Genomic DNA, 114,275 nt, shown 5'->3' with positions numbered 1-114,275 from the left:
GCCGCGACGCGCGCTGCAATCAGATCGGTCTCGTTTACCGTGGTCATGCGCTTGTCGAGCAGCGAGACGAGTTCGGGCGTGAGGATGCCGCCGCTCCTGCGTTCCGTCCCCGGCAGGCGCAACCATTGCACCAGCGCTGATGCCGGCTCGCCCGCGGCGAGCAGGACTGCCGCCAGTCGCCGCCGCATTTGAGGTTCAGGGTGCTCCGGCCAGTCCGCCAGCATGCGTTCCGCCTCCGCATTGGCAGCGGGGACGTCGAGACCGGTGGCATGCGCGGCCGCCGTCGTGTCGAAGCAATAGGAGAGATAGTCTTCTCCGTAGCGCGCAGGGTGCCGCCGCATGAAGTCGCAAAGGAGGCCGGAGTTGTCCTCGGTCGCGATCGCGGTGGGCCGCCAATCGACAAGGCGGGCGACCAGCGGCTCGACCAACTCGGCGCGGAAGCTATCGGGCAATTGCGACAGGTGCGGACTTGCCAGGACCATCACTTCGTTGGGCTCGCCGGCCGGCTCGTCGGTCATCCTGGCTGGTCGGAACGCCGGGGAATAGGCCTGACCGGAGACGGCGGACGGGAAGGCCATGGCGATGATCGCAATGACGCGGAGCGGGAAAGAAGGTCGCATTGGTCCCCCTACCGTCGGATGCGCGCTTCGCGAGCCGAAGCGCCACCGTTGTACAGCAACATCGTGAACAGGAAAGGAGCCTGGGCAAAGATAGCCGACCGTTAGCGGCCATCGCGATCCGGACAGGCGCGGCTGTCTAGGATGTCTTGCGCGAGCCGGACTTGGCTTTCTTTTTTGGCGATGCCGCTTCCCCGGGATCGCTATCGAGCAGCTTTGCGAGATCGGTGCGCGCGCGGGCAACGCGGCTCTTCATCGTGCCGACGGCGCAATCCGCGATCGCGGCGGCTTCCTCGTAGGTGAACCCGCCCGCGCCGACGAGCAGAACCGCCTCGCGCCGCTCGGGATTGAGCTTCTGCAAGGCGTCCTCCATGTCGGACAAGTGCAGCGGACCTTCCTGGTCGGCGTTCATCACCAGCAGGCGCTCTGCGACGCCTTCATCGAGATCGGTCTGGCGGCGGCTGCGGCGCAGTTCGCTCAGGTAGTGGTTGCGCAGGATCGCGAAGGTCCACGCGCGCATGTTGGTGCCGGGCTGGTAGCGCTCGCGCGCGGTCCAGGCCTTGATCGCGGCTTCCTGGGTGAGATCGTCGGCGAAATCATGGCGGCCGCATAGTCCGCGCGCGAAGGCTCGCAGATGCGGCAATGTCGCCAGAAGTTCGTCCCTGAAATCCTCGTCGGTGTAGTTCGCCAGGTGAGGATCAGCCATCTTCGCCGTCGTCCAGCTTCTTGAGCAAATCGTCGAAGCTGCTGGGCAAGGGCTCATCCACCACGGAATTGTACAGCTTGCGCAATCCCACGGCCCAGCCCGGTTCCCCGTCCCTGCGGGTCTCCGGGGGCAGCCCGGGCTTGCGCTCCGGCCCCTTGGGTCCTTCGGTATCGCTCAAGACTGACTCCCTTTCCGCGGTACTTGCCTGCAGGACCACCCGGCGGTCAAGTTTACGTCGCGCATTCTGTCGGTTAGCCCGACCCTGTCGGAATACCGGCGGCGATTGCGAGACACCTGACAAGGGAACATTTGAATGCGGGCAATGTTCCCCTCTTCTAACGTTGCTGTCAAATCGGCTAGGGGGCCCGCGGGGCCGCATGGGAACAGATGATCGCCAGGGGTTTTGAGCGGTGATTGACGAGGCTCTTCTCGAGCGCGTTCGCAAGCAGGCATGGTTCCACACTTATCCCCGTGGCTGGCCGCTGCTGCTGTTTCTCGTTGCGAGCATCGGCACCGCGGTCTCGGTCATCGCCATCGAGCGGGCAGACCGCCAGACCCGGCAGATCGAGCTCGACCGCAACTCGGTGGAAATCTCCGGCGCGCTGCAGCGCCGCATCATCGAGAATATCGCCCTGCTGCGCGCCGGCGCGGCGCTGTTCGCGACGCAGGACCAGGTTTCGGCCGAGGAATTCAACGAGTTCGTTTCCGACCTGCAGTCGAACGGCAACCTCTATGGCTCGCTCGGCATGGGCTGGGCGCCGCTGCTGCGCGCCGAGGACGTGCCCTATTTCGAGTTCTCGATGCGCGAGCAGGGGCTTGACGGGTTCACGATAACGCCGCCTCCGATCGAGGGGCAGGACTTCTCGACGCCGGTGTTCTTCCTGCAGCCGCTGACGGCGGCGAACCGCCGCGCGATCGGCTACGACATGTATTCCGAGCCGGTGCGGCGCGAGGCGATGGTCAAGGCGGCGGAGCTGCGCAAGCCTGTCGCCTCGGGCAAGGTTCATCTCGTCCAGGACCGCGGCGAGCCCGATGCCGCCGGCTTTCTCATCTACGTGCCGGTCGTCATCAACTCGGGCGGCGGGGAGCGCGTGAAGGGCTTCATCTACAGCCCGTTCCGCGCGAGCGATTTCCTCGATTCGGCCGCCGAACTTTACAGCAACGAGAATATCCAGGTCGCGATCTACGACGGCTCGGTCGCCCCGGACAACCTGCTGGCGCGCAACGCCACCAATGGCGAGCTTGGCGCGTCGCAGGAGCGCAGCCTCGATGTCGGCAACCATTCCTGGACCGTCGTCGTGCGCGACAAGAAATTCACGACGCTCTCCACGCTTTCGCGGATCACGCTGTTCTTCGGGATCATCGCCTCGCTGCTGGTCATGGCGATCGGCCGACTGATCACGAAGCGCGCGACGGAGGACCGCCGGGTGCTCGAGTGGCTGACGAACCAGGCCTCGATCCGCAATTCGCTGACGCGCGAACTCAATCACCGGGTCAAGAACACGCTCGCCAATGTGCTGTCGATCGCCGCGCTGACGCGCCGCCGGGCGCGCGATCTCGACGACTTCACCGAAAGCCTGACCGCCCGGATCAGGGCGCTTTCGGCCACGCACGACCTGCTGTCGCAAAGCGATTGGGCGAACGCCCCGCTGGGCGAGATCGTGAAGAGCGAACTCGCCCCCTACATGGAAGGCAACGAGAGCCACGTCGAAATGGAGGGGCCCGAAATCCTGCTCGCGCCCAACGATGCCATGTCGCTCGGCCTGGCGATCCACGAGCTTGCGACCAATGCCGCCAAGTACGGCGGGCTGAGTACGATCGACGGGCGCATTCATGTGAGCTGGAAGCTGCTGACGCCGGGTCTTGCCGAGATCTGCTGGCGCGAGTCCGGCGGCCCCGAAGTCAAGCAGCCCACCAAGCGCGGCTTCGGGCGTGACCTGATCGAGAAGATCGTCGCCCACGAACTGCGATCGGACGTCGATCTGCAGTTCCTCCCGGGGGGCGTTCGGTGCCGCCTTCAAGTCCCCGTGCGCGCCACCCGTGCGTTCGAGTTGCGGCGCAAGCCGGAAGCATAAGGCCGGGCGGAGGCAAACCGCGAATGGGGTTTGCCTCCGTCCGGCAAAGCTGTCGCAACCGCGCTTAGAGCGGGCGGCTCGAGCCGAAGAACAGGGCCTGGCTGATCGCGGCGCGCACGGTGGCTTCCTGGAACGGCTTGGTGACCAGGTAGGTCGGTTCCGGACGTTCGCCAGTGAGCAGGCGTTCGGGGTACGCGGTGATGAAGATCACCGGCACGTCGCCGAACTTGAGCAGGTCTTCGACCGCCTCGATGCCGGAGCTGCCGTCGGCGAGCTGGATATCCGCGAGCACCAGGCCGGCGCGGGCGCGTTCGAACAGTTCGAGCGCCTGCGCATGAGTCGCGGCCGTGCCGATCACGGTGTGCCCGAGGTCGGACACGAGCCCTTCGAGCTGCATCGAAATCAGCGGCTCGTCCTCGATGATCAGCACGTCGGTGGTCGACTCACCCTCGATCTCGGCGATGGCCTGGGCGACCAGGGCATCGACGTCGTCGGGCGTGACGTCGAGGATTTCGGCCGTTTCCTCTCGCGAGAATTCCTCGACCGTGGTGAGCAGCAGCGCCTGGCGATGGGTCGGCGCGATCGTCGCGAGGCGCGACTGGGCGGCGTTTTCGTGCAGGCCGGCGCCGCCGGGCGAGTCGGCTTCCTCGACGTGGCCTGTCGACCAGATCCGGGTGAAGGCGCCATAGAGCGCGGCGCGGCTGTTCGCGATCGCCTTGCGCAACTCCTGATCCGCCAGCGCCGCCTCCAGCGTGGCCCGGACATAGGCATCCCCTGAATGCTGCGACCCTGTGAGCGCGCGCGCGTAGCGGCGCAGGTAAGGGAGCTGGACACTGATTTGATCGGAAACGGACATGGAAACCTCAAACAACGAAAACGAGGATGCGTTCAATTTGATTGATCTTGAGCGCGATGCCAACCGGCATGCCCACCCGCATAGGAGCGATGCGCCCCTCGGGCAATCTGTGCATTCGGCGAAGTAGCATCCACCATGGTCGGCTAACATATGGATGTGCGGACAGGTAAGACAAAGACCACGGAAAAAATTCTTTGCGAATTTTCGCAGGGCCGGAACCTTTCCAGACGAAGGATGTTCTACACGTATCACCACTGGCCCTCCCCCCCCCCCCCCCCGCAAACCAGTGGTGACCCGATCCCGGAGGCCCCCGCCCACTCCCACCGAGTGCGGGGGCCTCAATTTTTTCCGGGATGGAAAAGGCGGCGGCGCACTGGCTGGAGAGGCGCCGGGCCGCAGCGTAAAGCGCACGATTGCACGTATGCGGGAACCATTCGCGCCCTTTCGCGTTCTACCCCCAACAGCAACAGTGGAAGGGAAGCGCCCATGCCGGCAGTCGCCGAAACCGAACAAGAGCACGTCACGAGGCTCAACGATCGAGATTTCAAGCGCGCCCTGAGCGAAGTCGCCCCCCACCTTCGAGCCTTTGCTCGCGGTCTTTGCGGATGCCGTGATCGCGCAGACGATCTCGCGCAGGAAGCCATGCTCCGGGCATGGGCCGCGCGCGACCGCTATGCGGCGGGGACCAATTTCAAGGCCTGGACTTTCACCATCCTGCGCAACCATTTCTACAGCGAAGCGCGCCGCGCGCGGTTCCATGGCGAGTACGACGAACTCGCCGCCGAGCGCATCCTGTGCGCCCCTGCGGGCCAGGACAGCGCGGTGGAGCTGGCCGATGCGTTGCGCGCTCTGTCCGCGATTCCCGACAGCTATCGCGAGGCGCTGATCCTCGTTGCGGCGGGGAACCTCTCTTATGAGGAAATCGCCGATATCTGCGGCATTGCCCTAGGCACGGTGAAGAGCCGGATCTGCCGGGCGCGTTCCATGCTGAGCAAGATCATCGAATCCGGCCAACTACCCGATTCCCGGCACGACTTCGTCCTCACCGGAGAGGCGATCGATGCTTTCTTCAACGAGCTGGCGAAGATCGCGAATACCGACGATCTGCCCGTCCTGGCTGCCTGACAGGAGGTATTCGGAGTTTGTTGGGGGCTTTGGGGTCCTCGGGTTGCAAGGTACTGGTTGTCGAAGACGAGTTTCTCGTCGCGCTTCAACTCGAAGACATACTTACTGATGGTGGCCACACGGTGATCGGCACCGTTGCCGATCTCGCGTCGCTGGCGAACTTGAGCGAAGCGCCCGAGGTGGCCTTCGTCGATCTCAATCTGCGCGACGGGCCTACGGGCCCCGAGATCGCCCGGCTGCTGTCCGAGCGGTTCGATACGCGCGTCATATACGCAACCGCCAATCCAACACAGATCGGTGCGCCGGCGCCGACGTGCGTCGGTGTCCTGCGCAAGCCGTTCTGCGACCGGAACGTGCTCGACGCCGTGACGTTCGCAACCGTCGAGCCGGGCAGCCTGCCCCGCCCGGCGGGGCTCGAGACGCCGCCGCCCAGTGTTGTGGGACGCGCGCAGGTCTAGCCGATCACCACTCGCACCCGGCGGATTGCAGGTTAATTGACTTAATTCGGGAACTGCGTGGCCTTTCCGGCATTGCTAAAGCGCCATGAGCGATTTTGTCCTGACAGCCCTGCAATACTACGGCGCCGGCGCCGCCGCGCTCGCCGCCTTCATCCTTTCGCTCAACGTCGGGCGCAAGTGGAGCGGCTTTGCCTTCGTCATCTTCGTCACCAGTTCGATTGCGCTGATCGCCTGGGGTTTTCTCGACGATGATGCCGAGGGGATCGGCGTGCAGAACGTGATCCTGCTCGTGATCAACTGCGTGGGCGTCTATCGCTATCTTCTGTCGGGCCACTGGAAGGACAAGGAGCGGGCCGCCTAGCCCCGCACTAGCCCCGCAGTCGATCCCGGCGCCCGCGCTAGCGGGCCATCAAGCGCATCGGCACGGTGGCCGTGACGCACAGGCCTTCCGGCGTCCAGTCATAGTCCAGCGATCCGCCGAGCTGGCGGCCGATGCTCAACTCGATGAGCTTTGCACCGAAACCCTTCTCGGCGTTCTGAGCGATCGCCGGGCCACCCCGCTCCTGCCAGATCATGACGATATCGTCGTCCGCGTGACGCAGGGTCAGGCTGACAGCGCCTTCGTCGGTCGAGAGCGCTCCATACTTGGCCGCGTTCGTCGCCAGCTCGTGAAAGTACAGTGCGAGCGGGGTGGCCGAGCGATCGTCGATCTGGACGTCGGCGCCGCTGATCTCGATACGCATGACCTCGCCGCCCTGATAGGGCTCGAGCAGGGCAGCGAGCATGTCTTGCAGGCTGGTGTAGGCCTTGTGCATGATTTCCTCGCCGCGATGGGTGCGCACGAAATCGTGCGCGCGCCCCAGCGCGAGGACCCGGGCTTGCAACTCGCTGCCCTTTTCGCGGATTTCCGGCGCGCCGCGCAATGTCATGCTGATCAGCCCGCCGATGACCGCGAAGATGTTCTTGATCCGATGATTGAGCTCGCGTGAGAGAATTTCGAGCCTCTCGGCCGACTCGCGCTGCTCGTGGATGTCGGTGCAGGTCCCGATCCAGCGAGATGGCCTCCCGTCCTCGCGGAGCATCGGCATCCCGCGCGCCAGTACCCAGCGATGCTCGCCGTCGGCATGGCGCAGGCGATATTCGGTCTCGTAGAGTTGCCCGGCGTCGGTCGCCTCGCGCCAGGCGAGACTGGTATGCGCGCGATCGTCGGGATGCACGTGATCGAGCCAGCGCGAGCCTAGGCTTTTTTCCGCGGGCAGCCCGACGAACTCGATCCAGCGACGGTTGAGGTAATCGACGCGGCCCTCCGCATCGGTCATCCAGACGAGTTGCGGCATCGCATTGCTGAGAAATTCGAAGCGCTGCTGAAGCTCCGTGATCCGATTGCTCGAGGATCGCGCGAAGTCCTCGCTCGAGCTCTCTTCGCGCGCCTTTTCGAGCAGGCCCATCGCCGCGATCGACAGCGTTTCGAGCCCTTCGCGCTGTTCGGGCGTCAGATCGCCGCGAGCCTCGGTATCGATGACGCAAAAGCTGCCGAGCGGCATGCCTTCCGCCGAGACGAGAGGCTGGCCTGCGTAGAAGCGAATGCCCGGCTGGCCGGTTACCAGCGGGTTATCGCGAAATCGCGCATCAATGGTGGCGTCGGGCACGATCATCGCGTCGTCGCGCAACATCGCATGGGCGCAGAAAGACCAGTCGCGCGGCGTTTCAAGCAATTCGGTGCCGCTTCTTCCGACGAAGACCTGCCGGTCCTGTTCGACGATCGAGACAAGCCCGACCGGAGCCTTGCAGATTTGCGCGGCGAGGCGCGCGAACCGGTCGAGCTGGCTCTGAAGGTCGGGGGCGGCGCGCGGATAGCGCGCGAGAACCTCCAGACGAGCTTGCTCGCCCGGGGTTTCGTTATTTCGTGTGTCGCGCTTGGTCACGCACACCACGCAATGGTTTCAGGCATCACGCGGCGCACGTAGCCGAACTGTCAGACCGCGCCAACCGCGTGTTCGCCTGCTTCCTCGTTTTCGATCGGCTTTCCGGCGAGCAGCTTGACCTTGCCCTTGACCGACATGTCCGAAACCCAGACTTCCGAATCCGCGATTTCGAACCGCAGCATCATCACGCTGGGATCGTTCTTGCCGTCCGGGAACCACGATTCAACGACATTGCTCCAGTGCTTGTCGCGGATCGCGGAGTCGGTTTCCTCGATGAGCGTTCCCGACAGGCAGGCGAACACGTCGTGGCCCTTGGCGGCGATCTGACCCATGGCCTTGCCGCCGTTGGCGATGCGGTTGTCGCGCTTGCAGAAGAACCAGATCTCGTGATGCGCGTCCTTGTCGAGCAGCGCCGTCATCGGCTCCGCGTGCTCCACGGAGCCTTCGAGCCGCATCATGACGAAGGGGCTGTCGGCGAAGGCCTTCCAGAACGTTTCGCGGGTTTCCTTGTCCATGGTGAATCTCCTCGAAATTCTCTTTGCTATCGGGATTCAAACGCAGAATTATCGGCGACGTTCCAGGCCGCCCGCGACCACGGCTCTGCCGGTCAGACCTGTCGTGCCGTCTCGGCGGCGAGCCGCAGGTCTTCGACCAGTTCGGCGTAGGCGCGATCGGCGGCGGCGGCGTCCGGAAGCCGCAGGACGTACGAGGGGTGCCAGGAAACAAGCCCGGTGCCCTCGGCGAGCCGCACGGGCCGGCCCCGCATCTTGCCGATCGCACCCGACTTGCCGGTGACGCCGCGCAGCGCGGTGGCGCCGAGCATCACTACCGCACGCGGCCGCACCAGACCGATCTCCCGGTCGAGCCACCAGCGGCACTGGTCGATTTCGGCCGCGTCGGGCTTCTGGTGAAGGCGGCGCTTGCCGCGCATGACATATTTGAAGTGCTTGACCGCGTTGGTGACGTAGACCTCGCCGCGTCCGATCCCCGCCTCGGAAAGCGCTCGATCGAGCACGTGCCCGGCGGGACCGACGAAGGGCCTTCCGGCCCGATCTTCCTCGTCGCCCGGCTGTTCGCCGACGAGCATTAGCCGCGCATCGGCCGGACCTTCGCCGAACACGCAGCCGCTGGTGCCTTTCCACAAGGGGCAGCGCCGGCACCCGCGCGCTTCCTCGGCCAGCGCCGCGAGCGAGACGGGGCGCTCTTCGGCTCGCGGCACGGACTGCTCGATCATGCGGGCCTCGCGTCCTTGCGCCGAGGCGATGAGAGGTGCGATCAGGTCGGCCTCGGGCAGGTTCTTCCAGTATTTGCGCGGCATCTCCTTGACCATCGCGCCGACCTTGAGCCGCGCGGGATTGAAGATCGCGGCGTAGTAGGCCTTCCATGCCTCCTCGAAAGCATCGTCGCCGGGGCTTTGCGGGCGTTCGGCGCCGGGGCTTTCGGTCAGCGCGGCGCCGTCCCAATGGACCGACAACTCGGGCGTGAGGATCGACCAACGCATCTGCGCGAAGCGGCGCACGAAAAAGCCTGCGTTGGCGCGCACGATATGGTGCTCGGGCTCGAACCAGGCGACGAAACGCGAGGCGCCGTCTTCGGTCTCGATTTCACGGAACCGCAGGAAGGCGCGCATCTTGTGAATGTCGCGGCGCACTGCCTTGGCCATGAGTTCGACACGGCGGACCAGCGGGTCGGCGTGGTCGGACAGCAGTCCGGGATGGTGGGTGACCTGCCAGAGCAGGCGATAGAGCAACGCGAAGCGCTCGGGGTCGGAATGGAGGATCGCCGTCTCGGCCAAATCGACGAAAGCGCGGGGCACGCGCAGCTCAACTTGCGGGGGAGGGGGCAGCTCCTGCCCGGCAGCGAAGAGATCGTCGGCGCTGTCAGCCGCGTGCCATACGATGTCTTCGGGCGGGACCTCGGCGGCGAGAAGGCGGCGCGCGGCGTCGCGCCAACCTTCCCAGTCGTCTTCGCGCTCCAGGCGTACGGCGCGCGGAGCAGTGGCCCCGCGCGCCTCCGCGAGTGGGGCGTCAGTCGCGTTCATCGCCCGGCTTGTCTTCCTCGGCCATCGCCAGTTCCTTGGGCTTGCGGCTCTCGAAGACCTCGGCAATCTTGGCTTCCGCCTTCGCGCTCAGCGACTTGGCGGCTTCGGGGAACATCTCTTCCTCTTCCTCGTCGATGTGGTGGAGATAGCGGTGGCGCATCTCCTTGAACTTGGTGAGCCAGGCGCCCGAGCTCATGTCGATTTCGAGCAGCTCGCCGAGGAAATCGTCGATCTCCTTGTGCTCGGAAACCGAGTGGCGGGCCTCGTCGCGCAGGTCCGGTTGGGCGAGCATGGTCGCATAGAGCGATTCTTCCTCGGCGGCGGCGTGGGCCTGCAGTTCCTTGCGCAGATCCTCGAACAGCGTCTTGCGCTCGTCGCTGGCGCCATGCGTCTCCGCGATCCTTTCGAGCATCTCGCGGTGCCGGTCGTGGTCGGTCTTCAGGTCTTCGAAAATGCGTGCATCTGCCATGCTGAATGTCTCCTCTGTTGCCAGGAAAAACGGTTCATCGCGGGGGTGGTTCCGGGGCTGCCCAAAGGTTCACCGCGCGAACAGCTCGAGTTGTTCGGCGCGCGGGGTGAGCAGGGTGCGAAGATCGGCGCGGTCGGTGTACCGGCTTGGCCGCCAGTCCGCCGTGACGATGAAGGGCCGGACCTTGGCGATCGACGAGGTGAGTCGCGCGAGATCTTCGAGCCGTAGCTTGCGGTAGCGTCGCACGGACAGGATCATCTTCACCGCCTTGGTGCCGAGGCCGGGCACGCGCAGCAGTTGCTCCTTCTCGGCGCGATTGACGTCGACCGGGAAGCCGGCGCGAAACTTGAGCGCCCAGGCAAGCTTGGGGTCGATGTCGAGCGGCAGCATGCCGTTCTCGCTGGCATCGCCGATCTCGTGCGGATCGAAGCCGTAAAAGCGGATCAGCCAGTCGGACTGGTAGAGCCGGTGCTCGCGCATCAGCGGCGGACGCTTGAGCGGCAGCACTGCGCTCGCATCGGGGATCGGCGAGAAGGCCGAATAGTAGACGCGGCGCATGCCGTAGGCGGTGTAGAGCCCCGCGGCGCGCTCGATGATCTGGCTGTCGGTCGCGGCATCGGCGCCGACGATCATCTGCGTCGACTGGCCCGCCGGCGCGTATTTCGGCGCAGAGCGGAAGTGCTTCGACGCGTCGCGGGCCTCGACGATCGACCGTTTCATCCCCGCCATCGCGCCGGTGATGCGGGCGGCGGACTTGTCGGGCGCGAGGCGGTGCAGCGCGGTATCGGTCGGCAGCTCGATGTTGATCGAGACACGGTCGGCCCACAGTCCCGCCTGCGCGACCAGATCGGGATCTGCGTCGGGAATGGTCTTGAGGTGGATGTATCCCTTGAAGCCGTGATCCTCGCGGAGACTGCGCGCGACCTCGACCAGCTCGCTCATGGTATGGTCGGGGCTGCGGATGATACCCGAGGAGAGGAAGAGCCCCTCGATATAGTTGCGGCGGTAAAAACCGAGCGTCAGATCGACTACCTCGTGCACGCTGAACGCGGCGCGGCGCACGTTCGAACTCTTGCGATTGATGCAATAATGGCAGTCGAACTGGCAGTAGTTGGTCAGCAGGATCTTGAGCAGCGAGATGCAGCGACCATCGGGCGCATAGGCATGGCAGATGCCCATGCCCTCGGTCGAACCGATCCCGCCCTTGCGGCTGTCGCGCCGGGCGGTACCCGAGGAGGCGCACGAGGCGTCATACTTCGCCGCGTCCGCAAGGATTTCGAGTTTCCGCCTGAGGTCGAGATGCGCCATAAGTTCTATATATGTTCCGTTCGGCTCGCTTGTCGATTGCCCCAAGGGGAACTCTGTGGAGTAAGCCGACAACCTGTGAGGTTCCCATGCGTTTCTCCGTGCGAACAAGCACTTGGATACGGACAGCCGATGGCGAAGCTTCATTACGTCGATGACGATCTGGCAGGAATCACGCGCCGCAAGGTGCGCGGCGGGAAGTGGGCCTATTTCACCCCTGAAGGCGCGCGCATCACCGATCGCGACGAGATCGACCGGCTCAACGCCATCGCCCTGCCGCCCGCCTACGAGAACTGCTGGTTCGCGCCGCGCGCCGATGCGCACCTGCTTGCCTACGGTTATGACGCGGCAGGGCGCAAGCAGTACCGCTACCACCCGGACTATCGCTCCGAGCGAGAGGCGCTCAAGTTCGATCTGTGCCCGCGCTTCGGGCAATCACTGCCCACGCTGCGCAAGCGGGTCGCCGAAGACCTGGCGGGCCGCGGGCTCACGGCCGACCGCGCTATCGCGTCGGTCGTCTCGCTGCTCGACACAGGTGCGATCCGCATCGGCAACGAGTGCTACGCCAGGACCAACAAGAGCTTCGGCGCGACCACGCTGCGCACGCGCCACGCCTCGATCACGCGCAAGCTGCTGCGGCTGCGGTTCAAGGGCAAGTCGGGCAAGTTGCAGGAGATCGATTGCGACGATCCCGCGCTGGTGCGCTGCGTGCGCCGGATGCAGGAATTGCCCGGCCAGCACTTGTTCCAGTATCTCGACGAGGACGGCATGCCGACGCCGGTCCATTCGCACGACGTCAATGCCTATTTGCACGAGACGATGGGCGAGGACTTCACCGCGAAGGACTTTCGCACCTGGGCGGCGAGCGCGATCGCCTTCGGCATGGTCTGGCAGGACCGCGACATCACGTTGAAGGCGCTGATGGCCGAAGTCTCGGACAAGCTGGGCAATACGCCCGCGATCGCGCGCAAGTCCTACGTCCATCCCGACGTGGTGGCCGCGGTCAAGGGCCTCGATGGCGAGCAGCGCATTCTGCCCGAACGACTGCCGCGCAAGACGCGCTGGCTCTCGCGCGAGGAGCGCGGGCTGCTGGCGTTTCTCGAAAGCGAAGAGGGCGAGGCGGTGCTGGCGGCCTAACGCGCGATCATGATGGCACAAGCGTTGGCGCCGCTTATCGCCGCAACCTCGCGATCGCGGACTTCACGTCGCGCAGCGAATAGGGCTTGGTGATGATCGGCACCGATGCGAAACGCCCGGCCGTGAGCGATCGGTCGCCGTAGCCGCTGGCGAGGATGAAGGGCGTGCCGAGTTCGCTGAGCTGTTCTGCGACCGCCTCGCTGGTTTCCTTGCCGAGGTTCACGTCCAGCATCGCAAAGGTCACGCCGCCGTCGTCGATGATCGCGCGCGCGGCCTGGACCGAGCCGACGATCTGGCAGTCGGTGAAGCCGTAGTCGCGCAGGATGTCCTCGGCTTCCATCGCGATGATCACGTTGTCCTCGACGATGAGCGCGGTGCCGGCGAAGAGCGCGGCCTCCAGTTCGCCGGCGTCGGGCGCTTCGTTCTCGCGTGACCGCTCGGTAGCGGTCGGCGTGTCGAACGAGGCGACGTGGCGGTCGGGGATATGAAACGCGGCATGGAGCCCGGATGCGGCGAAATCGACGTCGGCGCGGCCGCCCAGCTCGTGGGGTATCGTGCGCTCGATGATCGTCGAGCCGAACCCGCGATGTGCGGGCGCGCGCACTGGCGGGCCGTCGCTCTCGTGCCAGTCGATCTCGAGCGAGCCGTCCTCGCCGTGGCTGATCGTGACGGTGACCTTGCCGCGCGAATCGGACAGCGCGCCGTACTTGCACGAATTGGTCATGAGTTCGTGGACCACCAGTGCCAGCGTCGTGAAGGCGTTGGGCGCGACCATCGCGTCGGGACCGTGGATTTGCACGCGATCCGCGCTCTCGGTCGCATAGGCCTCGGTCTCGGTCCGGATGAGCTGGTAGAGCGATGAGGGCGACCAGTCGGTGCGCGTCACCTGGTCGTGCGCGCGCGCCAGCGCATAGATGCGGCTGCCGATGATCTCGGCGAACTCATCGATGGTGCTCGCGCCCTCCTTGCTTTGCGACACGAGCCCGCGGATCAGGTTGAGGATATTGCGCACGCGGTGGTTGAGTTCGGCGATGAGCATGTCCTGCCGCTTGGATGCTTCCTCGCGCTCCTGATGCGCGGCGTCGGCGAGGCGCAGTACGACTTCGAGCAGCGTCACGCGCAGCGATTCGGCCGCCTGGATTTCTTCCTCGGTCCAGGGCCGCGAATAGCCGCGCCGCTCTTCCCGCCAGATATCGAAGCTCTTGCGCGGAGTCAGGCGGGCGCCGTTGGGGCCGAGCTCGACCGCCTTTTCCGGATTGCCGGCCCAGTGCACCTCGCGCAGCAGCTCCTTGCGGAAGAGCACGATATAGTCGCGCGGCGTTCGCGAGACGGGCAGGGCGAGCAACCCGGCCGCCTGGTCGAGCCATTCCTTCGCGGGCTCGTGCAGCGCGCCGATGTTGTCGGTGGACCAGACGGTGCTCGCGCCCGCGGTGTTGAGGAAGCGGGCGAGCTTTTCGAACTGCGCCTGGCTTGGCGTCGAGCCGCGCTGGAGGAATTGGCCGTCGACCCAACCGATCACACCGTCGAAGGGCACCACGTCCTGGATCGATTCGCCGAATTCGCCGAAGGCGTCGAGCATGTTGCCGCCGCCGGCGACGCGCGCCATGATCTCGTCGTGCAGCCGCATCGACTGCCCGCGCATGGCATAGGCATGGTCGCTTTCCTTCTGCTCGAGCAGATACGAGAAGAACTCGCCGAACAGCTCCGCCGCCGTACGCACCGAATACGACAGGTTCAGCGGCGCATAGTGATGGCACGCCATCAGCCCCCAGAGCTTGCCGCGCCGCATGATCGAGACCGACATCGAGGCTTTTACCCCCATGTTTCGCAAGTATTCGATGTGGATCGGCGATACCGCGCGCAGCCCGCTCATCGACAAGTCGAGCGGAGCGCCGTCTGGATTCGTCGCGGGGACGATCGGCACGGTCGGATCATCGACGTCGCTGATGATGCGCAGGATGTTGCGGGCATAAAGCCGCCGCGCCTGCGCGGGGATGTCCGAGGCGGGGAAATGCAGGCCCTTGAAGCTGTCGACCCCGCCGTTGAGGCTCTCTGCGACCACTTCGCCGGCGCCGCTCGCCTCGAAGCGATAGACCATCACCCGGTCGAACCCGGTCAGCCCGCGCAAGTGGCGCGCGGCGCTCTGGCAAAGCCCCTCGAGGCTTTGCGACTTGCGCATCCGGTCGATCATCGGGCGCACGTAGCTGACGTAGTCGCGCCGCCGCCCGCTCTCGCTGCGCTCGATCTCGAGCACGAACGAACGGCCCGACGTGTGGATCGCGATGTCGAAGGCGCGCCCGTCGTTGTGCAGGTCCACCTCGAACAGGCGCTCGACCGAATCGCCGTTGCCGAGCACTTGCAGGCGAGTCCGGATGTCGTGGATCGCGCTTGCCGCTATGAACTGCGTCACCGGCTGGCCGACGATGTCGGTCGCGTTCGTTCCGAACAGTTCGTCGCAGTTGGTGGAGACGTGGTTGACGATCCAGTCGCTCGAACAGGCGATAAGCCAGCCAAAGCTCTGGATACGGTCGATGACGTGGATCGGTTCGAGATCGCACGTCGACAGGTCCACCTGATGAAGTTCGTCGGCCACCCCTGCTTTATCCTTGGTTCGCGCGCGCGCTCGCGGCGAAAGCCCGCTCGAACGTCGCGAAGGCCGCGAGGGCACTGGCCACGCTGGTCCGGGCATCTGCGGCGGCGGGCTCCGTCTTCAGCCGCGCGGCGAGGTCCTTCCACAGCACCAGGCCGGTCTGGTCTTCCATGTACTGCGAGGGCAGGCCGTTCGCGCGCCCCCAATAGCCGTTGCGGCTGATCGCGGCGAGCCCGAGGCGCGAGCCGGTGACGACATAACCCAGACCCGCCCCGCCGACGGCGCCGGTCGCTTCGACGCGCGGCAGGTCCGCGGTCTCCTCGCCGAGTTCGGCAAGATCGGCGCGCAGCATCGCCGGGAAGTCCGGACACGAGAGCCCGAGCGTGGTCTCGATGTATGCGCGGTAGTCCGCGAACATCGGCGCGAGGCCGATGGCGTGGGCGCGAAGGAAGCGCACGTAATCGTCGCGGTCGGCGATATCGAGGGAGCCGAAGGACGCGTCGAGCGACGCATGCGCATCCGCAGTCGCATCGCGAAGTGCCTTCAACAAGGTTTCAAAATTGAACTGATTCACGTCACCCCGCCAGATAGCTCCGAAGCCGTACCGTGTCCGACAGTCGAACAACGGCGCCGTATGCGGGCTCTTTTCCGTAAAAACACCCGCCCACACTTTTGTTCCGGACCGGTCAAGGTCCGATGGCGGCGAACTGGCGTGAATAGCCGTCTTGTCGCGGTTCGTCTGCTCACTTGTGACCACAGGCGGAACAATAATTCGCTGCGTCGGTTTTTCGGGGCGGTCCCTGTTCCCCCCGGCGGCGGGCTCATCCTCAATAATGGACGAGGTGTCGATGATCGAAGGCAGTAATCTGTTGGACGCGCTGCACCCGTCCGATCGGGCGGTTCTCGATCCCCTCTTGCGCGAGTGCGTCTTTGGAGCCGGAAACACGCTCTACGAGCCCGGCGACCTGGTCGATCATTGCTATTTCCCGAGGGGATCGGCGATCGGCTCGTTCTTCGTCCTGCTCGACGGCGGGACGGTCGTCGAAACGACCATGATCGGCCGCGAAGGCGCGCTCGGCGGAATCGTCAGCGACGGCTGCATGCCTGCCTTCGCCCGGTCCAACGTCATGCACAAGGGCAGCTTCTACCGGATCGCCACCGCGGACCTCAATCGCGCGAAGACGGATTCGGAAGGCATCCGCAATCTGTTCGCGCGCTACGCCGATTGCCTGATGGCGCAGGTGTTCCAGTCGATCGCCTGCAACGCCTCCCACACGATCGAACAGCGCGCCGCGAAATGGCTGACGGGGGCGGTCCAGCGCACCGGCGAAATGGACGTCTCGATGACACAGGAGCAACTGGCCTCGATGATGGGCATCGGCCGCAGCTACGCGAGCCGCGTGATCCAGCGCTTCAAGCGTGACAGCCTGCTGCGCACCCGGCGCGGCGGCATCGTCGTGCAGGACCTTGAGGGTCTGCTCGACCGGGCCTGCTCGTGCAACGATCACGTAAAGCGGCATTTCGAACTGGTGCTGGGCGGCGTCTACCCCGCCTGATGCCGCTTGCCGGAGCAGGGCCGAGAGCCGCATTGCGGGGCCCGGCACCGGTTTGGCGCGGATATCTTTTTGCCAATGCCCGCCGACTCTCACTGGCCATCGGCACCCGCTTGCCTTAATAGACAGGGGTGTTGGATAAGGATGACTTCCTCGCAAGGAAGTCCGGCGCAGCCGATGGAGAGAGATACGGTGAACAAACCAGAGACATTCAAGCCGGCGAACATCACCGCGCAGGATATGGACCAGGAACTGCTCGTCACCTATCCGGTCGAGGCGTTCCTTAGCCGCGAATATCTCGAGGCCGAAAAAACCCACCTCTGGCCCAGGATCTGGCAAATGGTCGAGCGCGAGAGCGACCTTCCCAATCCGGGCGACTGGCTCACCTACAACGTCGCCGATGAATCGATCGTCGTGCTGCGCAAGGACGACGGCACGCTCAAGGCATTCCACAACGTCTGCCCGCATCGCGGGCGGCAGCTCGTGTCGGTGCCGGACATGCTGCCCGGAAAGGTCCATTCGGTGCGCGGCAGCAACCGCAAGTCCTTCGTCTGCGGCTTCCACGGCTGGACCTTCGACAGCGACGGGAACAACACCTTCATTCTCGATCCGCAGGACTGGGACAACCGGCTCACGCCCGAGATGACCTGCCTTTCGGAGGTCAAGGTCGATACCTGGAATGGCTTCATCTACATCAACATGGACCCCGACGCGGTTTCGCTGAAGGAGTGGATGGGGCGCGCGGGGGAAATTCTCGGCGCCTACGAAATGGACAAGATGAGCTACAAGTGGCGGCAGTGGGCGATCTATCCGTGCAACTGGAAGACCGCGATCGAGGCTTTTCTGGAGCCCTATCACGTCGCCGGCACGCATACCCAGCTTCTCGCTTACGGGGACTACTACGCGCTGTCCAAGCAGTATGGCCTGCATTCGGTTTCGAGCTACGACACGCGCGACGACAAGTTCAAGATGAACGAGAGCGCCGGCACGACGCGCGCTGGCAAGGGAGACGATCCGCGCGTCTCGACCTACGAGCTGATCCGCGAGAACTACGAGACGATCAACTATTCGGCCTCGACCGAAAGCCTCGTCAACGCTGCGAGCCGCCTCAAGGACGAGTTGCCCGAAGGGGTGAGTCCGCAGGAATGCATCGCCTACTGGCTCAAGATCGCCAAGGAAGCCGATGCCGAGCGCGGCGTGACCTGGCCAGAGATTCCTGAGGACGTGATGAAGGAGACGGGGCTCGCCTGGGGCCTGTTCCCCAACCAGAACATCCTGCACGGACCGACCTTCGCGCTATGCTATCGCGTGCGGCCCTATGGCGACGATCCCAACAAGTGCATCTTCGAAAGCTATGCGCTCGAGCGTTTCCCCGAAGGCGAGGCGCCCGAGACCGAATGGGTCTATGCCGATCCCACCGGCGAGAACTGGGGCTCGGTGCTGGCGCAGGACTTCTCGAACATGGAGTTCGTGCAGAAGGGGATGAAGTCCTCCGGATTTCGTGGCCCGCTGCCCAATCCGCACCAGGAGCAGAAGGTCATCAATCTCCACCGCAACCTTGCCGAGTTCATGCAAGGCCGCGGCGCGCCGAGCCTGCTCGACGCCTGAGCCCTTCCGCGGGCCGAAGCGCCGGGCCGCCGGGACGGGGCGCCCCGGCATGGTCGCCCGGTCTTGTGGTCCGGTTTCGGTCCGGCGTGGTCAGTGCAGGCGCAGCGAACAGTCGCGGGAAAGCGCGAGCGGGGACTTCGTCGTCTCCGAGGCGGCCTCGGCAAGCGCCTGTGCCAGCGCGCTGATCGTCGCGAGCGTGAGCGTGGGAGCGGCCGCGCTCTGCTCGTGCTCGACGCCGGGCAGGACCACGGTCGCCATGCAGCCGCCTTGCCCGCTTCCCGAAACCATGTAGGCCACCGAATCGAGCATCGCGAGCAAGGCGCTGTCGAGCGCCTGCGCCTCGATCAGCGCTTCGAGCCTCGGCTGACTGGCGGGGCGCAGCCCCTCGATCAGCTCGGTCTCGGGCGCCTGATAGAGCAATTCGTTGAATTCGCGCAGCCGGTCCGCCTCCTGCTCGGCCGGGGAGCCGAGACAAGCAAGCGATAGCTCGTCCAGTTGCCCGAGCCATTCACCGCGCGCCATTGCACAGTGCAACATGTCAGCCATTGCGTGCCTCTTTCGCCGCTGCCTATCACTTTGGATAGTGGTATGCCTGTGCGTTTAGCAAAATCGTAATCAGCCCTCGGGGTTTCCCCATAGATTCGAAATTGTGTCGACCCGCGGGTCCATTCCTGCTGCGCTGCGACATTCGCGCTTGGCCTCGACGGCGAGGCGTGTAACGATCCCGGTCCGTGAGCCAGTTCGCTTCCCTCATCGTGCCCGCCATCGCGCTCCTCGCGGCGGGTCTGGCGGCGGGCTTTGCCGGCGGACTGTTCGGGATTGGCGGCGGCTTCGTCGTCGTGCCCGCGCTCGTGATCCTGCTGCCCCTGCTCGGCGCCGCGCCGGGGCAAGTGACCCACGTCGCCATCGGCACGTCGCTGGCGACGATCATCTTCACCTCGCTGCGATCGGTCACCGCCCACGCGCGCCGCGACGCGGTCGACTTTTCGGTGCTCAGGAGCTGGGCGCCATGGGTGGCGGCCGGGACGGTCGGCGGCATCCTGCTGGCCGACCAGGTATCGGGCCGCGCCCTGGCGGTCATCTTCGGGGCGGGCGTGCTGATCTTCGCGGCCTACTTCCTGATGCCGGAACGCCTCGATCGGCGGACGTTCGCGGCCATGCCGAGCGGCGCGGTGCGGATCAGCCTCGCGAGCGGGCTCGGCCTGCTCTCGGCGCTGCTGGGGATCGGCGGCGGCACGATCGCCACGCTGGTGATGACGAGCTGCGGCACGCCGATCCACCGCGCGATCGGCACGGCCTCGGGCATGGGCGCGGTGATCGCGCTGCCGGGCATGATCGGCTTCATTGCGATCGGGCAGGGCGAAGCAGGGCTCCCCTGGGGCTCGCTCGGCTTCGTCAATCTGCCCGCCGCGCTCGCGATCGTGTGCGCGGCGCTGGTTTCGGCGCCGTGGGGCGTGAGCGCGGCGCACCGGCTGAGCCCGTCGCTGCTGCGTACGGTCTTTGGCGCCTATCTCGTCGTGGTCGGAGTGACGATGATCGCCAATCGCTGAATGTGAAATCGCCAAAGGGGGTTAGAATGGATATCAACCGCAGGGTGTTCATGGCCGGAACCGCCGCCGCGACCGGGCTCATCGCGGGCGGACCGGGGCGGGCGGTGGAGAAGCCCGCCGGTGCTTCGGACTATTTCGGCCCCGGCCCCGGCGAGGCGCTGCTCAGTCGCAACGAGAATCCCTACGGCCCCGCGCCGAGCGCGCTCAGCGCGATTTCGCAATGCGCCAGCAAGGGCTGCTATTACGCCGACAAGGGCGTCGAGAAGCTGAGCGCGATGATCGCCGAGCGCCATGGCGTGCGCAAGGAGCAGGTCGTCCTCGGTTCGGGCTCTACCGAGATCCTCTGCGCGGTCGCGCTCGCCTGGGGCCGCAGCGGCATGATCGTCTGCCCCGACCTGTTCTGGGATACCACGGTGCTCTATGGCGAGCGGCAGGGCGCCAAGTCGCTGCGCGTGCCGCTCAAGGCAGACATGAACGTCGATCTGGCGGCGATGGACGCGGCCACGGGCGAGGGTGTCTCGCTCGTTCACATCTGCAATCCCAACAACCCGACCGGCATGCTCGTCGATCCTGCGGGGATGCGTACGTTCGCCGAGCGGATCACGCCCAAGGCCACCCTGCTGGTCGACGAGGCCTACAACGAACTGACCGACAATCCCGCCGCCAACACGGTGGTCGATCTCGTCAAGGAGGGGAAGGACATCATCGTGTGCCGCACCTTCTCGAAGATCTACGGCATGGCGGGGATGCGCGTGGGCTATGCGATCACGAGCGAGAAGAACGCGGCGCGCATCCGCGGCTACCTGATGAGCTTCGGCGGCAACGTCTCGGGCCTTGCCGCCGCGATCGGCTCCTACGACGACGCCGGCTTTCTCGAACGCTCGAAGGCGATGGTGCGCGAGGGGCGCGAGATGATCCTGGCCGCGGTCAAGTCGGCGGGGCTCACCGCGCTGCCGTGCGAAACGAACTTCGTCTTCGTCGAGGTGCCCGATGCCGACGCCGTGAAGGCGGCGATGGCGCAGCGCGGCATCGCGATCCGTGGCGCCTACGGCACGTGGAAGCAGTATTCGCGGGTCAGCACCGGCAAGCTGGAGGACGTGCGGCGCTACGCAGAAGCGCTGCCGCAGGTCATCGACGGCCTGCGCGGCTAACCGACGACACGACTCTCGCGTTCGCTTTTGTCGCGCGCCGCTGGCCTGATCAGAACGCCTCGGCGTCCAGCTCCATTATCGAGCCCTTGCCCGCCTTGATCGCGAGGAACGCGGCGGTCGCCTGCGGCAGGATGCGGTCGAAGTAGAAGCGCGCCGTCGTGATCTTGGCCTTGTAGAACGCGGCGTCCTCGGGCGCTTCGGCGAGCCTGGCCTTGGCGAGCAGCGCCGCCTTGGCGAAGCAGTAGCCCATCGCGACGAGCCCCATGAGGCGCGTGTAGTCGGTCGCGGCGGCGGCGGCTTCCTCGGGGTCGGCCATGCCCTTCTGCGCGATCGTCGCGGTCGAGAGCTGAAGCGCACCGAAGGCTTTTTCCAGACCCTCGATCATCTTGCCGAAGGTCTCGTCTTCCTTGTGCGCTGCGATGAAGTCCGCGATCGGGTGGAACAGGCTGCGCAGATAGCGGCCGGTGTGCGCGGGCAGCTTGCGGCCGACGAGGTCGAGCGCCTGGATGCCGTTGGTGCCTTCATAGATCATCGCGATGCGCGCGTCGCGCACGTACTGCTCGACGCCGCTCTCGGCGATGTAGCCGTGGCCGCCGTAGACCTGCACGGAGAGGTTCGCCGCCTCGAAGCCGAGATCGGTGAACAGCGCCTTCACCACCGGCGTCATCAGCGCGATGAAGTCGCCGGCGCGCTGCTTCACTTCGGGATCGGTCGCGTGCTTCTCGGCATCGAGCGCGCGGCTCACCCAGGCGCAGATCGCGCGGCAGCCTTCGTTGTAGGCGCGCGCGGTCATCAGCATGCGGCGCACGTCGGGGTGGACGATGATCGGATCGGCGGGGCCGTCCGGGTTCTTCACGCCCGAGAGCGAACGGCCCTGCAGGCGGTCCTTGGCGTACCACACCGCCGACTGGTAGGCGGCCTCGCCGATGCCGAGGCCCTGCACGCCCACCGAGACGCGCTCGGTGTTCATCATCGTGAACATCGCTTCGAGCCCCTTGTTCGGCTGGCCGACCAGCCAACCGACCGACTCGTCGAAATTGAGCTGGCAGGTGGCCGAGGCCTTGAGCCCCATCTTGTGCTCGATCGCGGCGACCGAGACGCCGTTCGCGGCGCCGGGCGTGCCGTCGTCCTTGGGCAGGTACTTGGGCACCAGGAACAGGCTGATCCCCTTCACCCCCGGCGGCGCGTCGGGCAGCCGCGCGAGGACGAGGTGGATGATGTTCTCGGTGAGGTCGTGCTCGCCGGCCGAGATGAAGATCTTGCCGCCCGAGATCTTGTAGCTGTCGTCACCTTGCGGGACCGCCTTGGTGCGCAGCATGCCGAGGTCGGTGCCGCAGTGCGCTTCGGTGAGGCACATGGTGCCCGACCACGTGCCCTCGATCATCTTGGGCAGATAGGCCTGCTTGAGTTCATCGGAGGCATAGGCCTCGATCGCGGTGGTGCCGCCGTGGGTAAGGCCGGGGTAAAGGCTGAACGAGAGATTGGAGGAGCAGATCATCTCCTCGGTCATCTTGTTGACCACTTCGGGCAGGCCCTGTCCGCCCCATTGGGGATCGGACGCGAGCGCGCACCATCCGCCATCGCGGAACATCTCGTAGGCCTGCTTGAAGCCCTCGGGCGTGCGCACGACGCCGTTCTCGAGCGTGCAGCCCTCGATGTCGCCCGAGCGGTTGAGCGGCAACAGCACTTCCTGCGCCACTTTCGCGGCTTCCTCGAGCACAGCGTCGACCAGATCGGGCGTGAATTCCTCGAGCGCCTCGAGATTGCCGAACCCGTCGTCGGCGTGGAGTTCGTGGATCACGAACTTCATGTCGCGCAAGGGGGCTTCGTAGACCTGCATTGTCACTCTCCTTGGGTCGCCTCGGGGACGCCCGAAATCCTGAAACGGCGGCGCGGTTCGGTGCCGTGCCGCTCCTCGCGCATCAGTTGCGCAGCGGCTTGCCGGTGTCGAGCATATGTTCGACGCGCGCCATGGTGCGCGGGTCGCGCACGCGCTGCATGAAGGTTTCGCGCTCGAGCTTGAGCAGGTCCTGCTCACTGACGGTATCGACGAGATCGGCATCGCCGCCCGACAGCACGCGCGCGAGCGAGTCCGAGACGACGAGATCGTAATCGGTCGCCAGGCCGCGCTTGTGGAAGCCCTCGGCCGCCATGCCGAGCGCGACGTGGCCGCTCTCGCCGGGAAGCTTGAACTCGGGCGGAGCGGGCGGCGCATAGCCCTCGACCAGCGAGAGCGCCTTGCGCTTGGCGTCGTGCAGCAGCCGGTCGCGGTTCATGGTGATGCCGTCGCTAGGGCGCAGCACCATCATTTCCATGGCCTGAGCGGCCGATTTCGAGACCGTGGCGGTCGAGACCGTCTCGAAGACCTTCGCGACCGCAGGCATGGGGCCTTGCGGCATGCCCTTGGCGCCGCGCCAGCGGTCGATCATCTCGCCGTTGCCGCCCCACCCGGGGATCAGCCCGACGCCGCATTCGACGAGGCCGGTGTACAGCTCCGCGTGCGCCTGGATCGCATCGCAATGGAGCAGGATCTCGCAGCCGCCGCCGACCGCGAGCCCGGCGGGCGCGCCGACCACTGGGAAGGGCGCGTACTTGAGGCCCTTGTAGGCCATCTGCCCGCCCATCACGAGCTTTTCGATCTCGCCCCATGCGGCGATGTTGACGCCGAACATGGCGAGGCCGAGATTCGCGCCGGCCGAGAAGCTGTCGGCGTCGTTGTAGACGACGAGCGCCTTGTACTTGTCCTTCACCAGCGGGATGGCCTGGACGATGAGCTTCATCACCTCGCCGTCGAGCGCGTTCATCTTGCCGGTGAACTCGAGGCAGACGACACCGTCGCCCACGTCCCACAGCGCCGCCGAGGCGTTCTTGAGCAGCGGTGTTCCGGTGAGCTTGACGTCCGCCAGGCGCATGACGCCCTCGGGCCGGACGATGTCGTGGTATTCGCCGTCGGTGCCGAGATTCTGGCGCTTGCCGTCCGCGACCCGGTAGAACGGCCTTTCGCCCGCCGTGCGCAGGATTTCGGGAACCGGCCGGCCCTCGGCCTCGAGGCGCTCGGCAAGCCAGGCCGCGCCCAGCTTGTCGATCATCTCGAAGGGCCCGGCCTTCCAGTTGTAGCCCAGCTTCATCGCGTCATCGATCGCGACCACCGTGTTGGCGGCGGCGGGCACAAGCGCGGCGGCATAGGCGAGGGTGCCGCCAAGCACGGCCCAAGCATAGTCGCCGACCTTGCCCTTCGCCTGCACCAGAGCGCGCAGATCGCCGCGTGCGGCCGCGCCGGAAGGCGCGCTACGCGGCGCGATCTTCTCGCGATAGTGGCCCGAATCGAGGTCGATCGATTCCTTGCGGCGACCCATTTCCTTGTTGAGCCGGTAGAATCCGCCCTTGCCCTTGCGGCCGGTGTAGCCCTCGCCGATCATCTTCTCAATCAGCGGAATGTCGCGCGCGATCGCGTGGTAGGGGTCGTCGGCCGGCAGGGTCGAGGTGAGGCTCTGCTTGAGGTGCGGCATCAGGTCGATGCCGACGAGGTCGACGAGGCCGAAGATGCCGGTCTTGGGCACGCCCATCGGCTTGCCTGCAATCGCGTCGGCTTCCTCGACGGTGAGGCCGAGGTCCATCGCCGAATTGATCCCGAGCTGGATCCAGTACGTGCCGATGCGGTTGGCGATGAAGCCCGGCGTATCCTTGGCGCGCACGACGGTCTTGCCCATCGCGACGTCGGCGAAACGCTCGACCCGGTCGGCCAGCGCCGTGTCGGTCTCGGGCCCGGTGACGATCTCGAGCAGGCGCATGTAGCGCGGCGGGTTGAAGAAGTGGGTGATCAGGAAATCGCGCTTGAACGCGTCCGAGCGGCCCTCGACGAGGTTCGCCAGCGGAATCGTCGAGGTGTTCGACGAGACCGCGCAGCCGTCCTTCTTCACTGCCTCCAACTTTTCGTAGAGGCCCTGCTTGATGTCGAGCCGTTCGATCACCGCCTCGACCACCCAGTCGCACTCTCCGACCTTGTCGAGGTGATCCTCGATGTTGCCGGTCTCGACCAGCCTGGCCGCGCGCGCCGACATGAAGGGGGCAGGCTCGGTCTTGAGCATGCGCTTAACCGCGCCCTCGGCGATGGCGTTGCGATTGTCGCCCTCCTTCGGGACGATGTCGAGCAGCACCACCGGGATTCCGGCATTGGCGACTTGCGCGGCGATGCCGGCGCCCATCGTGCCGGCGCCGATCACGCAAACCTTGTTGATGGCGGGCACGTCACTCATTCCGCCGCCTCCAGCACCGTGGCGACGCCTTGGCCGCCGCCGATGCACTGGGTGGCGAGCGCATACCTGCCGCCTTCACGCTTGAGCAGCGAGGCCGCCTTGCCAACGATGCGCGCGCCGGTCGCGCCGAGCGGATGGCCCAGCGCGATCGCGCCGCCATCGATGTTGGTCTTGGCGGCGTCGAGGCCGAGGTCGCGCATGCAGGCGATCGCCTGGCTGGCGAAGGCCTCGTTGAGTTCGACCACGGCGAGATCGCTCGTGGAAATTCCCGCGCGCGCAAGCGCCTTGCGGCTCGATTCGATCGGGCCGAGGCCCATCGTCTCGGGCGCGCAGCCCGAGATCGCGACCGACTTGACGCGGGCGAGGATCGGCAGCCCGTGTGCCCTGGCATAGTCTTCGGTCGTGACAAGGACGGCACTGGCGCCGTCAGTGAGGGGAGAGGAGGTCCCGGCGGTTACAGTGCCGTCCTTGTCGAACGCAGGCTTGAGCGCAGCGAGATCGTCTGCACTCGTGCCTGCGCGGATCGTGCCGTCCTGGCTGACGGTGCCGTCCCGGGTCTCGATCGGAACGATTTCGTCGGCAAAACGGCCCGCGTCACGCGCCGCGGCGGCGCGCTTGTGGCTCTCGGCGGCGAGCGCTTCCTGTTCGGCGCGCGGTATCTGATACTTGGTGGCAACGTTCTCGGCCGTCTCGCCCATGCTCATGTAGACTGCGCTCTTCTGCGCGAGTTGGGGATTGGGCAGCGGATTGTAGCCCATCATCGGCACGCGGCTCATCGATTCGACGCCCGCGCAGATGAACGCCTCACCCGCGCCGACCGCGATCTGGCCCATGGCGATGTGGATCGCGCTCATCGAGGAGCCGCAGAAGCGGTTGACGGTCATCCCGCCGACCGAGAGCGGCAGGTCGGCAAGCAGGCCGATCAGGCGGGCGACGTTCAGGCCCTGCTCGCCCTCGGGAAAGGCGCAGCCCAGGATCAGGTCCTCGATGCCGGCGGGATCGACGCCGGTGCGCGCGATCAGGCCGCGGATCACTTGCGCGGCCAGGTCGTCGGGGCGGACCCTGGCGAGAGCGCCCTTGTTGGCCGGGTGAAAGGGGGAGCGGGCGAAACCCGCGATGACGACGCTTTGCATGCAAACTCTCCACAATCGGCCGGCGCGCGATTCAGTTGCCGCCGATCAACTTCCCTTAAGGTGCGATTCTTTCCCTATACGTCAAGCAAATTTTGCGCTAGACCGAGTCCCGACGGTCGATGCGAGCGCTGTGTCCCGCGAAGGAACGGCGGCCCGGACCGGACGGAGAGTGATGAAGGAAAGGTCCCACATGCGATTGGTATTACCCACGGCGCTGGGAATGGTTTCGGCGCTGCTGGCCGCAAGTCCCGCTTTCGCCGACGAAGCGGATTCCGTGATCGGTAAATGGCGCACGCCGTCGAAGAACGGCGTGGTCGAGATCGCGCCGTGCGGCGCCTCGATCTGCGGTCGCCTGATCGATTCCGACAACATTCGGAAGAACCCGGAGCTGCGCGACACCGAGAACAAGGACGAGTCGAAGCGCGGCCGCAAGCTCAAGGGTCTGATGATCCTGTCGGGCTTCGAGCGCGACGACGGCAAGTGGACGGGAGGGTCTGTCTACAACCCCGAGGACGGCGGCACCTACAAGGGCACGATCACGCCGACCGGGGCCAACTCGCTCAAGCTCAAGGGCTGCATCGTCTGGCCGCTCTGCAAAACGCAGACCTGGAAACGCATTCGCTGATCAGCCGTTTGGATTCGTAGAACAAGAAGAAAAGCATACCGGAGAGAAGTCGTATGAAGTCTTACAAAGACCGTATCCTCGCGGGCGCGGCGGTCGCCGCTGCCGGGCTGGGATTTTCGACAGTCGCGAGCGCCCAGGCGTTCTACCTTCAGGAGCAGTCGGTTCGCGGCCAGGGCCGCGCCTTTTCGGGCGAGGCGGCTGATACCGGGGTCGAATCGATCTGGTGGAATCCCGCCGCGATCGGCGGCATCGAAGGCGGCGAAGCCAGCGTCCATGTCAGCGCGATCGTCCCGCGCGGGAAAGTGGTCGACGAGGGCTCGGTGATCGTCCGTCCGGGATCGGCGCCCGCGCCGGTCGGCGGAAATCCGGTGGCCAAGAACCCGATCAACAACGGCGTCTTGCCTTCGGGCGCGGTCGCTTACGGATTCGGAAAGGTGGCGGTCGGCCTCGCGGTGAGCGCGCCGTTCAATTTCACCACCAACTACGCCGAGGATAGCTGGGTCCGCTACACCGCGGACAAGACCAAGCTGCGGACCTTCGACATCCAGCCCACCGTCGCGGTCATGGTTACCCCCGAGTTGAGCATCGGCGGCGGGCTCAACGTCGAATATGTCGATGCCAGCCTCGGTAACTATCTGCCCCAGCTCGCGCCGGGCCTGCCCGACGGGCACCAGACGCTCGCGGGCGATGGCTGGGACGTGGGCTGGTCGGTCGGCGCGCAGTATCGCGGCGGCCCGGTCACACTTGGCCTTGCCTACAAGTCGAGCGTCGATCACACGCTCAAGGGCGATGTCACAACCGAAGGACTGCTCGGTCCGCTCGCGGCGCAGAACAGTGTGGTCGCGACCAAGGCGAAGTTCAGCACGCCCTGGCAGGCGATCGGCAGCGTTCGCGTCAAGGCGACCCCGCAACTCACGCTCAATGCCCAGGCCGTGCGCTACGGCTGGGGCGAGTTCGACGCGATCCGCCTCGGTTCGCCGCTCAACACCGAGCTTCCCGAGAACTACAAGGATAGCTGGAGCTTCGCGTTCGGCGCCGATTACGATGTCTCGCCCCAGTGGACGGTGCGCGGCGGCGTCCAGTATGGCGAAACCCCGACGCGGGACGGCAACCGCGACGCGCGCGTGCCCGATTCCGACCGGTGGAATTTCTCGGCCGGCACGAGCTATGCAATGAGCGATGCCTTCACCATTGACGCAGCGGCGAGCTACATCAGCTTCAAGGACGCTCCGATCGACCGTCCGACCGCCGCCTACGCCGGCACTCCGGCGCAGACGCCGGTCCTGGTCGACGGCGAGCTTCGCGACGCGTCGGCGCTGGTCTTCTCGCTCGGCGCGCGGGTGCGGTTCTGATGGGGGCCGCGGCGCAGTTTCGGGGCAAGATCGACCCGGCGGGCGCTTCGCCCGTGCCGGATGAAATGCCCCCGATCGCACCGCGGCTCATTACCGACTTGCTCGATCATGCGGTGGAGCGGCACGGCGGCTGGTCGGCCGTAGATTTCATGGGCCGGACCTGGACCTACGCCGAGATCGGCGAGCTTGCGCGCAAGGCGGCGCGCGGGCTGCAGGACCTTGGCGTGCGGCCCGGCATGCGGGTCGGGCTGTGCCTGCCGAACACGCCCTATTACGTCATCTGCTACTTCGCGATCTTGCGGATCGGCGGCGTGGTGGTGAACCTGAACCCGCTCTACACCGAGCGCGAGATGGGCCATCTCGTCGAGGATTCGGGCGCGAGCGTCATCATCGCCTCCGACCTTGCGATGTCGCTGCCCAAGCTGACGCCGCTGGTCGGCAAGCACCAGCTCACCCGCGTGGTGGTCTGCCCGATCGCCGACGTGCTGCCGAGCTGGAAGGGCAGGGCCTATCGCCTGTTCAAGCGCAAGGACATCGCGCACGAACCGCACGACCTGCGCTTCGCGCGTTTCGAAGACCTCATCGCGCGCGATGCCGCTCCCGATCCGGTCGAGCGGAACCCCGATGACCTCGCGATCCTGCAATATACCGGCGGCACCACCGGCGTGCCCAAGGGAGCGATGCTCAGTCACGCCAATCTCACGGCCAACTCGGCGCAGATGATCGCGCATGTCGGTCACATGCCCGAGCGACAGGAGCGCACGCTCGGCGTGCTGCCGATGTTCCACGTCTTCGCGCTGACGACCGTGCTCAACTATTCGGTGGATACCGCCGCCGAGATGATCCTGCTGCCACGCTTCGAGATGAAGTCTTTCCTCGATACCGCCAGGCGGACCAAGCCGACCCAGTTCTTCGGTGTTCCCACGCTCTACACCGCGCTCAACGGCGTCGACATGCACGGCGCGATGGATCAGGTGCGCGTGTGCATTTCGGGCGGCGCGCCGCTGCCGCTCGACGTGCGCCAGACCTTCGAAACCAGGACCGGCGTGCGCGTCGTCGAGGGCTATGGCTTGACCGAGGCGAGCCCGATCATCGCCTGCAATCCGCTCGAAGGGCAGGTCAAGGACAACTCCTGCGGCCCCGCCTTTCCCGGAACCGTGCTCGAGATTCGCGGTTCCGAAGATCCGCACAAGATCATGGCGACGGGCGAACGCGGCGAAGTCTGCGCGCGCGGTCCGCAAGTGATGCAGGGCTACTGGAACAGGCCCGATGCGACCGAGCGCACCTTTGTCGACGGCGCGTTGCGGACCGGAGATATCGGCTATCTCGATGAGGACGGGTACCTGTTCCTCGTCGACCGGATCAAGGACCTGATCCTGTGCAGCGGCTACAATGTCTATCCGCGGGTCATCGAGGATGCGATCTACGAGCATCCGTCGGTGTCCGAAGCTGTCGTGATCGGCGTGCCAGACGAGTATCGCGGCCAGTCGCCGAAGGCCTTTGTGGCCTTGCGCGAAGGCGCCTCCCTGAGCCAGGATGAGCTGATGGAATTCCTCAAGGAACGGATCAGCAAGATCGAGATGCCCTCGTCGATCGAATTCCGCGATAGTCTTCCCAAGACTCTGGTGGGCAAGCTCTCCAAGAAGGACCTCGTTGCCGAGGAGGCGGCGCGTCGCGCGGCCGGCGGCACCGCCTCGTGAGCAGACGGCGGGCGGAGGCATTATCTCCTGATGGCGAAAGCGAATTCCTTGGCATCCAGGAGGCCGCGCGCGAACTCGGCGTGACGATGCGGACCTTGCGGTTCTATGAGGACAAGGGCCTGATCGGGCCGCAGCGAGTCGGTACCACGCGGATCTATTCGCGGCGCGAGATGGGACGCATGCAGCTTATCCTGCGCGGCAAGCGGCTGGGCTTTACCATTCGCGAGATCGCCGAGTTCCTTGATCTCTACGAAGCCGATCCGGAGCACAAGGAGCAGGTCAAGCTGCTCATCGAGCGGGTTTCTGACCGGATCGGCGAATTGCGCCAGCAGCGCAAGGCGATCGATCAGACGATGGACGAACTGCGCCGGATCGAGGCCGAGGCGAGATCCTGGCTCAAGGACCACGGACCGGAATGACGCGCGCGATGAACAGATGAACAAGAGACTCAATCCTCCCGCGCAGATCGCGGACTTGCTCGATGTCGAGGAACTCGACGCCGATCTCTACCGCGGCGCCGCGACGGACGGGCTCGGCGGACGCGTGTTCGGTGGGCAGGCGATCGCGCAGGCGCTCGCCGCGGCGGGCAGGACGGTGGGCGAAGATCGCCCGGCGCACTCGCTCCACGGCTATTTTCTGCGCGCGGGGGATGCGAGCCGGCCGATCATCTTCCGGGTCGAGCGCGATTTCGACGGACGCAGCTTCGCCAACCGGCGGGTCGTGGCGCAGCAGGATGGCAAGGCGATCCTCAACCTGACCGCTTCGTTCCAGCACCGCGAAGACGGTCTTGAGCATGCAGCGCGCATGCCCGAGCTTCCCGGCCCCGAACAGGCCATGCCGATGCGCGACGCGCTGCAATCGCAAGGCGCGCGGATACCCGATTTCATCGCGGACCGCTTCGAGGCGTTCGACCTCGTGGCCGGAGGCATCAGCAGCGGCAGGAAGAACGAAAGCGGACTGGCGCGCCAGCACGGCTGGTTCCGCATTCCCGAGGTTTTCGGAGCCAGTGCCGCCACCTCGCGCGTCGCGCTCGCCTACGTCAGCGATTTCGGCCTGATCTCGACCGCGATCGTGCCGCACAAGATGGCGTTTTTCTCGCCCGAGATCCAGGGCGCGAGCCTCGACCATGCCCTGTGGTTCCATCGCACGCCGCCGGTCGGCGAATGGCTGCTCTACCTGATGGAGAGCCCGTGGTCGGGGCAGGGGCGCGGCTTTGCGCGCGGCGCGATCTATGACCGGTCGGGGCAACTCGTCGCCGATGTGGCGCAGGAAGGCCTCATCCGCTACCGGCCGGCACGGGACAAGGACGCGGATCGCTAGCGCCGCCGTCCGGACCGCGGGCGCGCTCGTGTCTCGCATGCCCGTCGAGGAGCCCGGCTGAATGCTGGCAAAGGCCTCAAACCTTCGATAGAGTCATTCGGCTTCCCGACTCGTCGGGGGCGATACCGGAACGGGAGAGAGGCCGCCACGAAAGGCGCCGGGGCCACGCGCCTCCAATAATCGTCAAAACACTTTGTGATCAGAAGGTGGTTCGACGTATGGCGTCCGACGGTCTTGCCCTTTCGGGTAAGAAAGGCCTGATAATCGGTCTGGCCGATGCCCGCAGCATTGCCTGGGGATGCGCCAGGGTGTTGCACGATTGCGGGACGCAATTCGCTCTCACCTGCGTGAACGAGAAGGCCCGGGCGGCGGTTCAGCCGCTGGCCGACGAACTCGAATCCGAACTCGCGATCCTGGACTTTCGCGAGGAAGGCGCGCTCGAGGCCGTGGTCGGATCGCTTGCCGAGCGCTGGGGAGGGATCGATTTCGTGATCCACTCCGCCGCCTTCGCTCCGCCCGATGCGCTCGGCGATCTGATCGACTGCCCCGCCGAAAGCTTCGCGCAGGCGCTTGATTTGTCCTGCCATAGCTTCGTGCGCACCGCGCGTGCGGTCCGGCCGATCATGAACGCCGGAGGCAGCCTGATCGCGATGAGCTATCTCGGCGGCGCGCGCGTGGTCGATGGCTATGCGGTGATGGGCTGCGCCAAGGCGGCGCTGGAAATGGCGGTGAAGGTTCTCGCCCATGAACTCGGGCCCACTGCGGTGCGAGTCAATGCGGTCTCGCCGGGACCGATCATGACTCGCGCGGCGGGCGGGCTTCACCACTTCGACGAGATCGTCGCCCATGCCAGCGAACGCTCGCCGCTCAAGCGCGAGGTCACGGTCGAGGACGTCGGCTGGCTGACCGCGTTTCTCATCTCCGACCGGTCGGGCGCGATGACCGGCGATACGCACTACGTCGATGCCGGCGTCAACATCATGGGTTGATCTTGTGAAGCACGAAATTCCCGTCCCACACGATTCCCAAACCACGCCTGCGGGCGTTTCGCCACCGTCCGCCGAATCGATGCGCGCGGTGGCGAACGCCGCCTACGAGGCGCAACGCCGCTCTCGGAATCAAGCCCAGGGCGGGCGCGAAGCCGAGGTCGAGGCCCTGCGCGCCGAATTCATGAACCGGGTCGCCGATCGTGCCGTGCTCGAGCGGATCGTCGCGACGATCGGTCAGGCCGCGTCGCGGGGGCTCAAGAGCATCCGCGTCTACACCTTTCCGTCCGAATTCTGCACCGATCGCGGTCGCGCGATCAACAACGACGAAGCGCAGTGGAGCGCCACGCTGTGCGGCGAGGCGGCGAGCGTTCATGCGCTGATCGAGGCCGAACTCGGCCCGCTCGGCTACGTCGTTTCCGCCCAGATCGTGACATGGCCGGAACTCATGCCCGGCGACGTGGGGATCATCGTCGGCTGGGACCGGGTAGCGCCGTGAGGATCGCGCCACGGCGGCTCCGGCGCGCCTTGCCGGAAATCGACGGAGCGCGTGACGAAATGATTTCCTGTTCGGGCGCAGCCGTGGCAGTCTGCTGTGCGTGCTCCCAAGAGGAGCAGTCGATTGCGCTCCTTGCCCGCGAGTGCCCCGGAGCATCCGTGGGTTGAGCTTCCCCCGGCGCTGCCGGGCCAATACGGGCCGGTCCGGCAGCGTTGGGGGAAGATCCCTTGGAGGTTCCGCCGCCGACCCATCGCGATCGCCTTGTCTATCCGGATCATTGCGCAAATCCCTGCCGAGGGTTCGTCGCTAGCCCTGCACGGGCAGCCGCCTGGTCGCGATACGGGTGACCGCCAGGATCGGTTTCGGTGGCGACTACACAAGTGACAATGGCGAGCAACATTTCGTCACAGGCACGACGGAGCCGCGCAACGTGGCGACCGCATATCTGTCTGCAGCAATCCATTACGGAGTATCCGATGATTTCTGCAGTCCTGATCGCCCTTTCGGCGGCCGCCGCGCAGCCGGCCGCGCCCATCGCCCCGGCAACGCTTGCTTACGGGCCGGACACGCTGGCCCACCTCAAGGGCCATCACGTCGCTCCCGCCTCCGAGAAGAGCGGCAAGGTTCGCGTCAGCGCTACCGGCTGCCATCCCGATCCCCACAAGGGCCGCTCGTGCCGCCTTCACGCGGCCAAGCTCGAGCAGCTAGAGCGTGAGGCTCTGGCCCGCAGTGGCCACGAGGAATCGACCGATCGCGAAGTCGCGCCCTGAGCCTGCGGCGGACCCTGGACATTCTGGCCAGTCTGACGAGCTCGAGGCCTTGGCGCTCGCCATGCCCGCGCTTGCAGGGTGAACATGCCGCGGGTGCGTGATTGACCTCGCCTCCGGGCCGCGGCAGGGGCCGTCGGCGTGTTCAGGAGACTGCCGCGGGCTTAACCCGCACGGTTTGAAAGGCCGTGCGGGCAGACTTATATGAAGCAGAGACAGAAACTGAACGATGACGGTTGCCAACCCCTCACGCCTGCCGCTCGATGCCGCCAGTTCGCCGCGGACCGTGCTTCTCGTCGAGGACGATGGAGCGCTGCGCACGCTGACTTCGCGCTCGCTGCGGCAAAGCGGCTACAATGTCTTGTCGGCCGCGACGGGCGCGGAAATGTGGGTCACCTTGCGCGAGAACACGGTTCATCTGATCGTGCTCGACATCATGCTGCCCGGCACCAACGGCTTCGATCTGTTCCGCAAGCTGCGCCGCGAAAGCGACATTCCCATCATCTTCATCAGCGCGCGCGGCGGTGAGGAGGATCGGGTCCTGGGTATCGAACTCGGGGCGGACGACTACCTCGCGAAGCCTTTCAGCACGCGCGAACTGGCTGCTCGCGTCGGCGCGGTCCTGCGTCGCGGCGGCGGGGTCGAGATCGGCGGCGAGCCCGGGAATGAGGGGCAGCCATCGGACGCGGTGAGCTTCGATGGCTGGCACGTCTCGCTGGTCCGGCGCGAACTGCGTTCGCCCAGCGGCGCGATCGTCGACCTGACCGGAGCCGAGTTCGATCTTCTGGCGACCTTTCTCGGCTATCCCCAGCGCGTCCTCGGCCGCGAGCGCCTGCTCGAGTTGTCGCGCTCGCGGATCGGCGACAGCTCGGACCGCAGCATCGACGTGCTTGTCAGCCGGCTGCGGCGCAAGCTCCAGTCCGAAAGCGGCGAGGCGCCGATCGTGACGGTGCGCGGCGTCGGCTACATGTTCCGCGCAGAGGTGACGCGCGCCTGATGTATCCCTCGCGACGATGATCAAGCGGACAGTCCGACTCTTCCGCAGGCTCGGTCTGCCCGAACGCCTGCTCGCCGTCCTCCTTCTGGTGATCGTCGTCGACGTGATCGCCAATTCGCTGCTGTTCGAGCGGGCGAACTCGTTCCAGCTTCGGCGCGACGATGCCGAGCGGATTGCCGAAAATCTGGTCCTCGCGACGCGAACGCTCGAACGAACACCCGGGCCGGAGCGCGCCGATGTCGCCGATCTGCTGAGTACGCGGCGGTTCTCGCTACGACTGAGCCCACCCACGGATCGCGGCAGGGGTTCGCTCGGCCTCGCCAATCTGCGCGCCCAGGTCATCGAATACGCCCCCGAACTCGCGCTCGCCGATCTCGAACTGCATCTCGAGGAAGTGCCCGGCCGCGGCAATATCGGCGGCTCGATCCAGCTTTCCGACGGCAGCGTGCTGCGTTTCCAGACTCATGCCAATGCCGCCTGGACGCTCACCGCCGGTCGGCTCGCCAGCATGATCCTGCCGACCTTGCTGCTCGTCGCGCTCGCCTGGCTGCTGCTGAGCGCGACGCTGAAACCCTTGCGCAACCTCATCGGCGCGACGCGGCAGCTCGGTTCGGGGCCCCCCGAACCGGTGCCCGAGCGCGGGCCGGACGAACTGCGCGCGCTGATCCGCGCGCTCAACGACATGCAGGATCGCATCCACCAGTCGCTGACCGATCGCACCCAGACGATGCTGGCGATCGGCCACGATCTCAAGACGCCGCTCTCGCGCATCAACCTGCGGCTCGACAGCGACACGATCGACCCCGAGCTGCGCGAGGGCATCCGCCACGATCTCGACGAAATGCGCATGCTGCTCGAGTCGATCCAGGCCTATGTCGACAGCGACGGACGCAACATCCCGGCGGCGCGGGTGGACCTTTCGGTGATGGCCGAAACGCTCGTCGATACAGCCGCCGACGCGGGAGCCGACGCGAGCTTCACCGGCACGCCGCATCTAGAGGTGGTCGCGCGTCCGGTCGCGATCCGTCGCGCGCTTTCGAACCTCATCGAGAACGCGCTTCATTACGGCGGCAATGTTCGTGTGTTTGCCCGGCGTGACGGCGGGGCCGCCGAAATCGTCGTCGAGGACGACGGCCCCGGCATTCCCGAGGACCGGATCAGCGACGCGCTTCAGCCCTTCGTCAGACTCGACGCCTCGCGCGCGCGCGACACGCCGGGCATGGGGCTGGGCCTGCCGATCGTGCGCAAGGCGATCCGCATGGACGGCGGCACCTTCGATCTGCGCAATCGCGCCGAGGGCGGTCTGCGCGCGACCATCAGGCTTCCGCTCGCGGCGGACTGAGCCGGGCGAGCGCCGTGTTGCGTTGCGGCAAAACTTCGTAACAGAGTCGAACGAGGCCGGACAAGCTTGGCACCTACCTCAAGCACATACGCGGTGATCCTGATCACCGCCGCAGATGCAACATTGGAAGGTGACACACGTGAACGAGCTCATCGGACGAGTATTCCACTTCGAAACCTCGATCTACCCGTCGAACGGTGAACTGTACGGCAAGCTGGCCCAGCACGGACAGTCGCCCAAGGCGCTCATCATCTCCTGCGCGGATTCGCGCATCGTGCCCGAGCATATCGTCCAGGCGCAGCCCGGCGACCTGTTCGTGTGCCGCAATGCCGGCAATATCGTTCCGCCCTATGCGACGATGAACGGCGGCGTGACCTCGACGGTCGAGTACGCGGTGGCCGCGCTCGGCGTCAGCGACATTATCGTGTGCGGTCACTCCGACTGCGGCGCGATGAAGGCGCTGAGCGATCCGACCGGCCTCGAAAAGATGCCGAATGTCGCAGCCTGGCTGCGTCACGGCGCGGCGGCCGAGCACATCGTCAGCAATTGCCACGGCCATCTTGAGGGCGGCGAACGGGTGCGCGCGATCACCCTCGAGAACATCATCGCCCAGATCAGCCACTTGCGCACGCATCCCTCCGTGGCGGCGGCGATCGCCTCGGGCGCGGTTACGCTCCATGGCTGGTTCGTCGACATCCACGCCGGCCAGGTCCTCGGGCTTGAGGGCGATAGCGGCGAGTTCGTTCCGCTGCGCGCGGATCGCGATCTTCCCGTCGCGCTTCCCGCCCGCTCGCGCGTCGCCACCGAATTCGCCGAGGCGGCGGAATGACGCCGGACGCCGCAGCCGCGCAGCCGCGCACCGGACCGTTCGCACACATCGGCCGCGACTTCACCGCCTCGATCGTCGTGTTCCTGGTGGCGATGCCCTTGTGCATGGGGATCGCGATCGCTTCGGGCGTTCCGCCCGAAAAGGGCCTCGTGACGGGCATCATCGGCGGCATCGTCGTCGGCCTTTTCGCGGGCTCGCCGTTGCAGGTTTCCGGACCGGCGGCGGGCCTTGCCGTCATCGTTTTCGAGTTCGTTCGCGAGAACGGACTCGAGGCGCTCGGTCCGGTGCTTCTGCTCGCCGGCGTGCTCCAGCTCATTGCCGGTGCGATGAAGCTGGGCGGGCTCTTCCGCGCGATCAGTCCCGCCGTCGTTCACGGCATGCTCGCGGGCATCGGCGCGCTGATCGTGATCGGACAATTCCACATCCTGTTCGACGAGTCCCCGCTCTCCAGCGGGCTTGAGAATATCGCGATGATGCCCGCGCGCATTCTCGGCCTCGATTTCAGCGACATCGCCGCCACCGAGCTGGCGCTTCTGATCGGCGGACTGACGATCGCGATCATGCTCGGCTGGGAGAAAGTCCGGCCCAAGTCGATGGCCCTCGTGCCCGGCGCTCTGCTCGGCGTCGTCGCCGCGACGCTGGTCGCCTGGGCGTTCGATTTCGGCGTGTCGCGCATCGAGGTGCCCGATTCGATCGGGTCCGCCTTCGATCTGCCGACGAGCCTCGCATGGTTCGCCCCGCTGGCAAGTCCCGCGCTGATCGTCGCGGCGGTCGCGATCGCCTTCATCGCCAGCGCCGAGACGCTGCTGTCGGCCGCCGCGGTCGACCGCATGCACGACGGCGTCCGTACCAAGTACGACAAGGAACTCAGCGCGCAGGGCATCGGCAACTTCCTGTGCGGCGTCGTCGGCGCGCTGCCGATGACCGGCGTGATCGTGCGAAGCTCGGCGAATGTGCAGGCCGGTGCGCGGACGCGGCTTTCGACCATCATCCACGGCGTGTGGATTCTCGGATTCGTCGCGCTGCTGCCGTGGCTGCTTCGCGAAGTGCCGATGGCGGCGCTCGGCGGCGTGCTGGTCGTTACCGGCTGGCGCCTGGTGAGCCTCAAGCACGTCCGGCATCTGTTCAAGGCGCATGGTCTGCTCCCCGCGACGATCTGGGCGGTCACCTTCATCCTTGTCGTGACCACCGACCTCCTGACCGGCGTTCTCGTCGGCCTCGCGCTTTCGGTCGTCGAACTGCTGCCGCACCTCAAGAACCTGCGCCTCAAGGTTCACGAGAACGACGAGGGCGAGCAGCGCCTGGTCCGGCTCGACGGCGCGGCGACGTTCGTCGGCCTGCCGCGCCTCAACAAGGTGCTCGAGAGTCAGCCCGCCGACCGGCCGGTGCATCTCGATCTCGGCGCGGTGAGCGCGATCGACCACACCACGGCCGAGACGCTGAGCGAATGGATCAACCGTCGTCGCAAGAGCGGTCAAAGCGACCGGATCAGCGGCCCCGCCAATGTGCTGCGGCCGCTGCCTCTCGCGACCTGACCTCGCAATACAGTCTACCTGGCGGCCGGGCACCCTCACACCTGGTCTCCAACCCCTGGGGCGGTCTTGCAACAGCAAGGCCGCCCATTTTTCTGTCAGCGGCGTGGCAACAGTTTGTTACGCGAACGACAGCCTCACGACATGTTCGATGCATAGCCTGCAATGGCCGATCCGACACAGTGTTGCCAAGAAGCTGCACTGGCGGGTCGGCCGCAGGACGGAACGCAAAGCAACAGCAACATGAGGGCGTTCCAACAATGACCAAGACCATCCTAGCCGCGGCGTCGGCGCTGGCTGTCGCATGCCTGGCATCCGTGGCGGCCCATGCGCAGACCGAAGTTCCCGGTCCGATCACCGTATCCGCCGAAGTGGCGCTCGTTTCGGACTACCGCTTCCGTGGAGTCTCCTACACCGATGAGGAGATGGCGATTCAGGGCGGCATCGAGATCGGCCATGAAAGCGGCTTCTACGGCGGTGCCTGGGCCTCCAACCTGTCGGGCTGGGGCACGTTCGCCGGCGCGAACATGGAACTCGATCTCTACGCGGGCTACTCCACCGAGATCTCGAGCGGCGTCAGCGTCGATGTGGGCGCGACCTACTTCATGTATCCCGGCGGCCTCGACACCACGGACTTCGTCGAATTCTACGGCAGCGTGAGCGGCTCGCTCGGCCCGGCGGAAGTGACTTTGGGCATGGCCTACGCGCCCGCGCAGGAAGCGCTCGGCAAGTGGTACTTCGACGGCGCCGCGGCAGCCGCGGGCGTCTATGACGATCCGGGCGACAAGGAAGACAACCTCTACGTCTACCTCGATGCCGGAGCCGCCATTCCCGACACGCCGATCTCGCTCAACGCGCACGTCGGCTATTCGAACGGCAACGACGGACTCGGTCCGCAGGGAACCAGCGTCGCGCCGACGGGCGAGTATCTCGACTGGTCGATCGGCGCCGACCTCGCGCTCGGACCCGTGACGCTGGGGGCGAAATACATCGATACCGACATCTCGAAGTCGGAATCGGCCTACCTGCTGCCCAACTTCGCCTCGACCAAGAATGGCTCCTCGATCGCCGGATCGACGATCGTGTTCTCGATCTCGGCGGGTTTCTGACCCTCCGCCCGGTTCCGGCGCAGCGCCGGGACCGGGCATATCTTCCCGCGGTCGGGCAATGCGGGGAGGCGGAGGGCTCGCGCCCGCGAGGCGAACGCGGTGATCGACCGGAAGGCCGCGAACAACCGCCCTTGCGGCGCGCTTGCGGATTTGCTTTGGCCCGCTGCGACGCGGACCGGAGAATCGCTTGAAGTATTGCCCGCCTCGCAGGCGTCTGCCGCTCGCGGCCGCGCTGATCGCGCTGTTCTCGCCCGTCGCCGGGTATTGCCAGGACGATGGCACGGACGGCGCCGTGCCGGACAGGGGCGAGATCGTCGTGACCGGACGCGGCCTCGAGGAGCTGCCCGGATCGCCCGCCTATTCGACGCGCGAACTCGACCGCGCGGCCATCGTTTCGAGCGCATCCGGCCGGATCGAGGACGTTCTCACCTCGGTTGCCGGATTCCAGCAATTCCGCCGGTCCGACAGCCGCTCCTCGAACCCGTCGGCGCAAGGCGTGACCCTGCGCGCGCTCGGCGGCAACGCCAGCAGCCGGGCACTCGTGGTGCTCGATGGCGTGCCGATGACCGATCCCTTCTTCGGCTATGTCCCGTTCACCGCGCTCGCGCCCGAGCGGCTGGGCAGCGTGAGCGTGACGCGTGGCGGCGGCTCGGGGCCTTTCGGTGCCGGCGCCTTGTCGGGCACCATCGCGCTGGAAAGCGCTGATGCGGCCGCGCTCGCTCCGGTCAGCGGGGGGCTGCTCGTCAATCAGCGCGGCGAGACCGAGGCGAGCGCGAGCGTGGCGCCGCGTCTCGGCTCGGGGTTCGCCGTCGTTTCGGGACGTTGGGACCGGGGGCAGGGCTTCTTCACGACGCCCAAGGACCAGCGAGTGCCCGCCACGGCACGCGCCGCGTTCGACTCGTGGTCGGTCGGCCTGAGAGGCGTCGCACCGCTCGGCCCGGACATCGAATTGCAGGCGCGCGGCCTCGTCTTCGAGGACGATCGCACCTTGCGCTTCGAAGGCGCCGACAGCTCGTCGAGCGGGCAGGACGCCAGCCTTCGGCTCGTTGGACGCGGCGACTGGCAGTTTGACGTGCTCGGCTATGTCCAGGCGCGCAATTTCACCAATGTCGTGATCAGCTCGAGCCGGTTCACCCGCGTGCTCGACCAGCGCAACACGCCCTCGACGGGTCTGGGCGGCAAGATCGAGCTGCGCCCACCGCTCGGCGAAGCGGTAAACCTGCGTACCGGCGTCGACTATCGCCGCTCGCGGGGCGAGCTTTACGAAGATGCCTATAGCGCGTTTTCGGGCGCGATCACCGCGCGGCGCAATGCGGGCGGGACCAATACCGACCTCGGGCTCTTCGCCGATGGCGACTGGACCTCGGGCGCGCTCGTTCTCACCGGGGGCGTGCGCGCGGACCGCTACACCATCCGCGATGGGTTCTACGTCGAGCGCGACGCCGCGGGGATGCTGGCGATCGACGAGCGCTACGCGAACCGCGGCGGCTGGCAAGTCTCCTACCGCGGCGGCGCATCCCTGGCCGTCGGCGGTGACCTGCACCTGCGCGCGGCGGCCTACACCGGCCTGCGCCTGCCCACGCTCAACGAGCTCTACCGGCCCTTCGTGGTGTTTCCGGTCGTTACCCAGGCGAACCCGGATCTGCGCAACGAACGCCTCGAAGGCTACGAGGCCGGGGTGCGGTTCGCGCCGACAAGCGGGTTCAGTCTCACGCTCACCGCCTTCGAGAACCGGTTGGAGAACGCCATCGCCAACGTGACGATCGGCGAAGATCTTCGCCAGCGCCGCAATCTGCCCGCGATCGTCGCGCGCGGGATCGAGGCCGACATGGGTCTTGCGGCAGGGGCGTTCCGGTTCGACGGTTCGCTGGCCTGGACCGATTCGGAAGTGCGCGGGGAAGGGGACTCGCGCGAACTTGACGGCATGCGGCCCTCGCAGACTCCCGCGCTCAGCGCGAGCGCGACGGTCGCTTTCGTTCCGGGGCCGGGCGCGCGCCTCGCGGCGACGGTGCGGCACGTGGGCAAGCAGTACGAGGACGATCTGGAGACCGAGGTGCTTCCCGCCGCGACCACGCTCGATCTCTTCGCCGAGCTGCGTGTGGCCGGGCGGCTTTCGCTGGTGTTGCGTGGGGAGAATCTTACCGACGAGTCGATCGTCACGCGCAATTCGGGCGGTTCGATTGATCTCGGCGTTCCGCGCACGCTCTGGGCGGGCCTGCGCTGGGGTCTGTAACGCGCGCACCGCGCGGCGGGACGGCTGCTCGGGACACGATGGATCATCCGGTGACCGGTCCGGCGACGCCCTTTGCGACCGCCGGCGAGGGTCGGCCGCAAGTCCATCTGACAAGTAATTATACCTATTTTATATCGCTCGAATGCGATCGTTTGTTCATCCGAAATGAATAGAATAGCCATATCTCCGGAATGGCGCATGATTTACATGACATCCGAATCTCGCAACTAAAGAATGCGGGCGTCAACGGTAACAAGCTGTGGCGACGAGCGGCCAGGACTGCTTACGAATTCATGCGATCAGAGGGAACCTGCGAGGCGTACTGAGGCGAACGCTGCTCGTGAAGCGGCGCGTTGTGCAAGGGTGTTCGGATGACCTATGTCTACAGTGTGATCGGATTCGTCGCATTTGTGGCCTTCGTCTTTCCGTATCTCGTTTATCCTTCTTCGCTGCTTCTTTTCGGCGTGCGGCGAATTCGTCCCGAACGCGGGGCGGATAAAGTTACATTCACGCTACTGTTCGCGGCGTACAACGAGGAACGCTCGCTGCCGCAGAAGATCGCCAACGTTCGCGAACTGAAGCGATCCGAGCCCGGCCTGCAGGTGGTCGCCTACTGCGATTTGTCCAGCGACCGCACGCAGGAGATCCTCGAGGCGGCATCAGATGTGATCGACGTGATCGTGGCGCGCGAGCGGACCGGCAAGGCCACGGGCATGGCGCGGATGGTCGCGCAGGCCAGAGGCGACGTCTGTGTCTTCACCGATGCCAACGTGCTGCTCGATCCGAGCGCCTTGTCGGAGCTTCGCGAATATTTCGCCGATCCGGCCATCGGCGGCGTCGCGGGCTCGCTCATCTACACCAACGACGCGGAGAGCGCGACGGCACGGGCGGGCGGGCTCTACTGGCGGCTCGAGGAGGTGATCAAGTCCCGCGAGTCGGCGAGCGGCTCGATCATGGGGGCCGACGGCTCGATTTTCGCGACCCGGCGCGAGCTGTACCCGACCGTGCCCCCGCACCTTCTCGACGACATGATCGTTTCGCTGAGCGTTGTGCTGGCGGGCAAACGGCTGGTCTATGCGCCGAGCGTGCGCGCTTACGAACGCAATACGACGACAACGAATGAGGAGTTTCGCCGCAAGCGCAGGATCGCGTGCCGCGCGTTCAACACGCATCGCTACCTTTGGTCCGACATTCGATCCGTATTCGGGGCGGCCGGGCTTTATAAATACTTCTCGCATAAGGTCTTGCGCTGGTTCGGCTTGCCGCTTCTCGTCATCGCACTCCTCGCCGCTGCGGCGGCGCTCGCATCGTCCGGACATTGGCTCGTGCTGACGGGCGGGCTGGCCGTGGTCGTCCTGTGTCTTGCGCTCGGAGCTTCCGGCATTCCGCCCTTCGCATTGGGCCTGCAGGTCCTCATCGCGATCTGCGCGACCTTTCTGGGCGTGATCGACGCGCTGGCCGGCCGCACCTATCAGACCTGGACGCCGGCGGCCTCTCGCGACACGCTCGGCGTTCCGGGCAAGAGCGGCAGCCAGTCGAGCAACGCCTGAGAAGCGCTCGTATCCTGCGAACCTCCGGGTCGAGGACCCGTCTGCTCAGCAGCTCCGATCAATAGTCCGAGTTTCATTTCACCAAATTGGGTGGTCTCCTCCAATTTGGTGAAATTACGTATCGCATAAGATCAGCGCAAATTGACCAATCGAAAACCGATCCATTTCAAGACATAGTAGAGAATTATTGGTAATAATACTTGGTTGACGGCGCTTTAAGCTCTCATATGATGCACTGCAATATCGAGACTCGTAATGGTGGTGACGACGCAACAGGACCAGGTGGGGGCATTTCCATGGCATCCATTCCCGAATTGTCGCGAAGTGCAATGCGCGATACGCGCCCTTTCGCAAGCGGCGGGAGCTGCGAACCGCTCGTAACGTCAGATCCCCTGAGCCGGGCCATCGTTGACGGTCCGGCGATAAACAGCCCGACGATCGACGGGGCCGAGGCTTTCGTTGTCGGTCAGACGCCCGACGGCAGGGCGAGAGGCAATGCGCGCAGCGTTCGCGCCTTCGACATCGCCGTGTCGCTCTTGCTGCTGCTCGTATTCCTGCCGGTTCTTGTGCTCGTCTCGCTGGCGATCCTGGTTACCAGCCCGGGGCCCGTTCTTTTCGTCCAGCAGCGCGTCGGCCGGGGCGGGAAGTCTTTTCCATGCCTCAAATTCCGCAGCATGGTGATCGATTCCCGTGAACGTCTTGCACAGTTGCTGGCCGAATCCGAAGAGGCCCGCGAGGAATGGGCGCGTGACCAGAAGCTGCGCAACGATCCCCGGATAACCTGGATCGGCGCGATTCTTCGCAAGACCAGCCTCGACGAGTTGCCGCAGCTCATCAACATCCTGCTCGGCCACATGAGCATCGTCGGGCCGAGGCCGATCGTCGAAGAGGAAGTCGCGCGCTACGGCTTGCGGTTCGCGGCCTATTGTTCGGTTCGTCCCGGTCTCACCGGCCTATGGCAGGTGAGCGGTCGCAACGAGGTATCCTACACCACGCGCGTGCGGCTCGACGCCTTCTACGCGCTGCGCAAGTCGGTGGGGTACGATGTGCTCATCTGCATGCGCACAGTGCCTGCCGTGCTTGCCCGCAGAGGGTGCTACTGACCGGGCCGATCCGTCTGCTTGCGGTCGGAGCCGCAGGCTGACCAGTCAATCGCGTCGGTATCGCGGAAAGCTGGTCACCACAGTCCCAGGAGCCAGGCAATAAGGGCCCAGATGGCCAGACCGGCGCCTGCGGCGATGAACCAATAGAGAAACTTGATACGCTTGGCGCCCAGCGGCCGGGAACCGTAGTCGTGCAGTCCAGTGTTCCGGCGATCGGCATCGGCTAGCCGTTCAGTGGATGCCTTGTGCCAATTGGGCGGTCCGCTCTTGTTCATCGGTTTGTCATTCGGTCCAAAAGGGCTCGAGATCGGTCGGTTCGGTAGTTTGTGTGGAGATATCGGCCATGCACAACTCCCTAGCGTCAAAGTGTTCAATAACCTTTGCGATGGGGTCGGTGCCTTCCCCGTTGTGATTCATTTCTTTAGATTCGGGATTAGTGACTTTCGATATCTTCGTCTAGTCGGACTTTAACAAGTTTCTTCGATTGGCGGCGATTTCGAACCGGGACGGGTAAATATCGGTCGGGCAATGTCACCGCGCCGCGGCTGATCGACGGAAAAGGGCAGAGTCTCCCGGCAGGCGGCGCGCGGCCCCGGGAAACGGCTTGTCGGGTCGTTTTGCCACGATCCGAATCGCCGGCAAAGAAAGTTCAATTTGGAGGCAATGTCCCCCTGCCAGGCCCGCGAACCTCGCGTCTCCCGCACTCTCAGTCGTCGGGAGACGAACTTTCGCCAGGCCGCGGCGCCGATGGAGGCATGCCGGCACAAGGGTAGGCGCGCTTGAGCGAGGAGACCACGACCGAAGCGGCCTGGCCGCGCAACTCGAACGGATAGCGGCGGGCATCCTTGAGGAAGAGATCCCGAAGGTCGGACTGGGTGAGCCGGTTCGAGGTGCAGAATTCGCGAAAGCCGAGCCAGCTCTCGTACGCGCGCACGGAATCGTGGACGGCGGCGAGATAGGCGAAGCAGTAGCTGGTTCCGGTCGCGGAGTCGTCCGCGCACTGCTTGAAGAGATCGGTGCCCGCCACGAACCCGAGGCTCGGGGGGCTCGCAAGCGCCGGATGGCCAGGAGGCCGGCCGCTTTCGCTCGGCGGGTCGCCTGGGTTCGCGGCAGGTTGCGCCGCCGCGCCCTGCATGCCGGCGACGATCAGAAAGGCAGCGGCCAAAGAGGCCAAGGGGTGCTTCATCGCTTTGACGAGTCCATCCTGTTCGATCCGTGTCGATGAAAAGCCGATCCGCGAACCGGGCGCAGTCTCAACTAGGTCCACAAAGAATGCGTTTGCGCTGGTCCGGCGGACGGATCGCGGCCCAATAAGGGCTCGGTGTGGCACACCGGCCGACTTCGAGGGCTGACGCGGATGGCACGATCGACGGTCAACGCCGGAGCGCTGGCGCTCTTGCTTGGCGTTCTGGGAACGCTCCTGGCGACGACCGCTTGGCTCGCGCTGGCGGCGTTCGGTATGCCCTCGATGGCCTGGCCGTCGCGGGAGCAAGCCGCACCCGCACCTGATGAGGAGCCGGGGCCGTCCGGCGCGCTGGCGCCGGAGCGATTGGTGTCGTCGGTCTCTCAAGCCTTGATGCCGGTCTCGCGGGAGGATGCGCTCAGGCTGAACGCATCGGTGCCGGAGGTCGACGAGCCGCTGGCCGTGGCGCAACCTCTCGTAGTCCGATCGGCTGATCCGCGCAGTCTGTCGCGCGCGCGCGAGTGCCTGGCCGCGGCCGTCTACTACGAGGCCGCCAGCGAGAGTGCCTCCGGACAGCGGGCCGTCGCGCAAGTGGTTCTCAACCGTGTTCACCACCCCGCCTTTCCGGCGACGATCTGCGGCGTGGTGTTCGAGGGCAGCGAGCGGCGGACGGGCTGTCAGTTCAGTTTTACGTGTGATGGCTCGCTGCGGCGCGCGCCCGCGCCGGCGGCCTGGTCGCGCGCGCTCGCCGTCGCCGATGCCGCGCTTGCGGGCTATGTCGAGCCGAGCGTGGGGATGGCGACGCATTACCACACCGACTGGGTCGTGCCTTACTGGTCGTCGAGCATGGTCAAGCTGCGTCAGCTCGGCACGCATATCTTTTTCCGCTGGCCGGGCCGCTGGGGCGACGTGCGGCACTATGCGCAGCGCTACAATCCGGTCGAGCCGCCTATCGCCTGGGCGGTCGCAAGGGCGGGCGAAGCCGCCGCGCCGCAGGATGCCGCATACGCCGAGCCGCCCGGGACCGGCCAGGCCGTCGAGGCGGGGCGGCGCCCGCTGCTCTCGATGTCCGACGACGCGCGCGAGTCCGGCGAGGCGGCATCGCCGGCTATCCCCGTTCACGCCCGCTACCGCCGGGTGCTGGGGCTGCCCGGCTCGTCCGATGCCGAGCGCGCGTCGTCCGACGCGCGCTGATGGCCAGGTGGGTATGGTGCCCCGGCTTCGCGCGCGGCTTGCGACAGTGCGGTAAACCGGTCTTCTCGCTTCACGTCTGACGGGCTGCCCCGGGCAACCGGTCCCGGCCGACGCCGCGCGTCGTCATCACATAATTCCTGACCGGGCCATGGCCCGAGGTGCGGGCCGTATTGCGACGGCGGACGGTCTCGCACCGCGTGACCGAACGTTCCGTCCCTTCTTTCATCAGCCTTTTGCAGTGCAGCAAGCACCGACTTCTAAAATATAAAATATACGTATTTATACTTATTTATTACTTTTGGATTCACCTTGTGTCACAAGATTAATTGAGGGAACCGGATGGTAAGAAGAAATCCAACGCAAATGATGAACAGAGGTTTGCATGTTGGATACGAATTCCCTCCTAGGTGGTCTAAAGGAGGTAGTTTTATCTTACGAAACTGGTCCGGAATTGTCGGGTTTGCTTGTCGATCTCTCGAAGATCGGTTCGCAATGGTATGGAGCCAGCGCGCTTCATGATGTGATCTTCATGCAGAGCGGCGCGGCCGACTTGGAGCGCTTTCAGGTTAACGGCGGCGCCAACGTGACGCTGGTCGGCGGGCACTTCGCGCCGACCTACAAGAACTCGGCCAGTACGCTCGCGTTCTATGATGTCGCGAACTCGATCCATGTCGTCGGCACCTCCGTCGACAACGCGATGACCGGCGAGCGCGACGGCATCGTCGTTGGTTCATCGGTCTCCCGCCCCGATGTCCTGATCGAATCCTCGTCGGTCACGAATGTCACCGGCAGCTATTCCGCCTACCACGGCGACATCTTCCAGGCCTACGGCCAGGTCGGCGAAGTGGTCATCCGCAATTTCGTCGGCACGAGCAACTATCAGGGCATCTTTCTCGGTGACAAGCCCGAGATGCAGCCGACCTCGCTCACGCTCGACGGCGTGCACCTGGACTATGCCGCGGGCCCCAATGCCTATCCCGTCCTGCTCTGGCTCGGCAACGATGACGGGGCGCAGTTCGCCACGAGCATGACCAACGTCACGTTCGGCGAGGCCGCCGCGCAGCGCGGCACCGATTTCGCGACCGTGATCAACGATGACGGCGGACGGGTTTACGGCAACCTCGATGCGGACGCGGCCAAGTTCGACAGCGCAAGCCTCACCGGCTCCATCAGCTTCACGGACCTTAACGGCGCGCTTCCCTATGGCGGCAAGGCCGGCGCCGGCTTTGACTGGATGCCCGAGGCGGTCGAGGCGCTCGGCGTCGATACCCTTGTGCTCGGCACTTCGGCGAACGACCGCATGCAGGGGACCTGGCAGGCCGACTATTTCTTCGGCGGCTACGGCGCGGACACGATGGAAGGCGGCAATGGCGACGACGTCTACGTCGTCGACAACAAGTACGACAAGGTCGTCGAATACCATGCCGATGGGCGCGGTGGCACCGATACGGTGCTCAGCGCCTATTCCTATACGCTCGGCGACAACGTCGAGAACCTTTCGCTGACTGGAAACGGAGCCATCAGCGGCGTCGGCAATCAACTCGACAACATTCTTCTCGGCGGACTCGGCGCGAACGTGCTCTCGGGCGATGCCGGCGACGACCGGCTCTACGGCGCCGAAGGCAACGACACGCTTTACGGCGGCTGGGGCAAGGATCTCCTCAATGGTGGTACGGGGGCCGACCGCATGGAAGGCCAGTACGGCGACGATACGTATATCGTCGACAATGCCGGAGACGTGGTCGTCGAGTGGTACTGCGACGGACAGGGCGGTTGGGACACCGTCGTATCGGGCATCGATTACGCGCTTGGCGACAACCTCGAGGCGCTGGTCCTCACAGGATCGGCCCTGTCGGGGATCGGCAATTCGCTCGACAACCTGCTCGTCGCCGGACACGCCGCTTCGCGGCTCGAAGGCCTCCTCGGGGATGACATCCTTCTCGGCGGCGCGGGGGACGACCGGCTCGACGGCGGCTGGGGTGACGATCTTCTGATCGGCGGCGAGGGCGGCGACCTGATGATCGGCCAGAACGGCGATGATCGCTACGTCGTCGACGATGTCGCGGACCGGATCGTGGAGTGGCATTCGTACGGCGCGGGCGGCTACGACACCGTCTTCGCGAGCGTCGACTATACCCTTGGCGACAACCTCGAACGGTTGGTGCTTCGGGGCGACGACGATCTCGGCGGAGCCGGCAACTGGCGGGCCAACACCATCATCGGCAACGCCGGCGACAACCACCTGTCGGGCGGCTCGGGCAACGACATCCTCGATGGCGGTGCGGGGCGCGACGTCCTGCGCGGCGGGTCGGGCAACGACATTTTCGTCTTTCGCGCCGGCGAAGCCGATGGGGATCGGATTCTCGATTTCACCAGCGGCGACCGGATCGAACTCGTCGGCTTTGGCGATCGTGCCAGCGCACGCCTGACCGAGGGTGGTCTCGAAATTCTTTCCGACGGAACCCTCGAAGTCATCGAAATCGAGAATGCTTTCTCGGCAGATCAGTCCTGGGATTTCGTCAGCGATACTAAATCATCAATATATGTTGATGAAATGATCCTAGGATATTCGGGATTCTGAATATCAAGAAAAAATATAGACAGCAAATCAAGACATTTATGCAGATCAGGGTGCAATAATGACCGATATTTCGTTTTACATCAAGAATAATACTGCCGACATCGACGGCATCACCGAATGGCTCGGGCGCTCTCCGGACAGCATTCAGCTTCACGGCGGGACGAGAAACTGGGACGACTGGCTGCGTTCGGTGGAGTGGATCGACAACCAGCTCGTCGGCTCGGCCGTGGACAAGATGTGGTCGATCCAGCTCATCCCCTACGGCGCGACGCTCGGCGAGGCCGCCAAGGGAAGCTACAACGACAAGTATCTGGCCATGGCCGAGCAGCTTCTCAAGATCGAGGGCGACCAGGACCAGATCTATGTCCGGCTCGGCTGGGAGTTCAACGGCGACGGGTGGAACTCGTCGTCCGCGGTCGGCCAGCCCGAAAACTATGTCGAGGCGTTTCGCAACTTCGTCGAGATCGCGCATTCGGTGTCGGACAAGTTCGTCTTCGAGTGGTGCCCCAACGTCGGCACGGTGGGGATGCCCGCAGACTCGGCCTATCCGGGCGACGCCTATGTCGACGTCATCGGCGTGGATTTCTACTACAATACCGCGTGGAATTCGCCGGATCCGCAAAAGGCGTTCGATTACTTCGTCAGCCAGCCCTTCGGCCTGCAGTGGCAGCAGGATTTCGCGGCGGCCCATGGCAAGCCGACCGCGATCGGCGAATGGGGGCTGAACAGCGATGCTCCGGAATTCGTCCGGCTCGTGGCGCAGTGGGCCGAAGACCACGACATGCTTTACGTGAATTACTGGGATTCGAACTCGGCGTTCCAGGGCAAGCTCAGCGAAGGCCAGTATCCGATGGCCGGCGAAGCTTTCCTAGAGGCCTTCGCGGGCAGCGACCTCGTTGTGGCGCCCGAGGCGCCGGTCGGACTTGACTCGGCGGCCAAGGCGATCGTGCTCGAAGCCGCGGCGCCGCTGGTCTCGATCGGGTCTTTCCTCGCCGACAGGCTCGACGGGCGCGGCGGCGACGTCGAGATGCGCGGCGGCGACGGCGACGACACCTACGTGGTCGATTCCGAAGGCGATGTCGTGGTCGAATGGTACAATGGCGGCAAGGGCGGGACCGATCTCGTCGAATCCGCGGTCAGCTTTTCGCTCACCGACAACCTGGAGAACCTGACCCTCACCGGGCAGGCCGCGATCGACGGGTTCGGTTCGAACAATCGCAACACGCTGATCGGCAACGACGCGGCCAATCTGCTGGACGGCGGCGGCGATGCCGACACGCTGTACGGCAACGGCGGCAACGACACGCTGCGCGGCGGCATCGGCAAGGATACGCTTTACGGCGGGAGCGGCGACGACATCCTCGAAGGTGGTGAATGGAGCGACATTCTCGACGGCGGCGACGGCGACGACCTGCTCGATGGCGGCAGCGGAAGCGATGCGATGACCGGCGGCGCGGGCAACGACACCTACATCGTCGACAACTACAACGACACCGTCGTCGAAACCGTCGAGGGCGGGCACGACACGGTCAAGTCGTGGATCTCGTACACGCTGGGTGCCAATGTCGAGGAGGTCATCCTGATCGGGGACCGCGCGATCAACGCGACGGGCACCGCTCAGGCCGATGGCCTTACCGGCAACGACGCGAGCAACCTGCTCATGGGCCTGGGCGGCGACGACCGGCTTCACGGCAATGGCGGTGACGACCACCTGATCGGCGGGGACGGAAACGACCTCCTCGACGGCGGGACCGGTGCCGACAAGATGGAAGGCGGCGACGGCGACGACACGTACGTCGTCGACAGCATCGGCGACACCGTTACCGAATGGGTCCACTACGGGCGCGGCGGCGTCGATACCGTCGAGTCATCGATCGACTATGCGCTGGGCGCGAATCTCGAGAACCTGACCCTGCTGGGCGGCGAGAACCTTCGCGCCGTCGGCAACAGCCTCGCCAATGTCATCACCGGCAACGCGGGCGACAACGAGATCGTGGGCGGCAAGGGCAACGATGTCCTCTACGGCGGAGACGGGGCGGACACGTTCGTGTTCACCTCGGACAGCGGTAGCGACGTCGTGATGGATTTCGGCATGGGCGACCGGATCGACCTTCCCGAGACCTTCAAGTCGCAGCAGCAGCCGACCGTCACCGCGAAGGACGGCAACACGATCATCAGCTTCGACAGCGCCGTGATCGAATTGCAGGGCATCGACCCTAGCCATCTCGTCGCCGACGTCGGGGGCTTCCACTTCGGTTGATGATGCCATCGCCACGGCCGGAAACGGCCCTTCCGCGGCCGACACTGCCGTCGGTCGCGGGCGGCTGCCGGTGACACGGCTCCTTGCGATGACATTGGGCTGGCGCCTGGGCCGACACGGAGCCGGGCGGTTCGTCCTGCACCGGCCAAGAGACGGTTCCCGGCGAGGGAGATTGTCCCGGATCGCTCGGGCACCCGGGCGATCCGGTCTGCATTGACGGGGCGCCTCGCGCGCGTTGTCGGTCAGGTTGTCCCTGCGCGCAGCGTGCAGAGCTTGGTGCTTCCCTTCCACAGCTCGACGTCGCGATGGCCGGCTTCGGTGCGGGCGATGAGCAGCGCCTCGCTGGCGTCGGGCGCTTTGAAGTGGAACGGCTTGCTGTCGCAGTCCGTCGTCTCGTCGATGAATTTCAACAGATAACTGAACATTTTCTCTCTCCGGCGATGAGAGAGCGCGCAAGTCTGTCGCAGGCGATCCGCTCCCTCAACATCACAAGGCGAAAACGGGAGCGTTCGTTCCCGGAGAGAAAAATAAAAAATCCATTTCTAACATAAGTTTATTCGTTGTTTGGTGATCATTCCGGGCCGGTGTTTTCGGCAATCAGCGTCCGCGCTTCGGCGAGGGCCCTGGCAGTGTCGGTTTCGCCGTCGACGATATCGTCGGCGGTCTGCAGCAACCGCGCGCTGATGACGGTTCCCGTCTCGGCTTCCTCCTTGATGAAGATGCCGCCGTTCGCCTCCGCGACGCGATCCCACTCGGCCCGCACGCCCTGCCAGTAGTCCTTGGTGCTCGCCCAGTAATCGTCGGCCGCCTTCACCTCGAAACCGTCGAACCGGGTATAGGTGTTCAACACGTATTCCTGAACGATCGGCACGAGCTTGCCGTCCTTGCGGCCCATCTTGGTGTTGTCCTGCCAGTGGATCCAGCCCTCGGGGCCGTTCTGATGCCGGTTGATGGCGTAGTAGCGGTCGTAGACGGGGTGGCGTACAGCATCGCGGCGGGCCAGCGGGCGCCAGGTCCAGTTCGAGCGCCAGCGCCGCACCCCGGCCTGCGTCTCGAACTGTCCCCAGCCGCCGTAACGCGGGGAGTCGTCGACTTGCCAGACGGTCTGCGACCAGCGCCCGGTGCGCATCCGCTCGGGCACGTCTTCCCATTTCCAGGTGTTGGTATCGGCATAGACCAGCACGCGCGCGGGCTCGTATTCCCAATCCTGACGCCAGTGCTTGATGACGTGCGTCTTGCCCTCGTGCTCGATCACCAGCAGGTGTTGCAGCACGATCCTGCGTCCGGTGTCCTCGATCACCCGTACGACCTCGTTGCCGCCCGAGATCTTGCGGTCGAGCGGGGAATAGGCGGGGTCCCAGCGCGTGCTCTCCTGCATGTCGAAGCGCACCTTGTAGTTGCCCGCCATGGCGAGGATGTCGGCGCGATCCTCCTCGAAACCGGCGGCAGCCGCCTCGGCGGTGATCGGCGGATGCGCGAGCGCCGGGCTGGTGGCGAAGGCCAGCGCCAGAAGGCTGCCGGCAAGAAGCTTGGTCAGGTGTTTCATGTTGATGGCTCTCCCTCGAACCTAGAAGCGATAGGTAAGCGAAACGCTCGCGTTGCGGCCGGGCTGGGTATAGGCGTCGGTCACGCTCGATGTACTGGCAAGGCCGCGCACGTCGCTCCACCAGGCGTACTTCTCGTCCAGCAGGTTGAACACACCGGCGCGCAGCTTGAGTGCCTCGGTGAGCGCCGCGAAGGCGGTCAAATCCAGGATCGTGAAGGCATCGGGGCGAAAGCAGCTCGGCGTGCACAGACCGGTGGTGCGATCGAGCGCCTTCTGCGCGCTGTGCGTGGCGATGACTTGCGCGCCGAAGCGTCCGCCCGGATCGCGGTATCCCGCGCCCGCCACCAGCTTGAGCGGATCGACCGTGGACAGCGGCGTGCGCGCGCCATCGGGATCGATGACCGTTCCCTTGGCATAGGACAGCGCGAGGTTCGCGTGGAGGCCGCTGGCCGACCGCGCCTCGAACCGCGCTTCGGCTCCCTTGACCCGCACGCGATCGAGATTGACGAACTGGTAGACGGCGGGGTCGGTCGGCGTGAAGCTGCCCGAGACCACTTCCTGGCTGATGAAATCGCGATAGCGCGAAGAGAAGGCGGTGAGATCGAGGCTGACATGCCGCGACGTCAGCCGCAGTCCGCCCTCGAAACTCTCGCTGCGCTCGGGTCCGAGATCGGGATTGGGGCGCGAGGTGTAGCCGAAGGCGAGGTTCTCGAAGAACTGGTTCACCTGCCCCGGCTCGGGCGCCTTGAATCCGGTCGCGTAGTTGGCGAATATCCGCACGCCCTCCGCCAGTTTCCATACCGCGCCGAGCTTGGGCGAGAGCCGCGAATCCTTCTGTCCGCTGGCATCGAATTGCGGCAGCAGCGGGTCGTTGCGCGGCGACAGGTCGTACCAGTCGAAGCGCAAGGCCGGATAGAGCGTCAGCGCGCCGTCAGCGATGCCGATCTCGTCGCCGACGAACAGGCCGACGCGGGTGAAATCGGTGGAGGGAAACGCGCGGGTCGGGAATGTCTCTCCGAAGGGCGGAACCGTGCCGTCGCGCAGGCCCTCCTGCCGTGTCCGGTTCACGTCGCCTCCGAACACCAGCCGGTGGAGCACGGGCCCGGTGGCGAAGTCGGCGCGGGCATCGGCCGCGGCGCCGATCACCCTGTTCTCGAAGGTATTGAGCCGCTCGCGGTCCTCGGCGGGAGTCCGATCCTCGTCGGTGAACTGCACGTCCTCGCCGTCCTGCCAGAAGACAGCGGCATGGGCGTAGTCGATCGCGCCGGTTCCCTCCCAGGTCCAGTCGAGCGTCACACGCTTGCGCTTGCCCGTGTCGCGTGCCCGCAGCAGTTCCACGGTCGAGCTGAGGTTGGTCAGGCCATCGGTGTCGAGGCGGGTATCGACGTATTCGCCCGTCAGGCGCAGTTTGTGCCCGCCCGCCGGTTCGTAAACCAGCCGGCCGAGCACCGCGTCCGAACGGCCGTCCTGCGGATTGGGCTTGGTGCGCGCGGCGCCCGTGCCCCCGACAGTGCCCTTGTTGTCGAGCTCTTCGAAATCGCGGCGGGTGTAGGCCGCCATCATCGACCACTCGCCGAAACGGCCCGCAAGAATCGCGGTTTCGGCGAACTCCTGGTCCGCGCTCGCATAGGATGCCCGCACGAACCCGCCGATCCTCTCGTTCGCATCGAGGAAGTCGGCCGGGTCGGCGGTGATGAAGCTGACCGCGCCGGCCAGTCCGTCGCTGCCGTAGAGCGCCGAGGAGGGGCCGCGCAGGATCTCGACCGACTTGATCAGGCCAAGGTCGACGTAATCGCCGCGGCCCGAAGCCTGCGCGCCGAAACTGAATCCATCGGGCACGCGCACGCCGTCGACCTGGATGAGCACTCGGTTGCCGCCGATGCCGCGGATGTTGAAACCGGCGTTCCCGTCGCGGCCCGTCGAGCCGAGCGCCGCGCCGAAGCGCGCGGGCTGGCGCTGCACGCTGACGCCCGGTTCGAAACGAACGAGATCCTTGATGTCGGTCGCCATTTCGTCGGCGATCTCCTCGGAGGACTTGACCGATACGGTGGCGGGCACGTCCTCGATCCGTACCGGCGTGCGCGTCGCCGTCACGACGATCTGGTTCAGCCGGTTGAGCCAGAAAAGCCCGTCGTTGTCCTGCGCCGACGCCGGCGGGCTCAGCAGAGCGAAGGCCATGGCCAGAGTGGCGCAGGCAGGGCGCGGGGCCCGCCTGCCGGGCGCTTTCGCCTCGCGGCAGCTTCCTTCACCAAGAGGACGACGATCGCGCTCCACAAAACCCCCTTTTGATAATGCAAGTGATTCGCATTAACATTCTATTTGCATCGAGGAGGGAGGTCGTCAAGCAGCTTGCGGACGAGGCCGTGAGGTGAACGATCCCGCCGCCGGGCGCGCGGCGAAAACCATCGTGCCGCGATGCTTTGGGCGGAGTTCTTGCGATCTCGTGCTTCGCGGCGGAGGCCGGCAGTTGCGGTGCGATCTTCGGTACGCCGAAGTCGGCGGGCCCTCGATCCCCTCGGGATCGGCGATGCGCTTGCCGAGCATGCCAGGAGGTGCACTGCCTTGCGACATGGCGGGGTGACCGGCCCCCGGTCGCGCCGGCTCCAGCGCTCAAACGGCGGGCCCCGGCGAGCCGGGCAGGACCTGAGGCGGCGGTGAGGGGCGGCGCGCCCCCGCCCGCCGGTCAGTCCTGGCGTTTCTGAAAGACCTCGCCGGCGACGGGCATGGCCGAGAACACGTTGGGCCAGCCCGCATAGAAGGCAAGGTGGTGAAGCAGTTCCGATGCCTCCGGCCTGGTCAGACCGTTGTCCATCGCCCGGTTGAGGTGAAAGCCGATCTGCTCCGTCTGGCCCGCCGCGACGAGCGCCGCGACCGTCACGAGGCTGCGGTCGCGCGGAGCGAGCGCCGGCCGCAGCCAGAGATCCTGGAACAGCAGCCGGGTCGTGTCGTCGACCACGCCTTGCGAGATCGAGCCGTAGGTGTCCTGGACGGTCTTCTGCCGCTGGGCCTCGGCCTCCTCGTCGAGCGGCAGCAGGTCGCTCGGGTCGGCCGGAGGCATCGGGGCCGCGTCCACGCCGCGTGCTTCGAAGACTTCCGCAACGCGCGGAGCCGCCTCCATCGCGTTCTGCCAGCCGGCATAATAGGCGAGGTGATAGAGCACCTCGGAAATCTCGGAAGGCTTCACGCCGCTGTCGAGTGCCCGGGCGGTATATTCGGCCAGGCTGTCGGTCTGGTTGCGCGCCACCAGCACGGCCACGGTGGCAAGACCGCGATCGCGTGCGGACAGCGCCTCGTTGCGCCACAGGCGACCCAGGATTTCGTCGCGGTTCGCATTTTCGAGCGCGGGTGAGACTGTCATGTCGGAATCCTTGATGCTGGTTGTCGGCTGGCTCAGGGCGGGGGCGGCGACGAACAGCGCTGCCGCGGTCAGGATCGGCAGTGTCTTGGTGGCCAAGGTTGGGTCTCCTGTGCTGCGATCGGGCGGACGACCCCCGCCGTGGGAGGAGGGAGGGAAGGCGAGGGCCGTCCTTTCGCGATCTTGCGTCGCGATTACTTCGCTCGAGCCTTGTCCTGGAACACCGGGAAGGCGCTTGCGTCACCGTAATCCTCGATCGGTGCGAGGGACTTGAGCTTTTCCATGTCGGCGTCGCTGATCTCGAAATCGACATCGGAATTGCTGCGCATGTGGGCCGGATTGGCGGTCTTGGGCAGCGGCAGCAGGCCGAGTTGCAGGCAATAGCGGATCGCCAGCTGCGGCACGCCGACGCCGTAGGAGCGGGCCATCGCGGTAAGTGTCTCGTCGCTCAGGATCTTGCCGTGGCCGACGGGCGAATAGGCCTCGACCCGAACGTCCTTGCTCTCGATGTAGTCGATCAGGTCGAACGGGGTGTTGCTGACATGGGCGAGGATCTGGTTGACCGCTGGCCGGACCGAGCCGTTCTCGAGGATGTTGTCGAGATCGACCTTCTCGAAGTTGGACAAGCCGATGGCGCGGATCTTGCCGGCCTGCTGGGCCTCCTCGAGCGCGCGCCAGGCTTGCAGGTTGCCGTCGAAGAAGTGCTCGCCTTCGCGGAATTGCGCCCAGGGCTGCGGGCTGTGGATGATCATCATGTCGATCATGTCCAGCCCCATCGTCTTCAGCGAGCCGTCGATGGCCTCGCGCGCGCCGTCGAGATCCTTGACCTCGGCCGCCAGCTTGGTCGTGACGAACAGTTCGTCGCGCGCGATGCCGCAAGTGCGGATGCCTTCGCCGACTCCGCGTTCGTTGCCGTAGGCCTGCGCCGTGTCGAAATGGCGATAGCCGATCTCGGCTGCTGCGCGCACGGCCTGCGCCACCTTGTCGTCGTCAATGAACCACGTGCCGAGGCCGAGCTTGGGAATGACGACGCCGTTGTTCAGCGTGTAGGTTTCTTCGAGTATCATGCTTCGAGCCTTTCCGTTTCTTCGATTTGGCATGGCGTCGCGCTGGTTCTGCAACAGACGATTCCGAGCGCGCCGAGCAGCGAGAATGCGGCGGACAGCAGGACCGCGTGGTTCCAGCCTTCAAGCAGCCCCGCGACGCCGCCTTTCGCCCCGGCGTGGGTGATGAGGACGGCGCAGATCGTGATGCCGGTCGCCGAACCGACATAGCGCGCGGTGTTATTGGCGCCGCTGCCCATCGCGCTGCGGTCCGTCGGCACGCTGGCCACGGCCTGTCGTCCCAGCGAGGCGTTGAGCACACCGTTGGCGGCGCCCGCCAGGATCATACCAGGCAGCAGGCGCAAGACCGAACTGTCTGCGGCTACGCCGAACACGGCGACCTGGCCGATCGCGCAGCCCACCAGACCGCCGACGAGCAGGGTCTCGGAAGACGCGGGCAGCCAGCGCACCGCGTAAGCCGTGATCGCGGTCGTTCCCGACCATGCGATGAGCACGAAGGCAGTCGCTATCGTGCTCACGCCCATCGCCCGTTCGAGCAGCGTCGGGATCAGCGACATCAGCGACAGGACGCCCGCGCCCGAAGCCAGCGCGCCGATGGTGGCGCCGGTGAAGGCCGGGCGGCGGAACAGGCCGATGTCGAGCATCGGCTCCGCGATGCGGCTTTCGACAACGACGAAGGCGGCCAACAGCGCCATCCCGCCGAACAGCATCGCGTAGACCAGCGGCTGGTCCCAGCCCGAGCGGCTCTGGGTCAGGCCGCCAAGCAGCGCGGCAAGTCCGGTTCCCAGCAGGATCGTTCCCGCCAGATCGACCTTTCGCGGTCTGGCCGCGGCGGACTCGGCGAGGAAAAAGCGCCCCGCCAGCGCGAGTGCCCCCGCGGCAAGCCCGGTAAACCAGTGCGGTGCGGTCCACCCGGCGAGGCCGTCGAGCCCCGCCGCCAGCACCGGCCCTGCGGCGACGCCCGCTCCGAGCGCCGCCGCCCAGATGCCGGACGCGCGGGTGAGCGCATGGCCGAAGTAGGCCTGCCCGATGATACCGAGCCCGCACGACAGCAGCGCCGCCCCGCCGATGCCCTGCACGATGCGGCACAGGATGAGCATGAGCGGCGAGAGCGACAGGGCCGCGCCCACCGAGGCGACCGCGAGCAGCGCCGCCCCCGCGACGAATGTCCGCCGCCGTCCGTAGTCATCGCCGATCGCCCCACTGGCGAGCAGGCCGATCGCGGCGCCGACGCTCATCGCGCTCAGGATCCATGCCTGCGCGCCGGGCCCCGCGGCCAAAGCCCGGGCCGTCGAGGTAAGCGTCGTCAACGGGACCGTGAAGACGACGAGAACCAGCGCGGTCGCCGCAGACACTACGGCCAGCGTGGTGCCGTCGCCGCGATCGTCGCTGGCGCGCGCGTTCATCGGTGGGGATGCCGGGGCCACGATCAGCGTTCTTTCGGGCGCTCGCCGTAGCCGGGCTGCTTGAGGAGCGTGTCCCACTTCGACAGAATATCCGGCCCGAAGACGGCATTGTTCCAGTCGGCGGCAGGGACCTCCTCGAAGCCGACCGACACCGACTGCTCGCCGTATCCGAGGATGGCGGTCACGTCGGCGACGATGGCGTCCGAAAGGGCGCGCTTCTGTGCTTCGGACTTGCCCGGCCAGAGCTTGACGACCACGTGGGGCATCGTCAGCCCTCGTCGGAGCCGGCGAGGTATTCCTCGTCGGTGACCTTCTCGAGCCAGGTCACGTTCTTGCCGTCGAGCGATTCCTGGATCGCGATATGGGTCATCGACGAATGGGGCGTGGCCCCGTGCCAGTGCTTCTTGTCCTTGGGGCAGAGCATGATGTCGCCTTCGTGGAACTCGATCTTGTCCTCGCCGTCCACCTGCGTCCAGCCGATACCGTCGGTGACGATCAGCGTCTGTCCGAGCGGGTGCGTATGCCAGGCGGTGCGGGCGCCCGGTTCGAAGGTGACGATTGCGCCGGTGATGCGTGAAGGCTCGTCGCGAGCGAACTGGCCCTTGATCGTGGCCTTTCCGGTGAAGTAGTCCTCGGGGCCCTGGACTTCCTGCTGTTCCTCGCTGCGAAGTATCTTCATCGCTTCATCTCCTTGTCGCGCCGGCGCGGCATTCGCGCTTGTCGCCACGAAGGCCGCCAGCATCGCCAGTCTCGTTCGGGGTGCCAAATTCCGGCTCCTTTGGTTTCATGAGCGCCCATACGGGCACCCACTCAATCAGGTAGCGCCGCAAAGAGTTCCCGATTAGGGGGCGCGAGGGCAACGAACTGATGAGCCGGACTCAACAATGCGTCGGTGCGCCGCGACGAAGCGCGCTGGTCTTTCCGGCAGAGCATGGCGGCGCCACGCCCGTCTTTGAGGCGGCCGGTTGCGCTTCACGCGCCTCGGCCTAAACTGAATCGATGAAATTCCGACACTTCGCGCTCGTTCCGGCCCTGCTTGCGGCCGCCGTTTCCGTTCCCGCTCTCGCCAAGGTCGAGGTCGATCCCGGCAATCTCGAACGCGACGTGCGCACCCTGGCGTCCGACGTGTTCGAGGGGCGCGCGCCCGGCACCAGTGGCGAGGATCGCACGATCGGTTACCTGATCGCCCGGTTCCAGGACATCGGGCTCGAACCGGCGGGGCCGGACGGAAGCTGGGTGCAGGCGGTGCCGCTGCTGCACACACGGCTCGGCGAGGGCACGATGGCCTTTGCCACGCCGCAAGGCGCGATGCCCGCCAATCAGGGCGAGCAGGTCTACGTCTCGACGCTCAGACCCGACGACCAGGCGCGGATCGCCAAGGCGCCCGTGGTGTTCGTCGGTTACGGCGTGAGGGCACCCGAACGCGGCTGGGACGATTTCAAGGGCGCGGATCTCAAGGGCAAGGTCGTCGTCTTCCTCGTCAACGATCCCGATTTCGCCGCCGCCCCCGGCGAGCCGGCCGCCGGCAAGTTCGGCGACCGCACGATGACCTACTATGGCCGCTGGACCTACAAGTTCGAGGAAGCCGCGCGGCAGGGCGCGGTCGGCGCTCTGATCGTCCATGAAACCGAGGCGGCGGGCTACGGCTGGAACGTCGTCGTCAGCCCGGGCGGCGAGAATTACGACATCGCGCGCAAGCCAGAGGATCTGACCACGCTGGCGCTGCAGGGGTGGGTCGCGGGCGATGCGGCGGAAAAGCTGTTCGCCTCGGCCGGTCTCGATCTCGCGGGCCTGCGAAAGCGGGCGCGTTCGCCGCAGTTCCGCCCGGTGACGCTAGAAGGCGTGACATTCGACGCGACCGTTCCCGTCGAGCATGAGCGGATCGAGAGCCACAACGTGCTCGCGCGCATCCCGGGCAGCGAGCGGCCCGAGGAGACCGTCAGCCTCGGCGCGCACTGGGACGCCTACGGCGAGGGCAAGCCCGAGGCGCAGGGCCGCAAGTACCGCGCCGGCGCCAACGACGACGCGCTGGGCATCGCCGCGCTGTTCGAGATCGCGCGCAGCATGAAGGCGGGGCCGCCGCCCGAGCGCAGCGTTCTGTTCGCGGCGTGGACCGCCGAGGAACGCGGCCTGCTCGGCTCCGAGTACTACGCCGCCAATCCGGTCTATCCGCTCGAGACCACGGTCGCCAACCTCGCGATCGACATCCTGCAGACCGCCGGGCGCGCGAGGGACGTGGTGCTCGTCGGCAAAGGGCAGGACAGTCTCGAGGACGACATGGCGCGGGTGGCGAAGGCGCAGGGCCGCACCGTCACGCCCGAAAGTCTGCCCGAGCGCGGACTGTTCTACCGCGCCGACCACTTCTCCTTCGCCAAGCGCGGGGTGCCGGTGATGCTGCTGATGGGCATCGCCGGAGCCTCGGACCTCGTCGAAGGCGGGCGCGAGGCGGGGCAGGCCTGGATCGATGCCTATACCGGCGATTGCTATCATCAGGCCTGCGACGCCTGGGACGAGAGCTGGAACCTCGCCGGTGCCGTAGAGGACATCGAACTCGTGGGCACCATCGCCGAGCAACTCGCGAACGCCCAGAGCTGGCCGAGCTGGAAGGACGGCTCGGAATTCAAGGCCATCCGGGCGAAGAGCGCGGCCGCACGCCGCTGACCGGCGGCGCGCTTCGCTGCCGCCGGGGCGCGGGGACCCGTCCGCTCGTCGGCAAGCCGCGCGGCTTGACAGCCGGGAGTGCGCTCGCTAGCCGGGCCGCTATTGCGAATTATTTGCAGAAGAACGAGGGTGACGCAGAAGGCGATCCGCGGCTGGTATCTCGTCCACAAGTGGACCAGTCTGGCATGCACGCTCTTCCTGCTGATGCTCTGCGTCACCGGTCTCCCGCTCGTATTTCATCATGAGATCGACGAACTGAGCGAAGCCGCGCCGCACTACGGCATGCCGGGCGTCGGCTCGTCGGGCGAGGCGCCGGGGCTGCTCCCGCTCGATGCCATGCTGGCGCGCGCGCTCGCCGCGCGTCCCGGCGAGGTGCCGGTGTTCATGGCCTTCGACAACGATCAGCCCTCGATGACGGTCACAACCGCCCCGCGCCCGGACTCGCCCGCAAGCGAGATGACGGTGCAGATTTTCGACCGCTCGACCGGTCGCGCGCTCGGCGCCGAGGACGACAGTGGCGTCATGCACTTCCTGCTCCAGCTTCACACCGACATGTTCCTGGGGCTGGCGGGCATGTTGTTCCTGGGAGCGATGGGGTTGCTGTTCGTCGCGGCGATCGTTTCAGGCGTGGTGCTCTACGCCCCGTTCATGCGCAAGCTGGACTTCGGCACCTTGCGCGTATCGCGCAGCGCGCGGGTAAAGTGGCTCGATTATCACAACCTGCTGGGCATCGTCGCGCTCGCGTGGATGACCGTGGTCGGCGCGACCGGGGTGATCAACGCGCTGGCCACGCCGATCACCGATCTGTGGCAGAGCCGCGAGCTGGCCGCGATGACGCGCGCCTACGCGGCGAAGGGGGCGGTGCCGCCCTCGCGCTATGGCTCACTCGACAACGCGATGGCCGAGGCGCGCAAGGCGCTGCCGGGCAGCAACCCCCAGTTCATCGCCTTCCCGGGCGGCAGCTTCAGCTCGAAGCATCACTACGCGGTGTTCTTCCAGGGCGACACGCCGCTGACCGAGCGATTGCTGACACCGGCGCTGATCGATGCCGAAACCGGCGTGTTCACCGACGCGCGGCCGATGCCCTGGTACTATCAGGCGCTGTCGCTGTCGCGGCCGCTGCACTTCGGCGATTACGGCGGACTGCCGCTCAAGCTGCTGTGGGCGGTGCTCGACCTATTCACGATCGTGGTGCTGGCGACGGGCGTCTACCTGTGGCTGGGCAAACGCCGCAATTCCGTCGCCTCCCATGTCCGCGAGGTCGAGAGCGGCGGCGTTCTGGCGCCCGCGGCATGACGCGCGGCGGTCGGCGGAGCGGGCGGCTGGGGGCGACCTTCGCGATGCCGGCCGCGATCTGCGTGGCCGGCGTGATCGGTCTCGTCAGTGCGTTGACCGGAGACGGCTGGCGCGACGCGCTCGCCTGGGTCGGGCTCGCGGTGCCCGTCATCGCCACGGCCTGGGCAATGGCGACACGGCGAAAATGAAGGAAAGGGCGCGATGCAATCAAGCGCGCGCAATAAGGAAAAGCAATGAAGACACAACGATTTCGCGCCGTCGCAGGGTTCGGCGCCTCGCTGCTGGCCGTGGCGCTCGCCGCGCCGGCGAGCGCGCAGGAGGAGAGCAGGGAGGAGATCATCGTCATCGCCCAGCGGCAGAATGCCACGGGCGTCGCGCGCGAAGGCAGCCTCGGCGTGCTCGGCGACAAGGCGGCCGAGGATGTGCCCTTTGCGATCAAGAGCTACAACGCCGCGCTGATCCTCAACCAGCAGCCGCAGACGCTGGGACAGGTGCTCGAGAACGATCCCTCGGTCCGGACCAGCTACGGCTTCGGCAATGCCGCCGAGCAGTTCGTGATCCGCGGCTTCTCGCTGGCCGGCGACGACGTCGGCTTCGATGGTCTCTACGGCATCACCCCGCGCCAGCTCATCGCGCCCGAACTCTATGAGCAGGTCCAGGTGCTCAACGGCGCGAGCGCCTTCCTCAACGGCGCCGCGCCGGGCGGGTCGGGCGTCGGCGGCAGCGTCAACCTGATCCCCAAGCGCGCCGGCAGCAAGGCGTTGACCCGGCTGACCGCCAACTACACCTCGAGCGCACACTTCGGCGGCAGCTTCGACGTCGCCCGGCGCCTGGGCGCGGGGGGCGAGTGGGGCGTACGCGTGAACGGCGCGGCGCGGCGCGGCGATGTCGCGATCGACGATGAGTTTCGCAGCACTTACGTGATCGGCGGCGCGATCGACTACGATTCCGGGCCGCTGCGGCTTTCGCTCGATCTGGCCTACCAGCGCGTGCACGTCGCGCGGCTGCGGCCCAAGCTGACGCTGGGCGCAGGCATCACCGCCATCCCGCGTGTCCCCGAGGCTGACGCGAACTACGGCCAGCCCTACCAGTTCACGACGCTGCGCGATATCTACGGCGAATTCCGCGCTGAATACGACTTGTCCGACGATGCGATGCTCTACGCCGCGTTCGGCGCGCGCGACGGGTCGGAAAACGGCTATTACAGCACCCTGACCCTGACCGATCTCGCGAGTGGCGAGGCCACCGTCTCGGGCTCGCTGATCCCGCGCACCGACAACAATGAAGCGGCGACCGCGGGCCTGAGGGTCAAGCTGGGCTCGGGCGGCATCACGCAGGAGTTCAACTTCGGCGGCTCGGCGATCTGGCAGGTCAACCGCAACGCTTACGAGTTCTATGCGGAATCGTCCGAAATCAACAACATCTACGCGCCGGTCACCGTCGAGCAGCCCTCAATGGTGACGTTCTTCGGCGGCGATCTCGACGATCCGTTCCCGATCTCACGCACACGCCTGATGAGCGCGTTCGTTTCAGACACCATCGGCGTGTGGGACGATCGCATCCTGCTGACGGCGGGCATGCGGTTGCAACAGATCCAGACCAAGTCCTATTCGGCCTTCACGCGCGAAAAGGTCGACGAGTACAAGCAGGACGCGGTGACGCCCGTCGTCGGCGTGGTAATCAAGCCGGTCGCAGGCGTCTCGCTCTACGCCAACCGCATCGAGGCGCTGGTGCAGGGCTCGGCCGCGCCGGCCGCGAGCGGCGACATACCCGTCAGCAACGCCGGGCAGGTGTTGCCGCCGATAAAGTCGAAGCAGTACGAGGTGGGCGGCAAGCTGACGCTACCGCGCTTCTCGGCGAGCCTCGCGCTGTTCCAGATCGACCGCGCGACCGCGATCCTGACGCCCGATCCCGATCGCGCCGGGTTCCTGCGCTATGGCCCCAACGGCATCCAGCGCAATCGCGGCATCGAACTGAGCTTCGAGGGCGAGCCGGTCGACGGCCTCAGGATCATCGCCGGCGGCTCGATCCTCGACGCCAAGCTGCGGCGCACGGCGGATGGCGTGAACGAGGGCAACGATGCGATCGGCGTGCCCGACTATCTCGTCAACGCCAACGTCGAGTGGGACGTGCCGTTCGTCCCGGCGCTGACGCTGACGGGCCGCGTCGTCCACACCGGCGAGCAGCCCGCCAACGCGGCGAATACGCTGAGCCTCGACGACTGGACCCGCTTCGATCTCGGCGCGCGTTACGTCGTCGTCGTGGGCGATAATCCGCTTACCCTGCGCTTCCTCGTCGATAACGTGGCGGACAAGCGCTATTGGTCGACCTCGTTCGACACGTTCCGGCCCGACTTGCTCCAGGGCGCGCCGCGCACGTTCAAGCTCTCGGCTTCGATCGATCTCTAGGACGTGCCCGCTCGCGCGTCGGGCGCGGCGATCTAGCGGAGCTGGCGCTTGTCGAGCTTGCGCGCGAGCGTGCGCCGATGCATCCCCAGCCGCCGCGCGGCTTCGGAGATGTTGAAGTCGCACTCGGCGAGGACGCCGTGGATATATTCCCATTCCACCGTCTTGATCGTGCTCTTGCGCCCTTCGAGCGGGACGTCGGGATCGCCCGTCGTCCGGCCGAAGGCTTCCTCGATGTCGTCGGTGTTGGCGGGCTTGGCGAGGTAGTGTGACGCGCCGAGCTTGATCGCCTCGACCGCCGTCGCGATCGAGGCGAAGCCTGTCAGCACCACGATCCGGGTCGCCGCGTCGGCCTCGTGGAGCATTCGCACGCACGAGAGCCCGGATGCCGTGCCGAGCTTGAGGTCGACGACGGCGAAATCGAACCGCAGGCCTCCCTCAAGCAGCGCTTCGAGTTCGTCCGGACTGGCGGCATGCGCGGTCTCGTAGTCGCGCCGCTCGAACGACCGGCGCAGGGTGCGGGCGAAGGCGGGATCGTCCTCGACGATGACGAGGCGCATGGAACCGGCGGTCATCGGGTATTCTCCATTTCGATCGCGAGCGCGGCGAGCGGCACGGTCAGCCGCACTTGCGCGCCGCCCTCCCGGCGATTGGCCACTTCGACCTTGCCGCCGAGCTTGCGCACGACGTTGACGACGAGAAACAGGCCGAGCCCCCCACCCGTCTTCTGCTTGGTCGAGGAATAAGGACGGCCGAAGGCTTCCATCATTTCGGGCGCGAAGCCGGGGCCCCGGTCGAGCACGTCGAGCACCAGCAGCGCGCCGGCGCGCTGCAGGTGGATGGTCGTGCCTTCCGGCGAGACTTCGAGCGCATTGTCAATGACGTTGCCGATCACTTGCCGCAGCGCCGGATCGGAAACGATCGCAACGTCCTCGCCGAAGTCGTCGATCAGGACGATTTCGCCCGAGGTCCGGTCGCGCCAGTCGGCGATGACGTCCGCAAGGAAGGCATGGACCGTGGTGACCGAGGGGTTCTCGCCGCGAATCTCGCCCGCCGACATCAGGATGCCGCCGACGATCAGCTTGCAGCGCTGCAATTCGTCCTGCATCTCGGCAACGTCGACCGCGATCTCCTCGTCGGCCGACACCTTGGGATGGCGCGCGAGATCGCCCAGGATCACCGACATCGAGGACATCGGCGTGCCCAGTTCGTGCGCCGCGCCCGAGGCGAGCAGACCCATGCGCACGATGTGATCCTCTTCCAGCGCGCGCTGGCGGATCGCGGCGAGCGCCGCGTCGGCCTCACGCAGGTTGCGGCTGATCCGCGTCACCAGCACGACCAGCAGGACCGCGCTCAGCAGGAAGCAGACGAGGCTGCCTTGCAGGTAGAGCGCCAGCGGGTCGTCGGCGTAGCGCGGCGGCAATTCAAGCGGCTCGGGCCCCAGCGTGAGTACGCCGAGCGCGACGAGGATGGCCGCGACGACACCCCACGACGAGCGCGCCTCGAGCAGCATCGCGCCGACCACCACCTGGAGCAGGAACAGCCACGCGAAAGGATTGGTCAGCCCGCCGCTGTGAAAGAGCTGCCACGACAGCGCGAAGACGTCGAGCAGCAGTGCTCCGGTCAGTTCGAGGTTGGAGACGCTCGTCCGCCGGCGCAGGTAGGGCAGGCTGACGATGTTGATCAGCGCCAGCAGCAGCGGCATCGTCAGCAATTGCGCCAGCGGCAGGTCGATATCGAGGATCTGCCAGGCGACCATGATCGTGACGAGCTGCCCGCCGACCGCGATCCAGCGGAGCTGAAGCAGCAGCAGCATGTTGCGCAGGCCCGCATCGGCAGGGAACTCTGCGTCCGCCTTCGGAGACGTCATCGTCGACATGAGTACACCTAGGCCATAGCGCGAAGCGGCCTTCGGGTCTCCCCTGCGATATGCCAGGCTCCGCCAAGGCAGAGCAGTGCCATGGCGAACCAGGTCAGCGCGTAGACCGCGTGGTTGTCGGCAAAGCGAACGACGGTAAGCCCGCCCACCGGTTCGCCGGGCGCGTTGCGCGCGGCATCGGCGTCGATGAAATAGGGAGCGGCGCGCGAAAGGCCGCTGGAATGGGCGATCGCGGCGACGTCGCGCGAATACCAATTGCCCGCTTGCGGATCGTTCGCGTGCAGGAATCCGCCGCCGGGCTCCGTGATGCGAAGCAGGCCGGTGATCGTCACGGGCCCGCGGACTTCGGGCCGCTGCGCATCGCGTGCGCTCTGGGCGATGAAGCCGCGATTGACGAGGACGGTGAACGCGCCCGTGTCCAGCGGGGTCAGCACCCAGTAGCCCGAGCCGAGATCGCTGACCGCGCGCACCAGCGTTTCCCTGTCGTAGTCGAACTGGCCCCGCACGCGGACATGGCGATAGGCATCGTCCATGGCGTTTATCCCGGCCCATGTTCCCGGGCCCGGCGCCGCGACGGGCGCGGCGCTGGTACGCGCCTCGACCGTCGCGATCAGCGCGTGCTTCCATGTCAGCCGCTCGACCTGCCACACGCCCAGCGCGACGAAGATCGCGGCGAAGGCAAGCAGGGCGCCCGCGAGGATCGCGGGCGAGCGCCGGGCGGCGCGGGCCGTCACGGCATCTGGCTCATGTCGGGCGGCATCGGCATCATGTTCGTGTTGAGGTGGTACATGACCCAAAGCGATCCGGTCATCATGATGACCACCAGGATGATGGTGAAGATCAGCGCGGTCAGCGTCCAGCCGCCTTCCGCCTTGCCGTTCATGTGCAGGAAGTAGATCATGTGGACCACCATCTGCACCAGCGCGAAGCCCAGAATCAGCGCGGCGGTGACACCGGGGCTGGCGAGCGGACGGGCCATGACCAGCCAGAACGGAATGGCGGTGAGCACGACAGACAGGCCGAAGCCGATCAGGTAGTCGCGCAGCGAGCCGTGGTTGCCGCCGTGGTCGTCGTGGTGGCCGGCGGTTTGTTCGTGGGCGCTCATCGCAGCATCCCCATCAGATAGACGATTGTGAAGACGCCGATCCAGATGACGTCGAGGAAGTGCCAGAACAGGCTCAGGCACTGGAGGCGGCGCTTGTTGGCCTCGATCAGCCCCTTGCGCGAGATCTGGACGACCAGGGTGAACAGCCAGATCGTGCCGAAGGTGACGTGCAGCCCGTGCGTGCCGACCAGCGTGAAGAAGGCCGAAAGGAACGCGCTTCGCTGCGGCGTCGCGCCGATGTGGATCAGGTGCTGGAACTCGTAGAGCTCGATCGCGAGGAAGGCCCCGCCGAACACCGCTGTGATCAGCAGCCACAGGCGCGTCTGGTTGAGCTGGTCGCGCTGCATCGCCAGCATGGCGAACCCGTAGGTGATCGAGGAGAACAGCAGCATCGCGGTGTTGACCGCGACCAGCGGCAGCTCGAACAGGTCCTTCGGACCGGGCCCGGCGGCGTAGTTCCCGCCGAGCACGGCATAGCAGGCGAACAGGATCGCGAAGATGAGGCAGTCGCTCATCAGGTAGATCCAGAAGCCGAGCATCGTCGAGTGACCGTCGGGGTGGTCATGCTCATCGAGGTCGTAGAAGCGCAGATCGGCCTCGGGCGTGATGGCGATGGCGGTCATGGGTCAGGCTCCTGCCGCGAGCGCGCGCGTCCGGCCGGTCTCGACCGTCTCGACCGTCGCGGCCGGGATGTGGAAGTCGCGCTTGTAGTTGAAGGTATGGCCGATCGCGACGACGAGGATTCCCGCGAAGGCGAGGCCGGCCAGCCACCAGACGTACCAGATCAGCCCCACGCCCATGACCAGCGACAGCGCCGACAGGATCACGCCGGTTCCCGTGCCTCTGGGCATGTGGATCGGGCGATAGCCGGACAGCGGACGCTCGTGGCCGCGCGTCTTCATGTCGTACCAGGCGTCGAGCGAGTGGACCACCGGGGTGAAGGCGAAGTTGTATTCGGGCGGCGGCGAGGAGGTCGACCATTCGAGCGTGCGGCCGCCCCAGGGGTCGCCGGTGGTGTCGCGAAGCTGGTCGCGCTTCCAGATCGAGACGCCGAACTGGACGAGCATGGCGCCGATGCCGGCGGCGATGATCACCGCGCCGAGCGCGGCGATGGCGAACCAGATCTGCAGGCTCGGATCGTCGAACACCCGCATCCGGCGCGTCACGCCCATCAGGCCGAGCACATAGAGCGGCATGAAGGCGAGCCAGAAGCCGACCACCCAGCACCAGAAGCTGATCTTGCCCCAGAACGGATCGAGCCTGAAGCCGAAGGCCTTGGGCCACCAGAAGTTGATCGCCGCGAACAGCCCGAACAGCACCCCGCCGATGATCACGTTGTGAAAGTGCGCGATCAGGAACAGCGAGTTGTGCAGCACGAAATCGGCGGGTGGCACCGCCAGCAGCACACCGGTCATGCCGCCGACCACGAAGGTGAGCATGAAGGCCACCGTCCACATCATCGGCAGCTCGAAGCGGATGCGTCCGCGGTACATGGTGAACAGCCAGTTGAACAGCTTGGCGCCGGTCGGGATCGAGATCACCATCGTGGTGATGCCGAAGAAACTGTTGACGCTGGCGCCGGAGCCCATCGTGAAGAAGTGGTGCAGCCACACGACGTACGACAGGATGGTGATGACCACCGTCGCGTAGACCATCGAGGTATAGCCGAACAGCTTCTTGCCCGAGAACGTCGCGGTAACTTCAGAGAACACGCCGAACAGCGGCAGGATCAGGATGTAGACCTCGGGGTGGCCCCAGATCCAGATCAGGTTCACGTACATCATCGGCGAGCCGCCGAAGTCGTTGGTGAAGAAGTTGGTGCCGACGTAGCGGTCGAGACTGAGCAGCGTGAGCACGGCGGTCAGCACCGGGAAGGACGCGACGATCAGCACGTTGGTGCACAGCGAGGTCCAGGTGAAGACCGGCATTTTCATCAGCGTCATGCCCGGCGCGCGCATCTTGAGGATCGTCGCGATCAGGTTGATGCCCGACAATGTGGTGCCCACGCCCGCGATCTGCAGCGCCCAGATGTAGTAGTCGACGCCCGTTGCCGGGCTATAGGCGATGCCCGACAGCGGCGGATAGGCGAGCCAGCCGGTCTGCGCGAACTCGCCGACGAACAGCGACATCATGACGAGCACCGCGCCCGCCGTCGTCATCCAGAAGCTGAAGTTGTTGAGGAACGGGAATGAGACGTCGCGCGCGCCGATCTGCAGGGGCACGACGTAGTTCATCAGGCCGGTGACGAAGGGCATCGCCACGAAGAAGATCATGATCACACCGTGCGCGGTGAAGACCTGATCGTAGTGGTGCGCGTTGAGATAGCCTTCCGAACCATTGAAGGCCCAGACCTGTTGCAGGCGCATCATGATCGCATCGGCAAAGCCGCGCAGGAACATGACGAGCCCCAGGACCATGTACATGATGCCGATCTTCTTGTGGTCGACACTGGTGAACCACTCGTTCCACAGCCAGCCCCACAGCTTGAATCGGGTGATCAGCGCCAGCACGGCGAGGCCGCCGATCGCGACCGCGGCGAAGGTCCCGACGATGATCGGTTCGTGCAGCGGCAGCGCGTCGAGCGTGAAGCGCCCGAAGATCGGGCTTATGGGCGTGGGTTGTGCGGTCATTACGGCTTGCCTGTGGCGGGAGGGGCGGGGTCGAAGGCGACGACGCGGCGGGCATCGTCGCTTGTGCCGGGGCGGCGCTCTCCGGGCCTTGAGAGCCCGGCGCCGAGGAGGGGAGAGGGATCGACCGGCGCGGCGAGCCCGGAACCGGCGCCGTCACCCGCTTCGGGTTCGCACAGCGCGGTGACCGCGCCGCGCCTGGGCGCCGGGTTCGAACCGCGCGCGGCGAACTTGTCGTAGGACAGACGGCGGGTGTTGTGGATGCCGGCAAGGCCGAGGCCGCCCCTGGCGTCGATCGCCATCATGTCGCGCATGCACATCTTGCCTGGCTCCACGCACATGTTGACGACGGCATCGAACAGGCCCGGCTCGACGCTTGCGAAGCGGCGGTGCGGCTCGTTCTCGCTCGGCTGCTCGAGCCTGAGATAGGCCAGGCGGTCGAGCGTGTTTCTGGATTGCCGGGCATCGCGGGCCCAGGCGGCGAAACCCGCGTCGTCGAGGCCGTTCACCGCGAAGCGCATGTGCGAAAAGCCCGCGCCGCTGTAGTTCGCGGAAAAGCCCTCGTAGCGGCCCGGCTCGTTGAGCACGGCGTGGAGCTTGGTCTCCATGCCGGGCATGGCATAGATCTGCCCGGCGAGCGCGGGCACGTAGAAGCTGTTCATCACCGAGGAGGCCGAGATGCGAAAGCGCACCGGGCGATTCGTGGGCAGCGCCAGTTCGTTGACCGTGGCGATGCCCTGCTCGGGATAGATGAACAGCCATTTCCAGTCGAGCGCGACGACCTGGATGTCGAGCGGCTTTTCCGTCGCGGCGACCGGCCGGCCCGGCGCGGTGCGGCCGATTGCGCGATAGGGATCGAGCAGGTGCGTGCCGACCCAGGTCAGCGCGCCCAGACAGATGATGATCAGCAGCGGCGCGGCCCAGATCACCAGCTCGAGCTGGGTCGAGTGATCCCAGTCCGGCTCGTAGCGGGCCTCCTTGTTGGCGGCGCGGTAGCGCCAGGCGAACACGATCGTGAGCGCCATGACCGGCACGATGATCAGCAGCATCAGCACCGTGGAGATCATCACCAGGTCGCCCTGCCGGCGGGCGACGTCGCCCGCCGCGTCGAGCACCACCATCTTGTTGCACCCGGCCATGGCCGGCAGCGCGGCAAGCGCTGCGGCGGGCCGCAGGATCGACCGGAATCGTCTGGGGAAGGACAGCATGCCGGGCGCCTAGTCGAGCCATGCTGCACTGCACATAGGACATTTTGTCCAATCCCTTTGATCAGGATCAATGACCATTGGGGTGCGATATCCGCTCCGGCGGAGCCCCCGATTCGCAACGAGAGCCAGATATGACAGCGCAGACCTCCGCCGAACGCGACGCGCGTGACCTGCATGCCGGGGGTCCCGCGCACAAGGTGACCGCTGGAGAGATCGCCATCGGCGTGGTCATCGGTCGCACCTCGGAGTTCTTCGACTTCTTCGTCTACGCCATCGCCTCGGTGCTGGTGTTTCCCAGTCTGGTCTTTCCCTTCCTCGATCCGCTTTCGGGCACGATCGCCTCGTTCGCGGTCTTCGCGCTTGCGTTTCTGGCGCGCCCGTTCGGGACCGCGATCTTCACCGCCATCGACCGCGCCTATGGCCGCGGCGCGAAGCTGACGGTCGCGCTGTTCCTGCTGGGCGGCTCGACCGCGGCGATCGCGTTCCTGCCCGGCTACGAGGTCGTGGGCATGGCGTCCGTGCTGCTGCTGGCGCTGTTCCGCATGGGGCAGGGCGTCGCGCTGGGCGGATCGTGGGACGGGCTCGCTTCGCTGCTGGCGATGAATGCGCCGGACAACCGCCGGGGCTGGTACGCGATGCTGCCCCAGCTCGGCGCGCCGCTCGGCCTGATCGTCGCCAGCCTGCTGTTCGTGTTCCTGATTTCGGCGCTGCCCGCCGAGGACTTTCTCGACTGGGGCTGGCGCTATCCGTTCTTCGTCGCCTTCGCGATCAACGTGGTCGCGCTCTTCGCGCGCCTGCGAATCGTCGTGACTCCGGAGTATCTCGATTCCTTCGAGCAGCGTTCGCTCCGCCCGGCGACCCTGGCGGACACCGCGCGCCACGAATGGCGCACGATCCTCATGGGCGCCTTCGCTCCGCTCGCGAGCTTCGCGCTGTTCCATATGGTCACGGTCTTCCCGCTCTCGTGGATCTTCCTGTTCACCGAGGAGAGCCCGGTGCGCTTCCTGATGATCGAGGCGATTGCGGCCTGCTTCGGGATCGGGGCGATTCTCGTCTCGGGCAAGCTCGCGGACCGCTATGGCCGACGCTCGGTGCTCGGTATGACCGCGGTCGCCATCGCGGCCTTCAGCGGTTTCGCGCCGCAGTTGCTCGACGGCGGAACGGTGGGCGAGACCGTGTTCATGCTGACCGGCTTCATCCTGGTGGGCCTCTCGTTCGGGCAATCGTCGGGCGCGCTGTCTTCGCGGTTCGCGCCGCGCCACCGCTACACCGGGTCCTCGCTGACCTCGGATTTCGCCTGGCTGTTCGGCGCCGGCTTCGCTCCGCTGGCCGCGCTGCTGCTGTCGAGTCGGTTCGGGATCATGGCTTCGGGTGCCTATCTGCTCTCGGGCGCGATCGCGACCGGGGCTGCGCTCTGGCTCAACCGCGAACTCGCACGCACGATCGACTAGGCGTCCGTTCCGGCGCCGTGGCGGGCCGCGCCGCGCGGGGCCGGGACGCCCTTGTGGACTGTCGTTAGGTTTTTGCGCGCTTTCGTGTTACAAGATTGCCGCTGACGTCGAATTTTGCGACGGACTTTGCCGGTTGACGAGCGCTCGTACCCCTTGAGGGAACCACTCAGGGGGAGAGGGCGCGACTTGGGCGACGACTTCCTTTCGATTGACGACCTTATGCATACCGTCCGCATCGTGCGGCCGGATTTTCCGAAAGCCCGTCGCGTCACGCGGCGGGTCCACTTGCGCATTCCCGAAAGAAGGACGCACTCCCATGCCCATCGGCACCGTAAAATTCTTCAACGCAGACAAAGGTTACGGCTTCATTCAGCCCGAGGACGGCGGCGAAGACAGCTTCGTTCACATCACCGCAGTTCAGGCGGCCGGCATGATGACGCTCGATCGCGATCAGCGCGTTTCCTACGAGATCGAGACCGGACGCAACGGCAAGAAGTCCGCGGTCAATCTCGCTTCCGCGTGAGCCACGCGAAGGTTGCGGACCGGCCTTAGGGCCGGTCCGCGATTCGGTGTTCCTTCCTTCCAGCAAGGAAACCAAGATGAGCATTTCCTACGAATTCGCCAATGAGCGCGCCGAAGCCGCGGCGCGCGATGCCGACAAGGCCGAACTCGACAACGTGCGCGAGCGCGCGCTGCGTTCCGAAGCCGCCTGGCGCTCGATGGCCAGACAGGCACTCAAGACCGAGGATGCGCGCCGTCAGCGCGAAGAGCAGGCACGCAAGGCGCGTGAAGAGGCGGCGGCAAAGTCGCAGGCCGAAGTGGACGTGGTTGCCGACGGCATCTGATCGCCGCGACCGTACGATCGTGCGATAGGAACCGCCGCGCGATCGCTATCAGCACTTGCCAGGCGGCGGGCGCGCAATGCGTTCGTCGGCTGCGAACGACGCCCGTCGATTCGGGCTGCGCTCATGCGGGCGCGGCACTATGGGGTGCGCATGATGCGCATGACTGGACCGCCTGACGAGGGCGCTGCGAGCTTCTATGCCTTGCCCCATGCCAGTCTCGCCGGTCGCGGGGCGGCGGGCGGGCGCCTCGTGGTCTATTGCATCGAGGGAGACCTGCAGATCCACGGCGAGGACGGCGGCTTCGAGGTGCGCGCTTCGGCGGTCGAGCGCCTGCGCTTCGGCATGACGGTGAGCCGGACCGCGCTTCACCACGTCGCGCGAATCCATCTGGTCGGCGAGAAGGACCCGCTTTGCCTGCGCGCGGCCAATGCCTCGTGCCGGGCCTATGGCATGACCATGCGGCGGTTCTTGCGCGCCGTCGCCGAGACGCGGGGAATGAGCCGGATCGAGCGGGGCCTGTCCTTCGGCTCGGCGTTGCTGCTCCTCGCGATGGTGCTGGCGATCGCCGGATCGTTCACCTCGGTTGCCCTGCTCTACTGGAGCCGCGAGCACGGCATGGCGGGCGCGATCGCCTTCGCCGCGCTGATGGTCGCGGTGGTCGCGCTGTGCGCCTGGCATGTGCTTGCCAACGAACTGCCGCGCCCGGTCAAGTCGCTCGAGGAAGCGGAAAGGTATCTTCCCCGGGGCCGCTAGGCGGCGCACTTGCACCCGCGCGCGATCGGCCTAGGGTCGCGTCGATGACGCGCAGTTCACCCGTTCTCCTCGCCGCCGCGCTCGCGCTCGGCCTGGCCGCGTGCCATTCGGGCCGCGGCGGGACCGACCTTCCCGGCGATCCCGACGACAAGCAGCCCTTCGCGCGCATCGCCGAGGACGATCTCGTCCACTTCACCGGGACCGAGCCGTTCTGGGGCGGGCAAGTTTCCGAAGGCGTGCTCACCTACCAGACGCCCGAAGACACCAAGGGCCAGTCGGTCGAGGTCGCACGCTTCGCCGGGCGCGCCGGGGTCTCGTTCACCGGTACGCTCGAAGGCCAGGACTTCGCGCTGATGGTGACCGACGGCGAATGCAGCGACGGCATGTCAGACCGCACCTATCCTTTTACCGCGACGCTCAAGGTGCGGGGCGAAACACGCGGTGGCTGCGCCTGGACCGAGACGCAGCCTTTCACCGGTCCGCAGGCGCCCTGAGCCTGATCCGCGCGCGCTGCCCGGCCTGCTTGCTGGACGCCTGACGCTTCCTGTTCGAAACCCGGCGGCCCGGGCTCTTTCGGGCGGCCGCGAACCCGTGCAGGTTCGCCGCGATACGAAGGGAGAGACAGACCATGGACGAGTTGCGCTTCGACGGCCGCGTGGCGGTGGTGACCGGGGCCGGCGGCAACCCGAGCCTGGGGCGGGCGCATGCGCTGCTGCTGGCGCGGCGCGGCGCGCGAGTCGTGGTCAACGATATCGGCGTCGATCCCGAAATGCGGCACTATCCCGACCGGGCCAGCGCCGAAGCGGTGGCCGAGGAGATCCGCGCGGCGGGCGGCGAAGCGGTCGCCAGCACCGCCTCGGTGGCGAGCGCCGAAGGCGCCGAAGCGATCGTCGCCTGCGCGCTCGACGCCTTCGGGCGGATCGACGTGCTGGTGAACAACGCGGGCATTTCGATCGGCGCGCCGATCGATACGATCAGCCCGCGCGACATCGAGCGCCATATCCAGGTCAACCTCATGGGCTCGATCTGGTGCGCGCGCGCGGCTTGGCCGCACATGAAGCGCGCGGGCTATGGCAGGATCGTCAACACCACCTCGGCGGCGATGACCGGCTTCGCCGAGCAGGCCGCCTATGCCGCGAGCAAGGGCGGCGTCTGGTCGATGACGCGCGCGCTCGCCGCCGAAGGGCTTGCGCACGGGATCAAGGTCAACGCGGTCAGCCCGGGCGGCTACACGCGGCTCGTGGTCTCGACGCTCGAAGCGGATTCGCCGCTGCTTGCCCACTCGCGCGAGAACCTGCCGCCCGAGCTTTCCTCGCCGGCGGTCGCCTTCCTCGCGCACGAGAGCTGTCCGGTGAGCGGCGAATGCATCGACGCCGTGGGCGGCGCGGTGCAGCGCTGCTTCGTCGCGCGCACGCCCGGCTTTACCGAGCGCGAACTCACGCCCGAGACGATTGCGCGGCGCTGGGACGAGGTGATGGACGAAAGCGCGGCAGAAACGGTGGGGCTCGCGGCGATGGACACCTCCGGCTGGGGCCTCAGGGCCTATGCCGCGGCGGACCTATCCGGCGATATCGCCAAGACGGAATGATCGTCCAAGCGACGGCTCGACGCGGCCGCCGTGCTGGGGCACTATCGCCGCCGTCACGAGGTGCAATGGAGAGAAGCGCAACATGGCCAAGTACGTAATGGTGGTGCAGTCGAAGGCGAAGCCGGGCCGCGACGACGAATATAACGAATGGTACGATTCGACGCACGCGCCCGAGATTCTCAGCCTTCCGGGGATGAAATCGTGCCGGCGCTTCGATTACGCGATGGGCATGGCGGGCGAGCCGGGCCTGCCTTATCTCGCGCTCTACGAAGTCGAGATCGACGACATCCAGCCGATCCTTGCCGAGATGGGCCGCCGTGCGGAATCCGGGGAAATCAGTCAGAGCGACGCGCTCGACGGGCCTGCCAGCGTGCTGTGGTTCTACAAGCAACGCGACTAGGCGTGCCGATGGCGGACCATCGGTTCGAGGTCAGACCGCCGAGCTGAGCCTGTTGCCCGTGAGCGCGCGGTAGGGGTCGAACCGTGCCGCGATCGATCGGGCATAGGGCAGACCGCCGGGCGCGATCACCAAATCGTCGCCGTCGAACGCGCAGACCCCTGCCTCGAGGTACGGCGCGAGGCTCGCGTCGACCTCGCGACGCAGGGCCGGTGCGATCGCGGCCTTCTGCCCGCAGAGCAATTGCTCGATCACGCGTGCGCGGCGGCGGTCGTCGGCGCTGCGTCTCACGCCGCGCGAGGGGGTGAGGCGATCCTGCGAAGTCAGCATCCGGTAACGGCCCGCGTTCTTTTCATTCTGCACGATGACTTCGGGCAGCGTGCTGATCGCGGAAACACCAAGGCCAAGCACCGACTGCGCCGAATCCTCGGTGAACCCCTGGAAATTGCGGTGGAGCCGACCGCTCAGGGCTGCCTGGGCGAGAGGATCGCCGGGTCGCGCGAAATGGTCGAAGCCGACGGGAACGTAGCCCTCGTCGATCAGCAGGTCGTGCCCTTCGGCTGCCATGTCGAAACGCATGCGCGCATCGGGCAGGGCGCTCGCGTCGATCTTGCGCTGCCGGGCGATCATATGCGGCACGTGGGCATAGCCGAACAGCGCGATCCGGTCCGCGCCGAGCGCGACGGCCTTGCGCAGCGAATCCTTGACCTCGGCCATGGTCTGGCCGGGCAGGCCATACATGAGGTCGAAATTGAGCGAGCGCACGCCCGCGTCGCGCAGCATTCGCACCGCGCTTTCTATCATGTCCTCGGGCTGAACACGGCCGATCGCCTGTTGCAGCGCGGGACCGAAGGTCTGGACGCCGAGGCTGGCCCGGCCGATACCGATGCCGCCGATCGCGGCGGCCCATTCGGATGAGAGCGTGCGCGGATCGAGCTCGATCGAAATCAGCGGGTCGGGGGTTCGGAACGCCTGCGTCAGGAGCTGGACGAGCCGCACGAACTCGACCGGCCGGATCGCATTGGGGCTGCCGCCGCCGAAGGCGATCCCGGTGAAATCCACGGCGCGCGGCGTGCGTTCGCTCACCAGCTCGATCTCGCGGTGGAGCGCATCGAGATAGCTCGTTACGCGGTCACGCCGGCCGGCCGCGCTGGTGTTGCAGCCGCAGTACCAGCAGATCTTCTCGCAGAACGGAATGTGCACGTAGAGCGAGGCTTCTCCGCGCAGCCCTTCGAGTGCCGAGACGAAGTCGGCAACGCCGATACTGTCCGAGAACTCCGCCGCCGTGGGGAAGCTCGTATATCGCGGCACGGGGATTGCGAGCAGTTCGGGATGGTACTTCCACATGTCGTGACGGATAGCGCCGCGACGGCTTTTCATCATTGCGATCGGTCAAAACGCTTTCGCGAACAGCCGGAATGGCACGCCTTGGCGCAGCACGGGCTCTGCTGGTCGGCGGGGCCGCGCGGGGGAGCGGCGGGGATCGTAACGGTGCCGCCCGAGCAGAGCGCGACCGAAAGCCCCTTCGCCTGCGCGGGCGGCGCGCCGATCATGGCGGGGACCATCGCGAGCAGGGCGGCCAGAGCGATCGTTCGCCTCATTGCCCGTTCGCCTCTTCGTCCTCGTCGATCAGGATGCGATTGGCGGCGCCGTCCAGGTCCTCGAACTGGCCGCTGCGCATGGCCCAGAAGAACGCGCCGAGCCCGGTAAGGCCCATCAGCAGCGCGAGCGGAATGAGAAAGCCCAGAATATTCACCCGGCCGCCCTCGCCAGGCGCAGCGAGTTGCCGACGACGATCAGGCTGGACAGCGACATCGCGACCGCCGCGATCAGCGGGGTGACGACGCCGAGGATCGCGAGCGGCACCGCAAGCGTGTTGTAGCCGATGGCGAGCGCGAAGTTCTGGCGAACCACCGCCATGGTCCGGCGCGAGACCTTGACCGCCAGCGCGACGGGCATGAGCCGCTCGCCGACGAAGACCGCGTCCGCCGCCTGCTGGCTGACGTCGCTGGCGCCGCCCGGCGCGATCGAGACGTGCGCCCCGGCAAGCGCCGGCCCGTCGTTGAGGCCGTCGCCGATCATCAGCGTGTGGTGTCCGGCTTCGGCCAGGCGTTGCAGGACATCGAGCTTGTCGGCGGGCTGCATGCCGCCCTGACCTTCGAGCCCGAGATCCTCGGCAAGCGCGCGAACCGCGCCGTCGCGATCGCCCGAAAGGATTCGGCTGGTGACCCCCATCGCGCCGAGCGCGGCGATGGTTTCGGCCACGTCGGGACGCTGCGGGTCGTTGAAGGCGATGCGCACGCGCCGTGCGCCGTGGACGAAATCGACGGTGAGGCCCTCGGCAGCGCCGTCGGGGCGCAGCAGCGCCGCGACCTCGCCATCAACGCGGGCGCGGACGCCTTCGCCGACGGTCTCGTCGACCGGTCCGAGCGCGGCGGGCTCGACGCCCGCGGCCTGAAGCGCCTGCACCAGTCCCCGGCTGAGCGGATGGCGGCTCGACTGGGCGAGCGCGAGCACGGTGCGGCATTCATCCGGGGCGAGGGCGGACAGATCGACCGGGCGCGGCTCGCCCAGGGTGAGCGTCCCGGTCTTGTCGAAGACCGCGCGATCGACTTCGGCGAGCCGTTCGAGCGCGCTGCCGTCCTTGATGAGGAGGCCCTTCCTGAGCAGTGCGCCCGAGGCGACGACTTGCGCGGCGGGCACCGCGAGGCCGAGCGCGCAGGGGCAGGTGATGATCAGCACCGCGACTGCGACCAGCAGCGACTGGTGCACACCCGCGCCCGCGACCATCCAGCCCACGAAGCTGAACGCGGCGAGCGAGTGGACGGCGGGCGCGTAGAAGCGCGCGGCGCGGTCGGCCACGCGCACGTAGCGCGAGCGTGACTGCCCGGCCTCGTCCATCAGCCGCGCGATGTCGGCGATGGCGGTGTCCTGCGCGGCGGCGGTGACGCGCACGCGCACCGGATTGCCGAGGTTGATCATGCCGGCGTGGATCAGGTCGCCCGGAACGGCGGGGCGCGGCTCGCTTTCGCCGGTGAGCATCGAGGCGTCGATCGTGGTCGACCCTTCGACGATCTCGCCGTCGGCGGCGAGCGATTCACCCGCGACGACGAGCATCATCATGCCGGGCGCGAGCCGGTCGGCCTCGGTCCACTGCGTGGTGCCGTCGGTATCGAGCACATGCGCGCCGCGTCCCATCCGGCCGAGCAGGGCGGCGATGCCCGAGCGGGCGCGGCTGCGCATCGTCGCATCGAGCGCGCGGCCCGCGAGCAGGAAGAACAGCAGCATGACCGCGCCGTCGAAATAGGCGTGCGCGCCTCCGGTCGCCGTCTCCCACAGGCTGAGCCCGGTGGCGAGCACGATCCCGATCGAGATCGGCACGTCCATGTTGGTGCGGCGATAGCGTAGCGCCATGGCCGCCGAAGCGAAGAACGGGCGGCCGGAATAGGCGATCACGGGAATCGCGATCAGCGCGGAGAGCCAGTGGAACAGTTCGCGCGTTTCGCCGTCCGCGCCCGACCAGACGCTGACCGAGAGCAGCATGATGTTCATCATGCCGAAGCCGGCCACCGCAAGGGCGCGGAGCAGTGACCTGGTTTCCTTGTCGTCGCGACCGAGCGGGTTTTCGGCGGCGCGCTGCGCCTCGAAGCCTAGCTTGCGCAGTTCCTCGATCAGCACGTCGTCGCTCAGCGCCGGCGCGTGGCTGACCGCGACACGCTTGGCCGAGAAGTTGACGCGTGCCCTCGTGACACCGGGAACTTGCGAGAGCCCGCGCTCGATCTTGCCGATGCAGCCGGCGCAGCGGATGCCCGGCACGGTGAAGCGACTGTCGATCGCGAGTTGGGGCGCGATCCCGGGCCCGGCTTCGTCCTGCGCTTGCGATGGAAGAGCGGAAACGGTCATGATTGCGCTATCCGAGCGGCTCCTCGCCGCGCCACGCGTGACCGCCCGCCTCGATCGCGATGCGAATGTCCCAGCGCCCCGCCGGCAGCGTCTCGCGGCTTACGACGTTGCCGTCGCCGTCGGACTGGAAGCTCAGAGCGATATCGGGCAGCCGTCCGAGCGGGTGGCGGGCCGTCGCGGTCACGGTCGGGAAGGAAGGGACGCCTTCGAGCGCGATCGCGACGCGACCGTCGGGGCGTCGTACCGCCTGGGCCTTCCAGCCCAGCGCGCGCGACCGTTCGGCCTTGTCGAGCCAGCCGTTGAACTCCTGGCTGGCGACGTAGGAGTTCTCGACCACCACGCCGCCGAAGGTCGTGTTGGCGAGTGTCGCCATGGTGAAGTTCACCGCGATGACCACGCCGAAACCGCCGACGAGGATCGCGCTCATGTGCTTGCCGGTGAAGCGCTTGGGCGCATGGGGGCGGGCCATCATTGCTCTCCTGGCGTATCGATGTAGGCCTCGACCGTGTCGGTCTCGCCCTGTTCGTCAAGCGCGCGCAGCGTGAAGGTGAAGTCCTTGTCCTGCGTGCCGGCGGGTACGGAAACGTAAGCGCGCATCGACTGGGTCTCGTCGGCCGCTACGGTGCGCCGAACGCTGCGGGCCGCCTGGTCGGCGCTGATGTCCTCGCTCCACATCACCGCGCCGGGCAGGCCGTTGATCGCCACCTCCATCTCGCGCGGGCGGCTCTCCATGTTGCGCAGCCGCAGGGTGTAGGCGTTGCGGATCGAGCCGTCGCTGAGCACGATATAGGGCGGATTGCGGTCCTTGGCGACGGTGAGGTCGGTGTGGACGCGGGTGCCGAGCATGAACAGCAGCGCGAGCCCGATCCCCGACCAGATGCAGAAGTAGAGGATCGTGCGCGGGCGCCAGATCAACTTGAGATGCCGCGTCGGCGGCTGGCCCTGCTTCTCGCGCTCGGAGTCCTCGAGCGTGGCGTAGTCGATCAGCCCGCGCGGCCGGCCGGTTTCCTTCATCACCCGGTCGCAGGCGTCGATGCACAGCGCGCAGGTGATGCAGCCGATCTGCGGCCCCTCGCGGATGTCGATGCCCGTCGGGCAGACCGCGACGCACTGGTTGCAGTCCACGCAGTCGCCGAACTGGCCGGGGTTCTTCTGCGCCTTCTTGAGGCTACCGCGCGGTTCGCCGCGCCAGTCCTTGTAGGTGACGATCAGGCTCTTCTCGTCGAGCATCGCGGTCTGGATGCGCGGCCAGGGGCACATGTAGACGCAGACCTGCTCGCGCATGAAGCCGCCGAGCACGAAAGTGGTCATCGTCAGCACGAAGACCGTGGCATAGGCGACCGGCGCGGCGGTGCCCGACCAGAATTCCTGGTGCAGCGTGGGCGCGTCGGCGAAATAGAAGATCCAGGCGCCGCCGGTGGCGAAGCTGATCAGGAGGTAGACGGTCCATTTGGCGAGCCGGCGGGCGATCTTGGCCGGCCCCCACGGTGCCCGGTAGAGCCGGGCGCGGGCATTGCGATCGCCGTCGAAGAAGCGGTCGACGTGCTGGAAAAGATCGGTCCAGACCGTCTGCGGGCAGGCATAGCCGCACCAGGCGCGGCCGACGGCGCTGGTCACGAGGAACAGGCCGATGCCCGCCATGATCAGCAGGCCGGCGACGAAATAGAACTCGTGCGGCCAGATCTCGATGCCGAACATGTAGAAGCGGCGATGCGCGAGATCGACCAGCACCGCCTGATCGGGGGCATAGGGGCCCCTGTCCCAGCGGATCCACGGCGTGATCCAGTAGACCAGCAGGCAGGCGACCATGATCGCCCACTTGATCCGCCTGAACTTGCCGTCGATACGCTTGTTGAAGACCGGCTCGTGCTTCTCGTAGAGCGACAGCGGCCGGTCTTCGGTCTTCAGGGTGGTGTCAGGGTTGTTCATCGACCTCTACCGCCGGATTTTCGGCGACCTCGACAAAGTCCTCGCCGCCGCCGAGCGAGTGGACGTAGGCGGCCAGCATCTTGATCGTAACCGGATCAAGACGCGCATTCCATGCGGGCATGACCCCCATGTGAGGATTGCGGATCTGGCTTGCAACCGCCTCGCGGGTGCCGCCGTAGAGCCAGATGGCGTCGGCCAGGTTGGGCGCGCCGAATTCGCGCAGCCCCTTGCCGTCGGCGCCGTGACAAACCGTGCAGTTGTCCGCGAAGAGCTGCGCGCCGCGCTGCGCCGATGCGCTGGGCTTCTCCCTGCCCGACAGCGTCAGGACATAGCTCGTCAGATCCTCGATCTGCCCGGGCTCCAGGATTTCGCCGAACGAGGGCATCAGGCTGGTGCGCGTCTGGTCGTCGCCCGGTTGGCGGATGCCGTGAACCAGCGTCGTCTCGATCGCCCTCAGGTCGCCGCCCCACAGCCAGTCGTCGTCGTTGAGGTTGGGGAAGCCCTTCGATCCGGCCGCGCCGGCGCCGTGGCATTGCACGCAGTTGACCTTGAACGCCGCCGCGCCGCCGGCCACCGCCTGCCGCATCAGGCCGCCGTCCTCGGGCAGCCGCTCGATCGGGACGCGCGCCAGCGCCTCGCGAACCGAGGTGCGGGCCTGGTCGGCCGCCGACATCTCCTTGGCGAGCTGCCCGCGGCTGGTCCATCCCAGCATGCCCTCGGTGCCCTGCTTGACCAGCGGCCAAGCCGGATAGGCCACGCAATAGGCGATCGCGAAGATGATCGTGGCGTAGAAGGTCCAGAGCCACCAGCGCGGCAGAGGGGTGTTGAGTTCCTCGATCCCGTCCCACTCGTGGCCGACGGTCTCGGTCTGGGTCGCTTCGTCGATGCGCTTATTGGCCATCGTTCTCGTCCTTGAATATCATCTGGGCCGCGTCGTTGTTCTTGGCGCGAGCGCCCGGGCGGAACGGCCAGAGCGCGAGCGAGAGGAAGATTACGATCATGATCGCCAGCCCCCAGCTATCGGCGAGATGCCGCAGCGCCTCGTACGTGGAGTGCGGGTTCATCGGCCCTTCTCCGTGGCGAGGTCCTCCTGCGCCGCGGCGCTGTCGACGTCGACGAGCGTACCGAGCATCTGGAGGTAGGCGACGAGCGCATCCATTTCGGTGAGCCGCGTCGGATCGCCGTCGTAGTCGCGGATCTGCGCCTTGGGATAGCGCGCGGCGAGATCGCCCGCGTCCGCCTCGGGATCGGCCTGCGCCTTGAGGTCGGCGGCGGCCATTTCGACATCCTTGTCGCTGTAGGGCACGCCGACCCGGCGCAGCGCGACGAGGTTCGCCGCGGGATCGTCGACCACCAGGTCGTGCTCCTTGAGGAAGCCGTACTGCGGCATCACGCTTTCGGGCACGACCGATTGCGGATCGGTGAGGTGCTGAACGTGCCAGGCGTCCGAATAGCGCCCGCCGACGCGCGCCAGGTCAGGCCCGGTGCGCTTGGAACCCCACTGGAACGGGTGGTCGTACATCGATTCGGCCGCGAGCGAGTAGTGGCCGTAGCGCTCAACCTCGTCGCGGAAGGGACGGATCATCTGGCTGTGGCAGACGTAGCACCCCTCGCGCACGTAGATGTCGCGGCCCGCCTGCTCGAGCGGAGTGTAGGGCCGCATCCCGTCGACCTTCTCGATCGTGTTGTCGATCCAGAAGAGTGGTGCGATCTCGACGATGCCGCCGATGGCGACAGTGACGAGCGCGGCGATACCCAGCAGCGTGACGTTCTTTTCGAGCGTCTTGTGCCTCTCGGTCATGGAAGTCATTGGTCGGTTCCCTTTGCGCGCGTCATTCGGCGGGGGCGAGGATGGGGCGATCGGCCTGCGGATCGTAGGCGGCGTCGTGCATCGGCACCTCGTCGCGCAACTTGCCCAGGATCGTGGCCCAGACGTTGATCACCATCAGGATGGCTCCCGAGAGGTAGAGCAGTCCGCCGAAGGCTCGCAGGATGAACATCGGGTGGAGCGCGGCGACGGTGTCGGCGAACGAGTTCACCAGATAGCCGTCGGGCCCGTACTCGCGCCACATCAGGCCCTGGGTGATGCCCGCCACCCACATGCTCGCGGCGTAGAAGACGATTCCCGAGGTCGCGAGCCAGAAGTGCCAGTTGACCATCCGCAGCGAGTAGAGCCGCTCGCGGTTCCACAGGCGCGGCGCGAGGTAGTACACGGCGGCGAAGGTGATCATGCCGTTCCATCCCAGCGCGCCGGAGTGGACGTGGCCGATGGTCCAGTCGGTGTAGTGCGACAGCGAGTTGACGCTCTTGATCGACAGCATCGGCCCTTCGAAGGTGCTCATGCCGTAGAAGGCGAGGGCCATGACCATCATGCGGATGATCGGGTCGGTGCGAACCTTGTCCCAGGCGCCGTTGAGCGTCATCAGGCCGTTGATCATGCCGCCCCAGCTCGGCATCCACAGCATCACCGAGAACACCATGCCCAGCGTCTGCGCCCAGTCGGGCAGCGCGGTGTAGTGCAGATGGTGCGGACCCGCCCAGATGTAGAGGAAGATCAGCGACCAGAAGTGGATGATCGACAGCCGGTAGGAGTAGATCGGGCGTTCGGCCTGCTTGGGCACGAAGTAGTACATCATCGCCAGGAAGCCGGCGGTCAGGAAGAAGCCCACCGCGTTGTGGCCGTACCACCACTGCACCAGCGCGCCCTGGACCCCGGCGAAGAGCGGATAGCTCTTGGAGCCGAACAGGCTCACCGGCATGTCGAGGTTGTTGACGATGTGCAGCATCGCCACGGTCAGGATGAACGCCAGGTAGAACCAGTTGGCGACGTAGATGTGCGGTTCGGAGCGCTTGAGGATCGTGCCGGCGAAGACCACCAGGTAGGCGACCCAGACGATCGTCAACCACCAGTCGACGTACCATTCGGGCTCGGCGTACTCCTTGGACTGGGTGACGCCCAGCAGGTAGCCGGTGGCGGCGAGCACGATGAAGAGCTGGTATCCCCAGAACACGAAACGGGCGAGGCCTGGAAAGGCGAGCCGCGCGCGGCAGGTGCGCTGTACGACGTAAAAGCTGGTCGCGATCAGCGCGTTGCCGCCGAACGCGAAGATCACCGCGGACGTATGCAGCGGACGCAGCCGGCCGAAGTTGAGGAAGGGCTCGAGATTGAGCACCGGCCAGGTGAGCTGCAGCGCGATGAACAATCCTGCGAGGAAACCCGCGATGCCCCAGAACACCGTGGCGATCACGCCCCAGCGGACGGGGTCGTCGTCGTATCGGCCTTCGTCGGGGATCTTGAGGATACCGCGCGCAATGCCGGCGTAGTCGGCACCGCTGATCGAAACCCACAGGCCGATGAGCGCGGCGAGCGCGACGATCGACATGTGAATGGCGAACCCGCCGTCAGCCGCCGCCGCGACCGCGATTACGGCGAAGAGAAGCACTACAAGCCATATGCCTGCCCGTGCGAGGACCGTTTGCATAGCGTGTCTTTCCGTTGATTGCCCGTCCAACCTATCGGTGGCCTTGGACCTTACCCCTACATCCAACATTGACGATCATCAAATTGGACGGCTTTGCAAAGATTTCTGCGAAACTTACGGAAATTGCGCGCAATCAAATTAACGCGACACCAAGTTGTGCAGAGCAAGTCCCACAGCCGCACGTTGCATGATCCGCAAGGGGTGGATCGGCGGCTTCAGAGAGACAGACTATGCACAAGACCATGCTTCTGGCCGCGGCGCTGGCCACAACCGCCTTTTCCACGCCGGCCCTGGCGGGAAATCCCGATGGCAAGGTTCAAGTCAAGCTGCTCGCCACCAGCGTCGACGTGAGCGGCAAGCTGGAGGATGTGAAGACCGATCTCATCGGCCTGCCAGCGGGCACCTCGACCAAGGCCAACACCAACGTCGTGCCGACCGCCGCGATCGAATACTTTTTCAACAAGAACTTCTCGGTCGAGACGATCTGCTGCTTCACCCAGCACCACATCAACGGCACCGGCCCGCTCGAGGGCGCGCGGATCATCAATCACGTGCTGGTGCTGCCCGCCACGGTCACCGCCAAGCTCCACCTCGATGCCGGACCGATCAAGCCCTACGTCGGCGCGGGGCCGGCGCTCTTCCTGATCTTCGGCGAGAAGCCCGGACCCGATGCCAAGGCGCTTGGCGCGACCAGCCTCAAGCTGCGCAACGAACTGGGCGTTGCGGTGCAGGCGGGTGTCGACGTGCCGCTTGGCGACCAAGGCTTCGGTCTCTCGCTCGATGCCAAGAAGTACTGGATCGATTCGCAGCTTCGCGTGAAGGCGGGCGACACCACGGTGCTCGACTCCAAGCACAAGCTCGATCCCTGGGTGCTGAGCGCGGGCGTCAGCTACCGGTTCTGATCTTCCGGAAATCGCTACCGCCAAATCGAGGGCGTGATGCCGGCGAAAGCCGGCATCGCTCTTGAGTTGCGTATCGGCATGGCCGGCACCGATCCGGCTTTCGCCGGGACGACGATCAGGCGCAGGTCACCCTGCCTCCGCCACCAGCGCGTCGTAGTCGAGGATCACGATGTCGCGGCGCGAGGGGAGCTCGACCAGGCCTTCGTTCTTGAGGCGGGTGAACTGGCGGCTCACGGTCTCTATCGTTAAGCCGAGCACGTCCGCGATCTGCTGCCGCGAGAAGGGCAGGGTGAGCGCGCGCTGCTGCGGGAAGCCGGGCACCGACTTGCAGCCCACGCCGGTCATCCGCTCGGCCATTTCGACCAGGAAGCTCGCGACCTTTTCCGAGGCCGACTTGCGCCCCAGCAGGAGCATCCAGCGGCGCGTGCGGTCAAGCTCGCCCAGAGTGCGCTGCAGCAGCTTGTGTTCGAGGCCCGGATGGTCGGCCGCGAAGCTATCGAAATCGCCGCGCGAGAACACGCAGACCTTGGCCTCGGTCAGCGCGGTGACGCCCTGGCTGGTGACGCCGCCGAACGGGCGACCGATGAAGTCGGAGGGATAGACCACGCCGACGATCTGCTCGCGCCCGTCCTCGGTGTTGGTCGATAGCTTGAGCACACCTTCGATGACGTTGGCGACGAGGACTGAATCCTCGCCTTCCCAGATAAGCGATTCGCCCGGTTCGAGCGTGCGGCGGCGTCCGATCGCATTGAGCGCCTCGAGCTCTTTCGTATCGAGCGCGGCGCAAATCGCGCGATTGCGGACAACACAAGTGTCACAATAGGCCATACGCGCCGCCATATAGTCATGGCGGCGCGTGGACAATTCGAAAGTTAGCACATGCCGAAACCGTCAAGCGTCACGACGCGGGAACGGCGACCTTGGCGGCGCGGCGCTCGGCATGGGACTTCATCATCGCCATGATATCGCCTGACGTGACCGGACGCTCGACGTCGAGGTGGTGTGATCCCCCCGAACTCTTCGGGGAGGTGTCGACGCCCTTGGCGGCGGCACGGGCGCGCAGCGCGCCCACGGTCATGTCCTCGCGCCGGTTGTGCTCGAACAACGCGTCGTGGCGGAACCAGCGAAGCGCGTTGCCGTGCGTCACCTTGTCGATCTGTGCATCGGTGAGATAGCGGCACTGGCGCCACAGGTGTTCGGGCGCATCGGGCCAGATCGCATCCGAGTGCGGATAGTCGACTTCGTAGGCGACGTTGTCCTCGCCGATCTCGACCAGGTTCTTGAGGCCGTATTCGTCCCACAAGAAGCAATGGAGGAAGTGGCGCCGGACCATCTCGCTGGGCTTGAGATCGCGGAAGCGCGAATGGGTCCAGGCGGCGTGCCGCCAGTTCGAGAAGTCGGCCCGTTCCATGAAATAGGGCACCCAGCCGATCGATCCTTCGGAAATGGCGATGCGCATGTCCGGATAGCGATGAAGCTCCTCGAGCTGGAGCCAGTCGGCAAGGCCCTGCGCCACCGAGAGCGGCATCGTCGAAATCCATGCCTCGATCGGCGTTTCCATCGAGGCGTGGGGCGCCGGATTGCCCGAGCCGATGTGCAGCGCCACCGTCATGTCGCAGTCGGCCACAGCCGCGAAGAACGGATTCCAGTAATCGTTGTGGATGCTCGGCAGGCCTTGCACCGTCGGGTTCTCGTTCATCGAGACGGCGCGAAACCCCTTGGCGGCGCAGCGCTTGATCTCGGCGACGGTCGCGTCGATGTCCCAGGTCGGCAGGATCGCGAGCGGGATGAAGCGGCCGGGGTAGGCCATGCACCACTCGTCGTAGTGCCAGTCGTTCCAGGCCTGCAGATGGCGCAGCGCCAGCGTCTTGTCGGGCGCCTTGTGGAACGTCTGTCCGTCGAAGCCGATCGAGTTGCCGAAGCACATCGAGGCGGCGATTCCGTTCGCGTCCATGTCGTCGATGCGCGCGTGAACGTCGTAGCAGCCCTCGCGAAGCTGGTCGAACGAGGTCGGCTCCATGCCGTATTCCTCGAATGGCCGCCCGACCACCGCGTTGAGACCGATCAGCCCGCGGATGTGGCCCTGGTACTCCCAGTAGTCGGTGCCGTTCTCGTCGGTCCGCAGCTTCGGCGCGGAGGCCAGAAGCTCTCCCGAAAGCTGGTTGTCGAACATCGTCGAGGGCTCGCAAATGTGATCGTCGACGCTGACGATCACCATGTCATTCAGTTCCATATCCCTTCACTCCTCTCACGAGCCCGTCGGCTTATGCGAGGCTCGTCTGGCGGGAATCTGATCGCGTCCGCCGCCCGCGCCATTGATCGAAATCAACACCGCCAGACGGGAAGGGGGCAAGAAAAGAGGGGGCGGCCGGTCACGAGGTTCGGTCGCCCCCTTTGAAGTTGGGGAGAAGCGGTCAAGCCGTTTCCGGGGAAACCGGGCTTTCTGCAACTCCGGGAACTCTACAAGACATCGGGCGCGCAACATTGATCGACATCAAATAAATGCGACTGCCGCGTACGGATAGGGCGCGGCGGATGAGATCGCGAAACGGCCGTCGCCACACGCCTTCCGCGCGGGGAGCAAGGTGGCGGGCGGGTTATCGCGAGGCGAGGCCGCGGTCGAGCAGGTCGCTGGCGATGCCGGCGATCTCGTCGGGTTCGAGGTCCTCGCTCCATACCGCGTAGCGCAGGCCGAGGAATACGTTCATGCCCATGATCGCCCAGGCATGCGCCTCGCTCACGTCGGCGCGCAGTTCGCCGCTCTGCGCACCGCGCTGCAGGCGCTCGTGGATGCGCAGGGCCGTGGTCTCGTAGTGCGAGCGGAAGCTCGCGGGATCGACGAACTCGGCCTCGTCGATGATCCGGTAGATTTCCTTGTGCTCGCGCGCGAAGGCGAGAAACGCGGCTAGCGCGGCGCGTTCGGTGCCGATTGCATCGTGCTCACCTTCGAGCGCATGGCGCGCCGCGTCGCGCACCAGGCCCGACAAGTCGCGCACGAGTGCGTGGAACACTTCGTCCTTCGAATCGAAGTAAGTGTAGAACGTGCCGAGCGCGACACCCGCCCGGCGGGTGATGCCGGTGATCGAAGCATCGTGGAACCCGCGCTCGCCGAATTCCAGCGCGGCCGCATCGAGCAGTTTGCGCAAGGTCTTCCGGCCCCGTTCGGTGCGCGGAATCTTGTCGGGAGAAGGGGGTGTCGGCCCGCTGCCTGTGCTCATGAAGCAACAGCTATCGTGCGAAGGCAGGGTTGGCAAACCCGGCGGCGAATTCCGACTTGAAACCCGATTCAGGTTTCGGTAACTGGGCGGCATAAGACAAAGTAGGGAGCTTTGGGATGCTTAAGGTGGATCGATTCCGCGTTCGTACCAGTTCGATCGCGCTCGCCGTGGTGATGGCGGGCGGGCTCGGCCTCGCCGCACCGGCGCTGGCGCAGGACGCTTCGGCAACGCAGGCCGAGGAAGACGAGGGCGGCGCGATCGTCGTTACCGCCCGCCGCCGCGAGGAGCGGCTGGTCGACGTACCGATCGCGGTCACGTCGTTCAGCGGCGAGCAGCTCGCCAACAGTGGCGCGATGGACATTACCGAGATCGCGCAGGCGGCGCCGAACGTGACGCTCGAGGCCTCGCGCGGCACCAACTCGACGCTTTCGGCCTTCATTCGCGGCATTGGCCAGCAGGACCCGGTCTCGGGCTTCGAGCAGGGCGTCGGCATCTATCTCGACGACGTCTATCTCAACCGCCCGCAGGCCGCCGTACTCGATATCTATGACGTCGAACGGATCGAGGTGCTGCGCGGACCGCAGGGCACGCTTTACGGGCGCAACACCATCGGCGGCGCGGTCAAGTACGTCACAAAGCCGCTGCCCGAGGACTTCTCGATCAAGGCGCGCGCCACTTACGGCACTTACGACCAGGCCGATGGCGTGCTTACCATGTCGGGACCGATCGCCGACATCGTGCGGATCGGCGGTTCGCTCGCCCGGCTCTCGCGCGGCGGCTTCGGCGACAACCTGACGACCGGGCTGGAAAACTACAACAAGGACATCTGGGCCGGCCGCGCCACGCTCGAGATCGGCGGCTATGACGAGCCGATGCTGATCCGCATCTCGGGCGACTACACGCGCGACAAGTCCAATCCGCGGGGCGGACATCGCCTGATACCGGGCCTCGTCTCCGGCGCGCCGGTGCTTGATGACGTGTTCGACACGCGCGGCGGGCTCAACGATCCCAAGCAGGACATCGAGGCCTATGGCCTGGCGATGAACATCACCGCCGAACTCAGCGACACGCTGACGCTGCGCTCGATCAGCGCCTGGCGTAAGGATACCTCGGAAACCCCGATCGACTTCGACGCGCTGCCGGTGGTCGACCTCGACGTTCCGGGCATCTACCGCAACGAGCAGACCAGCCAGGAATTCCAGCTTCTTTATGACGACGGTCCGCTCAGCGGGTTGGTCGGTTTCTACTACCTGAGCGCCAAGGCGGACACGCTGTTCGATTCGCGCATCTTCACCACCTTCGACGGCCTCACCGCCTTCACGGAGGCCGACGTCGACACCGAGACCTATGCCGTCTTCGGCGACTTCACTTATGACGTGACCGCGCAGATCAGCCTTTCGGTCGGCGGCCGCTACACCTGGGACGAGCGCAAGGCGGACATCCTGCGCCAGAACTATCTCGGCGGCGGCTCGCCGGTCTTCGGCGGGGCGGGCGTGCCCTACCTGGCGCCGAGCACCGACTTCGAGGGATCGGCCAAGTTCAAGAAGTTCACTCCGCGCGCCTCGATCAGCTTCAAGCCGACGCCGGATCACAATATCTACGCGAGCTACTCGCAGGGCTTCAAGGGCGGCGGCTTCGACCCGCGCGGCGTCGGCGCCAACGCGCCCGATCTCGATGGCAACGGCTCGCTGTCCGATACCGAGATCGCTTCGTTCCTGAGCTTCGAGCCCGAAAAGGTCGACAGCTACGAGATCGGCTACAAGGGCAACCTGATGGGCGGCGCGCTCTATGTCGCGGCGGCGGCGTTCTATTCGGACTACACCAACGTGCAGATCCCCGGCTCGGTCGCTTGCACCGTCGGCGGCCTGCCGAGCTTCTGCGGCGTCGTGTCGAACGCGGGCAAGGCGACGATCAAGGGCCTCGAACTCGAGACCAACGCACGCCTCGGCCGCGACCTTATGACTCCGGGCGACCGGCTGAGTTTCAGCGGATCGCTGGGCTACATCGAAGCCGAATACGACGAGTACATCACCAATATCGGCGGGGTTCCGACCGACGTCGCCGACTACCGCGAGGTGCAGAACACGCCCAAGTGGACCGCGAGCGGCACGCTGGGTTACGAGACGCCGCTGGGCGCGGGTTCGCTTCGGGCCTCGACCACGGTGTCGTACCGCAGCAAGGTCTACCAGTTCGAGATCCCGAACCCCTATATCGACCAGTCGGGCTATGCGCTGTGGGATGCGAGCCTGGTCTACAACGCCGACGGCGGCTGGAGCATCGGCGTTCACGGCAAGAACCTGCTCGACAAGGAGTACAAGACCTCGGGCTATACCTTCATCGCGGTCAATCCGGTGACCGGCGTTCCCGCGCTCGGACCCAACGGGCTGCCCGTCTCGACGCTCGGGCCCGACGGCACGCTCACCGCGTTCTACGGCAATCCGCGGCAGGTCTTCGTCACGGCTTCGGTCGAGTTCTGATATCGAGGGAGCGGGGCCGCGCGGCTCCGCCGAAAGGAACGATTCCATGGACTTTGCGGTCCATCGCTACCGCAGTGCCTGCGGCGGGCTCGAACTCGCCGCGCGACTGTACCCCGGCCCGACCGACGCGGCACCGGCCCTGCTGATGATGCACGGGCTGACGCGAAACAGCGCCGACTTCGAACCGCTCGCGGCGCATCTCGCCGGACAATACCGGCTCGTCGTTCCCGACCAGCGCGGCAGGGGGCTCTCGCAGTGGGACCCCGAGCCAGCCAACTATCGCCCCGATGTCTATGCGGGCGACATGTTCGCGTTGCTCGACGGTCTGGGCATCGTGCGTTCGACCTGGATCGGCACGTCGATGGGCGGACTGATGGCGCTGGTGATGAACGCGATGCGGCCCGAGGCGGCGAGCGCGGTGGTGTTCAATGATGTCGGCCCGGTGCTCGATCCCGCGGGACTGGCGCGGATCGGCGGCTATGTCGGCCCTTCGGGGCCGATGACGAGCTGGGACGAGGCGGCGGCGCGATGCCGGGCAATCAACGCCGAAGCCTTCCCCGACTTCGGCAAGCGCGACTGGCTCGCCTTCGCCGAGCGGACCTGCATCGAGCGCGAGGACGGCCTGATCGACTTTGCCTACGATCCCGCGATCGCCAGCGGCTTCGAGGATAGCGAGACCGGCGATGCGATCGTGCCGCCCGACTTGTGGCCCTTGTGGGACATGCTCGACGCCAAGCCGGTCATGGCGATTCGCGGAGCCCTGTCCGATCTGCTGAGCGCGGCGACCGTGGTTGAGATGGGCGAGCGCCACTCGGGGCCTTTCGCCACGGTCGAAGTCCCGCGCCGGGGCCATGCCCCGCTGCTCGACGAGCCCGAGGTTATCGCCGCGCTCTTGCCTTTCCTCGCCGAGTACGCGGGCTGACATGGCGGCGAGCGCGTCCCCGCCGCGTTCCGGTCCCGGGCCGCGCCTGGTGCTGGCGATGCTGCTCGCGGTCTACGTGTTCAACTTTGTCGACCGGCAGATTCTCGCGATCCTGGCGGCGCCGATCCAGGCGGACCTCGGCCTCGATGATGCGCAGATGGGCCTGCTCGGCGGGATTGCCTTCGCGCTGCTCTATTCGACGCTCGGCGTGCCGTTGGCATGGCTCGCCGACCGCACCAGCCGGAGCTGGGTCATAACCGGCTCGCTGCTGGTGTGGAGTCTGTTCACCGCGCTTTGCGGTTTCGCGCAGGGCTTCTGGCATATCTTCCTCGCGCGCGTCGGTGTCGGCGTGGGGGAAGCGGGCGGCGTCGCGCCGTCCTACGCGGTGATCGGCGACTACTTCCCCAGCGAGCGGCGTGCGTTTGCGCTCTCCATCTATTCGCTCGGCATTCCACTGGGCTCGGCGGCGGGCGTGCTGGCGGGCGGCTACATCGCCGCCGCGGTCGACTGGCGCGCCGCGTTTCTGGCGGTCGGCGCGGCGGGGCTGCTGCTGGCGGTGCCCTTCAAGGCGATCGTCCGCGACAAGCCGCGCGCGCACGCCGAGAGCGGCCCGGCCGAGCTCCGCTTCGGCGAGATCGCGCGCATGCTCGCGGCCAAGCCCGCCTTCTGGCTGCTCGCCTTCGGCGCGGCCTCGAGTTCGATGCTCGGCTACGGCCTCGCCTTCTGGCTGCCGAGTCTGCTGCAGCGCTCGTTCGGGCTCGACCTGGTCCAGACCTCGTGGTTCATCGGCGCGGTACTGCTGCTCGGCGGCGTTTCGGGCATGCTTGCGGGCGGGCGCCTGTCCGATCGCCTCGGTGCGGCGAGCCGCGCGTGGTATGCCTGGGTTCCGGCATGCGCCTTTGTGATCGCGGTGCCGCTGTTCGCGGGCGGGATCTACGTTTCGAGCGTCGCGATCGCCTTCGTGCTGTTCCTGGTGCCCCAGGCGATGGCCTATGTCTGGCTCGGCCCGGTGCTCTCGGCGGTCCAGCACCTCGTGCCGCCGCCCGCGCGCTCGACCGCCTCGGCGCTGTTCCTGCTCATCAACAACCTCATCGGCCTGGGCGGCGGGATCTACGCGCTCGGCGCGCTCTCGACCGCGCTGACGCCGGTTTACGGCACAGAGGCGCTGCGCTTCTCGATGCTCTTCGCGCTGTCGCTCTACCTGCTCGCCGCGCTGCTGATGGGCCTAGCAGGCCGTCACCTGCCGCGCGACTGGGTTGAGGAAGCGTAGAGCCGGGCCACCGCTTCCAGTCTGACTTCGGAGGTCCAGCCGCTAAACGCGGGCGTTCCGGACACGACGACATTGCGGAGGCGTTCCCCCCACGCATCATGCCAGCGAAAGCTGGCATCGCTCTCGGAGTTGCGCCACCGTTAGCGCTTTCACCGCGCCAACTGAACCGAACCCACCGTTCAATAACCGTACTGAGCGGACGTTTGTCGGAGTCCTGCCCGCCTCTCCAACCGCCAGTCCTTCTCCTCAGTTCCCCGCCCGCGCGGCCTCGCGCTCCTGCTGGCGTTCCGCCTGGCGCTGGTCGCGGGCTTCGGCGCGTTCGCGCTGGCGTTCGATTTCCTCGGCGATGCGATCTCCGTCGACGCGCACGCCGTCATTGTCGATGGTGAGATCGATCGGCACGCCTCCGATATCGCCGGTGAAGGTCGCGGTGCCGTCCTCGATGCGTAGCCGGTTGGACTCGCCCAGCGGAATATCGCCGAGATCGGGCACGTCGAGCGGCTCGACCGGGCCGCTGGGGTTGGCTTCGGGTCTGGGCTTGGGCGCGCGCGCCGGCCCCTTGCCGCTGGTGCGCAGCATGAAGTCCTTCCAGATCCGCGCCGGCGCGCCGCCGCCCGCCACACCCTTGAGCGGCGAGTTGTCGTCGTTACCGATCCAGACCCCGACCACATAGTCGCCCGCATAGCCGACGAACAGGGCGTCGCGGTTGTCCTGGCTGGTGCCCGTCTTGCCGTAGTTAGGCACGCTCAGCATCGCGGCACGGCCGGTGCCGGAGTTGATCACCGCGCGCAGCATCTGTTCCATCGCCTCGTGCTGGTTCGAGGAGAGACTGTCCTTGCCGTCGAAGAGCGAAGCGAACATGCCCTGCTCGGGAACGGGGAAAGCCGTCGGCGTGACCGGGAAACTGTTGGCGGCGACGCCCGCGTAAGCCGAAGTCAGTTCGAGCAGGCTCATCCCCGCGGTGCCGAGCGCCACGCTGGGATCGCCGCGCGGGATGGGTGCCGTCACGCCGAGGTCGCGGGCGGTGGCAATCACCGCGCGGTCGCCGACGGCCTCGAAAAGCCGCACCGCGGCGACGTTGCTCGATCGCGCGAAAGCTTCCGCCAGCGTCAGCGAAGCGGAGTAGTTCCCGCCCGAATTGCGCGGACGATAGCCACCCGTGGTGATCTCGGTGTTGGCGATCGTGTCGTCGGGCTTCCAGCCCTTGCGCAGCGCCGCGAGGTAGACGAACAGCTTGAAGGTCGAGCCGGGCTGGCGCTTGGCCTGGGTCGCGCGGTTGAACGGGGTCTTGGCGTAGTCGGTGCCGCCCACCATCGCCACGACCTCGCCGTTCCGGCGCATCGCCACCAGCGCGGCTTGCGCGCCCTTCGGCCGATAGCGGGCGATGGCGTCGCGCGCCGCGGCCTGCAGGCGGGCGTCGAGCGTGGTCGTGAGCGTGGAGCGCACGTAGCCGCCTTCGGCGAGCTTGCGCGCCTCGGGCAGCGCCCAGTCGGCGAAATATGTGCCGGTCGGCAATTCGCGCTTGTTTCGCACGTCGAGCACCGGAGTGGGCGTGTCGTGCGCTTCGGCCTGCGTCATGTAGCCCGCGTCGGCCATGGCCTGGAGCACGGTGCGCATTCGCGCCTCGGCGAGGTCGAAATTGCTGGTCGGCGCATAGCGCGAGGGCGCCTGCATCAGCCCCGCCAGCATGGCCGCCTGGCCGGGCTTGAGGTTTTCCGGCCTGCGGTAGAAATAGTGCATCGAGGCCGCGCGCAGCCCATAGGTATTGTCGCCGAAGTAGGCGTTCGACAAGTAGCGCTCGAGGATCTCGTCCTTGCTCAGCCAGGCTTCGAGCCAGAACGCGATCAGCACCTCGCGCGCCTTGCGCGTCACGCTGCGCTCTGGGGTGAGGAAGGTGAACTTGGCGAGCTGCTGGGTGATCGTGCTGCCGCCCTGGGTGCGGTCGGTCGTCAGGTTGCTCCACAAGGCGCGGGCGATGCCGTAGGGATCGACGCCCCAGTGATCGTAGAAGCGCCGATCCTCGATGGCGATGAAGGCTTCCTTCACGTGCGGCGGCAATTCGCTGATCCGCACGGGCGCTTCGATGTCCGCGCCCTTGCGCGCGATCGGGGTGCCGTCGGCGGCGAGCAGCGTGATCTGCGGCGGCTCGATCGGTTCGAGCGATTTCGAGAGCGGCGCGGTGATCGCCAGCCAGCCGATAATGACAATGAAGAGGAACACGAGGGCGGCCAACCCGCGCGATACCCACCACAGCCGCCCGCGCGGTCGTTTCGGCTTTTCGAAGACTTCGTCCTCGCCGTCGAGCGACGGATCGGGCCAATCCTCGTCGGGATCTTCGCCTGGGCGGAGGGAGGTGCGCGTGTAGTCCATCGGGGCCGGGAACCGGCTATACAGCCAAACGGCCCGGCCGGGAAAGCGGTTAGCGTGTCGCGAAGCCGCGCGCGAGCGTCGCCAGCACCACGACCAGCCACGCGGCGACGATCGCGGCGAAGGTCCAGAGCGCGGCGGCGGCAAGCCCGGCGAGGACGAGCACCACGGCGGCGGCGGCGATGAAGTCGCGCATTGTGATCCAGGTCACGACCTTCGCCGCGAGAGTCCCGCGGGCGAGGAAGCGGGCCTTCACCGCGTCGAAATTCACGCCCTTGCCGCTGCGGCGCGCAGTCAGGCCGAGCAGCGCGGTGCCGAGCATCAGCATCACCAGCCCGGCAAGCCCGGCATAGGCGGCGCTCTCGAGGCCGCGCAGCCAGAGATTGGCGGCAAGCCCGCCGATGAAGGCGAAGTTGGTCGCCGCGTCGGTCAGGCTGTCGAGCGTCGCACCCCGGGCCGAGGTCCGGAACGTGGCGCGCGCGATCTCGCCATCGACTCCGTCGAACATCGAGGCCGCCTGAAACAGCAGGGCGCCCGCGATCGCGCCCCACGCTCCGCCGAGCAGCAGGCATGCCGTCATCGCCACGGCCAGCGCCATGTTGACGTATGTCGCGTGGATCGGGCGAACCCAAGGCACGCGCAGCAGCCGCCGGCTCACCGCGCGCGATACAGGGCGGTTGATGTGGCGCGAGACAATTCCGTCGGTCGGCTTGGCGGTCGCGGCGAGCACGGCCCGGTCCCACTGCGCCAGCGCCGCCTCGGGGCCGAGCGCGGCGTCCCCGTCGGGAAACTCGCCTCGCACTTCGCGCTCGTAGGTACGTTCGCGGTTGCCGACGCCGCGAATCGCAAGGCCGGGGACCAGCCGCGCGAACTCGGCGTGGCAGAGCGCATCGGGCGTCCATCCGCCCGGCACGAGCACGTCGCAGGCGGTGATCCTGCCGTCGTGCGCGGCGTGATGCGCGGCGCGCGCGGCGGCGGGGATACCGGCGACGAGCGCATGGGCTGTCTGCGATGAGGCGAAGACGATCAAGACGCTGGCCACGGTATGGCGCACTCCCGGTGGCATTGCGACCACGTGTCGGTTCGGGCCTGTTCCGACCGCCGTCTTGCATATAGAGTCCCGTCCGGGCGCCGCAAGTCGGCGTTATCCTTGGAGGAATTTCCCAGATGCCGTCACGCGGCAATGCGCAGGGGCTTGACGCGAAAACCGCCCGCCGTGCGCGGCGGCAGCGGCCGACGCGACCGGTCGAGTTGCAGGACCGGCTCAATCGCCGCCTCTACCATCCCCTCGCGTGGCGTCTGGCGAGCGCGCTCGCGCGCACCCCGGCGACGCCCAACCAGGTCTCGGTCTTGGGCGCGCTGATGGTGATGGCGGCGGCCTATGCCTATTCGCGCCCCGGCTGGCCGCTGCCGGCGCTCGCGGGGCTTGCGCTCCACATGGCCTGGCACGTCGTCGACGGGGCCGATGGCGATCTCGCGCGGCTCACCGGCCGTTCGGGGCCCAAAGGCGAACTGGTCGACGGCATCTGCGACTATGCGGGCCACATCGTTCTCTACCTGACGCTCGGCGCGATGCTGGTTCCCGCGCTCGGTGGCTGGGCCTGGGTCGCCGTGGTCGCTTCGGGCGCCTGCCGAATCGTCCAGGCCAACCAGTACGAATGCCTGCGCCGCCAGTACGCTTGGTGGGTCTACGGCACGCCCTGGCTGCGCCGCGCGCCTCTGGAAGGCCAGGGGAGGGGGCACGCGCTGCTAACGGCGCTCGCCGAGGGTTATCTGCGTCTCGGAGCGAGCACGGCGCCCGCGAACGACGCGATAGACGCGATCCTCGACGGGGCGACGCCCGCGCAACGCAATGCTCACCGCGACGTGATCCGGCGGCACTTCGCACCGCTCCTGCAGCGCAGCCAGATCCTGAGCGCGAACTATCGCACGCTGGCGCTCGGTGGCTCGATGCTGGCGGGCACGCCGCTGTGGTTCCTCGGTTTCGAGATCGTGCTGTTGAGTCTCGCATCGCTGGCGATCGCCGCGCAACAGGCGCGCGTCACGGCGGCAACGCGGGCCGATCTCGCTCAGCCGAGCCCGAGCACCTCGCGGTAGACCACGAGATTGTGCAACGCGAAGCGCCGCCAGTCGAGTTCGGCGCCCCTGATCAGCCCGCGCTCGCGCAGCCGCTTGGCGCAGGTCGGGTCGTAGAGCACCTTGCAAAGCGCCTCGCCGATCGCCCGCGGGTCGTTTGGATCGACGTGCAGCGCGGCTTCGCCGGTGACTTCGGGCATGGCCGAGCGGTCGCTGGTGACGACGGGGCAGCCGCAGGCCATCGCTTCGGCGAGCGGGTTGCCGAAGCCTTCGCACAACGAGGGATGGAGCAGCGCCGCAGCGGCCGAATAGAGCATGACCAACTCGTCCGGCGCGACCGCGCCGAACACCTGGACGCGGCCCATCAGGCCCAGTTCGTCCGCGAGCGCGAGCAGCCGCGCGGCGCCGGGGCCGCGGCGCTGGACGAAGACGAGATCGACGTCCTCGTCTCCGCCCAAGCCCGCATGGAACCCGCGCAGGGCACCCTCGTGGTTCTTGTAGGGCGCGGACTGGCCGACGACGAGCACGAAGCGGCGTGCCGGGTTCAGCCCCAGCCGGACGAGCTGCCGCGGCTCCACGGTGACCGCCCGGAACGTTTCCGACACGCCTGAAAGCGCCACTCGCACCTTGTGGGCGGCCTCGGGATCGAATTCCGCGATGGCGTTGCGGGTCGCCTCGCTCACCGTCACGATCGCCGACGAACGGCGCAGCGCCCGGCGCATGCCGTGACCGTAGAAGGCGCGTTCGATCAGGCCGTAGAGTCGCGGATTGCACAGGCGCGGCGCGGTCAGCCACATGATGTCGTGCACCGTCGTCACCGTTGGCATGGGCAGACCGGCGGGCAGGATGTTCGCCGTGGCGTGAAACAGGTCGACACCGGACAAGTCTACGACCCGAGGCAGCCACCACAGAGTCGCGGGGCCGTTCGGGGAGGCGGGAACCACGACTTCGCGCACGTTTTGGGCCGAACGGGTCCGCGCCGGCCGGTCGGGATGCCTCAGCAGCAGGAATTCCATGTCCGGAGCAAGACCCGGCAAGTGGTCGGCAAGCGCCCGAACCATCTCGCCAATACCGCTGGGGCGGCTGCTGAGATACCGGCAATCAATCGCGATACGTTTCGGAATAATCGGCCCCATCGTGAAGAAAAGATTAATGTGTAAAAGTGCACACTTTATGCGCAATATGTCTTGATACTGGGGGAAAGTACGAACCTCTGGGAACTTTCAACGGATTGTCGTTAGACCAACCCCGTTCATCGCTCTCTGGGGCGGGATATATTGACGCCATCCTAGGACTGGCGGAAGCGTCGCGCGATGCAAATCGCAGCGAGATTTGCTCCAGAACGGTGGGCTTATTCCCCATTTCCAATCGCTTGTTGGTTATGGATGGGGAAATTGCCGGAGACGATACGGGTTTGAATGCATGGCCCCGTCATCAACGCGATGCCTATTCGTTGCTGCACACGCTCGCTTACGACACGCCCTTGGTCAGCCATAGGAAGTCATGTGACCCGAACTGAGATCGCCTCGCAACGGCGTTCGCCCGCGCGAATGCCCGACCGGGACGTCGCCGAATGAAAACGATCAGGGTTGCCGTCGTCGGCATGGGCAATTGCGCCAGTTCCCTGATTCAGGGCGCGCACTATTACAGGGCCTCCGGCTCGAGGAACGGGCTGATCCACGATCGCATCGGGCCATACGGCGTGGAGGACGTGCAGTTCGTGCTCGGCTTCGACGTCGATGCCCGCAAGGTCGGCCGCGACATGTCCGAGGCGATCTTCGCGCCGCCCAACAACACCAAGGTCTTCCAGCCGGATATTCCCCGAACGGGGACGCCGGTCAGGATGGGAAAGGTACTCGATGGACTGGCGCCGCACATGCTCGATGCCGGCGAGCGGGGGTTCGTGCCCGCCGATGCGGCCGAGCCGACGAAGGCCGAGGTCGTGAGCGCCTTGAAGGCGTCCGGCGCCGAGATCCTGGTGAACTTCCTTCCGGTCGGCTCGCAGCAAGCCACCGAATTCTACATGGAATGCGCGCTCGATGCGGGTCTGGCGGTGGTGAACTCGATCCCCGTGTTCATCGCCAGCGATCCGGTCTGGGAAGCCCGTTTCCGCGAGCGGCGGCTGCCGATCGTGGGAGACGACATCAAGGCCCAGGTGGGCGCGACGATCGTTCACCGGGCCTTGTCGAACCTGTTCACCGTTCGCGGTGTTTCGATCGAGCGGACCTACCAGCTCAACACCGGCGGCAATACCGATTTCATGAATATGCTCGACCGCGAGCGGCTGGGCAGCAAGAAGGAATCGAAGACCGAGGCCGTCCAGGCCGCGCTCGCCCAGCGGCTCGCCGACGAGAATATCCTCATCGGCCCGTCCGAATACGTCCCCTGGCAGAAGGACAACAAGGTCTGCTTCCTGCGGCTCGAGGCCGCGCAGTGGGGCGATGTTCCGGTCAATCTGGAACTGCGCCTCTCGGTCGAGGACAGCCCCAACGCGGCCGCCTGCGTCATGGACGCGATCCGCTGTTGCCGCGTGGCGCTGGATCGCGGAGACGGCGGCGTCCTGGTCGCGCCGTCGTCCTACTACTGCAAGCATCCGCCGCAGCAGTTCAACGAGGAAGTCTCGGGCCAGATGCTCGACAGCTACATCGCAGAAGTCCGCGCGACGGGGTGATGCGATGAACCTGACCTCGCCACCTGATCCGTTTCGGATAATTTCCCCAAGCCGCGTTGCCGGACGGATTCCATGGACGCGCTGATCCTTGCCGCCGGATTCGGCAGCCGCTTGCGCGCGCTCGGCGATTCGAAACCGCTCGCCTGCGTTGCTGGCGTGCCACTGATCGAGCTGTCCGTCCGCATGGCCGCGCAGGCTGGCGCGGAGCGCGTGGTGGTGGCGACGGGCCACCGCGCGGCGGCGGTCGAAGACTGCCTCGCCGCGCTGGGGCGCGAGATCGACGTCGAGATCGCCAGCGAACGGATCGCGCACTATTCGCGGCCGAACGGCTATTCGGTCCTTGCCGGCGCCTCGCGAATCCCGGGCGACTACCTGCTGATCATGGCCGACCACATCCTCAACGCGGCGATCCTGCGGGGCCTCGTGCGCTGTGGTGGCGCCGACCGGGGCGTGACGCTCGCGGTCGACCGCCGCGTTGCCGACCCCGTGCTCGATCCGGACGACGCCACCTGGGTCCGGCGCGACGCCCGCGGCCGCATCGCCGCGATCGGCAAGACCCTCGAACACTACGACGCGGTCGATTGCGGCGCCTTTCTCGCCACGCCCGAACTGGCCGACGCGATTCGGCGCGCGATTGCCCGGGGACGGCCGGGAAGTGTGTCGGACGGGATGCAGATCCTCGCCGATGAGGGCCGCGCGGCGACGATGGACATCGGTGATGCGCGATGGATCGACGTCGATGATCCGCGCGCGCATGCCATCGCCGAGGACTGGCTGCGCCGCCGTTTCCGCGAGGTGCTGGGCGATGACTGGCGCCCGCGACAGTGGCGGCATGCGGCATGACGCGCGAGCGGCCCTACCTCCTGGACGTGACGCGGCTTGTCTCGCGTAGCTGGACGCGCCGGCTTTCGACCGGGATAGACCGCGTCTGCTACGCCTATCTCGAACGGTACGCCGGGCGGGCGCACGCCGTGGTGCAGCACCGGGGCGTTGCCCGCACGTTCGATGCACCGGGTTCGGACCGCCTCTTCGAACTGCTGCTTGGGCCGGATCGCCGTTTCCGGCAGGACCTGGTCGGCTTCGCGGCGCGGCATCTGAGCCGCGCGCGTGCCGTCCTCGACGGCGGGGACGCGCTCTACGTCAACGTCAGCCACACCGACTTCGATCTGCCGAGCCACCAGCGCTGGGTTCGCCAAAGCCGATTGCGCCCGGTCTATCTGATCCACGACCTGATCCCGATCACGCACGGCGAGCTTTGCCGTCCGCATGCCGTGGCGCGGCATCGCGGCCGCGTGACGGGCGCGCTGCGCTCGGCGGCGGGTATCATCGTCAACTCGCACGCGACCGCACGCGATCTCGCAGCGTTCTCGAAGGCGCAGTCCCTGCCGCTGCCGCCGACGCTGCCGGCCGCGCTCGCCGGAGCGCCGCTCGCCGCTCCCAGGGCGCGGGCACCGATCGCGGAGCCCTATTTCGTTTGCGTCGGGACGATCGAGCCGCGCAAGAACCATATGCTGCTCTTGCAGGTCTGGCTCGCGATCGCTGCGCAACTCGGACGGGAGACGCCCCGGCTGGTCATCGTGGGGCAGTGGGGCAAGGGATCGGGCGCCGTGCGCGAGGCGCTGCGCGCCTCCCCGGCCCTCCAACGCCATGTCACGGTCATGGACCGCTGTCCCGACGAGGATCTGGCCGGTCTCGTCTCGGGCGCCGTCGCGCTGCTCAAGCCCACGCTGGCCGAGGGTTTCGGCCTGCCGCTGGTCGAGGCGCTGCGCCTCGGCACGCCGGTGATCGCGAGCGACCTGCCGTGTTTCCGCGAGATCGGTCAGGGGGTCCCCACGCTGCTCGATCCCGAGGACGCGCATGCCTGGACCCGGACCGTGCTTGGCTTCGCCTCGAGCACGGGCGACCCGGAACGTCGCCGCCAGCTCGCCATGATGCCCTCTTTCGCGCCACCGACCTGGGACGATCACTTCGCGCGGGTCGAGGCCTGGATGGAGCGGCTTCCCGTTTCCCTGCCTGCTCCGTGGACGCTCGGCCACCGACCGCGGGCGACCTTCGAAAGCAGCCGTGTCCGATAAATTCAAAAAACTCAGCCCGATTTTCGTCGCGACCGTGGTTGTGCCCACTCTCCTCGCGGTGCTCTATTTCGGGTTTTTCGCCAGCGACGTTTACATATCGCAGTCGCATTTCGTCGTGCGCAGTCCGACCAAGCCGAGCCCCTCGGGACTCGGCGCGATACTGACGGGGGGCGCGCTCGGCGGCGCCGGTGAAGAGACCAACGCGGTGGTCGAATATCTCGGATCGCGCGCGGCGCTCAGGGACGCCAACGCCAACGGCCTGGTCCGCGAGGCTTACGGCCCCGCGCACGCCTCGTGGTTCGACCGCTTCGGAGGCATGCTTTCTGGCACCAGCGACGAGCAACTCTACAAATATTTCATGGACAAGCTTGAGGTCGATCACGACGCGACGGAGCAAGTCACCAGCCTCACCGTGCGCGCCTATACCGCCAAGGATGCGCAGGCGATCAACGAGCGGCTGCTCGAGCGGTCAGAGGCGCTGGTGAACCGGCTATCCAATCGGGCGCGGGGCGATGCGATCGAGGTCGCCAACGCAGAAGTCGATCGCGCCAAGGCCCATGTCCGCGAGACCGCGGCGAAGCTCGCGCGCTATCGCAACGAGGCCGGCGTGATCGATCCCGAGAAGGAAGCAGGCGTGCGCCTGCAGATGATTTCCAAGCTTCAGGACGAACTGATCGCCTCGCGCACCCAGTTGCGCCAGATGCGGACCTATACGCCTGATGCCTCGCAGATCCCGTTCCTCAAGACGCAGGTGAGCTCGCTCGAGCGCGAGATCGCCGAGCAAACCCGTGGCGTCGCCGGGGGCAACCGCTCGCTTTCGGCAAGGGCGGTTCGCTATCAGGAACTCGCGCTCGATTCGGAACTCGCGCAGAAGCAACTCGCTGCGGTTCTGGCTTCGCGCGAGGAAGCCGAGGCGGAGGCGCGCCGCAAGCGCGCCTATGTCGAGCGCATCGCCGATCCCAACCTGCCCGACTACCCGCTGGAGCCGCGCCGCCTTCGCGGAATCATCGCGACGTTCGTGCTCGGCCTGCTCGCCTGGGGCGTGATCTCGACACTCATCGTCGGTGTGCGTGAGCACCGCGACTGATGGCGACGCAGCCGATCGAACGGGCCCCGTTGCGCGAGAGCTTGGCGATCCAGATCCGCATCCTGGGCGCGCTGCTCATTCGCGAAATGCTTACGCGCTACGGGCGGCACAATATCGGCTTCCTGTGGCTGTTCGTCGAACCGATGCTGTTCACTCTGGGCGTCACGGCCTTGTGGACCGCGACCAAGTCGGTCCACGGCAGCGACCTGCCGATCGTGGCCTTCGCGCTTACGGGCTATTCGAGCGTGCTGCTGTGGCGCAACATGCCGAGCCGCTGCATCGGTGCGCTCTGGGCCAACCTTGCCCTGATGTACCACCGCAACATCAAGGTGCTGGATATCTATCTGGCGCGCCTGATCCTCGAGTTCGGCGGGGCGACGATCTCGTTCACCACGCTGGCGCTCGTCTTCATAACGCTCGGCTGGCTCGAGCCGCCGCAGGACATTCTCGAGATCGTGGGCGGCTGGCTGATCATCGCCTGGTTCGGTTCGGCGCTGGCGATCTGGCTCGGCGCGCTCTCGCACGAGAGCGAACTGGTCGACAAGCTGTGGCACCCGTTCTCCTATCTCATGTTCCCGCTTTCGGGGGCCGCTTTCCTCGTCGATGCGCTGCCCAAGTTCGCGCAGGAAGCGGTTCTGTGGATTCCGATCGTCCACGGTGTCGAGATCGTGCGTGAAGGCTGGTTCGGCGAGCACGCCCGGGCGCACTACGATCTGGGTTACGTTCTGCCCTTCTGCCTCGTGCTCAGCTTCGTCGCGCTGATCCAGGTGCGCAAGACCGCGCGCAGGGTCGTGCCCGAATGATCAGCGTGCGCGACGTCACCAAGATCTACGAGACCCGCCACGGCGACAAGCTCGTGCTCGAGAACATCAATTTCGATCTCGCCATGGGAGAGCGCCTCGGCGTGCTCGGCCGCAACGGCGCGGGCAAGTCTACCATGATCCGGCTTATCAGCGGCGCCGAGCAGCCCACCGCCGGCGCGGTCGAACGCCATATGTCGGTCTCCTGGCCGCTCGCGTTCGGCGGCGCGTTCCAGCCGATGCTGACCGGCATCGACAACATCCGTTTCATCAGCCGGATCTATGATCAGGACTTCGACAGCAATCTCGCCTTCGTGGAGGACTTCGCCGAGCTTGGTGTCTATCTCAAGGAGCCGGTGCGGACCTATTCGTCGGGCATGCGCGCGCGGCTGGCCTTCGCGATCTCGATGATCATCGAGTTCGATTGCTTTCTGATCGACGAGATCGGCGCGGTGGGAGACGCGCGGTTTCACGATCGCTGCAATCACGAACTGTTCGAAAAGCGCGGCGATCGCGCGATGATCATCATCTCCCATGACGCTTCCTACGTGCGCAACCACTGCAATCGCTGGGGAGTGCTGCACGATGCTCACCTCGCGCTCTACGACGATTTCGACGAGGCTTACGCCCGCTATAGCGAGCAGATGGGGCTCGCGACGCAAAGCGTGAATCCCGTCGTCACGTTCAAGAACCGCGCGGCGCTGCTCCAGTCCCTCAGCGGCATCGCGCTGGCGGACGATCGATTCAGAATCCATGCCCAGCAAGGCGACTGGGCGCGCGACAAGGGAGACTGGTCCGGCGCGGAGCAGGAATACGCCGCAGCCCTGCTGCTCCATCCCTACGAACGGACGTACTGGATCCAGCAGGGCCACGTCATGCGGGAACAGGGCAAGATGGCCGGGGCCGAGATTTGCTATCGTACGGCCTGCGCGCTCGGGCAGCCGTTGCAGGATATTCGCGTGTTCCTGGAGGCGGCGATGGAAGGCTGCGACGGCGCGTCCGAGGCGCAGTTTCCGGCACGCGGTCTGACCGGGGATGCGACGTTCCGCCAGCCTCCGGCCCGTCCGGATATCGCCGTGCTGAGCAGGCTCTTCTGGCCGAACGACGATGTCCCGCAAGAAGAAGAGGTCCTCGCCTTGATGCGCGGCCATCCGAGCCTGGACGAGCTGGCCAGCGCCATGGTCGCCGACACGCGCTTCTCGCCTCACGGCCGCCCGTGGTTCGGGGCCGGGTCTGGCCTTGCCGACTCTTCCGACAAAGGCGAGGACGCCGTCGCCGATCGCTGGCTTGCGAACCTGTGCTTCCTGGCCACGCCCGACTTCGATTATGCCGATGCGTCGCTCAGGAGAGCACTGCTGACGGAAGGCGGCAGCGTGCTCGAAGCACTCATGTCGCAAGGCGGATTCTCGGACTGGCCGAAGACTCAGGCGGCCCTGCAAGGCGCCTCGCTGGCTCGCGTCGTCCATTAAGGTTCCTGGAGATGAGGCGATGAGCCGGATCAGAGATATTTTGCTTAACAAGAGGCGGTCGGATGCGGAGCAGAGCATCTCGGATCGCACGAAGAGCGTCTACATGGGGGACCGGACCGTTCTGTGCCGTATCCTCGGGGACAACAAGTTCTTCGTATTCAGCGATGATGCCGGACTGGCGCCGCACCTGATCTTCGACGGATACTGGGAATTCTGGCTGACGCGATATTTCGCCGAAATGATCCAGCCGGGCGATACGGTCATCGATATCGGCGCGAACGTGGGCTATTATTCGGTCCTTGCGGCGGAGCTGGTGTCGGGCACGGGGCGGGTCGTCGCGATCGAGCCGAACCCCGAAGTCTACGCGCTGCTAGCAAGGAACATGGGCGTGAACGGCTTTGCCAGCCGTTCCGAAGCGCGCAACTTCGCCCTCTCCTTCGCGGGAGGGACCGGCAGCCTGCCCTTCTTCGTACCGAAGGGAGAGCCGAAGAACGGTCGTTTCGTCGTCGAGGGCGAGAGCATCGACTTCCTGAGTGACCACGGAGCCGTCTTCCAGGTGGAACTGGGAGGGCTGCTCGCGAACGACTTCGACCGCATCGACTTCATCAAGATCGACGTCGAAGGGGCCGAAATCGCGGTCCTCGACCATATCCGACCGCTGGTGGAACGGTTCCACCCGAAAGTCGTGTGCGAAGTCAATTTCGCACGCGGTTACAGCTACGACGACATTCAAAGGAGTATCGGAACCAAGGACGATCTTCAGTTCCTTGATTTCGATGCGAAGGTGAAGCCGCTGACCAGGGAGATGGCGCACAACGAAAGGCCCGCCGACGACTGGCTGGTTTGCTTCTGATGCGAACGGCTTTCATTTCTCCTTCGCCGAGACGGTGCGCCCGCGCGGCCTCCAAGGGGGCTGCGGCGAGGGTGCCTTCGTCATGAAGACGGTCCTCATCGACGGCTACAACCTCGGGCTCGAAAAGGGCACCGGCGTCGCGACCTATGCGCGCAACCTCAGCTATGAGCTCGACCGGCTCGGGCATGGCGTCGCGGTGCTTTACGGCAATCGCGGGGGCACGTCGCGCAACCCGTTGCTGCGCGAGGTTTCCTTTTTCGATTCGAGCTACACCGAGCGGATCAAGCTGCTGGAAATGCTCGACAAGGTGCAGCGCTACGTGCCCAAGCCGCTGGGGCAGTCGGCGGTCGAGGTGCCGGTTACCGGCAAGGTCGTCTCGCGTACGTTCGATGCGCGGCTGCCCAAGTTCAACCGCATGTACAACGCGCCCGACGCCTTCTCCCGCTCGCAGGCCGCGTTCCAGCTCTGGGGCGGGCTATCGCCGATCAAGCTTCCCGAAAAGCCCGATCTCGCGCACTGGACCTATCCGCTGCCGATGCGCATCAAACGCGTGCCCAACATCTACACGCTGCACGACGTGGTGCCGTTGCGGCTGCCTTACACCACGCTCGACAACAAGAAGCGCTACCTCAGCCTGCTCAAGACGCTCGACAGGAAGGCCGATCATTTCGTGACGGTGTCGGAGTGTTCGAAACGCGATCTGGTCGAGATCGTCGGCATTGCCCCCGAGCGGATCACCAATACCTATCAGTCGGTCGACATCCCCGCGAAGTATCGCGACAAGCCCGAGGAACAGGTCGCGCGCGAAGTCGAGGGCGCGGCAGGCGTGGGCTTCAAGGAGTATTTCCTGTTCTGGGGCTCGGTCGAGCCCAAGAAGAACATCGGGCGGATGATCGAGGCCTACCTCGCCAGCAAGGTCGATACGCCGCTGGTGATGGTGGGCGCGCAGGCCTGGAAATCCGATGAGGAACTTCGCCTGCTGACGAGCGCCAACATCCGCTTTCAGCGGCTGGTCGACCGCGACATCCATACGCTCAAGCGCGTGATCCAGCTCTCCTACGCGCCGTTCAGCCTGCTGGTCAGCCTCATTCGCGGCGCCAGGGCGGCGCTGTTCCCCTCGCTCTACGAGGGTTTCGGCCTGCCCGCCCTCGAAGCCATGTCGCTGGGTACGCCGGTGATCTGCTCGAATACCTCCTCGCTGCCCGAAGTCGCGGGAGACGCGGCGCTGATGGTCGATCCCTACGACACCGCCGCGATTTCGGAGGCGATCCGCCGGATCGACGCCGATGCCGACTTGCGCGCGGATCTATCTCGGCGCGGCGTTGTCCAGTCCGCGCGTTATACACCCGAAATCTATCGCGAGAAACTCAAGGCGCTCTATGACCGATTCCTCTAACCGCGCGCAGAGGCTGCGGATCGTCGGGGCCGCGCTGTTCGCGCTGTCCCTCGCCGGTTGCGCGTCGCTGGGCGCGCCCGGGCCAACCTCGGGCAAGATCCGCGAGGCGGGCGAAACCGACTACGCGCAGGCCGATATCCAGGTGGTGGAGCTGGACGATCGTGTCTCGCGGCGCCTCACCGAGCTTGGCGAGGCGCGCCGCTTCTCCGAACTGTTCGGCGACGGCGGTGTGTCCGAAACGCGGATCGGAAACGGCGACGTGCTCGATATCTCGGTCTGGGAGGCGCCGCCCGCGGTGCTGTTCGGCGCGGGCGCTCGGCTCGGCGCGAGCGCGCAGACCTACGGCTCGGTGGCGCAGAACACCAACCTGCCGCGCCAGACGGTCGCCGAAGATGGAACGGTCGCGATTCCCTTCGTCGGCGCGGTCAGGGCGGCGGGACGCAGCCCCAACGAGCTGGCGCGCGAGATCCGCTCGCGTCTGGCGGGCAGGGCGCACGATCCGCAGGCGGTGGTCACGATCGCCGCTAACGAGGCGCGCAACGTCACGATCCTGGGCGAAGTCGCCAACAGCCGCCGCGTGCCGCTGGGGCCCAAGGGCGAACGCCTGCTTGACGTCATCGCAGCGGCGGGCGGATCGCGCCAGCCCGTGGGCAAGACCACGGTGCAGATCGCGCGCGGAAACGAGGCGGCGGCGATGCCGCTCGACGCGATCGTACGCGATCCGGCGCAGAACGTGCGCCTGCGCCCCGACGACGTGGTGACGGTGCTGTTCCAGCCCTACAGCTTCATCGCGCTGGGCGCGGTCAACCAGAATGCCGAAGTGCCGTTCGAGGGGGCGGGCCTGTCGCTCGCACAGGCGCTCGGCCGGATCGGCGGGCTGCGCGACGAGCGCGCCGACATTCGCGGTGTGTTCATTTTCAGGCTGGAGGACCCGGCGGTCTTCGATCCCGCGCTTGCCGCTACGGCCCGCAAGACCAGCGAGGGCAAGATCCCGGTGATCTACCGTCTCGACTTGTCGGATGCCTCGAGCTTCTTCGCCGCGCAGGACTTCGCGATCCGCGACAAGGACGTGCTCTACGTATCGGTCGCGCCCGCAGCGGACCTGCCCAAGTTCCTCGGCACGATCTCGAACATCGCCTTCACCACGATCGGCATCGTCAATCTCGTGAAGTAGGCAATCTGGTGAAGCGGACTGCTGCCGGCCCTGACGATCCGGTTTCGGCAAACCGGACGGCGGCGCTGTTCCAGGGGCGTCGCCGTCCGGCCTCTCCCAAGCTCGGTCAGCCGATTGCGATCTTGCATGTCCGGCCTTTGCGCCTGCTTGTCTTTCTTCATCTCCAAATCGAGCGAAATGGCGGCGTGGTGCCCGGCACACTCGGTGGCGATGGGCCGGGCCCGGTCAATGCGCTACGCCGCAAGGGAGAGGCGATGTATTGGGTATCTTACGGATGGAACGAGTCGCGTGGCCGCGCTTCTCTTTCCGGACAATTGCGGAGCGAGGCGCGGCGCCGTTGATGATAGCGCCGGGGCTCCGCAAGAGGAGAAACGCGATGACGTTCATTTCACCGAAGGAAGACGAATCCGCCATTCCGCTCTTTCAGCCCGACACGCCCTTCCTTATCGCCATGCGCACCGTCGCCGCCATGCAGGAGATGCAGACGAAGTGGTGGCAGGCGTGGACCGGGATCATGCTTCCGTCCGTTCAGACCAAGGCGCCCAAGACAGACGCGGACGCCGAGAGCGACACCGCCGAGTAAGCCGCGTGGTCTTGCGAGAGGTGCCGGCTCGATCGCCGCAAGCCTCTCTGCCCGCGTGGTCCGCCCGCGTCGCGGCTTCGTATGATTCCCAATGACGGCGAAGCGCCGCGCCCATAGGGTGAGCGCCTGATCCCGGAGCATGGCCATGAAGACGATCCTACTGCTCGCACATGACGACGAGGGCCAGGAAGCGCGCCTTCAGGTCGCGCTGGACGTGACACGCGCGCTTGGAGGGCATCTCAACTGCCTCGACGTGATCGCGCCGCCGGTCGCGATCGCCTCCGATGACTACGGCGGGGTATTGACCGCGGCGGTGATGGAGAACGAACGCTTGGACGAGTCGGCGAACCGTGCTCGCATCGAAGCGCGGCTCGGTAAGGAGGATGTCGCCTGGAGCTGGCACGAAACAACCGGCTTCCGCGAGGAGGCGATCCAGGAGGCAGCGGGCCTGTCCGATCTCGTCGTGCTGTCCAGTCGGCTCGGCGCGCATGCGCCTCCCGAATTGCGCCAGCTCGCCGGACACATGGTGGAAAAGCTCGATTGCCCGGTCCTCGCGGTTCCGGGCGACGCCATGCGGCTTGCCGTGGCCGGAACCGCGCTGATAGCGTGGGACGGATCGCGCGAGGCCGACGACGCGCTGCGGCACGCGGTGCCGCTGCTTCGGCTCGCGAGCGAGGTGGTGCTATTCGTTCTCGATGAGCGCGGGGGAGCCGTCACGGCGGAAGCGGCCGCCGAATATCTGTCGCGCGAGGATGTCCACGTTCGGATCGAAGAGGGGCACCGCCAGCCCGGACAGATGGTCTATTCCGAGATCCTCGACAGCGCGCGAGAGTTCGCGGCGGACTATATCGTGATGGGGGCCTATGGTCATTCGCAGGTCGTGGAAACGGTGTTCGGCGGGGTAACCCGTTCGATGCTTTCGCAAAGTGAACTGCCGCTCCTGCTGATGCACTGACCGCAGGATCGCCGGAGGCCATTGCGGGACGTCGGCACGTCACGGCCCGGCGCGGGCGTGGCTGAAGGCGATGGCCTTGAAGAGCCGTTCCAGTCTGCCCAGGATCGCGGTATCCTCGCCCTTGTGGGCGGCGGCAATCAGCCGACCGACGTCGCCGCCGCCGTAACCTGCGCCTTCGAACCGCGCCATTCGCCAGGTGCTGCAGAGCCTGGCGGTCACGACCGCCTTGCGCAGGATTCGCACATCGCGATGGCGCGGTTCGGAGAGGATGCTGACCATCACCATGCCGAGGTTGCTGTCGGGACCTTCGATCAACTCGGCGAAGTGCTCGGGCGTGGTGATAAGGATGCCGGTGATGTCGAGGGCCGAGTTACGCGCGATCGAGGCCGCCTGGAGATCGTCGAGAAAGGCGGCGCGATCGGCGTCGTCGACCAGCGGACGGCTCGTGTAAAGCAATGACAGCATCGGTTTCCGCCCCAATTTATCTGATGCGCAGTCTCCGCCTTGCCTCGCGGCGGTGCCATGCGGAATGATACGATGTCGATCGATATCGTACCTCTGGATGCTGTCGGGCGGCGACAGCGCCGATGTGGTGAGGGCGGCGAGTGCGGCGACGGCGCACACCGTTCGCGTTTAGAGACCTTTCGCGAAAGGTGCAGGCACCCGAACGGCGGGGGGCGGGGCCGGGAATGCCTGCGAAGCGACAGTGCTACGAAATGGGTGCCCGGCGAAATCCGCAATGTTCCGGAGCAGGCCGCTTCAGGAGGGCGGCGGGCCCGGGTCGTGCGCGGCGCGCCAGCGGCTTTCCGACCCCATTCCCGCCGCGAAGGCGATGCGCAGCGCATCGGCGAAGTAGGCGACCTGGAGCTTTGCCATCACATTCGCGCGATAGACTTCCACGGTGCGCGACGAGATTCCCAGATCATAGGCGATGGTCTTGTTGGGGTAGCCGCAGGCCAGGCCGTCGAGTACTTCGCGCTCACGCTCGGTCAGCTTGCCGAGTTGAGCCCGGGCCCAGTCGGCCCGCTCGCGCAGGGCTTCGCGATCGTCGATCTTCCGAAAGCCGCGCGCAAGCGAATCGAGCAGCTTTTCGCGATCGAAGGGTTTCACGAGGAAGTCGACGGCGCCTGCCTTCATCGCTCGCACCGCCAGGTCTATGTCTCCGTGCCCGGTCAGCACGATCACGGGGAAATCGAGCCCCGCGGCGGCCATGCGCTCCTGGACCTCGAGCCCGTCCAGGCCCGGCATGCGGATATCGAGAAGCAGGCAGGCGTGGGCCGATTTGTCCGCGTTGCCGAGAAAGGATTCGCCGTCGCTCAAGCGCTCCACGCGGTAGCCTTCGCTGCGCAGCAGGAACTCCAGC

At 66.3% G+C, this 114,275-nt stretch carries 106 protein-coding genes (2 of these 106 only partly in view); 56 read left to right on the top strand and 50 right to left on the bottom strand.

Annotation, left to right across the window (positions count from 1 at the left end; genetic code table 11):
* The 3 genes from B2G71_RS06170 to B2G71_RS06160 all read right to left on the bottom strand — a co-directional run.
* Positions 1-620, bottom strand: partial view of a DUF5694 domain-containing protein gene (locus tag B2G71_RS06170; RefSeq protein WP_098104833.1) — the 5' portion only. Its footprint begins 469 nt before the window's first position; only the first 620 of its 1,089 coding nucleotides appear in the window; it begins with the start codon at positions 618-620; the stop codon falls past the left edge of the window.
* A gap of 136 nt (positions 621-756) precedes the next feature.
* Positions 757-1,323: a sigma-70 family RNA polymerase sigma factor gene (locus B2G71_RS06165; protein ID WP_098104832.1), complete on the bottom strand. Its 567-nt coding sequence runs from the start codon at positions 1,321-1,323 to the stop codon at positions 757-759.
* On the bottom strand, positions 1,316-1,501 hold the full coding sequence (locus tag B2G71_RS06160) for a NepR family anti-sigma factor (RefSeq protein WP_141521509.1): 186 nt from the start codon (positions 1,499-1,501) through the stop codon (positions 1,316-1,318). The genes B2G71_RS06165 and B2G71_RS06160 overlap by 8 nt, the downstream gene beginning before the upstream one ends.
* Before the next feature lie 232 nt (positions 1,502-1,733).
* Here B2G71_RS06160 and B2G71_RS06155 point away from each other — a divergent pair, with 232 nt between their 5' ends.
* Complete coding sequence (locus B2G71_RS06155; protein WP_098104830.1) at positions 1,734-3,398, top strand: CHASE domain-containing protein; 1,665 nt, start codon at positions 1,734-1,736, stop codon at positions 3,396-3,398.
* Between the two features lie 64 nt (positions 3,399-3,462).
* On the opposite strand, the gene B2G71_RS06150 is transcribed toward B2G71_RS06155, so the two are convergent.
* Positions 3,463-4,254: a response regulator gene (locus B2G71_RS06150; RefSeq protein ID WP_098104829.1), complete on the bottom strand. Its 792-nt coding sequence runs from the start codon at positions 4,252-4,254 to the stop codon at positions 3,463-3,465.
* A gap of 486 nt (positions 4,255-4,740) precedes the next feature.
* Between B2G71_RS06150 and B2G71_RS06145 the strand changes: the two genes are divergently transcribed.
* From B2G71_RS06145 to B2G71_RS06135, 3 genes are all read left to right on the top strand, one after another.
* Entirely contained in the window at positions 4,741-5,379 is a 639-nt protein-coding gene (locus tag B2G71_RS06145; RefSeq protein ID WP_098104828.1) for a sigma-70 family RNA polymerase sigma factor, read from the top strand.
* Positions 5,380-5,501: 122 nt separating this feature from the next.
* Positions 5,502-5,837 (top strand): response regulator, encoded by a 336-nt coding sequence (locus B2G71_RS06140; RefSeq protein WP_206049319.1) that lies wholly within the window; start codon positions 5,502-5,504, stop codon positions 5,835-5,837.
* A gap of 85 nt (positions 5,838-5,922) precedes the next feature.
* Positions 5,923-6,198, top strand: coding sequence for a hypothetical protein (locus B2G71_RS06135; RefSeq protein WP_098104826.1), 276 nt, complete (start codon positions 5,923-5,925; stop codon positions 6,196-6,198).
* 37 nt (positions 6,199-6,235) lie between these two features.
* Here B2G71_RS06135 and B2G71_RS06130 read toward each other — a convergent pair whose 3' ends face one another.
* The 5 genes from B2G71_RS06130 to B2G71_RS06110 all read right to left on the bottom strand — a co-directional run bounded on the left by B2G71_RS06130 (position 6,236) and on the right by B2G71_RS06110 (position 11,580).
* Positions 6,236-7,762, bottom strand: a complete 1,527-nt coding sequence (locus tag B2G71_RS06130) for a PAS domain-containing protein (protein WP_168176279.1) — start codon at positions 7,760-7,762, stop codon at positions 6,236-6,238.
* A gap of 50 nt (positions 7,763-7,812) precedes the next feature.
* Entirely contained in the window at positions 7,813-8,277 is a 465-nt protein-coding gene (locus B2G71_RS06125; RefSeq protein ID WP_098104824.1) for a pyridoxamine 5'-phosphate oxidase family protein, read from the bottom strand.
* Positions 8,278-8,369: 92 nt separating this feature from the next.
* Positions 8,370-9,803 carry a UdgX family uracil-DNA binding protein gene (locus tag B2G71_RS06120; RefSeq protein ID WP_098104823.1) on the bottom strand — a complete coding sequence of 478 codons (1,434 nt, stop codon included), beginning with the start codon at positions 9,801-9,803 and terminating at the stop codon, positions 8,370-8,372.
* Positions 9,790-10,272: a hemerythrin domain-containing protein gene (locus B2G71_RS06115; protein ID WP_098104822.1), complete on the bottom strand. Its 483-nt coding sequence runs from the start codon at positions 10,270-10,272 to the stop codon at positions 9,790-9,792. Before B2G71_RS06115 ends, B2G71_RS06120 begins: the two co-directional genes overlap by 14 nt.
* Positions 10,273-10,341: 69 nt before the next feature.
* Positions 10,342-11,580 (bottom strand): putative DNA modification/repair radical SAM protein, encoded by a 1,239-nt coding sequence (locus B2G71_RS06110; protein WP_098104821.1) that lies wholly within the window; start codon positions 11,578-11,580, stop codon positions 10,342-10,344.
* A gap of 129 nt (positions 11,581-11,709) precedes the next feature.
* Between B2G71_RS06110 and B2G71_RS06105 the strand changes: the two genes are divergently transcribed.
* A complete protein-coding gene (locus B2G71_RS06105; protein WP_098104820.1) occupies positions 11,710-12,714 on the top strand; it encodes a DNA topoisomerase IB in 1,005 nt (334 codons plus the stop codon).
* Positions 12,715-12,748: 34 nt separating this feature from the next.
* Here the strand turns inward: B2G71_RS06105 and B2G71_RS06100 are convergent, their stop codons facing one another.
* Together B2G71_RS06100 and B2G71_RS06095 are read right to left on the bottom strand one after the other, a co-directional pair.
* The gene (locus B2G71_RS06100) at positions 12,749-15,307 is read right to left on the bottom strand and encodes an HWE histidine kinase domain-containing protein (RefSeq protein ID WP_098104819.1); all 2,559 of its coding nucleotides are present in this window, start codon (positions 15,305-15,307) and stop codon (positions 12,749-12,751) included.
* Positions 15,308-15,314: 7 nt separating this feature from the next.
* A complete protein-coding gene (locus tag B2G71_RS06095) occupies positions 15,315-16,061 on the bottom strand; it encodes a biliverdin-producing heme oxygenase (RefSeq protein WP_240530023.1) in 747 nt (248 codons plus the stop codon).
* Between the two features lie 91 nt (positions 16,062-16,152).
* On the opposite strand from B2G71_RS06095, the gene B2G71_RS06090 reads away from it, so the two are divergent.
* Both B2G71_RS06090 and B2G71_RS06085 read left to right on the top strand, forming a co-directional pair.
* A complete protein-coding gene (locus B2G71_RS06090; protein ID WP_240530022.1) occupies positions 16,153-16,860 on the top strand; it encodes a Crp/Fnr family transcriptional regulator in 708 nt (235 codons plus the stop codon).
* A gap of 189 nt (positions 16,861-17,049) precedes the next feature.
* Complete coding sequence (locus B2G71_RS06085) at positions 17,050-18,465, top strand: aromatic ring-hydroxylating dioxygenase subunit alpha (RefSeq protein ID WP_240530021.1); 1,416 nt, start codon at positions 17,050-17,052, stop codon at positions 18,463-18,465.
* A 90-nt stretch (positions 18,466-18,555) separates the two neighbouring features.
* Here the strand turns inward: B2G71_RS06085 and B2G71_RS24035 are convergent, their stop codons facing one another.
* Positions 18,556-19,011 (bottom strand): hypothetical protein, encoded by a 456-nt coding sequence (locus B2G71_RS24035; protein WP_168176278.1) that lies wholly within the window; start codon positions 19,009-19,011, stop codon positions 18,556-18,558.
* A gap of 185 nt (positions 19,012-19,196) precedes the next feature.
* Here B2G71_RS24035 and B2G71_RS06075 point away from each other — a divergent pair, with 185 nt between their 5' ends.
* Entirely contained in the window at positions 19,197-20,015 is an 819-nt protein-coding gene (locus B2G71_RS06075; protein ID WP_098104816.1) for a sulfite exporter TauE/SafE family protein, read from the top strand.
* 26 nt (positions 20,016-20,041) lie between these two features.
* Positions 20,042-21,166 (top strand): histidinol-phosphate transaminase, encoded by a 1,125-nt coding sequence (locus tag B2G71_RS06070; RefSeq protein WP_240530020.1) that lies wholly within the window; start codon positions 20,042-20,044, stop codon positions 21,164-21,166.
* A 49-nt stretch (positions 21,167-21,215) separates the two neighbouring features.
* On the opposite strand, the gene B2G71_RS06065 is transcribed toward B2G71_RS06070, so the two are convergent.
* The 3 genes from B2G71_RS06065 to B2G71_RS06055 all read right to left on the bottom strand — a co-directional run bounded on the left by B2G71_RS06065 (position 21,216) and on the right by B2G71_RS06055 (position 26,555).
* The gene (locus B2G71_RS06065) at positions 21,216-23,006 is read right to left on the bottom strand and encodes an acyl-CoA dehydrogenase C-terminal domain-containing protein (RefSeq protein WP_098104815.1); all 1,791 of its coding nucleotides are present in this window, start codon (positions 23,004-23,006) and stop codon (positions 21,216-21,218) included.
* 82 nt (positions 23,007-23,088) lie between these two features.
* A complete protein-coding gene (locus B2G71_RS06060; RefSeq protein ID WP_098104814.1) occupies positions 23,089-25,422 on the bottom strand; it encodes a 3-hydroxyacyl-CoA dehydrogenase/enoyl-CoA hydratase family protein in 2,334 nt (777 codons plus the stop codon).
* Entirely contained in the window at positions 25,419-26,555 is a 1,137-nt protein-coding gene (locus B2G71_RS06055; protein ID WP_098104813.1) for a thiolase family protein, read from the bottom strand. Before B2G71_RS06055 ends, B2G71_RS06060 begins: the two co-directional genes overlap by 4 nt.
* Positions 26,556-26,745: 190 nt before the next feature.
* On the opposite strand from B2G71_RS06055, the gene B2G71_RS06050 reads away from it, so the two are divergent.
* The 16 genes from B2G71_RS06050 to B2G71_RS05975 all read left to right on the top strand — a co-directional run bounded on the left by B2G71_RS06050 (position 26,746) and on the right by B2G71_RS05975 (position 44,499).
* Complete coding sequence (locus B2G71_RS06050) at positions 26,746-27,180, top strand: DUF2147 domain-containing protein (protein WP_098104971.1); 435 nt, start codon at positions 26,746-26,748, stop codon at positions 27,178-27,180.
* A 53-nt stretch (positions 27,181-27,233) separates the two neighbouring features.
* The gene (locus tag B2G71_RS06045) at positions 27,234-28,532 is read left to right on the top strand and encodes a porin (protein ID WP_098104812.1); all 1,299 of its coding nucleotides are present in this window, start codon (positions 27,234-27,236) and stop codon (positions 28,530-28,532) included.
* 65 nt (positions 28,533-28,597) lie between these two features.
* A complete protein-coding gene (locus tag B2G71_RS06040; protein WP_098104970.1) occupies positions 28,598-30,232 on the top strand; it encodes a long-chain fatty acid--CoA ligase in 1,635 nt (544 codons plus the stop codon).
* Entirely contained in the window at positions 30,229-30,651 is a 423-nt protein-coding gene (locus B2G71_RS06035; protein ID WP_276306907.1) for a MerR family DNA-binding transcriptional regulator, read from the top strand. Before B2G71_RS06040 ends, B2G71_RS06035 begins: the two co-directional genes overlap by 4 nt.
* Positions 30,652-30,667: 16 nt before the next feature.
* A complete protein-coding gene (locus B2G71_RS06030; RefSeq protein ID WP_098104811.1) occupies positions 30,668-31,552 on the top strand; it encodes an acyl-CoA thioesterase II in 885 nt (294 codons plus the stop codon).
* Between the two features lie 218 nt (positions 31,553-31,770).
* Positions 31,771-32,541, top strand: a complete 771-nt coding sequence (locus B2G71_RS06025) for an SDR family oxidoreductase (protein WP_098104810.1) — start codon at positions 31,771-31,773, stop codon at positions 32,539-32,541.
* 4 nt (positions 32,542-32,545) lie between these two features.
* Positions 32,546-33,037 carry a hypothetical protein gene (locus B2G71_RS06020; RefSeq protein ID WP_141521508.1) on the top strand — a complete coding sequence of 164 codons (492 nt, stop codon included), beginning with the start codon at positions 32,546-32,548 and terminating at the stop codon, positions 33,035-33,037.
* Between the two features lie 476 nt (positions 33,038-33,513).
* Positions 33,514-33,807, top strand: coding sequence for a hypothetical protein (locus B2G71_RS06015; protein ID WP_098104808.1), 294 nt, complete (start codon positions 33,514-33,516; stop codon positions 33,805-33,807).
* A 226-nt stretch (positions 33,808-34,033) separates the two neighbouring features.
* Positions 34,034-34,801: a response regulator transcription factor gene (locus B2G71_RS06010; RefSeq protein ID WP_098104807.1), complete on the top strand. Its 768-nt coding sequence runs from the start codon at positions 34,034-34,036 to the stop codon at positions 34,799-34,801.
* A gap of 16 nt (positions 34,802-34,817) precedes the next feature.
* Positions 34,818-36,143, top strand: coding sequence for an ATP-binding protein (locus B2G71_RS06005; protein WP_098104806.1), 1,326 nt, complete (start codon positions 34,818-34,820; stop codon positions 36,141-36,143).
* Positions 36,144-36,282: 139 nt separating this feature from the next.
* Positions 36,283-36,972, top strand: coding sequence for a carbonic anhydrase (locus tag B2G71_RS06000; protein WP_098104805.1), 690 nt, complete (start codon positions 36,283-36,285; stop codon positions 36,970-36,972).
* The gene (locus B2G71_RS05995) at positions 36,969-38,507 is read left to right on the top strand and encodes a SulP family inorganic anion transporter (protein ID WP_098104804.1); all 1,539 of its coding nucleotides are present in this window, start codon (positions 36,969-36,971) and stop codon (positions 38,505-38,507) included. Before B2G71_RS06000 ends, B2G71_RS05995 begins: the two co-directional genes overlap by 4 nt.
* 257 nt (positions 38,508-38,764) lie before the next feature.
* On the top strand, positions 38,765-39,613 hold the full coding sequence (locus tag B2G71_RS05990) for a TorF family putative porin (RefSeq protein ID WP_098104803.1): 849 nt from the start codon (positions 38,765-38,767) through the stop codon (positions 39,611-39,613).
* A gap of 292 nt (positions 39,614-39,905) precedes the next feature.
* Complete coding sequence (locus B2G71_RS05985) at positions 39,906-41,846, top strand: TonB-dependent receptor (protein WP_240530033.1); 1,941 nt, start codon at positions 39,906-39,908, stop codon at positions 41,844-41,846.
* Positions 41,847-42,217: 371 nt separating this feature from the next.
* Positions 42,218-43,396: a glycosyltransferase gene (locus B2G71_RS05980; RefSeq protein WP_098104802.1), complete on the top strand. Its 1,179-nt coding sequence runs from the start codon at positions 42,218-42,220 to the stop codon at positions 43,394-43,396.
* A gap of 296 nt (positions 43,397-43,692) precedes the next feature.
* The gene (locus tag B2G71_RS05975) at positions 43,693-44,499 is read left to right on the top strand and encodes a sugar transferase (protein WP_276306906.1); all 807 of its coding nucleotides are present in this window, start codon (positions 43,693-43,695) and stop codon (positions 44,497-44,499) included.
* Positions 44,500-44,573: 74 nt separating this feature from the next.
* On the opposite strand, the gene B2G71_RS05970 is transcribed toward B2G71_RS05975, so the two are convergent.
* Together B2G71_RS05970 and B2G71_RS05965 are read right to left on the bottom strand one after the other, a co-directional pair.
* Positions 44,574-44,774 carry a hypothetical protein gene (locus B2G71_RS05970; protein ID WP_098104800.1) on the bottom strand — a complete coding sequence of 67 codons (201 nt, stop codon included), beginning with the start codon at positions 44,772-44,774 and terminating at the stop codon, positions 44,574-44,576.
* A gap of 431 nt (positions 44,775-45,205) precedes the next feature.
* Complete coding sequence (locus B2G71_RS05965) at positions 45,206-45,685, bottom strand: Rap1a/Tai family immunity protein (protein WP_098104799.1); 480 nt, start codon at positions 45,683-45,685, stop codon at positions 45,206-45,208.
* A 171-nt stretch (positions 45,686-45,856) separates the two neighbouring features.
* Between B2G71_RS05965 and B2G71_RS24815 the strand changes: the two genes are divergently transcribed.
* The 3 genes from B2G71_RS24815 to B2G71_RS05950 all read left to right on the top strand — a co-directional run bounded on the left by B2G71_RS24815 (position 45,857) and on the right by B2G71_RS05950 (position 51,717).
* Positions 45,857-46,876, top strand: coding sequence for a cell wall hydrolase (locus tag B2G71_RS24815; protein ID WP_346426928.1), 1,020 nt, complete (start codon positions 45,857-45,859; stop codon positions 46,874-46,876).
* A 451-nt stretch (positions 46,877-47,327) separates the two neighbouring features.
* Entirely contained in the window at positions 47,328-49,457 is a 2,130-nt protein-coding gene (locus B2G71_RS05955) for a calcium-binding protein (RefSeq protein ID WP_168176276.1), read from the top strand.
* A 58-nt stretch (positions 49,458-49,515) separates the two neighbouring features.
* On the top strand, positions 49,516-51,717 hold the full coding sequence (locus B2G71_RS05950; protein ID WP_098104797.1) for a glycosyl hydrolase: 2,202 nt from the start codon (positions 49,516-49,518) through the stop codon (positions 51,715-51,717).
* A 242-nt stretch (positions 51,718-51,959) separates the two neighbouring features.
* On the opposite strand, the gene B2G71_RS05945 is transcribed toward B2G71_RS05950, so the two are convergent.
* The 8 genes from B2G71_RS05945 to B2G71_RS05910 all read right to left on the bottom strand — a co-directional run bounded on the left by B2G71_RS05945 (position 51,960) and on the right by B2G71_RS05910 (position 59,767).
* Positions 51,960-52,142 (bottom strand): hypothetical protein, encoded by a 183-nt coding sequence (locus B2G71_RS05945; RefSeq protein WP_098104796.1) that lies wholly within the window; start codon positions 52,140-52,142, stop codon positions 51,960-51,962.
* A 146-nt stretch (positions 52,143-52,288) separates the two neighbouring features.
* Positions 52,289-53,263 (bottom strand): DUF6607 family protein, encoded by a 975-nt coding sequence (locus B2G71_RS05940; protein ID WP_098104795.1) that lies wholly within the window; start codon positions 53,261-53,263, stop codon positions 52,289-52,291.
* A gap of 21 nt (positions 53,264-53,284) precedes the next feature.
* Positions 53,285-55,441, bottom strand: coding sequence for a TonB-dependent hemoglobin/transferrin/lactoferrin family receptor (locus B2G71_RS05935; RefSeq protein WP_098104794.1), 2,157 nt, complete (start codon positions 55,439-55,441; stop codon positions 53,285-53,287).
* 505 nt (positions 55,442-55,946) lie between these two features.
* The gene (locus tag B2G71_RS05930) at positions 55,947-56,717 is read right to left on the bottom strand and encodes a carboxymuconolactone decarboxylase family protein (protein ID WP_206049316.1); all 771 of its coding nucleotides are present in this window, start codon (positions 56,715-56,717) and stop codon (positions 55,947-55,949) included.
* 95 nt (positions 56,718-56,812) lie between these two features.
* Entirely contained in the window at positions 56,813-57,685 is an 873-nt protein-coding gene (locus B2G71_RS05925) for an aldo/keto reductase (RefSeq protein ID WP_098104793.1), read from the bottom strand.
* Entirely contained in the window at positions 57,682-59,109 is a 1,428-nt protein-coding gene (locus B2G71_RS05920) for an MFS transporter (protein WP_206049307.1), read from the bottom strand. Before B2G71_RS05920 ends, B2G71_RS05925 begins: the two co-directional genes overlap by 4 nt.
* Before the next feature lie 2 nt (positions 59,110-59,111).
* Positions 59,112-59,354 (bottom strand): tautomerase family protein, encoded by a 243-nt coding sequence (locus tag B2G71_RS05915; protein ID WP_098104791.1) that lies wholly within the window; start codon positions 59,352-59,354, stop codon positions 59,112-59,114.
* A 2-nt stretch (positions 59,355-59,356) separates the two neighbouring features.
* Positions 59,357-59,767, bottom strand: coding sequence for a cupin domain-containing protein (locus tag B2G71_RS05910; protein WP_098104965.1), 411 nt, complete (start codon positions 59,765-59,767; stop codon positions 59,357-59,359).
* Positions 59,768-60,087: 320 nt separating this feature from the next.
* Here B2G71_RS05910 and B2G71_RS05905 point away from each other — a divergent pair, with 320 nt between their 5' ends.
* The 4 genes from B2G71_RS05905 to B2G71_RS05890 all read left to right on the top strand — a co-directional run bounded on the left by B2G71_RS05905 (position 60,088) and on the right by B2G71_RS05890 (position 65,453).
* Entirely contained in the window at positions 60,088-61,749 is a 1,662-nt protein-coding gene (locus B2G71_RS05905) for a M28 family peptidase (RefSeq protein ID WP_098104790.1), read from the top strand.
* Positions 61,750-61,878: 129 nt separating this feature from the next.
* Entirely contained in the window at positions 61,879-63,045 is a 1,167-nt protein-coding gene (locus B2G71_RS05900) for a PepSY-associated TM helix domain-containing protein (protein ID WP_098104789.1), read from the top strand.
* Positions 63,042-63,233 carry a hypothetical protein gene (locus B2G71_RS05895; protein WP_098104788.1) on the top strand — a complete coding sequence of 64 codons (192 nt, stop codon included), beginning with the start codon at positions 63,042-63,044 and terminating at the stop codon, positions 63,231-63,233. The genes B2G71_RS05900 and B2G71_RS05895 overlap by 4 nt, the downstream gene beginning before the upstream one ends.
* A gap of 45 nt (positions 63,234-63,278) precedes the next feature.
* Positions 63,279-65,453, top strand: a complete 2,175-nt coding sequence (locus tag B2G71_RS05890) for a TonB-dependent siderophore receptor (protein ID WP_098104787.1) — start codon at positions 63,279-63,281, stop codon at positions 65,451-65,453.
* Between the two features lie 32 nt (positions 65,454-65,485).
* On the opposite strand, the gene B2G71_RS05885 is transcribed toward B2G71_RS05890, so the two are convergent.
* The 7 genes from B2G71_RS05885 to cyoA are packed head-to-tail and all read right to left on the bottom strand — an operon-like array spanning position 65,486 to position 72,269.
* Positions 65,486-66,025, bottom strand: coding sequence for a response regulator transcription factor (locus tag B2G71_RS05885; RefSeq protein WP_098104786.1), 540 nt, complete (start codon positions 66,023-66,025; stop codon positions 65,486-65,488).
* Positions 66,022-67,329, bottom strand: coding sequence for an ATP-binding protein (locus B2G71_RS05880; protein WP_098104785.1), 1,308 nt, complete (start codon positions 67,327-67,329; stop codon positions 66,022-66,024). Before B2G71_RS05880 ends, B2G71_RS05885 begins: the two co-directional genes overlap by 4 nt.
* Before the next feature lie 8 nt (positions 67,330-67,337).
* Positions 67,338-68,063: an SURF1 family protein gene (locus B2G71_RS05875; protein WP_098104784.1), complete on the bottom strand. Its 726-nt coding sequence runs from the start codon at positions 68,061-68,063 to the stop codon at positions 67,338-67,340.
* On the bottom strand, positions 68,060-68,434 hold the full coding sequence (gene cyoD / locus B2G71_RS05870; protein WP_098104783.1) for a cytochrome o ubiquinol oxidase subunit IV: 375 nt from the start codon (positions 68,432-68,434) through the stop codon (positions 68,060-68,062). The genes B2G71_RS05875 and cyoD overlap by 4 nt, the downstream gene beginning before the upstream one ends.
* Positions 68,431-69,057 (bottom strand): cytochrome o ubiquinol oxidase subunit III, encoded by a 627-nt coding sequence (gene cyoC / locus B2G71_RS05865; protein WP_098104782.1) that lies wholly within the window; start codon positions 69,055-69,057, stop codon positions 68,431-68,433. The genes cyoD and cyoC overlap by 4 nt, the downstream gene beginning before the upstream one ends.
* A 3-nt stretch (positions 69,058-69,060) precedes the next feature.
* Complete coding sequence (cyoB, locus tag B2G71_RS05860) at positions 69,061-71,064, bottom strand: cytochrome o ubiquinol oxidase subunit I (RefSeq protein ID WP_098104781.1); 2,004 nt, start codon at positions 71,062-71,064, stop codon at positions 69,061-69,063.
* Positions 71,064-72,269, bottom strand: coding sequence for a ubiquinol oxidase subunit II (gene cyoA / locus B2G71_RS05855; RefSeq protein WP_098104780.1), 1,206 nt, complete (start codon positions 72,267-72,269; stop codon positions 71,064-71,066). Before cyoA ends, cyoB begins: the two co-directional genes overlap by 1 nt.
* Positions 72,270-72,400: 131 nt before the next feature.
* Between cyoA and B2G71_RS05850 the strand changes: the two genes are divergently transcribed.
* The 7 genes from B2G71_RS05850 (at position 72,401) to B2G71_RS05820 (ending at position 77,306) form a co-directional block, all read left to right on the top strand.
* On the top strand, positions 72,401-73,720 hold the full coding sequence (locus B2G71_RS05850; protein WP_098104779.1) for an MFS transporter: 1,320 nt from the start codon (positions 72,401-72,403) through the stop codon (positions 73,718-73,720).
* A 316-nt stretch (positions 73,721-74,036) separates the two neighbouring features.
* Entirely contained in the window at positions 74,037-74,243 is a 207-nt protein-coding gene (locus tag B2G71_RS05845) for a cold-shock protein (protein WP_098104778.1), read from the top strand.
* Positions 74,244-74,319: 76 nt separating this feature from the next.
* On the top strand, positions 74,320-74,565 hold the full coding sequence (locus B2G71_RS05840; protein ID WP_098104964.1) for a hypothetical protein: 246 nt from the start codon (positions 74,320-74,322) through the stop codon (positions 74,563-74,565).
* Positions 74,566-74,715: 150 nt separating this feature from the next.
* Positions 74,716-75,318, top strand: coding sequence for a hypothetical protein (locus B2G71_RS05835; RefSeq protein WP_141521506.1), 603 nt, complete (start codon positions 74,716-74,718; stop codon positions 75,316-75,318).
* A 44-nt stretch (positions 75,319-75,362) separates the two neighbouring features.
* Positions 75,363-75,812: a hypothetical protein gene (locus B2G71_RS05830; protein WP_098104776.1), complete on the top strand. Its 450-nt coding sequence runs from the start codon at positions 75,363-75,365 to the stop codon at positions 75,810-75,812.
* A gap of 134 nt (positions 75,813-75,946) precedes the next feature.
* Positions 75,947-76,906, top strand: a complete 960-nt coding sequence (locus tag B2G71_RS05825) for an SDR family NAD(P)-dependent oxidoreductase (protein WP_098104775.1) — start codon at positions 75,947-75,949, stop codon at positions 76,904-76,906.
* Positions 76,907-76,988: 82 nt separating this feature from the next.
* The gene (locus B2G71_RS05820) at positions 76,989-77,306 is read left to right on the top strand and encodes a DUF4286 family protein (protein ID WP_098104774.1); all 318 of its coding nucleotides are present in this window, start codon (positions 76,989-76,991) and stop codon (positions 77,304-77,306) included.
* A gap of 30 nt (positions 77,307-77,336) precedes the next feature.
* Here the strand turns inward: B2G71_RS05820 and hemN are convergent, their stop codons facing one another.
* Genes hemN through ccoN form a run of 10 tightly spaced genes read right to left on the bottom strand, consistent with a single transcriptional unit; the run spans position 77,337 to position 86,617 of the window.
* The gene (gene hemN / locus B2G71_RS05815; protein WP_098104773.1) at positions 77,337-78,650 is read right to left on the bottom strand and encodes an oxygen-independent coproporphyrinogen III oxidase; all 1,314 of its coding nucleotides are present in this window, start codon (positions 78,648-78,650) and stop codon (positions 77,337-77,339) included.
* 32 nt (positions 78,651-78,682) lie between these two features.
* On the bottom strand, positions 78,683-78,904 hold the full coding sequence (locus B2G71_RS05810; RefSeq protein ID WP_098104772.1) for a hypothetical protein: 222 nt from the start codon (positions 78,902-78,904) through the stop codon (positions 78,683-78,685).
* On the bottom strand, positions 78,901-79,059 hold the full coding sequence (gene ccoS, locus B2G71_RS05805) for a cbb3-type cytochrome oxidase assembly protein CcoS (protein WP_098104771.1): 159 nt from the start codon (positions 79,057-79,059) through the stop codon (positions 78,901-78,903). The genes B2G71_RS05810 and ccoS overlap by 4 nt, the downstream gene beginning before the upstream one ends.
* Positions 79,056-81,206, bottom strand: a complete 2,151-nt coding sequence (locus B2G71_RS05800; protein WP_098104770.1) for a heavy metal translocating P-type ATPase — start codon at positions 81,204-81,206, stop codon at positions 79,056-79,058. Before B2G71_RS05800 ends, ccoS begins: the two co-directional genes overlap by 4 nt.
* A gap of 7 nt (positions 81,207-81,213) precedes the next feature.
* On the bottom strand, positions 81,214-81,675 hold the full coding sequence (locus B2G71_RS05795) for a FixH family protein (RefSeq protein WP_346426927.1): 462 nt from the start codon (positions 81,673-81,675) through the stop codon (positions 81,214-81,216).
* Positions 81,675-83,135: a cytochrome c oxidase accessory protein CcoG gene (gene ccoG, locus B2G71_RS05790; RefSeq protein ID WP_098104768.1), complete on the bottom strand. Its 1,461-nt coding sequence runs from the start codon at positions 83,133-83,135 to the stop codon at positions 81,675-81,677. The genes B2G71_RS05795 and ccoG overlap by 1 nt, the downstream gene beginning before the upstream one ends.
* A complete protein-coding gene (ccoP, locus tag B2G71_RS05785; protein WP_098104767.1) occupies positions 83,122-84,036 on the bottom strand; it encodes a cytochrome-c oxidase, cbb3-type subunit III in 915 nt (304 codons plus the stop codon). The genes ccoG and ccoP overlap by 14 nt, the downstream gene beginning before the upstream one ends.
* Positions 84,026-84,199, bottom strand: a complete 174-nt coding sequence (locus B2G71_RS05780) for a cbb3-type cytochrome c oxidase subunit 3 (protein ID WP_098104766.1) — start codon at positions 84,197-84,199, stop codon at positions 84,026-84,028. The genes ccoP and B2G71_RS05780 overlap by 11 nt, the downstream gene beginning before the upstream one ends.
* Complete coding sequence (gene ccoO, locus B2G71_RS05775) at positions 84,196-84,945, bottom strand: cytochrome-c oxidase, cbb3-type subunit II (protein ID WP_098104765.1); 750 nt, start codon at positions 84,943-84,945, stop codon at positions 84,196-84,198. Before ccoO ends, B2G71_RS05780 begins: the two co-directional genes overlap by 4 nt.
* 22 nt (positions 84,946-84,967) lie before the next feature.
* The gene (ccoN, locus tag B2G71_RS05770; protein WP_098104764.1) at positions 84,968-86,617 is read right to left on the bottom strand and encodes a cytochrome-c oxidase, cbb3-type subunit I; all 1,650 of its coding nucleotides are present in this window, start codon (positions 86,615-86,617) and stop codon (positions 84,968-84,970) included.
* Positions 86,618-86,847: 230 nt separating this feature from the next.
* On the opposite strand from ccoN, the gene B2G71_RS05765 reads away from it, so the two are divergent.
* A complete protein-coding gene (locus tag B2G71_RS05765; protein WP_098104763.1) occupies positions 86,848-87,519 on the top strand; it encodes an OmpW family outer membrane protein in 672 nt (223 codons plus the stop codon).
* 126 nt (positions 87,520-87,645) lie between these two features.
* Here B2G71_RS05765 and B2G71_RS05760 read toward each other — a convergent pair whose 3' ends face one another.
* From B2G71_RS05760 to B2G71_RS05750, 3 genes are all read right to left on the bottom strand, one after another.
* Positions 87,646-88,347, bottom strand: coding sequence for a Crp/Fnr family transcriptional regulator (locus B2G71_RS05760; protein WP_098104762.1), 702 nt, complete (start codon positions 88,345-88,347; stop codon positions 87,646-87,648).
* A 70-nt stretch (positions 88,348-88,417) separates the two neighbouring features.
* Positions 88,418-89,752, bottom strand: coding sequence for an amidohydrolase family protein (locus tag B2G71_RS05755; RefSeq protein WP_098104761.1), 1,335 nt, complete (start codon positions 89,750-89,752; stop codon positions 88,418-88,420).
* A 364-nt stretch (positions 89,753-90,116) separates the two neighbouring features.
* Complete coding sequence (locus B2G71_RS05750) at positions 90,117-90,737, bottom strand: TetR/AcrR family transcriptional regulator (protein ID WP_098104760.1); 621 nt, start codon at positions 90,735-90,737, stop codon at positions 90,117-90,119.
* Positions 90,738-90,853: 116 nt separating this feature from the next.
* Between B2G71_RS05750 and B2G71_RS05745 the strand changes: the two genes are divergently transcribed.
* Genes B2G71_RS05745 through B2G71_RS05735 form a run of 3 tightly spaced genes read left to right on the top strand, consistent with a single transcriptional unit; the run spans position 90,854 to position 95,406 of the window.
* The gene (locus tag B2G71_RS05745; protein ID WP_098104759.1) at positions 90,854-93,214 is read left to right on the top strand and encodes a TonB-dependent receptor; all 2,361 of its coding nucleotides are present in this window, start codon (positions 90,854-90,856) and stop codon (positions 93,212-93,214) included.
* Positions 93,215-93,260: 46 nt separating this feature from the next.
* Complete coding sequence (locus tag B2G71_RS05740) at positions 93,261-94,136, top strand: alpha/beta hydrolase (protein ID WP_098104758.1); 876 nt, start codon at positions 93,261-93,263, stop codon at positions 94,134-94,136.
* A gap of 1 nt (position 94,137) precedes the next feature.
* The gene (locus tag B2G71_RS05735) at positions 94,138-95,406 is read left to right on the top strand and encodes an MFS transporter (protein WP_098104757.1); all 1,269 of its coding nucleotides are present in this window, start codon (positions 94,138-94,140) and stop codon (positions 95,404-95,406) included.
* Between the two features lie 246 nt (positions 95,407-95,652).
* Here the strand turns inward: B2G71_RS05735 and B2G71_RS05730 are convergent, their stop codons facing one another.
* A complete protein-coding gene (locus B2G71_RS05730) occupies positions 95,653-97,776 on the bottom strand; it encodes a transglycosylase domain-containing protein (protein ID WP_098104756.1) in 2,124 nt (707 codons plus the stop codon).
* A 49-nt stretch (positions 97,777-97,825) separates the two neighbouring features.
* Positions 97,826-98,815: a CDP-alcohol phosphatidyltransferase family protein gene (locus B2G71_RS05725; RefSeq protein ID WP_168176275.1), complete on the bottom strand. Its 990-nt coding sequence runs from the start codon at positions 98,813-98,815 to the stop codon at positions 97,826-97,828.
* A 125-nt stretch (positions 98,816-98,940) separates the two neighbouring features.
* On the opposite strand from B2G71_RS05725, the gene B2G71_RS05720 reads away from it, so the two are divergent.
* Positions 98,941-99,870: a CDP-alcohol phosphatidyltransferase family protein gene (locus tag B2G71_RS05720; protein WP_098104754.1), complete on the top strand. Its 930-nt coding sequence runs from the start codon at positions 98,941-98,943 to the stop codon at positions 99,868-99,870.
* On the opposite strand, the gene B2G71_RS05715 is transcribed toward B2G71_RS05720, so the two are convergent.
* Positions 99,843-100,985 (bottom strand): glycosyltransferase family 1 protein, encoded by a 1,143-nt coding sequence (locus B2G71_RS05715; RefSeq protein ID WP_098104753.1) that lies wholly within the window; start codon positions 100,983-100,985, stop codon positions 99,843-99,845. The two genes, B2G71_RS05720 and B2G71_RS05715, sit on opposite strands and share 28 nt — an antisense overlap.
* A 437-nt stretch (positions 100,986-101,422) precedes the next feature.
* On the opposite strand from B2G71_RS05715, the gene B2G71_RS05710 reads away from it, so the two are divergent.
* From B2G71_RS05710 to B2G71_RS05660, 12 genes are all read left to right on the top strand, one after another.
* On the top strand, positions 101,423-102,520 hold the full coding sequence (locus tag B2G71_RS05710; RefSeq protein WP_098104752.1) for an inositol-3-phosphate synthase: 1,098 nt from the start codon (positions 101,423-101,425) through the stop codon (positions 102,518-102,520).
* Positions 102,521-102,592: 72 nt separating this feature from the next.
* Complete coding sequence (locus tag B2G71_RS05705; RefSeq protein WP_098104751.1) at positions 102,593-103,363, top strand: NTP transferase domain-containing protein; 771 nt, start codon at positions 102,593-102,595, stop codon at positions 103,361-103,363.
* The gene (locus B2G71_RS05700; RefSeq protein ID WP_098104750.1) at positions 103,360-104,595 is read left to right on the top strand and encodes a glycosyltransferase family 1 protein; all 1,236 of its coding nucleotides are present in this window, start codon (positions 103,360-103,362) and stop codon (positions 104,593-104,595) included. The genes B2G71_RS05705 and B2G71_RS05700 overlap by 4 nt, the downstream gene beginning before the upstream one ends.
* Entirely contained in the window at positions 104,585-105,682 is a 1,098-nt protein-coding gene (locus B2G71_RS05695; protein ID WP_098104749.1) for a hypothetical protein, read from the top strand. The genes B2G71_RS05700 and B2G71_RS05695 overlap by 11 nt, the downstream gene beginning before the upstream one ends.
* Positions 105,682-106,485 carry an ABC transporter permease gene (locus B2G71_RS05690; RefSeq protein WP_098104748.1) on the top strand — a complete coding sequence of 268 codons (804 nt, stop codon included), beginning with the start codon at positions 105,682-105,684 and terminating at the stop codon, positions 106,483-106,485. The genes B2G71_RS05695 and B2G71_RS05690 overlap by 1 nt, the downstream gene beginning before the upstream one ends.
* The gene (locus B2G71_RS24810) at positions 106,482-107,951 is read left to right on the top strand and encodes an ABC transporter ATP-binding protein (RefSeq protein WP_098104747.1); all 1,470 of its coding nucleotides are present in this window, start codon (positions 106,482-106,484) and stop codon (positions 107,949-107,951) included. Before B2G71_RS05690 ends, B2G71_RS24810 begins: the two co-directional genes overlap by 4 nt.
* Before the next feature lie 103 nt (positions 107,952-108,054).
* A complete protein-coding gene (locus tag B2G71_RS05680) occupies positions 108,055-108,804 on the top strand; it encodes an FkbM family methyltransferase (RefSeq protein WP_168176273.1) in 750 nt (249 codons plus the stop codon).
* An 82-nt stretch (positions 108,805-108,886) separates the two neighbouring features.
* Positions 108,887-110,200, top strand: a complete 1,314-nt coding sequence (locus B2G71_RS05675) for a glycosyltransferase family 1 protein (protein WP_098104963.1) — start codon at positions 108,887-108,889, stop codon at positions 110,198-110,200.
* Positions 110,184-111,374, top strand: a complete 1,191-nt coding sequence (locus tag B2G71_RS05670) for a polysaccharide biosynthesis/export family protein (RefSeq protein WP_098104745.1) — start codon at positions 110,184-110,186, stop codon at positions 111,372-111,374. Before B2G71_RS05675 ends, B2G71_RS05670 begins: the two co-directional genes overlap by 17 nt.
* Positions 111,375-111,382: 8 nt before the next feature.
* Positions 111,383-111,715, top strand: a complete 333-nt coding sequence (locus B2G71_RS23685; protein ID WP_141521504.1) for a hypothetical protein — start codon at positions 111,383-111,385, stop codon at positions 111,713-111,715.
* 35 nt (positions 111,716-111,750) lie between these two features.
* Entirely contained in the window at positions 111,751-111,957 is a 207-nt protein-coding gene (locus tag B2G71_RS05665; RefSeq protein WP_141521503.1) for a hypothetical protein, read from the top strand.
* A gap of 145 nt (positions 111,958-112,102) precedes the next feature.
* Positions 112,103-112,912 (top strand): universal stress protein, encoded by an 810-nt coding sequence (locus B2G71_RS05660; protein ID WP_168176272.1) that lies wholly within the window; start codon positions 112,103-112,105, stop codon positions 112,910-112,912.
* Between the two features lie 39 nt (positions 112,913-112,951).
* Here B2G71_RS05660 and B2G71_RS05655 read toward each other — a convergent pair whose 3' ends face one another.
* Positions 112,952-113,377 (bottom strand): BLUF domain-containing protein, encoded by a 426-nt coding sequence (locus tag B2G71_RS05655; protein ID WP_098104742.1) that lies wholly within the window; start codon positions 113,375-113,377, stop codon positions 112,952-112,954.
* 294 nt (positions 113,378-113,671) lie between these two features.
* A protein-coding gene (locus tag B2G71_RS05650; protein ID WP_098104741.1) for a response regulator crosses the window boundary here: on the bottom strand, positions 113,672-114,275 show its 3' portion. The gene runs 68 nt beyond the window's last position; the window shows 604 of its 672 coding nt (coding positions 69-672); its start codon lies beyond the right edge, outside the window; the stop codon is at positions 113,672-113,674.

Origin of the sequence: Novosphingobium sp. PC22D (genome assembly GCF_002556635.1) — a bacterium.
Taxonomy (GTDB): domain Bacteria; phylum Pseudomonadota; class Alphaproteobacteria; order Sphingomonadales; family Sphingomonadaceae; genus Novosphingobium.
Note: the sequence above shows the minus strand (reverse complement) of the source record. Positions and strands in the feature narration are given on the sequence as shown.

Excerpts from the sequence above, each read along its gene's own strand:
- B2G71_RS05690 (WP_098104748.1), top strand. The coding sequence starts at position 105,682 with ATGGCGACGCAGCCGATCGAACGGGCCCCGTTGCGCGAGAGCTTGGCG.
- B2G71_RS06125 (WP_098104824.1), bottom strand. The coding sequence starts at position 8,277 with ATGGACAAGGAAACCCGCGAAACGTTCTGGAAGGCCTTCGCCGACAGC.
- B2G71_RS06120 (WP_098104823.1), bottom strand. The coding sequence starts at position 9,803 with ATGAACGCGACTGACGCCCCACTCGCGGAGGCGCGCGGGGCCACTGCT.
- B2G71_RS05825 (WP_098104775.1), top strand. The coding sequence starts at position 75,947 with ATGGACGAGTTGCGCTTCGACGGCCGCGTGGCGGTGGTGACCGGGGCC.
- B2G71_RS05755 (WP_098104761.1), bottom strand. The coding sequence starts at position 89,752 with ATGGAACTGAATGACATGGTGATCGTCAGCGTCGACGATCACATTTGC.
- B2G71_RS06065 (WP_098104815.1), bottom strand. The coding sequence starts at position 23,006 with ATGCAGGTCTACGAAGCCCCCTTGCGCGACATGAAGTTCGTGATCCAC.
- ccoN (WP_098104764.1), bottom strand. The coding sequence starts at position 86,617 with ATGCAAACGGTCCTCGCACGGGCAGGCATATGGCTTGTAGTGCTTCTC.
- B2G71_RS06050 (WP_098104971.1), top strand. The coding sequence starts at position 26,746 with ATGCGATTGGTATTACCCACGGCGCTGGGAATGGTTTCGGCGCTGCTG.
- B2G71_RS05850 (WP_098104779.1), top strand. The coding sequence starts at position 72,401 with ATGACAGCGCAGACCTCCGCCGAACGCGACGCGCGTGACCTGCATGCC.
- ccoG (WP_098104768.1), bottom strand. The coding sequence starts at position 83,135 with ATGAACAACCCTGACACCACCCTGAAGACCGAAGACCGGCCGCTGTCG.
- cyoD (WP_098104783.1), bottom strand. The coding sequence starts at position 68,434 with ATGAGCGCCCACGAACAAACCGCCGGCCACCACGACGACCACGGCGGC.
- cyoB (WP_098104781.1), bottom strand. The coding sequence starts at position 71,064 with ATGACCGCACAACCCACGCCCATAAGCCCGATCTTCGGGCGCTTCACG.
- B2G71_RS05780 (WP_098104766.1), bottom strand. The coding sequence starts at position 84,199 with ATGAACCCGCACTCCACGTACGAGGCGCTGCGGCATCTCGCCGATAGC.
- B2G71_RS06025 (WP_098104810.1), top strand. The coding sequence starts at position 31,771 with ATGGCGTCCGACGGTCTTGCCCTTTCGGGTAAGAAAGGCCTGATAATC.
- B2G71_RS05740 (WP_098104758.1), top strand. The coding sequence starts at position 93,261 with ATGGACTTTGCGGTCCATCGCTACCGCAGTGCCTGCGGCGGGCTCGAA.
- B2G71_RS05670 (WP_098104745.1), top strand. The coding sequence starts at position 110,184 with ATGACCGATTCCTCTAACCGCGCGCAGAGGCTGCGGATCGTCGGGGCC.
- B2G71_RS05735 (WP_098104757.1), top strand. The coding sequence starts at position 94,138 with ATGGCGGCGAGCGCGTCCCCGCCGCGTTCCGGTCCCGGGCCGCGCCTG.
- B2G71_RS06115 (WP_098104822.1), bottom strand. The coding sequence starts at position 10,272 with ATGGCAGATGCACGCATTTTCGAAGACCTGAAGACCGACCACGACCGG.
- ccoP (WP_098104767.1), bottom strand. The coding sequence starts at position 84,036 with ATGGCCAATAAGCGCATCGACGAAGCGACCCAGACCGAGACCGTCGGC.
- B2G71_RS24035 (WP_168176278.1), bottom strand. The coding sequence starts at position 19,011 with ATGGCTGACATGTTGCACTGTGCAATGGCGCGCGGTGAATGGCTCGGG.
- B2G71_RS05800 (WP_098104770.1), bottom strand. The coding sequence starts at position 81,206 with ATGACCGTTTCCGCTCTTCCATCGCAAGCGCAGGACGAAGCCGGGCCC.
- B2G71_RS05885 (WP_098104786.1), bottom strand. The coding sequence starts at position 66,025 with ATGACCGCCGGTTCCATGCGCCTCGTCATCGTCGAGGACGATCCCGCC.
- B2G71_RS05935 (WP_098104794.1), bottom strand. The coding sequence starts at position 55,441 with ATGGCCTTCGCTCTGCTGAGCCCGCCGGCGTCGGCGCAGGACAACGAC.
- B2G71_RS05890 (WP_098104787.1), top strand. The coding sequence starts at position 63,279 with ATGAAGACACAACGATTTCGCGCCGTCGCAGGGTTCGGCGCCTCGCTG.
- B2G71_RS05760 (WP_098104762.1), bottom strand. The coding sequence starts at position 88,347 with ATGGCCTATTGTGACACTTGTGTTGTCCGCAATCGCGCGATTTGCGCC.
- B2G71_RS05750 (WP_098104760.1), bottom strand. The coding sequence starts at position 90,737 with ATGAGCACAGGCAGCGGGCCGACACCCCCTTCTCCCGACAAGATTCCG.
- B2G71_RS05940 (WP_098104795.1), bottom strand. The coding sequence starts at position 53,263 with ATGAAACACCTGACCAAGCTTCTTGCCGGCAGCCTTCTGGCGCTGGCC.
- B2G71_RS05680 (WP_168176273.1), top strand. The coding sequence starts at position 108,055 with ATGGGGGACCGGACCGTTCTGTGCCGTATCCTCGGGGACAACAAGTTC.
- B2G71_RS05845 (WP_098104778.1), top strand. The coding sequence starts at position 74,037 with ATGCCCATCGGCACCGTAAAATTCTTCAACGCAGACAAAGGTTACGGC.
- B2G71_RS05840 (WP_098104964.1), top strand. The coding sequence starts at position 74,320 with ATGAGCATTTCCTACGAATTCGCCAATGAGCGCGCCGAAGCCGCGGCG.
- B2G71_RS05880 (WP_098104785.1), bottom strand. The coding sequence starts at position 67,329 with ATGTCGACGATGACGTCTCCGAAGGCGGACGCAGAGTTCCCTGCCGAT.
- B2G71_RS05820 (WP_098104774.1), top strand. The coding sequence starts at position 76,989 with ATGGCCAAGTACGTAATGGTGGTGCAGTCGAAGGCGAAGCCGGGCCGC.
- B2G71_RS05705 (WP_098104751.1), top strand. The coding sequence starts at position 102,593 with ATGGACGCGCTGATCCTTGCCGCCGGATTCGGCAGCCGCTTGCGCGCG.
- B2G71_RS05700 (WP_098104750.1), top strand. The coding sequence starts at position 103,360 with ATGACGCGCGAGCGGCCCTACCTCCTGGACGTGACGCGGCTTGTCTCG.
- B2G71_RS05905 (WP_098104790.1), top strand. The coding sequence starts at position 60,088 with ATGAAATTCCGACACTTCGCGCTCGTTCCGGCCCTGCTTGCGGCCGCC.
- B2G71_RS05895 (WP_098104788.1), top strand. The coding sequence starts at position 63,042 with ATGACGCGCGGCGGTCGGCGGAGCGGGCGGCTGGGGGCGACCTTCGCG.
- B2G71_RS06010 (WP_098104807.1), top strand. The coding sequence starts at position 34,034 with ATGACGGTTGCCAACCCCTCACGCCTGCCGCTCGATGCCGCCAGTTCG.
- B2G71_RS05745 (WP_098104759.1), top strand. The coding sequence starts at position 90,854 with ATGCTTAAGGTGGATCGATTCCGCGTTCGTACCAGTTCGATCGCGCTC.
- B2G71_RS05710 (WP_098104752.1), top strand. The coding sequence starts at position 101,423 with ATGAAAACGATCAGGGTTGCCGTCGTCGGCATGGGCAATTGCGCCAGT.
- B2G71_RS05765 (WP_098104763.1), top strand. The coding sequence starts at position 86,848 with ATGCACAAGACCATGCTTCTGGCCGCGGCGCTGGCCACAACCGCCTTT.
- B2G71_RS06090 (WP_240530022.1), top strand. The coding sequence starts at position 16,153 with ATGATCGAAGGCAGTAATCTGTTGGACGCGCTGCACCCGTCCGATCGG.
- B2G71_RS05980 (WP_098104802.1), top strand. The coding sequence starts at position 42,218 with ATGACCTATGTCTACAGTGTGATCGGATTCGTCGCATTTGTGGCCTTC.
- B2G71_RS05730 (WP_098104756.1), bottom strand. The coding sequence starts at position 97,776 with ATGGACTACACGCGCACCTCCCTCCGCCCAGGCGAAGATCCCGACGAG.
- B2G71_RS06045 (WP_098104812.1), top strand. The coding sequence starts at position 27,234 with ATGAAGTCTTACAAAGACCGTATCCTCGCGGGCGCGGCGGTCGCCGCT.
- B2G71_RS05715 (WP_098104753.1), bottom strand. The coding sequence starts at position 100,985 with ATGGGGCCGATTATTCCGAAACGTATCGCGATTGATTGCCGGTATCTC.
- B2G71_RS05970 (WP_098104800.1), bottom strand. The coding sequence starts at position 44,774 with ATGAACAAGAGCGGACCGCCCAATTGGCACAAGGCATCCACTGAACGG.
- B2G71_RS05965 (WP_098104799.1), bottom strand. The coding sequence starts at position 45,685 with ATGAAGCACCCCTTGGCCTCTTTGGCCGCTGCCTTTCTGATCGTCGCC.
- B2G71_RS06055 (WP_098104813.1), bottom strand. The coding sequence starts at position 26,555 with ATGCAAAGCGTCGTCATCGCGGGTTTCGCCCGCTCCCCCTTTCACCCG.
- B2G71_RS05675 (WP_098104963.1), top strand. The coding sequence starts at position 108,887 with ATGAAGACGGTCCTCATCGACGGCTACAACCTCGGGCTCGAAAAGGGC.
- B2G71_RS05795 (WP_346426927.1), bottom strand. The coding sequence starts at position 81,675 with ATGGCCCGCCCCCATGCGCCCAAGCGCTTCACCGGCAAGCACATGAGC.
- B2G71_RS05950 (WP_098104797.1), top strand. The coding sequence starts at position 49,516 with ATGACCGATATTTCGTTTTACATCAAGAATAATACTGCCGACATCGAC.
- B2G71_RS05660 (WP_168176272.1), top strand. The coding sequence starts at position 112,103 with ATGAAGACGATCCTACTGCTCGCACATGACGACGAGGGCCAGGAAGCG.
- B2G71_RS06150 (WP_098104829.1), bottom strand. The coding sequence starts at position 4,254 with ATGTCCGTTTCCGATCAAATCAGTGTCCAGCTCCCTTACCTGCGCCGC.
- B2G71_RS24810 (WP_098104747.1), top strand. The coding sequence starts at position 106,482 with ATGATCAGCGTGCGCGACGTCACCAAGATCTACGAGACCCGCCACGGC.
- cyoC (WP_098104782.1), bottom strand. The coding sequence starts at position 69,057 with ATGACCGCCATCGCCATCACGCCCGAGGCCGATCTGCGCTTCTACGAC.
- B2G71_RS05910 (WP_098104965.1), bottom strand. The coding sequence starts at position 59,767 with ATGAAGATACTTCGCAGCGAGGAACAGCAGGAAGTCCAGGGCCCCGAG.
- B2G71_RS05925 (WP_098104793.1), bottom strand. The coding sequence starts at position 57,685 with ATGATACTCGAAGAAACCTACACGCTGAACAACGGCGTCGTCATTCCC.
- B2G71_RS05915 (WP_098104791.1), bottom strand. The coding sequence starts at position 59,354 with ATGCCCCACGTGGTCGTCAAGCTCTGGCCGGGCAAGTCCGAAGCACAG.
- B2G71_RS06070 (WP_240530020.1), top strand. The coding sequence starts at position 20,042 with ATGGATATCAACCGCAGGGTGTTCATGGCCGGAACCGCCGCCGCGACC.
- B2G71_RS05830 (WP_098104776.1), top strand. The coding sequence starts at position 75,363 with ATGACGCGCAGTTCACCCGTTCTCCTCGCCGCCGCGCTCGCGCTCGGC.
- B2G71_RS06165 (WP_098104832.1), bottom strand. The coding sequence starts at position 1,323 with ATGGCTGATCCTCACCTGGCGAACTACACCGACGAGGATTTCAGGGAC.
- B2G71_RS05945 (WP_098104796.1), bottom strand. The coding sequence starts at position 52,142 with ATGTTCAGTTATCTGTTGAAATTCATCGACGAGACGACGGACTGCGAC.
- B2G71_RS05975 (WP_276306906.1), top strand. The coding sequence starts at position 43,693 with ATGGCATCCATTCCCGAATTGTCGCGAAGTGCAATGCGCGATACGCGC.
- ccoO (WP_098104765.1), bottom strand. The coding sequence starts at position 84,945 with ATGACTTCCATGACCGAGAGGCACAAGACGCTCGAAAAGAACGTCACG.
- B2G71_RS06135 (WP_098104826.1), top strand. The coding sequence starts at position 5,923 with ATGAGCGATTTTGTCCTGACAGCCCTGCAATACTACGGCGCCGGCGCC.
- B2G71_RS06015 (WP_098104808.1), top strand. The coding sequence starts at position 33,514 with ATGATTTCTGCAGTCCTGATCGCCCTTTCGGCGGCCGCCGCGCAGCCG.
- hemN (WP_098104773.1), bottom strand. The coding sequence starts at position 78,650 with ATGTGGAAGTACCATCCCGAACTGCTCGCAATCCCCGTGCCGCGATAT.
- B2G71_RS24815 (WP_346426928.1), top strand. The coding sequence starts at position 45,857 with ATGGCACGATCGACGGTCAACGCCGGAGCGCTGGCGCTCTTGCTTGGC.
- B2G71_RS06110 (WP_098104821.1), bottom strand. The coding sequence starts at position 11,580 with ATGGCGCATCTCGACCTCAGGCGGAAACTCGAAATCCTTGCGGACGCG.
- B2G71_RS05655 (WP_098104742.1), bottom strand. The coding sequence starts at position 113,377 with ATGCTGTCATTGCTTTACACGAGCCGTCCGCTGGTCGACGACGCCGAT.
- cyoA (WP_098104780.1), bottom strand. The coding sequence starts at position 72,269 with ATGCTGTCCTTCCCCAGACGATTCCGGTCGATCCTGCGGCCCGCCGCA.
- B2G71_RS06005 (WP_098104806.1), top strand. The coding sequence starts at position 34,818 with ATGATCAAGCGGACAGTCCGACTCTTCCGCAGGCTCGGTCTGCCCGAA.
- B2G71_RS06105 (WP_098104820.1), top strand. The coding sequence starts at position 11,710 with ATGGCGAAGCTTCATTACGTCGATGACGATCTGGCAGGAATCACGCGC.
- B2G71_RS06040 (WP_098104970.1), top strand. The coding sequence starts at position 28,598 with ATGCCCCCGATCGCACCGCGGCTCATTACCGACTTGCTCGATCATGCG.
- B2G71_RS05720 (WP_098104754.1), top strand. The coding sequence starts at position 98,941 with ATGCCGTCACGCGGCAATGCGCAGGGGCTTGACGCGAAAACCGCCCGC.
- B2G71_RS05990 (WP_098104803.1), top strand. The coding sequence starts at position 38,765 with ATGACCAAGACCATCCTAGCCGCGGCGTCGGCGCTGGCTGTCGCATGC.
- B2G71_RS06030 (WP_098104811.1), top strand. The coding sequence starts at position 30,668 with ATGAACAAGAGACTCAATCCTCCCGCGCAGATCGCGGACTTGCTCGAT.
- B2G71_RS06060 (WP_098104814.1), bottom strand. The coding sequence starts at position 25,422 with ATGAGTGACGTGCCCGCCATCAACAAGGTTTGCGTGATCGGCGCCGGC.
- B2G71_RS06145 (WP_098104828.1), top strand. The coding sequence starts at position 4,741 with ATGCCGGCAGTCGCCGAAACCGAACAAGAGCACGTCACGAGGCTCAAC.
- B2G71_RS05835 (WP_141521506.1), top strand. The coding sequence starts at position 74,716 with ATGATGCGCATGACTGGACCGCCTGACGAGGGCGCTGCGAGCTTCTAT.
- B2G71_RS05665 (WP_141521503.1), top strand. The coding sequence starts at position 111,751 with ATGACGTTCATTTCACCGAAGGAAGACGAATCCGCCATTCCGCTCTTT.
- B2G71_RS05995 (WP_098104804.1), top strand. The coding sequence starts at position 36,969 with ATGACGCCGGACGCCGCAGCCGCGCAGCCGCGCACCGGACCGTTCGCA.
- B2G71_RS05810 (WP_098104772.1), bottom strand. The coding sequence starts at position 78,904 with ATGAGGCGAACGATCGCTCTGGCCGCCCTGCTCGCGATGGTCCCCGCC.